Source organism: Pantoea sp. IMH (genome assembly GCF_000599885.1).
In the GTDB taxonomy this organism is placed as follows: Bacteria; Pseudomonadota; Gammaproteobacteria; order Enterobacterales; family Enterobacteriaceae; genus Erwinia.
On sequence record NZ_JFGT01000005.1, the window covers coordinates 1,031,334 to 1,143,894 of the forward strand.

The window sequence follows — 112,561 nt, forward strand, 5'->3', positions numbered from 1 at the left end:
TGAGGTTGGGGTACTTTATGCCTTTATCAATTACCTTGGCAGGCTGAACGAGCCCCTGATTGAACTGACCACGCAGCAGTCGATGCTGCAACAGGCCGTGGTGGCGGGTGAACGTATATTTGAACTGATGGATGCGCCGCGCCAGCGTTACGGCCGTGATACGCATCCGCTCGCCTCCGGACGGGTTGATATTGAGAATCTGACCTTTGCGTATCGCGACGATCGTCATGTTCTGAGCGATATCAATCTTCATATTCCGCCGCGCAGCTTCGTCGCCCTTGTCGGTCATACGGGGAGCGGAAAGAGCACGCTGGCTAACCTGATGATGGGATACTATCCGCTTCAGCAGGGAGATATCCGGCTTGATGGTCGTCCGCTGAGCACGCTCAGTCATGGGGTACTGCGGCAGGGCGTGGCGATGGTTCAGCAGGATCCGGTGGTGCTGGCCGACACCTTCTTTGCCAACGTCACTCTGGGGCGTGATATCAGCGAAGACGCGGTCTGGCAGGCGCTGGAGACGGTACAGCTGGCCGGGCTGGCGCGCAGTCTTTGCGACGGCATTTATACGCAACTTGGTGAACAGGGCAACAACCTGTCAGTGGGACAAAAACAGCTCCTGGCGATGGCGCGCGTGCTGGTTGCTTCGCCACAGATTCTGATCCTCGACGAAGCCACGGCCAATATCGATTCCGGAACCGAACGGGCGATACAGAAAGCGCTCCAGGCCGTGCGGCTTAAAACCACACTTATCGTTATCGCCCACCGTCTTTCAACCATTATCGATGCGGATTCGATCCTGGTATTGCATCGCGGGCGCGCGGTGGAGCAGGGCAACCACCGGCAGTTGCTGGAGAAGCAGGGCCGCTACTGGCAAATGTATCAGCTCCAGCAGGCTGGCGAAGAGCTGGGCGCGGCAGAACTGACCCTGAGCTAACCGTTTCGCTGCACCAGAAGCAGGCGTGAGTGAGAATAAAACCCGCCTTCTGCACTTTTCTAACGCGTAACGCACCTTTCTGGTGCGTTTTTTTTGGCGAAAACAGCCTCATCGATCCTGCCAATCCTCAACGCCTCAGGCGTACTCATTCTCCCTCCGAAATTTTACCACGCCATATTTATGGCACAGCCTTTGCTTTACTCCTTTGGTGTCGGAAAAATAATCATTTTACTTATCCGGAGGGGATCGTATGAAGCTGGTTACCGTGGTAATCAAACCGTTTAAGCTGGAAGACGTGCGGGAAGCACTCTCCTCTATCGGAATCCAGGGGCTGACCGTGACCGAAGTGAAGGGTTTTGGTCGGCAGAAAGGGCATGCAGAACTTTATCGCGGCGCTGAATATAGCGTTAATTTTCTGCCAAAAGTCAAAATTGATGTGGCGATAGCCGATGACCAGCTCGACGAGGTGATTGATGTCATCAGCAAAGCGGCTTACACCGGTAAAATTGGTGACGGTAAGATCTTCGTTGCTGAACTGCAGCGGGTGATCCGTATCCGCACCGGTGAAACTGACGAAGCAGCACTGTAGCCCTCTGGGGTGAAGAATGGGAAGGAAAAAAATGAACAAAAAACTCGCTAAACTGGGCCTCGCCAGCTTCGTATTGTCACCGTCATTTGCAATGGCAGCAGTGCCTGCAGTGGCAGATAAAGCTGACAATGCTTTTATGATGATTTGCACCGCGCTGGTGCTGTTTATGACTATACCAGGTATCGCGCTTTTTTACGGCGGGCTGCTTCGTGGCAAAAACGTCTTATCCCTGCTGACGCAGGTTTCCGTTACATTTGCCATGGTCTGCGTGATGTGGATGCTGTATGGCTATTCACTGGCGTTCAGTGAAGGCAACGCTTTTTTCGGTGGCTTCAGCATGGCGATGCTGAAAAATATTGAGCTTACCGCCCTGACGGGGACCTTCTATCAGTACATCCATGTCTCATTCCAGGCTTCTTTTGCCTGTATTACCGTCGGGCTGATTGTGGGATCGATTGCAGAACGCATCCGCTTCTCTGCCGTACTGATTTTTGTCGCTATCTGGCTGACTTTTTCATATTTGCCGATTGCCCATATGGTCTGGGCAGGTGGCTTGCTGGCGCAGGATGGCGCGCTCGATTTTGCTGGTGGCACCGTCGTGCATATCAATGCTGCCGTAGCGGGTCTGGTTGGCGCCTATCTGGTTGGAAAACGTGCGGGTTTCGGCAAAGAGGCGTTCAAACCGCATAACCTGCCGATGGTATTTATGGGCACAGCCGTACTCTATGTGGGCTGGTTCGGCTTTAATGCTGGCTCTGCTGGGGCAGCTAATGAAATTGCCGCGCTGGCTTTCCTGAATACGGTTATCGCTACGGCGGGCGCGATGCTCAGCTGGGTTTTCGGAGAGTGGGCGCTGCGGGGTAAACCTTCGCTGCTGGGCGTCTGTTCAGGCGCGATTGCCGGTCTGGTGGCGATTACGCCAGCCTGCGGTTATGTCGGCGTTGGCGGTGCGTTAATCATCGGTATCGTTGGTGGACTGGCCGGCCTGTGGGGCGTCACTATCCTGAAGAAATGGCTGAAAGTGGATGACCCTTGTGACGTATTTGGCGTACACGGCGTGTGCGGCATTGTGGGTTGTATCATGACGGGTGTCTTCGCTTCTTCTTCACTGGGCGGTGTGGGTTACGCAGAGGGCGTTACGATGGGTCATCAGGTCTGGATCCAGCTGTTCAGCGTGGGCGTGACCATTCTCTGGACGGGCGTCGTGGCTTTTATTGCCTTCAAAATTGCAGATATGACGGTAGGACTGCGCGTCCCTGAAGATCAGGAACGTGAAGGGCTGGATGTTAACAGCCACGGCGAGAATGCGTATAACAGCTAAATAAGGCGTTTTGCTTCAGCATCAAAAACGGCTCCTGAGGGAGCCGTTTTGTTTATCGGTTTCAAACCCTCTCTCCAGGCGTAGGCGCTTTTCATAACCTCAGCAACATGCAAAATTACGCTGAAGTGGATATTCAGCTCACCCTCTTCAGTTGGTGGTTATCGTTCTTTCAGAAAACTCGCTACCGACTTTGTTGGGCCTCCTGAAAGAACACAGCTCTTACCGATTTTCTCTGGCGTTATTACAGGTTCTCTGAGAACGGCTATGGCCCCCTTACAGAGGGCGCATTAAAGCTCAAAGGGCATTTCGGACTTTAGGGCCTCAGGTACGTAGCCGGATAACCCCTTCCTGCACCGTGGAAGCGACCAGAATACCGTCCTGGGTATAAAACTCTCCCCGGACAAAGCCCCTGGCGCTTGATGCTGACGTGCTCTCAACGCTGTATAACAGCCACTGATTTAAATCGAAAGGGCGATGGAACCACATGGAGTGATCGATGGTGGCGACCTGAAGACCGGGCTCAAGGAAACCCTTACCGTGGGGCTGAAGCGCGACCGGCAGAAAATTAAAGTCAGAGGCGTAGCCGAGCAGATACTGATGAATGCGTTTATCTGCCGGTATTGCACCGTTCGCTCTGATCCAGACATGACGGACCGGTTCATCCACATGCCCCTTGAGCGGGTTGTGAAACTTCACCGGGCGGATTTCAAAGGGCTTTTCGGAAAGAAACTTCTCACGCGCTTTTTCCGGTATAAAATGCGCCATCTTGTGAGCGAGATCGCTTTCGCTGGGTAACGCGTCAGGACCGGCGACTTCAGGCATCGCTTTTTGATGCTCATAACCTGTTTCAGGCGCCTGAAAAGAGGCGGTCATATAGAAAATAGGGTGACCATTCTGAATAGCACTGACCCGTCTCGCGCTGAAGCTTTGTCCATCGCGAAGGGTTTCCACATCATAGATAATCGCTTTCTGGCTATCGCCCGGGCGTAGAAAATAGCTGTGGAAAGAGTGAATAAAGCGCTCGGCCGGCACGGTTTGCTTGGCCGCATAGAGCGCCTGGCCGACGACCTGGCCGCCAAAAACCTGACGCAGACCCAAATCCTCACTCTGGCCGCGAAACAGCCCCTCTTCCAGCTTTTCAAGGTTCAGCAGGTTTAACAGATTTTGTAATGCCTGGCTCATCACGGCTTCCTCAATGGTTGTCCCTATTCTAGTTTGCGAGATCAGACCAGTTAGCGCAACGGGGCTGCGCGTTATTCCGTGAGAGAATGGCGGCTTGCGCAACTTTCAGGCAGAAAACAGCAACCTGTGCCACTATTAATAGCAACGGGACAGGAAATTTTTTTCTCCTCGGTTAACACTTAATACATTCCACAGGCATTGATCATAAGGAGAATAAATCAATGAAAGTCTGGCCAATGGTAACGGGCGCGGCTCTGGCAGTTGCCCTTGCAGGATGTGCTGATAAAAGCGCTGATGTCTCTACGCCAACGCTGGCCTCTAAGGTGATGGGGCAGCAAAGCGAAATCCGGCAGCCTAACGTTAGTGGATCGATCTATATCCGTCAGCGCGTTGCGCTACCGCCTGATTCGGTGCTGACTGTCACCCTGTCAGATGCTTCGGTAGCGGATACACCCTCTAAGGTTCTTTCTCAGCGGGTAGTTCATACCGACGGCAAGCAGGCGCCATTTAAATTTATTCTGCCCTATAACCCGGCAGATATTCAGCCTGATGCGCGCATTCTGCTGAGTGCAGCTATTACGGTAGATGGCAAAATGATGTTTATTACTGAGACTGTTAAACCGGTAATCAACAACGGCGGCACCAAAGAGGAGTTGTTACTGGTACCGGTACCTTCGATGGCTATGCCGACGCAAAACGGCGCGGTAAGTACAGTGCCTTCCACCTCGCCGACCCAAGTATCACCGTCAGGCTCAGTGCCTGCGCCAACCTCACTATAAATCTTCCGCCCCGCAAGGGGCGGTTTATCCCTGCCAGCGATAACTATTCAGCACGATTTTACCCGCCGGGCTGACTTCAATACCTTCATTTAACAGGGCACGACGCTGACGTTCCAGATCGTTCCCGGTCAGCGAGATCTCGCCCATGCGGTTGATCACGCGATACCACGGCAGAGTGGTGTCTGCAGGCAGTCGTTTAAGCACGCCACCCACCTGACGCGCTGCACGCGGTGAACCTGCAAGCCGCGCCACGTCGCCATAGGTTGTCACCTTCCCATAAGGGATTGCTGCGATAATTTGCCAGATACGCTGTTGAAAAGTGTCGTGATTATCCATTTATCCCCCTTTCACAGCCGGCACTCTAAAGGAAAAAAGCGAAATGCTCTAGAGATTGAACAAGAAAACAACGTTCACCCGCGGACAGGTTGCATTTCGCCTGGGGTTCATTGATAATGCCCTCGCTCCATAACATGGCGCTTATCAATGGGGGCCCGGTTGGTTCTCCCGCAATGCTAACTTGTGAACTCGGTCAGATCCGGAAGGAAGCAGCCGCAGCAGGTGACGCGTGTGCCGGGATGTAGCTGGCAGGGCCCCCACCCAATTCTGCCGCTGAAGCATCTCTTTCGCCTCTCATAACATCAAACTTCTTCCTGTATCAATTCACTTTTATCCGCTGATTGCAGCGCTGGTTTCCTTAGCCACGCCCTGAAAACTATCCTGATATGCCTGTTTTATCACATTAGTACCAGACGAAAAACGCGAAAGCCCTGGGTTGATGACAGCGCGTCGGGGGATAATTCCTTACGGATTTCGAAGCTGCGCGGTTAAGTAAAAGTGAAGGCTGTGGCGCGTTTTGCGGGTCTCTTTTCAGGGATATACTGTGTCAGGTTTCTTATTACTGACCCAGTAAATTCCTATTGAGTAGCATCACGTTACCTTACATTCTTTTACTTTCTTCCTAATCTTTATTGCGAAAGCAGTTTTCACGGCCCGAAGCTTTAGTCCTGTTAGTAAAAAATAATAATTTGAACGAGATTTCCAGCTTTCTGTACAGAGTGCTTAAATTGCGGCAAATCAAAAGGTGAAATTCCTGCTCTGTTCCTGCCTTTTTACAAAAACGGGCATCCGGTCTTAAAGCAGAATTACTTATGCACTCATTAAGAAAATTACTGTGAAAAAGGTTCAGAGAAGGGGAAGTCCTGACAAGCCTGCATCAGATATCAAAACGATGAATAGCGGATTACCACATACCATAAGCTTGAGGGGAATAACTTAAGGGGAGCGCTACCTGTATGAGGTTTACCTTAGTCAGTAAATCTGACCAGATCTCTCGGGCCGGTAAGCCCATCTTTTTAATTTGGACTTACTCTCGTGTTCAGAAAAACGATATCACGGTAGCATTGTCGGCATAAAAGGTGCCTTTAACCAGAGCCGTCTAAAGATTAGCCGGAAGCCATCCATTCTCAATGTTAAAGGGTCCATTAACACCTGTTTAGCGAATTCAGGTTAGCGTACGAATTTCCACACGGAGACTGGGACTTTATCATACAGCTTATTCATCGTCAGCTCAGCCAGTCGATGATCGGCTGCAGAATAAAACACAGCCAGTTCATTATCAGACAATTCGTATTTATTCTTTTCAATAACGCGCTCAAGGGTGTCAATGGAACGACATCTTCTCAGGCGCATCAGATAATCAGTTTTAGTCAGGTTTTTATCTGTCATTGTTAAACCGTAAAAATAATAATGGGTTGCTAAAAAGAGTGGCTTGCCGGGGCTATCACCAGCGCACACTCCTCTGCGAACAGCTTGAAGAGCCGTTTCGCTGATTTTTGCCAACGCTGCATATCTTGGACATTAATACCGTAATTACTGAAGAGCATAAACGTATCGTCAAGGTATTCATCTATCAGGCTTATGAGATCGGCGTCTTCAATATGTTTGATTTTGTAATTCATCGTGAAGGCAGCAATATGTTCAATCAGGTCATTAAGCTGTAAATTTACGGCAGAAGTGGGATCGTTAACCCAGCCATGGTGACTGTCACCTAACGTCGCCATGCTCTCATCATAGAGATTTTCACACAGAAATTTCAACTGGGCAATATCATGCCTTTTTGGTGAGTATTCGTCCATCTTTTTCCCCTCCGTAGCGAGTGAAAGATGCCGATAGCAAAGGCTTTCAGCGAGTGGTGTGCCAGGGAGTGATATTTGAGCCGGATAATAAAATAAATATAACCTATGAACGGGCAAACTGTAGGGCTATTACTCAAAATTACAATTCAACTCACCGTTCTGCTCATCGCGTTTCCACAATATCAAAAAATGCATCAGGCTGATGACCAAAAATACCCTAACCTTGAGGTTTCATCTGCCGGAAAATCTATACAGTTAAACTCACCTCTGATCCAAACCGGAGAACAGTTTATAACGTGGTTCCTCACAATATTCTATACAGTGACTTAAGTATTTTCGTAAAAACAGTGCTTACAGGAGGAATGTTGTCACAGGGGTTCCAACGTTTCATACGCTATTTTGGGATTAATCTGTTAACGCAATGAGACATGTGGATACTAATGACTTCAGTTAGAACGTTAACCAGTAAACTGGTTGTCTGTTTCTTATCCATAGTAATGAATGAGTCTTACTAAGATCATTGACTGCAATAAGAAATTAATCAAGGAATTTTCGGAATGCTTTTTCTATCCTGATGATTTAAAAGTTAATTATTATCGATGCCGGTCAGGTTTTTTCTCTGATAAAAGAGCGACAGTTGAACAAGTTTTATATAACAGATTGAAAGTGTGGGACTTTTGTAATTAATAATTAGATACACTTTCTTTTACCCTGAGTTCAGGCCAGGGCGTATCATATTGTTATGTTATAACATATGGTCACTGCGAATTTTCATGTCTTTGCTTTTTTCATTTGTGCATCACGGCACACTCTTAACGTTATCCGCACAGTTGCGCCTGGTCCTGGCCATGCTGCTGGTCAGCTTTTTATTTTTAACGACCCTGTGGGCGCTCTCATGATCGCCTTAAATCACCTTACTGTCGGTTATCAGGGCAGGGCAGTGACGCCCTCAATCAACGGGGTGTTCCAGCGTGGTTCAATGACCGCCTTGATCGGGGCCAACGGTTCGGGGAAATCTACCTTACTTAAGACAGTGGCCGGGCTGATGCAGCCGGTCAGTGGGTCGCTGAGTTTCTCTGAACCAAAAGGCAATATGGCCTGGCTGCCGCAGCAGTCTGAAATTGAAAAATCATTTCCGATCACCGTTTTTGATTTGGTGGCGATGGGCTGCTGGCAAAAATGCGGCTGGTTTGGTGGGATTACCCGCGAAATGCGGCGGATCGTAATGACTGCGCTGGAAAAAGTTAACATGCTGGCATTCGCCGGGGCTCAGCCGGGAATGCTTTCTGGTGGACAGCTTCAGCGTGTGCTTTTTGCCAGATTGCTTGTTCAGAATGCTGAGCTTCTGCTGCTTGATGAACCTTTTGCCGGCGTGGACAGCCAGACAACATCGCTGCTGCTGACACTGCTGGAGGAGCGCCACCGTGCAGGCTGTACCCTGATTGTCGTGCTGCACGATATGGCAACGGTTGAAAGCTATTTCCCGCAAACGCTGCGACTTCAATCTACTCATTCAGAGTGGTCTGGTGCAACAACTGGCGTTACGCAGATCGATTTCTGCCGCAGGCAGGAGGCGTAATGATTGCGTTCATGCATCCCTTTCTTGAGTTTGGTTTTATGCGGCGCGCGCTGGTGGCCTGTATGGCGCTGTCGCTGAGCGCCACGCCGTTAGGCATCTTCCTTCTTTTGCGCAGAATGAGCCTTGTCGGCGATGCGCTTTCCCATGCGGTCCTGCCGGGGGCGGCAATTGGCTACCTTATTTCGGGCCTGTCGCTGGTGGCTATGGGAACAGGGGGCGTGATTGCCGGCCTTTCTGTTGCGTTGTTATCCGGTGCCGTTAGCCGGTATACGCCATTGCGTGAAGATGCCAGTTTTGCCGGATTTTACCTGGGCTCTCTCGCGCTTGGCGTGACGCTGGTTTCACTACGTGGCTCCAGCGTTGACCTTCTCCACGTCTTATTCGGCTCGCTGCTGGCAGTAGATAATCCTTCCATCTTGTTAGTGAGCACTATTTCGGCGTTCACATTGCTGGCACTGGCGCTGATTTATCGCCCTCTGGTAATTGATGCATTTGATCCCACTTTTCTTCGTGCCCAGAACCGCTGGGTTGCGCCGCTGGTGCACGGTATTTTTCTGGTGCTGGTAGTGATCAACCTGGTGGCAGGATTTCAGGTTCTTGGCACGCTGATGTGTGTGGGATTGATGATGCTTCCTGCCGCGGCGGCCCGTTTCTGGAGCAGCGGATTGCCGGGCATGATCGCGGCCGCGATGTTGATTGCGCTGCTTGCCAGCTTCAGTGGTTTGATGGCGTCGTTTTATCTCTCACTTCCCGCCGGGCCGGCGGTTGTACTGTGCGCGGCCATGCTGTTTTTCCTCTCAATTTTAAGTGGACCCTGCGGCGGCATTTTACGTACGCGGCGTCTTTTGTCCGTTGGTAAGGAGTAAGTATGAAAAAGTTACCTGTTGCGCTGGCCCTGGCAACCGTTTTTATGGTGCCAGGAGCGATGGCCAGAACCGTTGACGCGGTGGCCAGTTTTTCAGTACTGGCTGATATTGTGAAAGAAGTTGGCGGCGATCATGTTGTGGTGAAAAGCCTGGTTGGTCCAAATGGCGATCCACACAGTTTTGAACCCACGCCGCAGGATAGTCAGTCACTCGCGAAAGCGGATGTGGTGTTTGTCAGCGGCCTCGGACTGGAAGGCTGGATGGATCGCCTGATCAAAGCTTCCGGTTATAATGGCAAGGTTATTGTAACTTCTCAGGGAATTGAGACCCGCTCAATGGAAGAAGAGGGTGAAACTATTACCGACCCGCATGCCTGGAACAGTATGCAGAATGGGGTGACATACGCTACTAATGTGATGAACGCGCTTATTGCAGCCGATCCTGAAGATGCAGGTTATTTCCGCCAGCACGGTTCAGCCTATATCGCCAGACTCAACAAGCTCGACGCCTGGGCGCAGAAAAGCTTTGCTGCTATCCCTCAGGAAAAGCGCAGAATAGTGACCAGCCATGACGCTTTTGGTTATTTTGGTCAGCGTTACCATGTCAGCTTTATGTCGCCGGTCGGATTTTCAACCGAGTCAGAGGCCAGCGCCGCCGATGTGGCAGGATTGATCACGCAGCTAAAAGAGACGCATGTTCACAGCTATTTTATTGAAAATCAGACCGATCCCCGTCTGGTGAAACAGATCGCTTCTGCGGCAGGCGCCAAACCGGGAGGAGAACTTTATCCGGAAGCATTGACTGAGAAGGACGGCCCGGCGGATAGCTACGTGGCAGCTTTCACGCATAACGTTAATGCGATGATAGCCAGTATGAAATAAGACGTTACTGCATGGTCCCCGACAGGCGACCATGCAGTAAAAAATGGGCCATAAAAATGGCCCATTTTTAACGTTATATGCTGACTTAACGCTTTTTCTTTTTACCCTGAACTGCCTTAAATCGCGGATTACTTTTGCAGATAACGTATACACGCCCTTTACGGCGTACAATTTTGCAATCTTTATGACGTTTTTTGGCAGAGGCCAGCGAGCTTAATACCTGCATAACAGTCCCTTATTTATTCTGCGTGAAAAAGCGGCCAAACCGCTGATTAAAGCGGTGTGCACTGCCTTCTTTAGCAAACTCTTTCTGTTTGCCGGTGTAATAAGGATGCGACGCTGATGAGACATCCAGCGCGACGTAGGGCAGGGTTTTACCTTCCAGCTCTACGGTACGCTCCGTTTTAATGGTGGAACCTGTGATGAAATATGTATCTGCGCTGGTATCGTGGAATGCCACGGTGCGATAGGCCGGATGGATACCTTGTTTCATAAATCCTCGCTGTTTTAGATATGTTATAACATAACAATAACTATACGCTGGCGTTGTCAGGATTGCAAACCGGTAAAATCGCCGTGGCAATAAGAAGGCAAAAAAAAGAGGCCGCACAAGGCGGCCTCTCAGGCTAACTTTCTGTCAGGATCAGTGCTGGTGGTGTTCCACCGGATGACCTTCTTCTACTTCTTCCTTATTCTTGCTGAAGCGGCGGCGCACCACCACAAAGAAGACAGGAACGAAGAAGATCGCCAGCACGGTCGCGGTCACCATGCCGCCCATCACACCGGTACCTACGGCATTCTGCGCGCCGGAACCGGCACCCGTACTGATGGTCAGCGGCAGTACGCCCAGAATAAAGGCCAGCGAGGTCATCAGGATGGGACGCAGACGCATACGCACCGCGTCCAGCGTCGCCTCAATCAGCCCTTTACCTTCCTTCTCCATCAGGTCTTTGGCGAATTCCACAATCAGGATTGCATTCTTCGCCGACAACCCAATGGTTGTGAGCAGGCCCACCACAAAGTAGACGTCATTGCTGAGGCCACGAATCGTGGTAAAGAGCAGCGCTCCGATGACGCCCAGCGGTACAACCAGCATGACCGAAAACGGAATTGACCAGCTCTCATAAAGTGCGGCCAGACAGAGGAAGACCACAATCAGTGAGATGGCATAGAGCGCAGGCGCCTGGTTACCAGAAAGGCGTTCCTGATAAGACATGCCGGTCCAGTCGAAGCCGATGCCCTGCGGAAGCTGGGAAGCCAGCTGCTCCATCAGATCCATCGCTTCACCTGAACTTTTACCTGGCGCTGCCTGTCCGAGGATCTCCATGGCCGGTAAGCCGTTATATCGCTCAAGACGCGGCGAACCATACTCCCATCTGGCGCTGGAGAAGGCGGTGAAAGGCACCATCTCGCCGTTTGAAGCGCGGACGAACCATTTACCAATATCTTCAGGCAGCATACGCGAAGTGGCTTGGCCCATCACATACACTTTCTTCACGCGGCCCCGGTCAATAAAGTCATTGACGTAGGATCCACCCCAGGCAGAAGCGATGGTGGTATTGATGTCGGAGATCGCAACGCCAAGCGCCTGAGCTTTCTCCTGATCAATCATCAGCCGGTACTGTGGCGTATCTTCCAGGCCGTTAGGCCTGACGCCAACCAGCGTATCCGGATGTTGCGCCACCATACCGAGCAACTGGTTACGGGCCTGAGTCAGTGCTTCATGCCCCAGGTTGGCCTGGTCAATCAGCTCAAAGTCAAAGCCAGTAGCGTTACCCAGTTCGATAATTGCCGGCAGGTTGAAGGGGATTACCATTGCATCTTTAATCGTACTGAAGGCCTGCATAGCGCGACCGGCAATCCCGTCAACTTTATTCTCTGAGCCGCTACGTTCATCCCAGGGTTTCAGGCTGACGAAGGCGATACCGGTATTCTGACCACGGCCAGCGAAGCCGAAGCCATTTACGGTAAAGACCGACTGGACGTTATCTTTCTCTTTGGTCAGGAAGTAATCCGTCACTTCATCGAGCACTTTCTGAGTACGGCCCTGCGTTGCGCCCGCCGGTAACTGCGCCTGTGCCAGCAGCAGACCCTGATCCTCTTCCGGCAGGAAGGCGGTAGGCAGCTTCACAAACATCCAGGCCATACCAACCACAATCACCAGATAGATCAACAGATAACGACCCGTACTGCGGATAATGTGGCCAACGCTATCCGTATAATGGTTGGTGCTCTTGTCGAAAACACGGTTAAACCAGCCAAAGAACCCGGTGGTTTTGCCATGATCGCCTTTTTTGATCGGTTTTAGCATGGTGGCGCAGAGTGCCGGGGTCAGCACCAGAGCCACAATGACCGACAGCACCATGGCGGAAACAATGGTAATTGAGAACTGACGGTAGATAACCCCGGTCGATCCGCCGAAGAAGGCCATCGGGATAAATACCGCAGAAAGCACCATCGCGATACCTACCAGCGCGCCCTGAATCTGATCCATCGACTTGCGGGTTGCTTCCTTCGGCGGCAGTCCTTCCTCCGCCATCACGCGCTCAACGTTCTCGACCACAACGATAGCATCATCCACCAACAAGCCTATCGCCAGCACCATGCCGAACATGGTCAGGGTGTTTATCGAGTAACCAAACGCATTGATAATGGCAAAAGTCCCGAGCAGTACCACCGGCACCGCAATCGTCGGGATAAGCGTGGCGCGGAAGTTTTGCAGGAACAGGTACATCACGATAAACACCAGCACAATCGCCTCAAGAAGGGTTTTCACCACTTCATTGATGGAGATTTTAACAAATGGTGTTGTATCGTAAGGGTAAACAGTCTTCATTCCGCTGGGGAAGAAAGGTTCCAGCTTCGCCAGTTCCGCTTTTACTGCCGCTGCCGTATCCAGTGCGTTAGCACCGGTCGCCAGCTTGATGCCGATCCCTGACGCGGGTTTACCGTTGAAGCGGGCGATGATTTCATAGTTTTCGCCGCCCAGTTCAATTTTTGCCACATCTTTAAGCAGGACGCGGGAGCCGTCAGCGTTTACCTTCAGCAATATTTTGCCGAACTCATCGGTTGAGGTCAGACGCGTCTGCGCAATGATTGAAGCGTTAAGCTGCTGGCCGGGCACAGGCGGGGTACCGCCCAACTGACCTGCCGCCACCTGGGCGTTTTGCGTGTTAATAGCAGCGATAACATCAACCGGCGTCAGCTGGAAGTTATTCAGCTTGTGCGGATCCATCCAGATACGCATCGCGTACTGTGCACCGAAGATCTGGGTATCACCCACGCCGGGAGTACGGCTGATGGGATCCTTGATATTCGAGGCTACGTAGTCCGAGATATCATTCTGCGTCATGCTGCCGTCATCGCTGACGAAACCCGCCACCATCAGGAAGCTGCTGGACGATTTCTGAACCTGGATCCCCTGCTGCTGGACTTCCTGTGGCAATAACGGCGTGGCAAGCTGCAGTTTGTTCTGCACCTGAACCTGGGCGATATCCGGATCGGTACCGGATTCAAAGCTCAGGGTCAGCTGCAGCGTACCGGATGAATCGCTGCTCGATGACATATACATCAGGCCATCGATACCGTTCATGTTTTGTTCGATAACCTGCGTTACCGAATCCTGCAACGTTTTCGCATCCGCACCCGGGTAATTCGCCTGAATCTGCACGGCCGTTGGCGCAACATTAGGATATTGCTCAATCGGCAGTTTTAGGATCGACAGCACGCCCGCCAGCATAATAATGATGGCGATAACCCACGCAAAAATCGGGCGATCGATAAAGAACTTAGCCATGTATCAGCGGCTCCTGTTTAAGACTTCGGTTGTTCAGCCTTCGCCGTGTCGGCGTCGTCTGCACTGACTTCTTGTGGGGTTACCTGAGCGCCTTTCTTGGCACGCTGAAGGCCAACGGTGATCACTTTGTCACCTTCCTTCAGTCCGTCAGTAACCAGCCATTTATCGCCGATAGCGCGATCTGCCGTAATGGCGCGTACATCCACTTTATTATCCGCGCCGACAACCATGGCGGAAGCCTGGCCGGTAGGCGTACGGGTCACAGCCTGCTGTGGAACCAGTAGCGCGCTTGGATTCGTCCCTTCTTCAAGACGGGCACGCACAAACATGCCAGGCAGCAGCGTATGGTCAGGGTTAGGGAAGATCGCACGCAGCGTAATGGAGCCAGTGGTTTCATCCACGGAAACGTCAGAGAATTCTAATGTTCCGGTCTGCTGATATTCACTACCATCTTCTAACAGAAGCTTCACCTGAGCCTTGCCGTCGGTCTGCTGCAACTTACCCGACTTCAGCTCGGCACGCAGACGAAGGAACTCGTCGCTCGACTGGGTGACGTCAACATAGATGGGATCGAACTGCTGCACGGTAGCCAGCGCTGTCGTCTGGCCTGTCTGCACCAGCGCGCCTTCCGTCACGGCAGACTTACCGATGCGGCCGCTGATAGGCGAGGTTACTTTGGTGTAGGCCAGGTTAATGCGCGCCGTTTCAACATTGGCTTTAGCAACCTGCACCGCGGCAGCCGTCTGGCTCTGATCCGCCATGGCCTTATCATAATCCTGCTGGCTGATATATTGGGTTCCCAGCAGCGGCTTATAACGCTTCACGGTGAGGGCAGCAATCTGGGCATTGGCCTGCGCCTGAGCGAGGTCGCCTTTCGCACTGTCATAAGTTGCCTGGTAGGTGGCAGGATCGATCTGATAGAGCGACTGTCCAGCTTCAATATCACTGCCTTCCACAAAGTTACGCTTCAAAATTATGCCGGAAACCTGAGGACGAACTTCAGCAATACGGAATGATGAGGTGCGACCCGGAAGATCGGTGGTAATTTTTAGTGGAGCGCTTTTCAGCGTGACAACACCCACTTCTGGCGCTTGCTGCTGACCACCCTGTTGCGCTTCTTTATTATCACATCCTGTTAGCACTAAGCTGCCTGAAAGCAGCAGAACGGCCGCCAGAGGCGTTAACCCTCTGTTTTTGTTCATAAATAAACCTCGAGTGTCCGATATCGATTGTTCAATGGATCACAAACCCATAAACCCATTGCTGCGTTTAAATTATGGTCGTGCTATGTTACATACATTCGCAAATGTATGTAAGTCTGCCCTTTTCTAAAAATCACCCTATGGCACGAAAAACCAAACAACAGGCGTTAGAAACGCGAAATCACATCATTGATGCCGCAATAGACCGCTTCTCAGAACACGGCGTGTCGGGAACGTCCCTGGCCGATATCGCTGCCGCCGCAGGCGTGACGCGGGGTGCGATTTACTGGCATTTCAAAAATAAAACCGATCTGCTCAACGAGATCTGGACCCAGAGCGAATCCGGGTTGGAAGATTTAAAGCAAGAGTATCAGTTAAAATATCCTTCCGATCCACTCTACATTTTACGGGCTTTGCTGGTCTATGTCCTTGAAGCCACCGTAAGAGACCAGCGCAGACGTTCACTGATGGAAATATTTTTTCATAAGTGTGAATTTGTCGGGGAAGTGGCGCCTTTGCAGCTGATGCAGCAGACGCTGTTTCTGGAATGCTACGACAAAATCGAAGAGGTGCTCAGACAGTGTATCGCCTGCGGCCAGCTGCCTGCCGATCTCGACACGCGGCGCACAGCGGTGGTGATGCGCGGCTATATGACCGGCATTATGGAAAACTGGCTGTTTATGCCGGAAATCTACGATCTGGCGGCCGATGCGCCGCAGCTGATTGATGTGTTGCTTGATATGCTGCAGCACGGAAAAACGCTCCGCACCTCGCCGTGCTGACGGGACGCCGGGCCTTTACTCCGGCGAACGCGCTTTCTTCTCAAAATCTCTTTGTACAATAGCCAGCGCGGCGAGGACCGTCTGTGGTGGAATCTGATTTTCCTCCAGCAGCATGATGAGATCGACGGCCAGTTTCACTTCTTCAGAGGCGGTTTCCAGCGACATCCCTTTCTCCTTTGTCGGGTTCAGCATTGATAAGCGTAATCGGACACAATTCAGATCCGCAGTTTTTTGACAATCAGCACCATTATCACTGCGCCAGCAAGCGCGATCAGCATCGCCCGTGGTTCCATTTCAGCCAGCGTGCCGTAGTTAAAGAATGCGCTGACGTAACCGCCGATCAGCGCGCCGACTACGGCCAGCACCAGAGTAAGCAGCACACCACCGGGGCGGCCAGGGAAAAATCGACGGGCGATGATGCCGACCAGTAATCCAATGACGATCCATGAAAGAAGCCCCATAGCTGTTCTCCTGTCATACTTTCAACGAGTATAGCAACAGCGGGCGAGACGGGGGTGTCAAAACGCCGGGGTGTTTACTGTTCCCTTTTCTCAATGGCGCGTTCAATGCGTTTCAATGCCTGCAGACAGCGCTGCAGCCGACCTTCAAGTGCTGCAATCTCCCGCTGGAGCGTCTGCTGCTGCACCAGCGTTTCACGCGTGGCGAGCTGGCTCTCGCGATCGGCTACCATCGCACGCAACCGGCGCTCATAATCCTGATGCTCTGCCAGCTTCTCATAGAGATTAACGGCGACGGGTTCAGCCCGCGCTTCGCCTTTGCGCAGCGTCTGCGTCGCCAGTTCGCGCTGTAAAGCCCCCATCTGTGTAACGACCCGTTCAGCCATCCACGCGACGCGTTCGGTGCGCTGATCTTTCACGCTCTGCTTAAGCTGCGCCATGCTCTGGCGCAGCTCCAGAAGATAGTCGCCAAGCCGGGTGGTATGACAGTGAAACAGCTGATGATCAAATCGCGCGCCGGGGGTGCGTTTGCTGGCATGAGGCTCAACGGCCTGAGCGAGCTGCTCCAGCTTTTCTTCCAGCTGCTGAAGCAGCAGGGCACTTTTCATGTTGTTCTCTCCGGTGAACGCTGTCAGTGTGATACTCTTGCGGCGAACGACAAGGACATCAGGTTATGCAACGCATCATTCTACTGATAATTGGCTGGTTGGCGATGGGGCTGGCAACGATTGGCGTCATTTTGCCTCTGCTGCCCACCACGCCTTTTCTGCTGCTGGCGGCCTGGTGCTTCGCCCGCTCCTCGCCACGTTTTCACGACTGGCTGCTCTACCGGTCGGTTTTTGGCCGTTATCTGCGCCACTGGCAGCAGCATCGGGCGCTGCCACCAGGCACCAAAGGGCGGATGATCGTATTCACCCTGCTGACGTTTGCCGTGTCGCTCTGGCTGGTAAAAATTGCCTGGGTAAGGCTGCTGCTGCTCTGTCTGCTCGCCGGACTGATCGTGTTTATGGTACGGCTCCCCGTCGTGGATGACGAGCAGCAAAAGCGCTGAATTTAGCTCTCCCTGTTGCAATTGTCCGGCTGTTTGCATAAATTTGATCGTTTTCGTGCGCGGCTTCCCCCCGGTATCTCCCGTTTCGCTCTGTAAAATCTTTTGCAGGCGCGTCTGAAGCTGCGTGAGTCAGATTTGTATTTACCAGGCATAACATTATGACCGCAACTGCACAGCAGCTTGAATTTCTGAAAGAAAGTATTAAAAGCGTTCCGGATTATCCCAAGCCGGGCATTCTGTTCCGGGACGTGACCAGCCTGCTGGAAGATCCCAAAGCCTTTGCCCTCAGTATTGAACTGCTGGTTGAGCGTTACCGTGACGCAGGTATCACCAAAGTGGTCGGCACCGAAGCGCGCGGCTTTCTGTTTGGCGCGCCGGTGGCCTTAGCGCTGGGCGTGGGATTTGTTCCCGTGCGTAAGCCAGGCAAGCTGCCGCGTAAAACCTACGCCGAGCGCTACGAACTGGAATACGGTACCGATCAGCTAGAACTGCATTGTGACGCGATCACCGCCGATGATACCGTGCTGGTGGTAGATGATCTGCTGGCCACGGGCGGCACCATTGAGGCAACGGTGAAACTGATCCGCCGCGCCGGTGGTGAAGTTAAACACGCTGCGTTCATCATCAACCTGTTCGATCTTACTGGTGAAGCCCGCCTGAAAGCGATGGGTATCGAGTGCTTCAGCCTGGTGAATTTCCCCGGCCACTGAGCCTGACGTTCAGCCTCGCCGTCAGGGTGGGGCTGTGTTAGCATTACCCTCCGGTTCACTCAACATATTCTGCGAATCAATGAGCTATCAGGTACTGGCCCGCAAGTGGCGTCCACAAGCGTTTACTGATGTCGTCGGTCAGGAGCATGTTCTGACCGCGCTGGCTAATGGCCTGTCGCTCGGCCGCATTCATCACGCCTATCTTTTTTCCGGCACCCGCGGGGTGGGGAAGACCACTATTGCCCGACTGTTGGCCAAAGGGCTCAACTGTGAGACGGGAATTACCGCCACGCCCTGCGGCAAATGCGACAACTGTCGTGAAATTGAGCAGGGGCGTTTTGTCGATCTGATTGAGATTGATGCCGCCTCCCGTACGAAAGTGGAAGATACCCGCGATCTGCTCGACAACGTGCAGTACGCGCCTGCGCGTGGGCGCTTCAAGGTCTATCTGATCGATGAAGTGCATATGCTCTCCCGCCACAGTTTTAACGCCCTGCTGAAAACGCTGGAAGAGCCGCCTGAGCACGTAAAATTTCTGCTGGCGACCACCGATCCGCAAAAGCTGCCGGTGACCATCCTGTCGCGCTGCCTGCAGTTTCATCTGAAGGCGCTGGACGTTGAGCAAATTCGCGGCCAGCTTGAACACGTCTTACAGGAAGAACAGATAGCAGCGGAGGCGCGGTCGCTTCAGCTGCTGGCCCGTGCCGCAGACGGCAGCATGCGGGATGCGCTGAGCCTGGCCGATCAGGCCATTGCGATGGGGCAAGGTGCCGTCACGACCGACACCGTCAACGCGATGCTTGGCACGCTCGATGACGAGCAGCCGCTGGCGCTGATTGAAGCGCTGGTCAACGCGGAGGGCGAGAAGGTGATGGCGCTGCTCAATCAGGCCGCGTCGCGCGGGGTTGAGTGGGAAGCGCTGCTGGTGGAAATGCTGACTATTCTGCACCGGATTGCGATGGTCCAGCTCCTGCCCTCGGCGCTGGGAGATGACTACGCCGCCGTAGAACAGCGTTTGCGTGAACTGGCTCGCGTTCTGCCACCGGCAGACGTCCAGCTTTATTACCAGACGCTGCTGGTAGGGCGGAAAGAACTGCCGCTGGCGCCCGATCGCCGTATGGGCGTTGAGATGACGCTGCTGCGGGCGCTGGCCTTCCACCCGGCCCAGGTCGTTGCCGAGCCGATGGCGCGTCCGGCGATGACGCCGCAGGCGCAGCCTGTGCCCGTTCAGTCCACGCCTGAACCCGCGCCGCCCGCCAGCCCGCCGCCACCTCATACCGGTCAGCAGGCCGAACCCGAGGTAACATTACCGGATACGACCAGCCAGCTCCTGCAGGCGCGTACACAGCTGATGCGCCAGCAGGGAGTAACCAAACCAAAAAAGCGTGAGCCGGCGGCGCAGAATGCGCGGCCGGCGACCTCGGCACTGGAGCGATTGGCGACAGTTACCGAGCGCGGTCAGCGGCGGCAGGCAGCCGCTGAACCTGCTGTACCGGTAAAAAAAGAAGCCTACCGCTGGAAGACGCAGAATCCGGAGGCGGAAAAGCCTGAGCCGGTGGCCACACCAAAACTCTTGCGTACGGCGCTGGAGCATGAGAAAACCCCAGAGCTGATGGCGAAGCTGGCCGCTGAATCGCTGCTTCGCGATCCCTGGGCGGCGGAAGTGGCCGCGATGGCGCTGCCGAAGCTGGTGCAGCAGCTGGCGCTTAACGCCTGGAAAGAGGTGACGGAAAGCGGCGTATGTCTGCACCTCCGATCGGCGCAGCGCCATCTGAACTCGCCTTCGGCGCTGCAAACATTGACCGGTGCGATGAGCGAGGCGGCGGGCGAGGCGGTAGAATTAACGATCGTTGAGGATGACAATCCGGCAGTGTTAACACCGCTGGAATGGCGCCAGGCGATCTATGAAGAAAAACTGGCGCAGGCGCGTCAGTCGATTATCGCGGATAATCATATTCAGACGCTGCGTCGATTTTTCGATGCCGATGTGGATGAAGAGAGCATCCGCCCCCTTTGAAACGCTGCACAGCGCTCCGGCGTCAGTGCGGCCCGATCTGAGAGAGAAAACTATGTTTGGAAAAGGCGGAATGGGTAACCTGATGAAACAGGCCCAGCAAATGCAGGAAAAAATGGCGCAGGTGCAGGAAGAGATCGCCGCCATGGAAGTGACGGGTGAATCAGGCGCAGGCCTGGTGAAGGTCACCATCAACGGCGCGCACAACTGCCGTCGCGTGGAAGTGGATCCGAGCCTGCTGGAAGATGACAAAGATATGCTGGAAGATCTGGTTGCGGCCGCATTTAACGATGCAGCGCGCCGTATTGCCGAATCGCAGAAGGAAAAAATGGCATCGGTTTCCAGCGGCATGCAGCTGCCGCCTGGCTTTAAGATGCCATTCTGATGCAGACCAGCCCGCTCCTCGAAAGTCTGATGGAGTCGCTACGCTGTCTGCCAGGCGTGGGGCCGAAGTCCGCCCAGCGTATGGCGTTCCAGCTGCTGCAGCGCGATCGCAGCGGCGGTATGCGCCTGGCGCAGGCGCTGACGCGGGCCATGTCGGAAATCGGCCACTGCGCTGACTGCCGGACCTTTACCGAGCAGGAAATCTGCACCATCTGCGCCAACACGCGCCGTCAGCAAAACGGCCTGATTTGCGTCGTGGAAAGCCCGGCAGACATTCATGCCATTGAGCAGACCGGGCAATTTGCCGGCCGCTACTTTGTGCTGATGGGCCACCTTTCCCCGCTCGACGGCATTGGCCCGAACGATATCGGTCTGGATCGCCTTGAGCAGCGGCTGGAAAAAGAGTCGATTCAGGAGGTCATCCTCGCCACCAATCCCACGGTGGAAGGGGAGGCGACCGCCAACTACATCGCCGAGCTTTGCGGACAGTATGGTGTCGAAGCCAGCCGGATCGCTCACGGCGTGCCGGTCGGCGGCGAGCTGGAGATGGTGGACGGCACCACGCTGTCCCACTCTCTGGCCGGGCGTCATAAGATCAGATTTTAACCGTTCCCCCGGCACGATTTATCGTGCCGTCTTGAAAACGCTATCTTTGCCCCCACACTACTTCTCAACGTAGACCAACATGAATCAGTTGAGGTAGCAATGACCATGAAAGGACAAGAGACGCGTGGCTTCCAGTCAGAGGTAAAACAGCTTCTGCACCTGATGATCCACTCCCTCTATTCAAACAAAGAAATCTTCCTGCGTGAGCTAATTTCTAACGCTTCTGATGCCGCTGATAAGCTGCGCTTTCGTGCGCTTTCCACACCGGATCTCTATCAGGGCGATGGTGATCTCCGCGTGCGGGTTTCCGTTGATAAGGAAAACCGGACCCTGACGCTGAGCGATAACGGCATCGGGATGAGTCGCGATGAAGTCATTGAAAACCTGGGCACCATTGCCAAATCAGGGACGAAGTCCTTCCTGGAATCCCTGGGCTCCGATCAGGCGAAAGATAGCCAGCTGATTGGGCAGTTCGGCGTCGGTTTCTATTCAGCATTTATTGTGGCAGACAAGGTTTCTGTGCGCACCCGTGCCGCAGGTGCGGCGGAAGATGAAGCGGTATTCTGGGAATCCGCCGGCGAAGGCGAATACACCATTGCCGATATCACTAAAGAGAGCCGCGGTACCGAGATTACGCTACACCTGCGTGAAGGTGAGGATGAATTTCTGGATGCCTGGCGCGTGCGCAGCATTATCAGCAAATATTCCGATCATATCGCGCTGCCCGTCGAGATTGAAAGCCATAACGAAGAAGACGACACCACCACCTGGGAAAAGATCAACAAAGCTCAGGCGCTCTGGACCCGCAACCGGGCCGACATCAGCGAAGAGGAATATAAAGAGTTTTATAAACACGTTTCTCATGACTTCGCTGACCCGCTGACCTGGAGCCATAACCGCGTTGAGGGGAAACAGGAGTACACCAGCCTGCTTTATATCCCAAGCCAGGCGCCATGGGATATGTGGAATCGCGATCATAAGCACGGTCTTAAGCTCTACGTGCAGCGCGTGTTTATCATGGATGACGCCGAGCAGTTTATGCCGAACTATCTGCGCTTCGTCCGCGGCCTGATAGATTCCAGCGATCTGCCGCTGAACGTCTCCCGTGAAATTCTGCAGGACAGCCGCATCACCCAGAATCTGCGTAACGCACTGAGTAAACGCGCGCTGCAGATGCTGGAAAAAGTGGCGAAAGATGACGCTGAAAAATATCAGCAGTTCTGGCAGCAGTTTGGTCTGGTGCTGAAAGAAGGCCCGGCAGAAGACAGCGCGAATGCGGAAACTATTGCTAAGCTGCTGCGCTTTGCCACTACCAGCAGCGAAGGTTCGGCGCAGACCGTTTCGCTGGAAGAGTACGTCAGCCGCATGGTGGAAGGTCAGGATAAAATCTACTACATCACTGCCGACAGCTATGCCGCGGCGAAAAGCAGCCCGCACCTGGAGCTTTTCCGCAAAAAAGGCATTGAAGTGCTGCTGCTCTCAGACCGCATTGACGAGTGGATGATGAGCTATCTCACTGAATTCGATGGCAAAGCCTTCCAGTCCGTCAGCAAGGCTGACGACGAGCTGAGCAAACTTGCTGACGAAGAGAGTGACGAGCAGAAAGAAGCGGAAAAAGCGCTGGAGCCTTTTGTTGAACGCGTGAAAACCCTGCTGGGCGAGCGCGTGAAGGATGTCCGTCTGACCCATCGCCTGACCGAAACCCCGGCGATTGTTACCACCGACGCCAATGACATGAGTACGCAGATGGCGAAACTCTTTGCGGCGGCGGGACAGCCAGTGCCTGAAGTCAAATATCTGTTTGAGATGAATCCCGATCACGCGCTGGTGAAGCGCGCAGCGGATACGCAGGACGACGCCCGCTTCAGCGAGTGGATTGAACTGCTGCTGGATCAGGCGATGTTTGCTGAACGCGGTACGCTGGAAGATCCAAACCAGTTTATCCGCCGTATGAACCAGCTACTGCTGGCATAAGAGCAATACGCCTCACTCTAAGCCCCGCCGGCGCGATCCGGTGGGGCTTTTTTTTAAGTACCCCATCGCCTCAGCCCACCATGCCCGCTTCTTCCAGCAGCCAGCGGCGAAACAGCGCAATTTCCGGCTCGTCTTTACGGGACGCCTTTACCATCATCCAGGTTGCCCTGTCCACCTCGGCGAAGCCCAGCGGCGCGATAAGCGTTCCCTCCCGGATCTCTTTTTTTACCAGAATTTGTGGCGTCATAATAATGCCCAGCCCGTTACGCGCCGCCTGAATGGCAAGCGTCAGGTTGTCAAAATGCTTCCCCGCCCAGAAATCCCCATGCGCGCCAGTCTTTTTCGCCCATTCAGCCCAGGCATGCAGCTTGGTATCGGCATGCAGCAGCGGCAGCGTGGAAAAATCCGTTTCATAGGTAAAACAGTGGGCGAAGACCGGCGCGCATACCGGGCCAATGTAATCGACCGAAATCAGCGTGGCGGCAATATCCTCCTGCACCGGCTGTTCATGGCTGAGAATAAGCACGTCTGACTGCTCGTTACGTACCCGTTCAATATCGATATGCGTCTGGAAGGTGAGGGCGATCGTTTTATGCTTTTCGGTAAAGCGGCTGATGCGTGGGATCAGCCACTGTGCCAGAAAGCTGGGTGCGCAGGAGACGGAAAGGCTGTTGGTATTGCGGGCGCGGATTTTTTCGCAGGTGCTCTCGATTTCACGAAAGGTCTGCATGCAGCAGACCTTCAGCCTCTCTCCGTCAGCGGTCAGCTGTACCCGCCCGTTCGCCCGCAGGAATAAGGGCTTCTCCAGCCACTCTTCAAGCAGTTTGATCTGATGACTCACCGCGCTGTGCGTAACGTTAAGTGACTGTGCCGCCAGGCTAAAGCTCTGATGCAGCGCGGCATGATGAAAATAGCGCAGGGCGCGCAGAGACGGAAGACCTGACATCGCGAAGCCTTGTGAGGAAAACTAACAGGAAGTGTCTGTTTTTATCATTTTAAAGTCCAGCGTCTTTTCCCTAAGGTGATGGGGAAGATGACGGCAGCGACGCGACAGCGAAGCGGCAGCCTTTTCAGCCTTTTCTGCCGGGCGCTTTCCCACCCGGATCTGCCGACGATGACGTTCAACAGCTATGTGAAGGAAAGTACAATGACAACTCAGCATTCCGTAAAACCACAGCTTGTAATGTTTACCGGCGGGCGCGACAGCACGCTGACAGCCTGTTATCTGATGTTACAGGGTATTCCTGTACATCTCTGGTCGGGCAACAGCGGATGCTCACTGCATCGCGGCGTGTTAACGCACCGGGTGGAGGAGCTGAAAGCCCGTTTTGGCGATCTGGTCGTGGCCCATACGGTGGCCGACATCAGCGGAGCTTTTCGCTCTATTGCCATCGAAAATCTCGAAGGCGATATCCTGAAATATCGCAAAAACCTGGTGCTTCTCGGTGAAAAACTGGCTATTCACGCCCATCTGGTGGATTTCTGTCGCCGTAACGATATCAACACCATCAATGACGGCATCACCCACTATCAGATGGAATTTCCGGAACAGCGACAGGTCGCGAAGGCGTGGCTGGTGGAGATGATGGCGCAGTTTGATATCAATTATCAGTCACCCATTTATGAGTTTGCCCAGTCTGCGGATGACGTGAAATATCGGCTGCTGCAGCTCGGGATTTCCACCAAGTCGCTGGAGGGGATCAGTATCTTTGCCGACAGTTTCTCCACGCCTGACGATGATGTCATCCTCGCTTATCTGCAAGAGAAAACCCCGCTGGCACTTAATATCGTGCGTTTCCTCTCCGGGGAAATCCTGGCGACGCCGCTGGTAAAAGCCACCAGTGCGGCAGCCTGACATCCTTATTCCAGTGACGTGGCTGAAAAGCCACGTTGTATTGCGGAGCCTGCTATGAAAATTATTGTGAAATGTGCGGCGATCATTATCGCGCAGCGCTCGCTGCTGCTGACGCGTAAACGCGGAACAGGGACGTTTATCTCTCCCGGCGGGAAGCCGATGGCGGGGGAAGATCACCTGGCCTGCCTGACGCGGGAGCTTCAGGAGGAGCTGGGCGTTCAGGTTAAATCTTACCGGCCCTTTGGTCTGTTTCACGGACAGGCCGAATTTGAGCCCGTAGCGATCGAAAATCACGTTTACCACGTTGAGATTATCGGCCAGCCGCGTGCCGGTGCGGAAATCGAGGAAATTGCCTGGGTGAACTACCGTAAACCGCCCTGTGAAATTCCTGTCGGATCGATTTTTCGCGATAACGTTTTGCCCCTGCTCTATCAACAAGAGTTGATTAACTGATGGACGCCTCTTCTTTATCACCCGAACTACAATCCTCCTATGGCGAACAGTTTTTTAAGCGAGCGCGTATGCAGCGAGATGAACTGAGAGACGAACTGACCCGGATTTATCAGCTACAGGATTATGAACTCTTTTTTGTTCAGTCCGTGCGGGTTGGCCTGGTTATCCTGTCACACCTGTTTCATAAGCAGGAGACCACGCTTTGTCTGGCAAAGCATGCGCACTATCAGCCGATCAGCGAACTTTTTCATCACCCGGCGTCACAGTTCTCCGGCCCCGGCAACGTGCCGCTGATAACCCATGTTAACCCCTATACCGGCGCCATCAACAGCCTGAACGACTGCAAGGGAAAGGGCGTGGTGGATGCATCGCACAGCTTTGCCACCACTCTTCATGCAGATCTGATTGCACAGAGCTCTATCTTCGTTGCGCCGCTGCATAAGCACGCCTCGTTAACCGTCGGGCTGGCCATCATCGCGCTGCGGCCGGAGCATTACAGTACGCTGATGCGCAGCGAGCTGAGGCTGTTTGAAGAATCCACCGCCTCACCGAAGCCGCTTGGGGAAGCGCTGCAAAATATCGCCAGCGAGAGCTGGCAGCCTTTCAATATGGCGCAGATCGGACCGGTCAATATGAAGGATGTTGGCGGAATGGATTTCGCCTCAATCAGCGCAGCGAATCTGCCTTTCAGCTGCTTCAGCGTCCCGCCGCTGAGTGAAAGGCTGCAAAAACAGGTTAAGGCCGCCGGTGCCAGCTACTTTCCCCATGCCAGAACGCTACGGTTTTCATGCTGGGCGCGCGGGGATGGTAAAAAACCTGTCGATATGACTGCGCAGGTTGAACAGAAGCTGATCCATATCTGGGAGCAACAATGAAAGCACATTTACCGCTGAACGGTAACGTCCTCGGCATTGTGGGCGGTGTGATCCTGAGTACCGACTCGCTCTTTATCCGTATGATGGATATTGAAAACTCCTGGACCATCGTCACGCTGCGCGGCTTCTTTATGTGGGGGATCTGCCTGCTGGTCTGGGGCTGCTGGCGGCAGAGCCGCGCGACCCTCGGCAAACCCTGGCTGACCAGCGATAATGTCCTGTCGACCCTTTTCTTCTGTATCTCTTCAGCCTGCTTCGTTAACGCGCTGAACCGTGGGAATGTCGCCACGGTGCTGGTTATCATCTCCTCAACGCCTTTTATTTCAGCACTGATTTCGCGTCTCTTTTTCAGAATAAAAATCGATCGTAGCGTTATGCTTGCCGCGCTCGCCGGGATCGCCGGGGTCATTATTGTGATGTCCGGCAAAGCGGAAGGCCATCACGCTGTCGCTAACCTTTATGCGCTGGCTACGGCGGTATCAATGGCGCTCGCCTTTATCTTCACCTCGCGGGTAGCGGGCGGCACGGTGGGGCTGCCTTCGCTGGGCGGCGCGCTGGCCTCGCTGATTATCCTGCTCTGGTCGGGAGAAGACGTTATCCAGAATCTGAAAATGCTCTCGCCGGCGCAGTATGGCTGGTCGCTGGCGGAGGGGGCGCTGATCATGCCGCTGGCGCTGGGTTTGATCGCGCTGTCGACCCGCTACGTTTCGCCCGCCAACGCCGGACTGTTTCTGCTGCTGGAGACGGCGCTGGCGCCGCTCTGGATGGCTATATTTATGCACGAAATGCCGACAATACAGGCGGTTATCGGCGGCGCTATTATCGTTCTCGCTGTGATCGCGCAAACGTTGTGGGCACGACGACAGGCAGCGCCGTCGCGCTATGCCGATGCAGGTTAACCGCCGCATTCCTTGTGGATAAAGGGGCAAGATGGTATGGTTCCAGGCCTGATAATTTGATCATTTAAGCGATTCGCAAGGGGATTTACGCAATGCGTATTATTCTGCTCGGTGCGCCGGGTGCAGGTAAGGGGACTCAGGCTCAGTTCATAATGGAGAAATACGGTATTCCGCAGATCTCCACGGGCGATATGCTGCGTGCCGCCGTCAAGGCGGGCAGCGAACTGGGCAAACAAGCCAAAGAGATCATGGATGCCGGCAAGCTGGTTACCGACGACCTGGTCATTGCGCTGGTAAAAGAGCGTATCGCTCAGGAAGATTGCCGTAACGGTTTTCTGCTGGACGGTTTTCCACGCACCATTCCTCAGGCTGATGCCATGAAGGAAGCGGGCATTAACGTCGATTACGTGCTTGAATTCGCGGTGCCTGACGAACTGATCGTTGAGCGCATCGTAGGCCGTCGGGTGCATGCGCCTTCTGGCCGCGTCTATCACGTCACCTTCAATCCGCCGAAAGAGGAAGGTAAAGATGACGTGACCGGCGAGCCGCTGACCACGCGTAAAGACGATCAGGAAGAGACCGTGCGTAAGCGTCTGGTGGAATACCATCAGATGACCGCGCCGCTGATCGCTTATTACAGCAAAGAAGCGGAAGCGGGTAACACCGACTATCACAAAATTGACGGTACGCGCAAAGTCGCGGAAATCAGCGCCGAGCTGGCTGACATCCTCGGGTAATGCATGCCGGGCCAGGCTTCTCCTGGCCCCTGTTACAGCAATTGGTTTTCCCTCCGCATTTTTCCGCTAGAATAAGTCTCGTTTTCATCTCTAACGTTGCCCTGATAAGGAATAACAATGAGGCAAGATAAACCCGGCGTGCTGCTGGTGAATCTCGGTACGCCTGACGCGCCAACCACACCTGCCGTTAAACGCTATCTCAAGCAGTTCCTCAGCGACAAGCGTGTTGTGGATACGCCACGCTGGCTGTGGTGGCCTCTCCTGAATGGGGTAATCTTACCGATCCGCTCTCCGCGTGTATCCAAACTTTATGCCTCGGTCTGGATGGATGAGGGATCGCCGCTGATGGTGTACAGCAAGCGTCAGCGCGATGCGCTGGCGGCAAGGCTTGATATCCCCGTTGAGCTGGGAATGAGCTATGGCAATCCGAGCCTGAAAAGCGCGCTCGACAGCCTGATGGCGCAGGGAGTGAACCGTCTGATCGTCCTGCCGCTCTATCCGCAGTTTTCCTGCTCTACCGTGGCCGCCGTCTGGGATGGAATTACCCAGGTCTTTGCCGGTTACCGTAGCCTGCCATCGGTCAATTTTATCCGTGATTATGCCGATCATCCGGCCTACATCGCCGCGCTTAAGGCGTCAGTTGAGCACTCTTTTGCCACCCATGGTAAGCCAGATCTGCTGGTGATGTCCTTCCACGGCATCCCGCAGCGCTTTGCCGATGAGGGCGATGATTATCCGCTACGCTGTGCTGACACCAGTGAAGCGCTGATGGCTTCGCTTGGGCTGACCAGCCAGAACGCGATGCTGACTTTCCAGTCCCGCTTTGGCCGTGAGCCCTGGCTGACGCCCTATACCGACGAAACCATGAAAGCGCTGCCGGCAAAAGGTATTAAGCATGTGCAGATTATGAGCCCCGGCTTCTCTTCTGACTGTCTGGAGACGCTGGAGGAGATTAACGAGCAGAACCGTGAATTCTTTCTGCATGCTGGCGGCACCCGGTTTGAATATATTCCGGCCCTCAACGATGACAAACTGCATATTGATATGATGGTCGAGCTGGTTAACGAACAGCGCTAATCGCCCTCCTCACAGGGAGACGCGCATCCGGCGCCCTCCCTGTGCTATCATCTCCCGTCCGTTTTCTCCAGAAGCCTGCAAGATGAAATTTCCCGGTAAGCGTAAGTCCAAACACTATTTTCCCGTCAGCGCACGCGATCCTCTCCTTCACCAGGCGCTCCCCGATAGCGAAGTGGCCAGTAGCTGGATCGTGGGTATCGACCAGACGCTGGTGGATATTGAGGCGAAGGTGGATGACGCCTTTATCGCCCGCTACGGCCTGAGCAGCGGCCATTCTCTGGTTATTGAAGATGATGTGGCTGAAGCGCTGTATGAGGAGCTGGAACGCGAAGGGCTGATAACACATCAGTTTGCGGGCGGCACTATCGGGAATACGATGCATAACTATTCGGTACTGGCGGACGATCGCTCGGTGCTGCTTGGCGTGATGTGCAGCAATGTACAGATTGGCGGCTACGCTTATCGCTACCTTTGTAACACCTCCAGTCGTACCGATCTCAACTACCTGCAGGGCGTGGATGGGGCTATTGGTCGCTGCTTTACGCTGATTGGCGAGCATGGCGAGCGGACCTTTGCGATCAGCCCTGGCATGATGAACCAGCTTAAACCGGAAAGCATCCCGGAAGCGGTGATCGCCGGCGCCTCGGCGCTGGTGCTGACGTCTTATCTGGTGCGCTGTAAAGCGGGTGAGCCGATGCCCGAGGCGACCATGCAGGCTATCGCCTGGGCGAAAAAGTATAATGTGCCGGTGGTGCTGACGCTGGGCACGAAGTATGTGATTGGTGATAATCCGCAATTCTGGCGCGAGTTCCTGCAGGAACACGTCTCTATCGTTGCCATGAACGAGGATGAAGCGGAAGCGCTGACCGGCCTTAACGATCCGCTTCAGGCGGCGAATATGGCGCTGGACTGGGTGGATTTGGTGCTCTGTACTGCCGGCCCTAACGGCCTCTACATGGCAGGCTTTACGGAAGAGGAAGGCAAGCGTAAAACCCAGCATCCGCTGCTGCCGGGCGCTATTCCTGAGTTCAACCAGTATGAATTCAGCCGCGCGATGCGCCATCAGGATTGCCAGCAACCGCTACGGATCTTCTCCCATATCGCGCCTTACATGGGCGGCCCGGAAAAGATCATGAACACCAACGGCGCAGGTGACGGGGCGCTGGCTGCGCTGCTGCATGACATTACGGCCAATAATTATCACCGTCTGAACGTGCCAAACTCCAGTAAACATGGACGAGAGTATCTGACCTACTCCTCGCTGGCGCAGGTATGTAAATACGCCAACCGCGTCAGTTATCAGGTACTGAACCAGCATTCGCCGCGGCTGACGCGCGGATTGCCGGAAAGAGAAGACAGTCTGGAAGAGTCCTACTGGGAAAGATAGGCAGGCTGGCGGGGTAGCTGCGACCTATATTGTCGTCAGCATCCGGCTGTAACGATGTCCTGTGGTGCAATTCGCCCTCAGGACATTTTTTTTTCAGCGGCACAGGGCTCGCCGTGCTTATCGGCAAACGCGTGCCGGGCATTCTAAGCCAGGTCAGGACGCGACGTCTTCTCAGCGTCAAGCTTCATCAGCGTCAGCATACTGCTGGCAATCTCACGCTCTCCCATCACCACTTCATTGGCGCCGCGCTCGATAATGTAATCCACTTCATCGTCATAATGCGCCCGGGCGATGATTTCGATGGTGGGATGCTTTTCGCGTGCGGCAGTCACGATCTCGCCCGCTTCATAGCCATTAGGGATGGTCAGCAGCAGCCAGCGCGCGTTCTCCAGACAGGCCAGTTCCATGGTCTTCTTACGCGTTGCGTTGCCCAGAATCGCCTGGGTACCCTGCTCCCTGAGCGCCTCCACCCGGCTTCGGCTGTTCTCTATCACCACCATCGGGATGCCGTCCGCCAGCAGTTTTTTGCCCAGCAGGCTGCCAACGCGGCCAAAGCCGACCATAACCGCATGATTACAGAGATCCACCGGCATCTGTTTCTCTTCTTCCATCGCCTCTTCAATTGTCTGATCTTCAAGGGTGCCGGATTTATCAAGGTAACGCTGAAGAAGGGCAAACAGTACAGGATTCAGCATGATGGAAAGTATCGCCCCGGCCAGCACCAGATTACGCCCACTGGCGGGCAGGATATTGAGGGAAATGCCAAGACCGGCAAGGATAAAAGCAAATTCGCCGATTTGCGCCAGGCTGACGGAAATCGTCAGGGCTGTTCGCATTGAGTAGCCTGCCAGACGTACCAGCAACAGAGCAGCCAGCGACTTTCCCACCACGATAATAGCCAGTACGCCAAGCACCGCCAGCGGTTCTTCCAGCAGGATCATCGGATCAAACAGCATCCCTACCGAGACGAAAAATAGGACGGCAAAGGCATCACGCAGCGGCAGCGTATCGTGCGCGGCGCGGTGGCTCAGCTCAGATTCATTCAGTACCATCCCGGCGAAGAAAGCGCCAAGGGCAAAGGAAACATCAAAAAACTTCACCGCGCCGAAAGCGATCCCCAGCGCCAGGGCCAGTACGGCGAGCGTAAACAACTCCCGGGAACCCGTAGCAGCGCTGCGCGCCAGGATCCAGGGGATCGCCCGGCGTCCAACCACCATCATCAGCACCATAAAAGCACTCACTTTGGCGATAGCAATAAGCAAATCGGCCAGCCCGGCCGCCAGGCTGGCATTGCCTTCCTCAAACATGGCGGCAAGGGCAGGCAGCAGCACCAGCGCCAGCACCATCACCAAATCTTCCACGATCAGCCAGCCGATGGCGATCTGTCCGCGTTGGCTGTCGATTAGCTGTCGCTCTTCCAGCGCGCGTAGCAGCACTACCGTACTGGCTGTGGAAAGGCAGAGGCCAAACACCAGGCCGGTCATCCAGGGCCAGCCCATCAGCCACGAGAGGCCGGCTCCCAGCAGCGTTGCCACCACGATCTGGGCAATGGCACCGGGAATCGCGATATTCTTTACCGCCAGCAGATCCTTTAGCGAAAAATGTAACCCCACCCCGAACATCAGCAATATCACGCCCAGTTCGGCCAGTTCCGGCGCCAGATTGGTGTCGGCAACAAAGCCCGGCGTAAAAGGCCCTACCAGCACCCCGGCCAGCAGATAACCGACCAGCGGAGAAAATCTCAGTCGGTTAGCCAGCATCCCCAGGAGAAAGGCAAGAACCAGGCCTCCTACAATAGTCGTGATAAGCGGGGTGGTATGATGCATGCCTTTCTCCTCTGATGAGTGCCTGGTCGCAATAAGTGTATGGCATTTCAGCGACTTTCGCCTGAATTTAACATAGTAATAGTGCCGAAAAATTGGCATTCAAGCATTTGTGCGCTGTAAGTTATATTTCCCTCGGTTATTGCTTTAACATATTGATTATCAGCATGGATTAAAGTCTTCTTTTTAAATAAGCCGAAAGAGAAATCCATACTAAATGAGATAGTCATCCAAACTATGACGTCACTTTGCTGTAATGACGGAGAGGGCGTCGAAAAGCTCGTCATTGCGGCGTAAGGCACTCTGTAAATGCGGTCAGGCGCTGCTGGTAAAGGATGTTGCTGCAGAAATGTTTTTTTCTGATGACATTCCCATCAAAAAAGAGTCATACCAGGCGATGCTAACTGCGGTAAATTAGTCTCACCCGTTACGCTGTTGCGTTTACGTCGCTAAACAAGGAGATTCGTTGTGTATTTTTGTAAGAAGAGAGCGCTGCCCCTGTTAACCCTGGCGCTGTTCAGCCTGCCACTGGCGGCTCAGGCCTGGGTAAAAGATCGCGTCTATAAATTTACTATCCTGCATACCAACGATCACCATGGTCATTTCTGGCAGAACGAACGCGATGAATATGGCCTGGCCGCGCAGAAGACGATGATGGATAAAATCCGTTATGAAGTGCAGGCGCACGGGGGCCAAGTACTGATCCTCTCCGGCGGTGACATCAATACTGGCGTACCGGAATCCGATCTACAGGATGCGGAACCCGACTTTCGCGGCATGAACTTGATTGGCTATGATGCGATGGCGATCGGCAATCATGAATTCGATAATCCGCTGCCGGTGCTTCGTCAGCAGCAGAAATGGGCGAAGTTCCCGCTGCTTTCCGCCAATATTTACCAGAAAAGCACCGGCAAACGTCTGTTCGATCCCTATGCGATATTTAACCGGATGGGGCTGAAAATTGCGGTGATCGGATTGACCACCGATGACACGGCAAAAATCGGTAACCCTGAATACTTTACCGATATCGTTTTCCATAAGCCGGTAACGGAAGCGAAAGCGGTTGTGGAAGAGTTACGTAAAAATGAAAAACCGGACGTTATTATTGCCGCCACCCATATGGGGCATTACGACAATGGCCAGCACGGCTCCAACGCGCCTGGTGATGTCACGTTGGCGCGGGAGCTGCCTGAAGGTTATCTGAGCGTGATTGTTGGCGGACATTCACAGGATCCGGTCTGCATGGTCAAAGAGAATGTGAAGCAGGTGGACTATGTTCCCGGTACGCCTTGCCAGCCCGATCGGCAGAACGGCACCTGGATCGTTCAGGCGCACGAATGGGGTAAATATATTGGTCGTGCTGACTTCAGCTTTGTTAACGGCAAGCTTACGCTGGAGCACTACGAGCTGGTGCCCATTAACCTGAAGCGTAAAGTCAAAAATGATGATGGCACCAGCAGTTGGGTCAACTACGCCGAAGAAATTCCTAAAAATCCCGGCATGGTGAAGCTGCTTATGCCTTATCAGAAAAAAGGTGAAGCGGCGCTGGCGGTCAAAATTGGCAGCGTCAAAGGCCGGCTGGAGGGGGATCGCAGTAAGGTGCGTTTTGTTCAGACTAACCTGGCGCGCCTGATCCTGGCTTCCCAGATCGAGCGTACCCAGGCGGATTTCGCCGTCATGAGCGGCGGCGGCATCCGTGACTCAATCGAAGAGGGCGCGATTACCTACAAGGATGTGCTGAAAGTGCAGCCCTTTGGCAATACCCTGACCTGGGTCGAAATGAGCGGAAGTGAAGTGGAAAAATATCTGGCTAAAGTTGCGAATATCCAGCCCGATTCGGGCGGCTATGCGCAGTTTGCGAATGTCAGCCTGACGGCAGACGGCACAGGCGTCAGTAATATCAAAATCAAAGGTGAACCGCTTCAGGCGGAGAAGACCTACCGCATGGCGACGCTTAGCTTTAACGCGACGGGCGGCGACGGCTATCCCGCCGTGGATAAACTGCCGGGCTACGTGAATACCGGATTCGTCGATGCCGAGGTGCTGAAACAGTATATTCAGAACCATTCACCGCTGGATGCGGCGGCTTTTGAACCTCATGGTGAAATCGTTCACCAGGAAAAGGCCGCCGCTAAACCGGAGGAGGAAAAGGCGGCTCCGCCGAAGAAGTGGCGACTGCCTAAAATCCTGATGGCGATGCATCAGCCGTAACAGACGACAAAGGCGCCGGGTTGGGCGCCTTTGGTTCGCGGTAGTCAGACGCGGCACGTTTTGCGCTGTGTCCACCAGCCGCGCAGTTTGTCATAAAGCCAGTTATAGACCACGGTATAGGGCAGATAGAACAGGAAGAAAGCGACTTCCAGTAAGAACGCCTGCCATAATGTTGTGCCCAGCATATAAGCCGCCACCGGCAAACCGATCAGAATAAAACCGCCTTCAAACCCCAGGGCATGCCCGATACGCAGTTTCAGGCTGCGTCCTGCTTCACCACGCGGAAAAAGGCGATCGAAGCCAGCGTTATAAATCATGTTCCAGAGCATCGCCACCGTGGAGAGCATGATCGCCAGCGCGCCCATCTGAAACAGGGGCTTATCCAGCGCCCAGGCGGCGGCCGGCGCGACGATCAGCAGCGCCATTCCTTCGTAACCTACAGCGTGAAAAACGCGCTCTTTAAGCGTCCAGGTACGCATAAATCCTCCTCAATCATCAATGCGGCTATTCTGGCGCGATATTTTGCTAAGATAAAATGATTATCCATCTAAAAAAGCGATAGAAGTATGCGTTATTCACCGGAATCCCTGGAGGCTTTTGTACATACCGTAGAGTGTGGATCCTTCTCCGCTGCTGCCCGGATGTTGCGAAAAAGCCAGTCAACGATCAGTACCGCCGTGGCAAACCTGGAAGCCGACCTGGGCTTCGCGCTGTTCAGTCGCGATGCCCGGCTGCCGGTATTAACGGACAATGGCCGGCGGGTGCTGGCCCAGGTCAGGGAGATACTGGCGGCCAGTGCGCAACTGGACGATCTGGCTGTACGGCTGGCAGGAGAGACAGAACCCTGTCTGAGCCTGGCGATCTCCGATTTCTGGCCTGCTGATTACCATGCTTCGCTGCTGCAGCGTTTTGCCGGACGTTATCCTGATATCGAATTTGAATGCATGGTGGCGGAAGATGCCGATATTATCGATCTTCTTGAAGTTGGCCGAGCGCATCTGGGCGTGATCCGCGTTCAGCCAGATTATCCGCCGGGCATTGTCACCAGCCGGCTGCAGGTTAAAACGGAAATGGCGCTGTTTCTCCATCAGGATCACGCACTTTCTCAGCGGGAGAAGGTGACGGAAAGCGATCTCAAAACGGTCAGGCAGCTTTGCCTGAACACCTGGATTGAAAAGGAGCGCTACCAGCCCGGTAACGTCTGGTCCGCACCTTCCTACTGGCTATTGCTGGAGATGGCGGAACAGGGGTTCGGCTGGAGCATACTGCCGCGCTGGATGCCGCAGCAGTTTGGTCATAACGTGCTGAAAGAACTGCCTGTCACCGGCTGGCCGCAGCGGATCTCAGTCGATGTTGCCTGGTCGAAGCGGACCCCTCCCGGCCCGGCAGGACGCTGGATGATCGAACAGCTGATGGCGCAGCGCGCCCTTTAGCGCCTGACGATACAGGATCGTCAGGCAAGTTGGAGCTGGCGTGGATTAAGCGTGGCGGGCGATAGCGGCAAAGTCGGCGTTGAGAAGATCCGCCAGATCCTGCGGCGAGAGTTCGATCTCAAGCCCACGTTTGCCGCCGGAAACAAATACCGTATCAAAGGCGCCTGCCGGAAGATCGATGACGGTAGGCAGGCGCTTTTTCTGGCCCAGCGGGCTGATGCCGCCCAGCAGATAGCCGGTCGTACGCTGAGCAATTTGTGGATCGGCCATTTCCACTTTTTTGGCACCTAGCGCTTTTGCCACATTTTTGAGATCGAGCTGGCCAGCCACGGGCGTGATGGCCACCGCCAGCGTTTTATTATCGCCATTCAGCGCCACCAGCAGTGTTTTATAGACTCTGTCGGCATCCAGGTTCAGCTTGCGGACGGCCTCATCGCCAAAGTGCGTATCGCTGGGATCGTGCTCATAGCTATGAAGCTGGAAGGGAATTTTATGTTTTTCGAGTAACTTTACCGCTGGCGTCATCTGGACGGTCCTATTGTCAGGTTATGGCCGGCGTCCGGCACATTAAAAGAGAAAACAGTGGCGAAAATTCAGCCTTTGAGCGACAATCAGCCTCCCATCAGCAACCCGGTTGCGATGGACAACTAAAATCATAAAAAATTTTACTTTGACGGGCCAATAGTGATATTGGCCTTTTTTTTAAGCTTTTTTCAGGCGTTTTTCAGCAAGCCGGGTAGATTACCCTCGCCGTAAAGATGCAGCGCGCCGACCGCGACCACATAATTACCTGGCTTCAGCGCCCTGAGCGCCAGGCTCCACTCCCGGTTACGCTGAAGCATCAGCACATCATTCAGGGTAGTGTTAAACGTGCCGGGTAACATCGTCTGGCTGGCGGCGGGCGGTCTCTCCAGCCACCAGCTAATCATGGTTTGCAGAAGGCGGGCGTTTGTATTCCAGTGTCTGAAGGTATCCTGAAGCAGGGAGAGCCCGTTATCCGGTAGCGCCTTTAGTAGCGCGAGCTGGGTTTCCGGCCCTTCCAGCTCGATGACCGGCTTCTGCTGTGCGCGCGCCGCTTTCAGCAACTGGTAATCAATGCCGTAATCCGCCCTCAGCCCCAGGCGCTGCGCCTGCTGGGACTGCAGCATCAGCGCCACCTGCCAGGCGGGTAGCCGGTCTGCGGCTTCAGCAGCGATACCAACCTCATCACATAAGCGATGAAAGGTCGTCAGCTCATCCACATTCAGGCGCTCTGCCAGCGGCGGACAGCGTTCACTTTCGCAAAAAGGTGAGGCACCATGGGTGATATCTGCTTCCACGATCAGCGCATCGGCAGCGGTGAGCTGCTGTTGCAGCTTCGCTGGCAGCGGCATCATGCCCTCGGTACCCATATGAATACTGCCCACCAGATGCAGCCTGCTTTCTCCCACCCTGAGATCCTGCGCCGGATAGGTGTAGCGCACCGGCGATAGTTTCCGCCACAGTTCCGTCGCCTTACGCCGTAGTGTTGCCATGATCCCGTCTCCTGTCCGTTATCAATCCATGCTAACGGTTTAGGGCGCTCAGGAACAGCGTTACCGGGACGGTGGCGGTTCGTCTGCTCACTCAGCCGGAGGCCGGTAGCGGATGAGACGATTGGCGTTACTGACCACCGTGATCGATGAGAGCGCCATTGCGGCACCGGCCACGATCGGGCTGAGCAGCGTACCGGTGAGGGGATAGAGCACCCCGGCCGCCACAGGAATGCCGATCGCGTTATAGATAAATGCACCCAGTAAGTTCTGTTTCATATTACGCAGGGTCGCTTTGGCGATGGCCAGCCCATCCACCACTGCGTTCAGGTCATGCCGCATCAGCGTGATCGCCGCCGTTTCAATCGCCACATCGCTGCCGCCGCCCATAGCGATACCCACGTCAGCCAGCGCCAGCGCGGGCGCGTCATTAATACCATCGCCGATCATCGCAACCTGTTCACCTTTTTGCTGAAGTCCGACAATGGCTCTGGCTTTACCGTCGGGCAGCACGCCAGCGATAACGTCGTCCAGACCTGCCTCGCGTGCAATAGCGTTGGCGGTTATTTCGTTATCGCCGGTCAGCATGACCAGCCGGTATCCCAGGTTGCGCAGTCGTTGCAGCGCCGTCACGCTTTCCTGACGCAGCGGATCGCGGATGGCAAACAGCGCGACGACTTTGCCGTCAGCCGCCAGCAGCACGGGCGTCGCGCCCTGGTCCGCCTTCTCCTCCAACTGAGCGGAAATGGCTGAAGTTTCGATCTGCTGCTGCGTCATCAGCGCACTGTTGCCAAGCCAGAGAGAAGTGCCAGCAACCTTGCCGCTGACGCCCAACCCACCAAGGGTACGGAATTGCGTCACTTCCGGCGGCGTCAGCTGCCCGGCACGTTCAAGGATGGCGTGAGCCAGCGGATGCTGAGAACCTTGCTCCAGCGCTGCGGCCCAGGAGAGGGCCTGCGCTTCGGTCACGCCGTTAAAAAGCGCGATCTCCACGACCTGCGGTTTGCCTTCGGTTAGCGTTCCGGTTTTATCAAATACCAGCGTGGTGAGCGTGCTGGCACGCTGTAGCGCATCGGCATCACGTACCAGTACGCCAAACTCGGCAGCACGTCCTACGCCTGCGATAACCGACATCGGCGTGGCGAGTCCCAGCGCGCAGGGACAGGCGATAATCAGCACCGTTGTCGCTATCACCAGCGTATAGGCTAGCTGCGGAGCAGGGCCGAAAAAGTACCAGATCGCCGCGCTCAGCAGGGCAATAGCCACCACTACCGGCACAAAGACGGCTGAAATCCGGTCGGCAAGCTGCCCGATCTCAGGTTTACTGCTTTGCGCCTGACGCACCAGATTAATGATGCGCGACAGCGTGGTATTACGGCCTACGGCGCTGGCAGTGAACAGCACGCTGCCGTCCTGCATCACCGTACCGGCATGCACTTCATCGCCAGTGGTTTTCTGCTGAGGTATGGCTTCTCCGGTCAGCATAGCCTCATCCAGCCAGGCTTCCCCCTGAATGATAACGCCGTCAACGGGAACCCGATCGCCCGTGGTCAAGCGCAGCGTCATCCCGGGCTCAACCTCGCTCAGGGGAGCGGTTTTCTCACCCGCGTCCGTAACCACCCGGGCGACGGGCGGCGTCAGATCCAGCAGGCGTTCCAGCGCCTGAGAGGAGCGCTGGCGCGCGCGCTGCTCCAGCATATGACCAAGGTTAATCAGACCTATAATCATGACGCTGGCTTCATAATAGAGATGCCGCGCTTCGTGAGGCACGCTGTCCGGCCAGAGGTTGACGCCCATCGAGTAAATCCAGGCCGCGCCGGTGCCAAGTGCCACCAACGTATCCATCGTGGCCGTGCCCTGCATCAGGCTTTTCGCGGCGCTGCGATAAAAGTGTCCACCGGCGACAATCATTACCAGCAGCGTTACCACACCAGCGATCAGCCAGCCGCTGCGGTTACTTGCCGTCAGCATCATATTGTCGCCGATCATGCCCCAGCCCATCATCGGGATGCCCAGCGCCAGCGCCAGGATGGCCTGCCAGCGAAAACGGCGCATGGCATCACGTGCCGTTTTCTGCTGTTTTTCACGACGCTTGCTGTCATCTTCAATGATTTCTGCGCCATAACCTGCGCGTTTGACGGCGTCGATCAGCGCATCCGCTTCAGCCTGACCGGTGACCAGCGCGCTGCGTTCTGCAAGGTTAACGCGCGCGTGGCCGACGCCGGAGACGCCTTGCAGCGCCTTTTCCACCCGGCTGACGCAGCTGGCGCAGCTCATCCCCTCGATTAAAAGATGGAAGCTGTCGGTTGTCTCTGCCGGAAGCGTTTCGGCGGCCGCTGTCAGCGCTTCCGGCTGAGATTCTGAGTCTGTCAGCGGATCAGGCTTTGGGGAGGTGTCGTCCTGTTTCAGGCTGGCATGATAGCCCGCCTGCTCAACGGCGGCGATAAGGTCGTCCGCGCTGGCGCTACCGCTGATACGTGCCTCTTCGAGCGTAACCTCCGCCTGTAAAACATCCTCACGCTGTTCCAGCGTCTCTTTTACCCGTTTCACACAATGACCGCAGGACAGGCCGTCCAGCGTCAGTAACGTAGTCTGTGACATAGTAAATACTCCTGAAAGTGCAGTTTGACCCCTTGCGGGATTTGCAGTAGTTATAAAGCTTAAACCTTCCATCAAGGGGAAGGTCAAGGAGAGCGCAAATGAATATCAGCGATGTGGCGAAAAAAACCGGCCTGACCAGTAAAGCGATCCGGTTCTATGAAGAGAAGGGGCTGGTCACGGCGCCGCTGCGGAGTGAAAACGGCTACCGCAGCTACACGGCTAAACATCTCGAAGAACTGACGCTTCTGCGTCAGGCCAGGCAGGTGGGATTTACGCTGGAAGAGTGTCGCGAGATGATTAGCCTGTTCAACGATCCGCACCGCCACAGCGCCGATGTAAAGGCCCGGACGCTGACGAAAGTGGCTGAAATCGAGTCGCATATTCTTGAGCTTACGCAGATGCGCGAAAGGCTGCTGGCGCTGGCGGAGAGCTGCCCGGGAGATGAGGGAGCCGACTGTCCGATCATCAATAACCTCGCCGGCTGCTGTCATACGGCATCTGCAGAAAAAGCCCGTCGTGCCTGAGGCGGTACACGGGCTTCTCTGACTGAGGCGGTCCCGCTCCTGAATGTTGTCAGCGGTTAGAATGGGCGTTATTGCCGATCCTCACGGACGATCTTCAGCGTGATCCCCTCAATCGCCACCACCACCACCGGCGTACCTGCCGGATAATCTTCCGCGGCCTGCACCCGCCAGCTGCTGTCACCCACTTTTACATGGCCGATGCCGCCCTCCAGCGCCTCACTCAGCGTCAGCCGTTGTCCGATAAACTGATTACCGCGCTGATTAAGGGCGTTCTGAGGTTGATTGCGCACCCGCCCCTTCAGCCAGCGATACCACCATAACGCGGAAAGTATCGTCAGCAGCGCAAAACTGAGCCCCTGCCACTCCCAGGGAAGGGGTACCAGCCAGACCAGCAGGGCGACCAGCACCGCCGCGATGCCGCTCCACAGCAGGTAGCCGCTGGCACCCAACATTTCAGCAGCCAGTAACACGCCGCCAAGCGTCAGCCACAGTCGCCAGGGATTGGCTAACAGATCGGAAAGCATCACCGGCTACGCTCTTTTTTCGTTTCATTAAGCAGCTCGGCGATCCCTGCAATCGAGCCCATCAGGCTGCTGGCTTCCAGCGGCATCATAACCATTTTGCTGCTGCTGGAGGTGCCGATTTTTTGCAGCGCCTCAGTATAATTCTGCGCCACAAAGTAGTTGATCGCCTGGATATCACCGGCGGCGATCGCCTCGGATACCATTTTCGTGGCGGCAGCCTCCGCTTCTGCGCTGCGCTCCCGCGCTTCAGCCTGTAAAAAAGCTGACTGTCTTTCACCTTCCGCCTTCAGGATCTGCGACTGCTTTTCACCCTCTGCGCGCAGAATTGCGGCCTGCCGGACACCTTCTGCTTCCAGAATATCGGCCCGCTTGTTTCGCTCAGCTTTCATCTGGGCGTTCATTGAGGCAATCAGTTCGGCGGGCGGACGCACGTCGCGTATCTCAATGCGGGTGATCTTCACGCCCCAGGGATTGGTGGCCTCATCGACAATCCGCAGCAGCCGCGTATTGATGTTGTCGCGCTGCGAAAGCATTTCGTCCAGCTCCATGGAGCCCAGCACCGTGCGCATATTGGTCATGGTGAGATTGACGATAGCCAGCTCAAGGTTGCTGACCTCATAGGCGGCGCGAGGAGCATCGACTACCTGAATAAAGCAGACCGCGTCAATGGTCACGCTGGCGTTATCTTTAGAGATAATTTCCTGCGAAGGGATATCGAGTACCTGCTCCATCACATTGATTTTGCGGCCCACGCGATCCATAAAGGGAATGACAAGGTTAAGGCCGGGTTGCAGCGTAGTGGTGTAGCGGCCAAAGCGTTCCACCGTCCACTGATATCCCTGAGGGACGATTTTAATGCCTGCCCAGACGAGGATCAGGGCAAGGACCACAATGACGGGTATTACTGTCAGCATATAACCTCCGGACTGTTAATAGCAGGGCCGACTCATTCGGCCCTGTCCCGCGGTGTTCAGATCACGTCGGGGCGTGAACGGCCATTCACAGCCGTGAATCAGTAGAGCAGCGAATAGAGCTGACGACGATACTTCGCGGCCAGCGCATCACCGGTACCCAGCGCGGCCAGAATTTCCTGAAGTATCTTACGCGCCTCGCCCTCAGCCGCGCCAAGATCTTTTTGCAGATGCGAGAACAGCAGCGCCAGCGCCTCTTCGTTGCGTCCCACCTGATGAAGCTGGATCGCCAGTTTAGTGGCGAGCTGCGCATTGTCAGGATCGGCTTCTATCTGCTGCTGAAGCTCCTGAATTTCCGGCGTGTCGGCTGCCTGTTTCAGCAGATCAATCTGCGCAATCAGTCCCTGATAGCGGGTATCTTTATCCTGCAACGGCACAACGCTCAGTACGGCTTCCGCTTCGTCGCTGCGGTTGAGCGCAATCAGCGCCTCCGCCAGCAGGAAGCCCATTTCGCTGTTTTTGTTGCTCAACTGCCAGGCCTCTTTCAGCAGCGGCAGGGCATCCAGCACGTTTCCTTCCTGCATCAGACGCATGCCTTCCTGCGCCTTCAGCTCTTCTTCTTTCGGCAGCACCTTATGCAGCAGCGCCCGGATAGCCTCTTCCGGCTGCGGACCCTGGAAGCCGTCAACCGGCTGGCCGTTCTGGAACAGATAGACCGTCGGGATGGAGCGCAGGCCAAACTGCTGGGCAACGGCGGGCTCGGCGTCGCAGTCCAGCGTGGCCAGCACAAACTGGCCGGCATACTCCTGCGCCAGACGTTCCAGGACCGGCGTCAGCTCCTGGCAGTGCTGGCTGCGGGCTGACCAGAAGTAAAACAGGACCGGCACCTGCATGGACTGCTCAAGCGTCTGTTGCAGGTTAGTTTCGTTAATCGGGATAATGGCAGCTTGTAGTGACATAAATTCGTCTCGTTTTCTGGGTTTCTTACTCTATGGGGGCGCGCAGATGCGCTTCAAGTCCTGTTGTTGGCATCAGGCTATTTCCCGCGCAATATACGATCCAGCATCCAGCCCGGAAGCAACCGGCGCAACAGCGTCATCACATGGGCGACCAGGGTCACAGGATAGCGCAGACGGGGATGGCGGCTCTCTAAAGCATGGCGCAGCTTGGGTAAAATCGCTTCCGGCGGTAGGGTAAAACGTGCGGCGATGCCGGGATTTTTTACCGGCTTGTCCCGCTCGGCCTGGCTGACGTTATCGGTAAAGCGGGTTTTAATCGGGCCTGGCTCAATCAGGCTGACCCGGATGCCGCTGCCATGCAGTTCCATGCGCAACGCATCGGACCAGGCTTCAAGCGCGTATTTACTGGCGGCATAGGCGCCACGTCCCGGCGTGGAAATGAGACCTAACACCGAGCTGGTATTAATTATCCGGGCCTCGCCGCCCGCCCGTAAGGCGGGAAGCAGCAGCGTGGTTAACTGATGGGTGCCAAACAGATTCGTGGCGAACTGCTGTTCCAGCTGTTCGCGGGAAACCGAGGCCAGCGGGCCGTAAACGCCATAGCCGCCGTTGTTAAACAGCGCGAAAAGGCGATTATCGCAGAGCGAAATAATGGTCGCAGCCGCCCGCGTCACGCTTTGCCTGTCATTAAGATCCAGCTCAACGCCGGTAAATCCCAGCGCATTCATGCGCTGGACGTCCTCTGGCTTGCGACAGGCTGCCAGTACACGGTAGCCACGACGGAGCAGATCGTTGGCGGCGGCCAGGCCAATTCCGCTGGAACTCCCGGTAATCACGATATTTTTTTGCATAACTTTACCTCTGGATCCCGATGTAAGCGGTTTACTCATGCTTAACTAGGGGAGCCAGTTCTTTCGCCATCACCCCGGCGATAAACGGCTGGGCGTCAGGGTTTGGATGGATGCCATCCTGCTGCATCCATTCCGGTTTCAGATAGACCTGCTCCATAAAGAACGGCAGCAGCGGTATGGCGAACTCTTTCGCCAGTTTGGGGTAAATCGCGCTGAAGGACTCGGTATAACGGCGGCCATAGTTAGCAGGCAGGCGAATTTGCATCAGCAGCGGCTGCGCGTTAGCGGCCTTCACCTGAGTAATGATTTTGCTCAAATCCTGTTCGATGCGTTGCGGCGGGAACCCGCGCAGCCCATCGTTGCCGCCCAGTTCAATCAGTACCCAGCGCGGCTGATGCTGCTTCAGTAAGGAGGGCAGGCGCGCCAGCCCCTGAGTGGCGGTATCACCGCTTATGCTACCGTTAACAATCGTGGGCGATTTTTGCCATTTTTCATTGAGTAACGCAGGCCATGCTGCGGTCGCGGACATCCGGTAACCGGCGCTCAGGCTGTCGCCAAGTACCAACAGCGTATCCGCCGCCGCCGTGCGCAGCATCATCAGGGCCAATAATAACAGGAAAGGGTAATGCCAGCGGAAAACATTCTTGAAGTTCATCGTCTTAGTAAGTCCGTCGGTGAGGGTGAGCATCAGCTATCCATCCTTACCGGAGTTGAGCTGGTTGTCAAACCAGCCGAGACCATCGCCCTGATAGGCGAATCGGGATCGGGGAAATCAACGTTGTTAGGCATTCTGGCCGGTCTTGATGACGGGAGCGAAGGGGAAGTGTTTTTACTCGATCATCCCCTGCATCAGATGGATGAAGAGCAACGGGCCGATTTGCGGGCAAAAAGCGTCGGTTTTGTATTCCAGTCCTTTATGCTGGTGCCCACCCTGAACGCGCTGGAAAATGTGCAGCTGCCCGCGCTGCTGCGCGGCGAAAGCGATCGGCAGAGCCGTCAGCAGGCTCGTGAGCTGCTGGATCAACTGGGGCTGGGAGAACGGCTGACGCATATGCCTTCACAGCTTTCCGGCGGCGAACAGCAGCGGGTGGCACTGGCGAGGGCGTTCAGCGGTCGTCCGGCGCTGCTTTTTGCGGATGAACCGACGGGAAACCTTGACCGGAAAACCGGCGATCGCATCGCCGATCTGCTTTTTTCACTCAACCGCGATCTGGCTACCACGCTGATCCTGGTGACGCATGATGAGCAACTGGCGGCACGCTGCGATCGCCGGCTGCGGATGCGCGACGGCAAGCTGTGGGAGGAGGTATGATCTGGCGCTGGTTCTGGCGTGAATGGAAATCACCCTCGCTGCTGATTGTCTGGCTGGCGCTGACGCTGTCCGTGGCCTGCGTGCTGGCGCTCGGTTCGCTCAGTGACCGCATGGAAAAAGGTCTCAGCCAGCAAAGCCGGGACTTTATGGCGGGCGATCGCACATTACAAAGCGCCCGTGAGGTGCCGCAGGCGTGGCTTGATGAGGCCCGACGGGAAGGGTTAACGGTGAGCAGGCAGCTCACGTTTATGACCATGACGTTCTCTGGCGATACGCCACAGCTGGCGTCGGTAAAAGCCGTCGACGATCTTTATCCCATGTTTGGCCAGCTTTCCACCCAGCCTGCCGGGCTGAAGCCTGCGGCCGGAACGGTGCTGGCCGCGCCAAGGCTGATGGCGTTGCTTGATCTGAAAGTGGGCGGGAGCCTGGACGTTGGTGACACCACTTTGCAGGTGGCCGGGGAAGTTGTCCGGGAACCAGATACCGGGTTCAATCCCTTCCAGACGGCGCCACGCCTGCTGATGAATCTGGCTGACGTGGCCAAAACCGGGGCCATTCAGCCCGGCAGTCGCATCACCTGGCGCTATAAATTTGCCGGCGATCCCGCCGGGCTGAGCCGCTATGACAGCTATATCGAATCCCATATAGAGCCGCACCAGCGCTGGATCAGCGTGGAAAACTCGGAGGATGCGCTGGGCAGATCGATGCAGCGTGCCCAGAAGTTCCTGCTGCTCTCCGCGCTGCTGACGCTGATGCTGGCTATTGCCGCCGTGGCGGTAGCGATGAGTCATTACTGCCGCAGCCGCTACGATTTAGTGGCGGTACTGAAAACGCTGGGCGCTAATCGTGCCGCACTGAGAAAGCTGATTGTCGGTCAGTGGCTCGCCGTACTGCTGCTGGCGGCGGTGGCGGGAGGCGCGATCGGACTGGGCTTCGAAGCCGTGCTGCTGCAAATGCTTAAGCCTGTTCTGCCGGGCGAACTTCCGCCCGCCAGTGCCTGGCCGTGGCTGTGGGCTGTCGGCGCGCTATTTATCATTTCACTGCTGGTCGGGCTGCGACCTTATCGTTTGCTGCTGGCGACGCAACCGCTCCGGGTGCTGCGTTGGGACGCGGTTGCCAATGTCTGGCCGCTGAAATTCTATCTGCCAACGATGGCGGTGGTGGTGACAGGCCTGCTGGCGCTGCTGGTAGGCGGCAGTAAGCTGCTCTGGGCGCTGGTGGCGGGGATTGTGCTGCTCTCACTGCTGCTGGGCGGACTCGGCTGGGTGGCTCTGCTGCTGTTACGCCGCCTGCGCGTGCAGAATCTTGCTTTCCGGCTGGCGATCAACCGGCTGCTGCGCCAGCCCTGGACCACGCTCAGTCAGCTGGCTGCTTTCTCGCTGTCGTTTATGCTGCTGGCGCTGCTGCTGGTGATGCGGGGCGATTTGCTGGATCGGTGGCAGCAGCAGTTGCCTCCCGGCAGCCCGAACTATTTTCTGCTTAATCTGACGCAGGAGCAGGTGCCGCAGGTAAAAGCTTTCCTCGAAAGGCATCAGGTCGAACCGCAAACCTTCTATCCGATAGCGCGGGTCAGACTCACCGGAATAAATGACAAGCCTGCCGATCCTGCTCTGGACAGCGCGCTTCAGCGCGAGCTGAACCTTACCTGGCAGGCGCAGCTACCCGATCATAATCCGCTGACCGCAGGAAGCTGGCCACCGAAGAAGGGAGAAACGTCTATAGAGGAAGAGCTGGCAGAGCGCCTCGGTGTGAAGCTGGGCGATACGCTAACTTTTACCGGCGATACCCAGCAATTTAAGGCCAGAATCACCAGTTTCCGCCAGGTTGACTGGGAAAGCCTTAAGCCTAACTTCTTCTTCATTTTCCCGCCAGGCGCGCTGGACGGCCAGCCGCAAACCTGGCTGACCAGCTTCCGACTGGAGGGCAATAATACGCTGCTGGCCCAGCTGAACCGGGAGTTCCCTACGCTGAGCCTGCTTGATATCGGCGGCATTCTCCGGCAGATCGGGCAGGTGCTGGCGCAGGTCAGTCAGGCGCTGGAAATTATGGTGATTCTGGTAACGGCCTGTGGCGTACTGCTGCTGCTGGCGCAGATCCAGGTTGGTATGCGACAGCGCAGACAGGAACTTGTGGTTTACCGCACGCTCGGCGCAGGCAAAAAGCTGCTGAGAACCACCCTCTGGTGCGAGTTTGCTCTGCTTGGCGTGGTGGCCGGCGTAGCGGCAGCCATCGGCGCTGAGGCGGCGCTTTGGGGACTGCAGCGTAAGGTATTCGACTTTCCCTGGGAGCCGAACCTACTGCTCTGGCTGACGCTTCCTCTGACCGGTGCGGTTCTGCTTTCGCTGTGTGGCGGCTGGCTCGGCATTCGTCTGCTGAAAGGTAAGGCACTGTTCAGAAGCTATAATGCTGCGTAATATAGAGGCCAGTGAATACTGGCCTCTATCCTTTCCGGCCTGCTGTGTATTCGCTTCCGGCGGATGACTGTCCGGAAAATCTGCGTGTACCGTATCCTTTCTCAAGCAGGAGGGAAGATAATAAGGTGTGTATAGTGACCTCAGGGAATCATATCAATGTTAAATTTGCTTGATATCAATTACCAGTTTCTTACTGAAGTAAGAGGCAGGGAGCTGTTTACGCTCAGAAAGTCGGTGTTTAAGGACAGGCTTAACTGGATGGTAAACAGTGAAGATAATATGGAGTCTGATGAATACGATAACGATCTGACGACCTATATTTTTGGCATGTTCAACGATGTTTGTGTTTGCAGCCTGCGTTTTATTGAAACCCGTTACCCGACAATGATTACCGGAACCTTCAAATCTTATTTTAATGATTTTGATCTTCCGGATGGGAATTATATTGAAGCAAGCCGGTTATTTATTGATAAAGAACGGGTGCAGGCACTTAAACTTCGCCGCCAGCCAATCAGCACGCTACTTTTTCTGTCGATGATTAATTATGCAAGGCATTATAATTACGAGGGGATTTACGCGATTGTCAGCCATCCGATGTATCTTATTTTTAAAAGATCCGGCTGGAAGATAGAGCTTGTGGAACAGGGGCTGTCTGAGAAAGAGCAAAAAATCTATCTGATTTTTATGCCGGTGGATAAAGCGAATCAGCAGACGTTAATTGACGCGCTTCGTCTGAAGGACCCCCGGCTGAGCGACTGCAGGCTGGATAGCTGGCCGTTATCATTCCCCGTCATGAAGAATGGGGCGGATGAGCTTTAATTCAATTCCGAGCCTGATGGCATGTTTCGCATTGGTAACGCCCAGCTTTTTCACTGCGTTACCCATGTGATATTTTACCGTGGTCAGCTTAATCCCTAAGATTAACGCAATTTCCTGATAGGATTTACCAACGCTTGCCCAGTAAACGATCTCATTTTCCCGCTTTGAGAAAATCTCGCGGTTATTCATCTCCTCGAAATATTTCTTACCGGAGAGTTCCTGGTAGAGCAGGGTCAGTTTTTCATGCGTTTCGATAAGCAGCATCTGGATTTTATCGCGGTTCTCTTTAATCAGCTCTTCGATATTATCATCGCAGTGTTTATCCAGCATGATCGAAAGCACAATCAAATTATTATTGTGATCGTGCAGCACAAAGGTATAGCCATTGATAATGTCGTGATTTTTCGCCATATCAAATAACTTAGGAACCTTCACGCCTTTATTCAGCATGATGTTTTCATCCCAGGAAAAAGGCGTCATGCGGTAAAGCGCCGTGATCAAAACCGGATCGATAAACTGAAAGTTATTTTCTGTATAAACTTCGAACCACTCTTTACGGTTAGAGATGATCGAAAAATCCGCCGGATTACGTTTGCTCATAATGGCGTAGGCGTATTTGATGTTGTTGTACAGAGTCAGCTTTCTCTCCAGAAATTCCTGGATCGAGGCATTGATGGTTGAATTACTGAAAAACGTTTTGGCCATATAGCGATGTCCCTGGGTTTCTGAAACCTCCGTAACAACGTAATGTTAACATAATTTTATCGTTTAACCCAGGGTAACGGCAGTACCATTTTCTTGAAAGGACAAGGCGGGAAAGAGGAGGGGGTGGAACCAGTGCATAACACGAAAACAAAGTTAGTGATAAATAAAACTAATATTTTGTTGCCGTGTCAGGGTAGCAAAGGTTCCCCTGGTGTTGACGAAAAATAATTAAATAATTGTAATATATATAATTTTTATTAACTGCTGAGGTATACAATACTGAAGTTTTTCGAAAAAAAATAGCCATACTTAAGTACAGTTAAGCACTGTCCTTTTTGTTAACAGCCTGGGCTAATCACGTTATTTATGCGTGGCTGGTCGGGCTATCATCGTCAGGGTGATGAAAAATGAGGCAACCAGGTTGCCTCATTCTGCTGCGATACAAAAGGGTGATTGACCTCAGCACAGGTTCCCGACGGGCTTTCTATGACTTGAGGCGACCCACGGCCCATGCAATGCCGCTGGTATAGTCTTCAGGAAGCTGGGGGACAAGCGCTTCAAGCGCCGCCTGTAGTGCGCTGCTGCTGACATCTGAGAGATTCAGGTGGCCCACCTTACGGCCTGGCCTGACTTCTTTCTCATACCAGTGCAGGTGAATCAGCGGCTCATGCAGCCAGTTAAGGTTCACCGCTGTGCCAATCAGGTTCACCATTACCGCAGGGGAACTCACCACAGGCTCCGGCAGAGGCAGATTAAGAATCGCCCTCAGGTGCAGCTCGAACTGGCTGATGGAAGCGCCGTTCTGCGTCCAGTGGCCGCTGTTGTGAACGCGCGGCGCCAGCTCATTGATTAGCAACCCCTCCGGCACCACAAAACATTCCATCGCCATGACGCCAACATAGTTGAGCGTATTCATGATTGCGGAGAGCATGGTTTCTGCCTGCTGCTGGTGCGCCGGGTCCGGCTGGGGCAGGGCGACGCTGGCGCGCAGGATGCCATCCTGGTGGAGATTGTGCGTCAGCGGGTAGAAGACGGTGCTGCCATCATGCGCCCGTGCGCCGACCAGCGAGACTTCACCGCTGAAATTAATGCCCTGTTCCACTATGCAGTCGCCATAGCAGTCAGCGGACAGCGCGTCAGTTTCACCGGCGCGCAGACGCCACTGACCACGGCCGTCGTAGCCACCGGTACGGCGCTTCACGATCGCCAGCTCGCCCAGCGAAGCAAATACCTGCGGCCAGTCGGACGCTGCCGCCAGCAGCTGCCAGGGCGCCGTCGCCAGGCCAAGGCTGTCCAGCAGCTGTTTTTGCGTCAGTCTGTCGGCGAGACGGGGAAAAATATCGCGGTTAACAAAGGCGGTGTGGCTGGCCAGCTCGCGGGTCAGCGCCGTCTCCGGCCAGCGCTCAATTTCAGCCGTGATCACGCTTTGCTGGATCGGCAGCGCTTCCGGCTCGGCGTCCAGCCCGACAGGATAAACAGCAATACCCAGCGGCTCACCGGCCTGGCGCAACATGCGGCCAAGCTGACCGTTACCTAATACGCAAACCGGCTTCATGCTTCCTCCCGCGGATCGGGATTATTCAGCACTTCATCGGTCTGCGTCTGACGCCAGTGCGCCAGACGGGACGCGAGTTCCGCATCATGTATCGCCAGAATTTGCGCCGCCAGCAGCGCCGCATTGGCCGCGCCCGCCTTGCCTATTGCCAGGGTTCCGACCGGAATACCCCGCGGCATCTGTACGATGGAATAAAGACTGTCCACGCCACTCAGCGCCGCGCTCTGTACCGGTACGCCAAGCACCGGCACCAGCGTTTTCGCCGCCAGCATTCCCGGCAGATGTGCTGCACCACCCGCGCCGGCGATGATCACCTGAAAACCGTTATCCGCCGCCTGTTCGGCAAAACTGAACAGTTTATCCGGTGTCCGGTGGGCAGAAACCACTTCGCAGTGAAAAGGAACGGCCAGGCTGGTGAGGATCTCCGCAGCAAACTGCATGGTTGCCCAGTCACTTTTGGAACCCATAATAATGGCGATGCGGGCCGGTGCGGCGTTGGATGACATGCGGGTATGACTCCTGTGATAGACCAAACGTCATCGGAAAGTCCGCGCGGTTACAGGGCGGCTCTCTGACGGGAAGGGCAGAGAGAATACCATGCCTGTGCGGCCAGGAAAACGGTTGCGTCGCAGCAAAATCCATGGAAAACAGCTTTATCTGATGCCACCGGGTGAAGAGAGAGTCAGCCGTTTTTAGTTAATCCAGTCGTTAACCGTACGGCGTCTGACTTTTTTGTCTGGCCAGATTCACAATTAAACGCAGCAGGGCAGTGACAGGAGAAAATATTTCGCCAAAGGACATTGCCACTTCCAGAGGGTAAGTTCAGTTAACCTGATCCTTCACGATAATGAAAACAAGACAAAAGCCGACGCTGACAGAGTAAACCGCGCTAAGGGCAGGTGACAGCGCGGCTGTTCAGAATGGAAAAATAATTAATTCTGTTGCGGATGGCGTAACGCGGATCATCGATCCTTCCGTATGCCAGGCGCCCAGCACAAGGCGTTCGGCTGGCTGGCCGTTAATGTCCAGCTTGTGGACGGCAGGGCGATGGGTGTGCCCGTGGATCAGACAGTGAACCTGCTGGCGGGTCATGGTTTGGATTACCGCCGCGGGATTCACATCCATAATCGCGACATCTTTGCTGCTGTTGGCCTGTTTGCTGCCGGCCCGCATCCGCATGGCGATACGCTGGCGGACGAAGAGAGGAAGCGCGAGGAACAGCCGTTGCAGCCAGGGCTGATGCACTTTGCGGCGAAAACGCTGATAGCCTTCGTCGTCGGTACAGAGCGTGTCGCCGTGCATGATCAGCATGCGGCGGCCATACAACTCCAGTACCTGTTCTTCCGGCAGCAGGGAAAAACCGCTACTGCGGGCGAAGCGCTTACCGAGAAGAAAGTCCCGGTTGCCGTGAATAAAATAGCAGGGGGTGCCGTGCTGCTGAAGCTCGCGAAGCGCGGCGGCTATCTCAGCATGAAGCGGATCGGGATCGTCATCACCGATCCAGGCTTCAAACAGGTCGCCCAGTATATAGAGCGCATCGGCGTGCAGCGCTTCACGCCGTAAAAATGCATGAAAACCGGCAGTAATTGCCGGTTCTTCAGCGCACAGATGTAAATCTGCGATAAACAGCGTGTGGGACATTATTCGCTGACGGTGACTTTCTGGATCACAACGTCTTCTTTCGGCACGTCCTGATGCATACCGCTGCGGCCAGTGGCAACGCCTTTAATTTTTTCCACAACGTCCATGCCTTCCACCACTTCAGCGAAGACGCAGTAGCCCCAACCCTGGAGACTTTCGTCACGGAAGTTCAGGAAGTCGTTATCCGCCACATTGATAAAGAACTGCGCGGTGGCAGAGTGTGGCGCCTGGGTACGGGCCATCGCCAGCGTGCCTTTGGTATTTTTCAGTCCGTTATTAGCTTCGTTACGGATCTCTTCTTTAGTCGGTTTCTGCGCCATGCCCGGCTCGAAGCCGCCGCCCTGAATCATGAAGCCGTTGATAACACGGTGGAAAATGGTGTTATCGTAGAAACCTTCACGGCAGTAATCCAGGAAGTTTTTGACGGTTGCTGGTGCTTTATCGTCAAAGGTTTTGATAACGATATCGCCATGATTAGTCTGGAAAGTGACCATATTCTCATCCTGTAAAGGTTGAAGTGTTTAACGGTAAGCCGGTGTCAGCGCTGAGATCGCAGCCGCACGCTTTTAACAGACGGCTTTTATATCACAAAATCTGATGACGAGTCAGCCTCGCCGCAGAAAGGCATACCGGCATAGCCTTGCTTTGCGTGGCGCTTGCGTTAACAATACGTCAGAATACCAGTCTTCCTGGTTTATCCCGCACACGTTAAAACGGAATGTCTCAATGCTAAAGATTTACAACACCCTGAGTCGTCAAAAAGAGGAATTTACCCCTATTCATGCCGGAAAAGTCGGTATGTACGTGTGCGGCATTACCGTTTACGACCTCTGTCATATTGGCCATGGACGAACCTTCGTGGCGTTTGACGTGGTGTCGCGCTATCTGCGCTTCAGCGGTTACGACCTGAAGTATGTACGCAACATCACCGATATTGATGACAAAATCATCAAACGTGCCAATGAAAATGGCGAAACGGTCGAAGAGCTTACTAACCGGATGATCGCGGAGATGCACAAGGATTTTGCCGCGCTGAATATCCTGCCGCCAGATGAAGAGCCACGTGCAACCCGCTACATTGCGGAAATCATTGAGCTGGTCAGCAAGCTGATTGCCCGCGATCACGCCTACGTTGCCAGCAACGGTGACGTGATGTTTGCGGTTGAGAGCGATGCGGATTACGGTCTGCTGTCGCGACAGGATCTGGAGCAGCTTCAGGCTGGCGCCCGGGTAGAAGTGGCTGCTGACGTGAAGCGCAACCCGATGGATTTCGTGCTGTGGAAAATGTCAAAAGCCGGTGAGCCAAGCTGGTCATCGCCATGGGGTGAGGGGCGTCCGGGCTGGCACATTGAGTGCTCGGCGATGAACTGCAAACAGTTAGGTGAGCATTTCGACATTCACGGCGGCGGCTCGGATCTGATGTTCCCGCACCATGAAAATGAAATTGCCCAGTCTTCCTGCGCGCACGACGGTCCCTACGTTAACTACTGGATGCATTCAGGCATGGTGATGGTTGACCGTGAGAAAATGTCGAAATCACTGGATAACTTCTTCACCGTGCGCGACGTGCTGGCGCATTATGACGCGGAAACAGTGCGCTACTTCCTGATGTCCGGGCACTATCGCAGCCAGCTCAACTATGGTGAAGATAACCTGAAGCAGGCGCGCGCGGCGCTCGAACGCCTCTATATTGCCATCCGTAATACCGATGCTGACGCTGACGCGGCAGGCGGCGAAGCCTTCGAGGCCCGCTTCCGCGCTGCGATGGATGATGACTTCAATACGCCGGAAGCCTATTCCGTGCTCTTTGATATGGCGCGTGACGTAAACCGTCTGAAGGCAGAGGACATGCAGGCGGCCAACGGTCTGGCGGCCTCTCTGCGTAAGCTGGCTGGCGTACTGGGCCTGCTTGAGCAGGATCCGGAACTGTTCCTGCAAAGCGGCACAAAAGGCAGCGACGACGATGTGGCGGAAATTGAAGCGCTGGTTCAGATGCGCATCACGGCACGCCAGGAGAAAAACTGGGCGCAGGCAGATATCGCGCGCGACAAGCTTAACGAGCTGGGCATCGTGCTGGAAGATGGTCCGCAGGGCACCAGCTGGCGTCGTAAATAAAGGCATCAGGGGGCGAAAGTCCCCTTTTTTACGCCGATTCGCGGGTGATAAGCTGCCCCGAAAGCGTAATGCGCTGCGTTTGCAGTCCGGGTTCTTTCAGCTTGCGGATCATCAGCGCGGCGGCCTGGCGCCCGGACTCTTCACTGGCGGAGGAGACATACGTCAGTGAGGGAGAGGTCAGATTAACGTGCAGCATATCCTCAAAGCCAATCAGCGCGACCTGCTGGGTTAAAAACACATCTTTGCCGACGGTCCGGCCCACCTGATGGATGCCGGCGATCGACCCAATCATGGCGTCAGGTGAGTGGCAGAGCAGGGCGGTAAAGGTATTGTGATTCTCCAGCAGTTGCCGGGTGGCGATGCTGGCGGCCCGGGTATCCTCGTTGCAGGCGGGCGTCGCGTCCTCCCGTAAAACCAGACCATGCTGTTTCATCACGCTGCGAAAGCCGGCAAGCCGCTGCTGGCGTATCAGATCGCTTTCGGTACCGCCTATATAGGCGATATTGCGATGGCCACGTTCAATCAGGTAGCGCGTCGCCAGACTGGCTGCCTGACGATTGTCGCGCATCACCAGATTGCACTCATCTTCCAGCTGTAGCTGAGAAACCACCACCAGCGGCAGCGGGCAGTGGCGGATCTGCTCAGGCAGACGCGATGTCCGCGCATCGCAGGCCAGATAAATCACTCCGGCAACGCCCTGCTGTTTGAATGACAGCAGGCAGCGTTCAAGGTGCTCGCCGTCGTTAAGCGGCTGGCCAAGAAACACCATATAGCCCTGTTTTTCCAGCGCCTGAACAATGCTCGCCATCACTTTGATTGAAAAGCTGTCGCTGAAATCCCGCAGGATCAGCCCGATAAGGTTGGAGGTACTGGAGCGCAGGTTGGCGGCGGCGACGTTATGGATATAGCCAATATCGGTAATGGCAGCCTGTACTTTTTCGATGGTCGCGTCCGAAATTTTGCCCTTGCGGCGCAACACCAGCGAGACGGTGGAAACGGACACACCGGCGCGCTTTGCGACATCGATAATACTGACTTTCTTCAAGCTCCCTCCCTGAAAAGACACCTGTAACCGCCTGATATGACGACGTCTCCCAGCGTACAGGAGACGTGTCAGGCAGGCATCTTATTATTTACCTGTTATGTCAGACATGCTTTGAGCAATAAACTGTGCCCTCGCGCCAAAAATCACCTGAATGCCATTGTCGCCGACAAACACCACGCCGCGCGCGCCAAGACTGTTCAGGCCATCTCTGTCTACCATATCGCTCTTCGCCACTTCCAGACGCAGGCGAGTGATACAGGCGCCGACCGAGTCAATATTCTGTTTGCCGCCCAGCAGAGCGATGATTTCACCCGCCAGCTCTTTATCGGTTTTATCATCTGTCGTGGCGGTCACTTCGGTGCGGCCTGGTGTTTTAACATCGAACCGACGGATGACGAACCGGAAAGTGAAGTAATAAATCACCGCCATTGGCACACCGACAATCACGGCATTCAGGAAATTGGTCTGATAGCCATTGAAGGAAGGCAGGATGCCGAAGGAGATATAGTCAATCAGCCCGGCGGAGAATGACTTGGCAATGTGCGCATGCAGCAGATACATCGCCATATAAGCGACGCCAGCCATAATAGCGTTAAAGACGTACAGGATTGGTGCCACAAAGATAAAGGTAAACTCGACCGGCTCCGTAATGCCGGTCAGAAAGCAGGTCAGCGCCGCAGAAAAGAGAATACCTGAGGCGATTTTCTTATTTTTGGTATGGGCTTCGTGATACATCGCCAGGCAGGCGGCGGGCAGCGCGAACAGCATCAGCGGAAACTCGCCCTGCATAAACTTACCGGCATTCTGGTAGGTGTCGCTGCTGAAGGTTTTTTGTCCCTCTTCCAGCATCTTAAACCAGATAGTCTGATCGCCATGGATCACCTGGCCGCTCAGGGTCGTATAGTCGCCAAAGGAGTACCAGAAAGAGGGGTACCAGATATGGTGCAGGCCGAGCGGGATAAGCGCGCGCTCCACCAGGCCAAAGATAAAGGTGGAGGCGGCCTGATTATCACCATTGACTACCACGGATAGCGCATCGATGCCGGTCTGGACATGCTGCCAGACATAGGGCAGAAGCAGTCCCAGGATAAAGGAGAGGAACGCCGTGGCGATGGCCACAAAACGCTTGCCGGAGAAAAACCCAAGGAACTCAGGAAGTTGCAGTGTATGGAAACGGTTATAGCACCAGGCGGCGAGGATCCCGCAGATAAGCCCGCCAAACACGCCCATTTGCAGCGTCGGGATACCGACCACCATCGCATATTTCCCGCCCTGCGACGCCATCTCCGGCGTGATGCTTAACAGAGTACTGATGGTGATATTGGTAATAAATACCGATACGGCAGCGGAAAGGGCAGCGATGCCCGATTCTGACGCCAGCCCTACGGCAGAGCCGATGGCGAACAGCAGCGGCAGATTATCGAAAATCACGCCGCCCGCGTTCATCATCAGCGGCAGGTGAAACTTATCGCCGAAGGCCAGCAGTAGTCCCGCAGCGGGCAGTAAGGAAATTGGCAGCATCAGCGCGCGGCCAATCATAGATAACTTTGATAACGATTTAATAAACCCTGATATCAGACGCATGCTGACTTCCCCCCGAATGGCGCTTTTCACGCCCTGTTATTGTAAGTAGAACGTTTTAGTAGAACGTTCTACTCATCGTGAGAGAAGTCCGGTTTTGCTGCAACAGGATTTTGACATCCAGCAAGAGGAAATAGTGATACTTTGAAGTCGATCGGCAAATAACTTAAGGGATGCAGGGTGTAACGGGGGAAAAGGAGACGACAGCGGCTGCGCGCAACGGAAGGAAGAAGAATAATCTTTGCCCGGCGACGCCTGCCGCCGGGCACGGCTTTTACGCCGTAACGGTGATGTTCTGGCCTTCAAAACTCACGGACTGACCCGCGACGATTTTGCAGCGCTTGCGGGTTTCCACCTCGCCATCCACCTTGACCAGCCCCTCGGCGATGACGATTTTCGCCTGCGCGCCGCTCTCCACCCAGCCTTCCAGCTTGAGCAGATCGCACAGATCAACGTGTGGGTGCTTACCCAGAGAAAAAGTTGCCATTATTTTACTGCTCCATCATGAAAATCTTCGCATGCCTGTAGGGTGTTCTGAATCAGCGTGGCCACGGTCATCGGGCCGACGCCACCAGGCACGGGGGTAATAAAGGCGGCGCGGGCGGAGGCTGCTTCAAAATCCACGTCGCCCACCACTTTGCCGCTTTCCAGCCGGTTAATACCGACATCAATCACAATAGCGCCGGGCTTGATCCAGTCACCGGGAATAAAACCTGGCTTACCGACGGCGACAACCAGCAAATCGGCATTCTCCACGTGATGGCGCAGGTTTTTGGTAAAACGGTGCGTCACGGTGGTGGTGCAGCCCGCCAGCAGCAGTTCCATACTCATCGGACGGCCCACAATATTGGAGGCGCCAACCACCACCGCGTTGAGGCCGAAGGTATCGATATTATAGCGTTCCAGTAACGTCACGATGCCGCGGGGCGTGCAGGGACGCAGCTTGGGCGAGCGCTGGCAGAGACGACCCACGTTGTAGGGATGAAAACCATCAACGTCTTTAGACGGGGAGATGCTTTCCAGCACTTTGACGTTATCAATGCCCGCAGGCAGCGGCAGCTGCACCAGAATACCGTCGATCTCATGGTCGTTATTCAGCTTGTCGATCAGCGCAAGCAGCTCCGCTTCGCTGGTGGCGGCGGGAAGGTCGTAGGAACGTGAAACAAAACCGACCTCTTCACAGGCGCGACGTTTACTGCCGACATAAATTTGTGACGCCGGGTTTTCACCGACCAGAACGACGGCCAGGCCTGGAGCGCGTTTTCCGGCGGCGAGACGCTGCCCGACTTTTAGTGCAACTTCCTGCCGCACCTGCTGCGCAATCGTTTTACCGTCAATAATTTTTGCTGCCATCAGAGAAAGGATCCATCTGTGTTGAGTTAAAACGGGGAATGGGCGCTATTTTGTCAGAAGCGGGCGCTGCTGTCAGGCGGAGATTACGCGGGCATTGCTCAAGAGTGCAGCAACAGGACGCGCTTCGGAGTAAAATCGTTGACTCAGGAGGTTCGCACCGTATAATTCGACGCAGTTCCCCATGCGCCCTTAGCTCAGTTGGATAGAGCACCGGCCTTCTAAGCCGTAGGTCACAGGTTCGAATCCTGTAGGGCGTGCCAAATTCATATCAAGAGACGTCAACTGACGTCTTTTTTTATGCCTGAAATTCAGTAAATTAGCCTAGTATCAGGCATTCTAATTCAACCTGAGTCTATCGACGTAAACCCACATCAAGTAATCTGTGTTGGTATATGTGTTGGTACAACCCCGTTCAATGGCTTTTTGTACCAACATTCAGTGATGGAGAGTAGCCAATGGCGCTAACAGATGTAAAAGTCAGAAGTGCGAAGCCTGCCGATCAGGCTCGAAAACTTACCGATGGAGAAGGGATGCATTTGATGGTGCATCCGAACGGTTCTAAGTACTGGCGGTTGCAGTATCGCTTCGATGGCAAACAGAAAACGTTGGCGCTAGGTGTTTATCCTGAGATCTCGCTTTCCGAAGCCAGACAACGTCGTGATGAAGCTAAGCGGAAGATTGCCAACGGCATTGATCCGAGCGAGCAGAAGAAGGTTGATAAGCAAACTCGTAAGGTTGCCATTGAGAACAATTTTAAAGCGCTTGCTCAGGAATGGCATGAGTACAAGCGTCCGGGATGGTCGAAGGGTTATGCTGATGATCTGATGGAAGCGTTTGAGAATGATATTTTTCCGGATCTTGGTAAGAGTCCTATAGCTGAAATCAAGCCTCTGGAAATGCTTACGACGCTGCGCAAGTTAGAGAAGCGAGGCGTGCTGGATAAACTGCGTAAAATTCGACAAGCCTGCAAGCAGGTATTCACCTATGCAATCGTAACGGGCAGGGCGGAGATTAATCCGGTTGCGGATCTTGCGAGTGCATTGGCGACGCCAAAACCTCAGCATTTCCCTCATCTACTCGCTGATGAGTTGCCAGCGTTTTTACAAGCACTGGAGAATTACAGCGGCAGTCCGATAACTCGACTTGCTACTCGTATTCTGATGCTAACTGGAGTTCGAACCATTGAGCTGAGGTTGGCTGAATGGCGTGAGTTTGATCTGGACAAAGGGATTTGGGAAGTGCCGAAGGAACGCATGAAGATGCGACGGCCACACATAGTTCCTTTGTCTACTCAGGTCGTTGAGGCGTTGCGAGAGATTCAGGCTGTGACAGGTCGTTATTCATTGGTATTTCCGGGAAGGAATGATGCTGCAAAGCCAATGAGCGAGGCGAGTATAAATCAGGTGTTGAAGCGGATTGGGTATCATGGAAAGGCTACAGGGCATGGGTTTCGGCACACGATGAGTACCATCCTGCATGAGCAGGGGTATAACACCGCGTGGATTGAGTTGCAGTTGGCGCATGTGGACAAGAATACGATTCGCGGGACGTATAACCATGCGCAGTATCTTGAGCAGAGAAGGGAGATGCTGCAGTGGTATGGGGATTATGTGGATGACTTAGGAAAAATGAATAGTACCGGGCTTCTGAAAGTCGTTTGAATGGTAAGTGCCGGTTTGAGTCCGGCCTTCGGCACCATCGGAACATCAATAGACGTCAACGGACGTCTTTTTTTGTGCCTGAAATCCAGTACCTGCAAGGCTTTCCTCGCTTTTTCACTCAACCTAAGTCAACCTGATTCAATCTACATCAACTTACTGATGTGAGTACATCTGCGGGTATATCCCGGTGAATCGTCACGGGTAATCCAGACACTTCCGAGCCGTTGATAATACTGGTTTTCATATTCTGTCGGTGACATCTGATCGCTAGAACCATGCCGACGCTTACTGTTATAAAACATTTCGATGTAATCAAAAATATCGCTGCGGGCTTCTTCCCGCGTTCCGTAGATCTTTTTCTTTATCCGTTCACGCTTCAGCAACTGGAAAAAGCTTTCTGCAACTGCATTATCGTGGCAGTTACCGCGACGGCTCATGCTGCCCTCCAGGCCGTGTGATTTCAGGAACGACTGCCACTCATGGCTTGTGTACTGGCTGCCCTGATCAGAGTGAACCAGCACCTGTTTTTGGGGATTACGCCGCCATACAGCCATCAGCAATGCGTTCAGGACAATGTCCTTTGTCATCCGGAATTGCATTGACCAGCCGATAATTTTGCGTGAGAACAGATCAACAACCACGGCAAGATACAGCCAGCCTTCGTGGGTCCGGATGTAGGTGATGCCCGTTACCCAACGCTCATCCGGAGCATCCGGATTAAACTGTCGCTGGAGCCTGTTGGGCGACACGATACTGGCCTCGCCTTTACGTGCCCGCGGGCTCCGGTACCCAACCTGAGCCTTTATCCCGGCACGTTTCATCAGTCGCCAGACTCTGTTCACTCCGCACTGTTGCCCGCTATCCCGCAGATCCAGATGGATCTTGCGATAACCATAGACGCATCCCGATTCCAGCCAGAACTGTTTAATCTGTCCTGTCAGTCTCAGGTCTGCCTGATAGCGTTGTGAATGCGGCTGCTGAAGCCAGGCGTAAAAGCCACTGGGATGAACATGCAGCACCCGACAGAGCAGACGAACAGGCCAGCAACTGGTATTGTCACGGATAAAGGCGTACCTCAGTCGGACAGCTTTGCGAAGTACGCCGCGGCTTTTTTTAATATGTCCCGTTCGTCAGTAACCCGCTTCAGCTCCTTCTGGAGTCGGCGGATCTCGGCCTGAGCATCTGACTGTTCTTTATTAGTTGATGAGTCCGGACCGTACTTCTTTATCCAGGCGTAAAGGCTGTGGGTAGTGATATCGAGACGTGTTGCAACGCTGGAAACAGAATGACCGCGATCAACAACCTGTTTGACTGCTTCAATTTTAAACTCTTCGGGATAACGCTTACCGCTCATGGGCACCTCTCTTCAGGTCATTTTAAATGACTCTGAGGTGTCTGTTAAACCCGTGGCGATTCAGAGGTTTAGATGGATATTAGCCCTCAAAATCATTAAAAAGCCATCCATTGGTAGTGTTTCAGTGACCTTTGAGGTAAAAAGATCGACAATGCAATCAGAGCAGCACAAAAAGGAGGCGTAAGGAATGGATATATCCACTCTGGAGAGTAGAGAAGGGAATTGTTTTTAACGATGACTTGACCAACAATACGTTGGTACAAAAATGAAAATCATTAGAAACCTATTTTTTTGATAAATATCGTTGCGGAAAAATTGATGAATAAAAAAGTTCAGCTACAAAAACTAATTGATAAATATCAAAACGATATTGATTATTATCGTTCTGCCAAATACAACGAAACTCAACTAAGAACAGATTTTTTGGATCAACTATTCTTTGTTCTCGGTTGGGACATAACGAACGCAGCAGGAAAACCCACAAACGAGCGTGAAGTGCTTGTTGAGGAAGGCTTAAAAGCCAGAGCTGGCGAAAATACTAAAAAGCCTGACTACACATTTAGACTGTTCTCTGAGCGTAAATTTTTCCTTGAGGCTAAAAAGCCTAGTGTCGATGTATCTACCGCTATAGATCCTGCCTTACAAGTTAGACGATACGGTTTCACAGCCAAGTTGAAAATTTCTGTATTGTCGAACTTTGAATATACAGCAATTTATGACTGTTCTAATCAGGTTAAAGAAACTGACTCAGTAGCAAACTCTAGAATTAAGCTGTATCACTTTACTGAACTGGCCGATAAGTTTGATGAAATTAATAACCTTATTGGTCGTGAAAGTGTTTACACCGGTCAGTTTGATAATGAATGGTCAGAAATTGAAAGTAAAATACTGAGATTCAGTGTTGATGACCTATTCCTCAAACAAATTAATGATTGGCGTTTACTTCTTGCAAATGAATTTTTGCAGATTAAAAATGAACTTTCAGAAGAAAAATTAAACGACCTAGCCCAAAATTATATTAATAGTATTGTTTTTCTCCGTGTCTGTGAAGATAGAGACCTGGAAGAATACGAAACTCTTTATCATTTTGCACAAGAGAAAGACTTTCAATCTTTGGTCAAAAAATTAAAATCCTCAGATAAAAAATATAATTCAGGATTATTCGCCTTAGAATACATTGATGAATTAATTAACAATGCTGACTCTTGTATTTGGGGTGTCATAGAACAACTATACTTCCCACGAAGCACATACTCTTTCTCTGTTTTTTCTTCTGATATTTTAGGGAATATATATGAAATATTCCTGAGTGAGAAAGTTCGTGTTGATGAATTTGGAAATATTAAGATTCAACCGAAAGAAGAACATATTGATAGAGACGTTGTTACCACTCCAACTCACATTGTAAAAGAAATTATTAGAAATACTGTCGAAGAATATTGTAAAGAGAAATCAGACGTTGAGATATTAAATTCAAAATTTGCTGATATTGCTTGTGGCTCTGGCGCTTTCATTATTGAAGTTTTTCAATCTCTTCAAGATATTCTTATTGACTATTATCTACAGAATGATAAATCTAAACTGCAACAACTATCGGAACATACTTACAAACTTAAACTAGAAGTAAAAAAAGAAGTTCTTTGTAAATGTATCTACGGCATAGATAAAGACTACAACGCAACAAAAGCTTGTGCCTTTGGCTTATTGCTAAAACTTCTTGAAGGTGAAACTAAAGAAACAATTGGCAAAAGCACACCTATTTTGCCTGCACTGGATACAAACATTTTATTCGGTAATAGCTTGATAGATAGTGGCGACAGAGTTAAACAAGACGATATTTTTTCAATTAATCCGTTTGATTTACCTGACTATCAGTTTGATGTAATCGTTGGAAATCCTCCTTATATGGCAACTGAACATATGAATCAGTTAACGCCAAAGGAATTGGACATTTATAAGAAAAAGTATAAGTCTGCATTCAAGCAATTCGATAAATACTTTTTATTCGTTGAACGTTCAATGCAGGTTCTCAAAGAAGGCGGCTATTTAGGTTATATTCTTCCGTCCAAATTCATAAAAGTTGGTGCAGGTAAAAACCTTCGTAAACTTTTATCAGACAATAAATATTTGTCTAAATTTGTTTCTTTTGGATCTCATCAAGTATTCAAAAACAAAACAACTTATACTTGTTTGTTATTTTTAAATAAAGCTGATCACGATGATTTTTCTTCCTATGAAGTAAAAAACTTTAAGAAATGGTTAACTCGTGAAGATAAATCACTATTATCAAGCACGTATCAAACATGTTCGCTTGATTCTGACACTTGGGTTCTGGAAAGGAAAACAAATGACATTCTAAATTTGATGTTCTTAAAATCTAAAAAACTAGGCGACATTGTAGGAAGGAGCAATGTTGCAAATGGCATTCAGACAAGTGCAAATAAGTATTACATTCATAAAGAAATAAAATATGAAAATGGATTTGTTTATTTTGAATATGATGGTGTTGAATACCACGTTGAAAAAGAATTGACTCGTCCTTACTTCGAAACAAACCGTTCGGGTGATGATAGTTTCTATACTTATAAAGACGTTGAACCTAATTCCTTTGTCGTTTATCCTTATAAAAAAGTGGGTGGAAGAATCCAGTTTATTGAATACGATGAACTGAAACGTCACTATTCTAAGTTGTTTGAGTTTCTACACGTTGTAAAAGACCATTTGAATGATAAGAAACGCTCTATTAAGCCCGATCCAACGGGACCTAATGAGTGGTATAGATACGGACGTAGCCAAGCATTAGAGAACTGCGATGTTGACCAAAAGCTGATTGTCGGCGTTCTATCTAATGGGTATAAATACAGTATTGATAACCATAGAACATTTGTCTCTTCCGGCGGCACTGCAGGTTATAGCATTATAAACGTCCCCAATGACGTTAAATACTCCATCTACTATATTCAAGCGGTTCTTACATCAAAATATCTTGAATGGTTTGCTTCAATATATGGTGAGATTTTTAGAGGTGGGTTTGTTGCTCGTGGAACAAAGGTTCAAACGAGAATGCCTATTCCGACTATTGATTTTGATGATCCAAAACAGAAAGCAATACACGATAATATTAGCCTACAACAACAGTCTTTGAATAGATTGTATGGCCAAATTCAAAAAGCAGGCGACAGAGATAAAATCATACTCGAAAGGCAATTTGAACAAGAAAAAATAAAAATGGACGATTTGATTAAGAATCTGTTTGACTTGGGAGATTTAGATTCCGAGGTTCCAGCAGTAGAAGACCTTTACAAAAGTCTGTAAGCGTCCAAAATAAAATCAATGCAGCTAACACGCTGCATTGATTACCTTACGTTAAACTCTATTTGCGTAGCCTTCTGTCTCTAAGCTTTTTCCATATCTCTACAAGCTTTTCATTCTCCATCTGAGTAAAACCAAGCTTTCCTAAGATTAGTGAACCTTGTTGTTGAATCACTCTCTCTATTTGACCATTTTTGATCAACTGGTTGAGTCCATCAATGTTGTGTTCTAATCCCTCAACGATAGGGATATATAGTTTTTCTATCTCAGATGGAACAAGTTCAAGTACACCACCACCGTAAAAGCGTCCTTCAAGTTCAGCTGTAATGACCGTTAGAGGGTTCAAAAAACTACATACTAAGTTCTCAGCACTTGTAACTGTTGAAGAAACTCTATATGCCGTGTCAGTGGTGTATGCTCTAACTTTGTTATGGATTAAGCGTGGCGCATCGTGGCAACGCTTTAACATTCCAATCTCTGTGCTATAGACAGACGGGACTTTGAACCAAGGCTTACGTATACTGCACTTATAACGCTTGTGATATTCTTCAGATTCACCTAATTTAATGTAACTTTTGACACTTTTAGAAAGGTTTTCATACTCTTCATCTATGTATAAGAAATTGGTTGGTAAACCTTGCTCCTGGTTTTCAATGTGCTGCTGCTCATCATAAATAATGCCAGGGCAATGTTGACTTCTGCCAAACATAGGGTGAGCAAAACGCTCTAACTCATATGACTTAACAGTTTCGTTATCAACAAGAAAATAATTGTTAGCACCAGTCACAATACCTACATCGACCTTAGCTATGTCTTTAAACTTACGGACATCAGGATGGGCAATTACCCTTTTAATTAACTTAAGTTCGTCAATATCAAGTGTCGCTTTAGTCCATTTACCTTCAACTGTTTCACCATTTATTCCGACCGTATCATTAAACAGAACGTTTGGATCATCTTGAAGGAATTCAAATCCACTCACACTAACGATACCTACACCTTGTGATATTTCATCAAAATCCTGTTTTTTCTCTGCTAAAATAATCACCGCACCTTGTAGAGTGTCTTCAAACCAAATCTCTTTAGGATCAATGATGACAATCTTAGAGCAAACGTGACCTAAGTAATTTCTCAATGACTGAGCATGCATTACGTGACTAATCTCAGATGGTATGACCATCCCCATTCTTCCACCTTGTTTAAGAAGGGCTAATGAAGATAGTAGGAATGGAACCCAAGCATTAGTGTGTTTTGTAAATTTTAGGTCGAGTTGTTCAAAGACTAATTGAGCTTGTTCTTGAAAGTTTTTTTCAAGGAACTGATAACGGATGAATGGAGGATTACCTAAAACTCCATCAAATATCGGCTTGTTTTTCATTAGACGTTCATTCGCCCAAACTAAAAAATCACCCTCTGTAATAGTTGCATTAGCAAAGTTGTTCAGTTTACAGCGCTCAAGCGCCTTAGATGCCTCTGTATCGAACAATTCAAAGCAAGATAGCTCAATGTTAGAGTCATAACCATTATTAGCTACAGCCTGAATAAACACACCATCACCACAACTCGGTTCAAGTATAGTTTTAGGATTCTTACTTAGTACCCACTTTGTTACATAATCAGCTAGATTTTGTGGGGTGTAATATCCACCTCTAAGTTTTTGTGAGGTTTGATCTGCTTTAAACTTCATCGTCTACCTTCGAAAAGCTCTTTATCAGCTCTGATTTTTTCTCGCATATATGTTTTTGAGCCTTATCAACAAACCAGTCTTTAAGAGTTTTTTGTTCCATTGCAAGAACTGAGTAGAGCGCTTTTTTTAGTTCTGGTTCGACTTCAAGGACTATACGTCCTGATTCACCTTTTGCCACATCAACACCTATGTACCATATGTTATGTTACGTATGGTACATAAGTGTTGTAAGTAACTAAAGAAAAATCGTAATTATCCTCTGATTAAACAAGAACGCGAGACACCAGTCATTAATAAAAGTCATTACCTTGGTCGTTACCCATCTTTCAGAATTCTCTTGAACCATTCGAGCATCCCCCTGGTCAGTATGGTAAGGGCTCAGCCTGCGCAGGCCCGAAGGGCCGGAGAGTTCAGCGCTTAGCCGAACGCCTAAAGGTGGGCGGCGATGCCACCCTGGAAATACTGAATATCCAGAAGGTACTGTCGAAACGGAAAATATGAAGAAAAACCATGACCCTGACCCAAGATCCTGCTCCATTCAGATACAGAATTCCGGCATGATGAATACTTCTCTGAGCGGAGGTTGTGCCGATGAAAAAGTCACGATTCACCGAAGAGCAGATTGTCTTTGCCCTGAAACAGGCCGAACTGGGTACAAGCGTGCCCGAATTCTGCCGTAAGCTGGGCATCTCCGATGCCACGTTTTACACCTGGCGAAAAAAATACGGCGGGATTTCCCCTTCTGAGCTGAAGCACATGCGGCAGCTTGAGGAAGAGAATCTCAGGCTGAAGAAGCTGGTTGCCGATCTCAGCCTCGACAAGGCCATGCTGCAGGATGTGCTGGCAAAAAAGAACTGACGCTGGCGCGTCTGCGCGAATGGGTCCGGGATCTGCAGGCACGCTATAGAGCCAGCGAGCGGCAGGTCTGTTTTGCGCTACGGATCAGCCGCAGCTCTTTCCGCTACCGTTCTGTGGCGGCAGACGACAGCGCGCTACGCCTTCGTATCAGGGAGATCACTGAAACCCGGGTCCACTATGGCTACCGCAGGGTTCACGTCATGCTCAGGCGGGAAGACTGGCGGGATAATCATAAACGTATTTACCGACTCTATCGCGAGCAGGGTCTGTCCCTGCGTCTCAAACGCCCTCGCCGAAATAAATCGGCTCAGCGGCGACAGCCCCAGGCTCAGGGGTTGTATCCAAATTATGTCTGGGGCATGGATTTTGTCTCTGACGCCTTATTTAACGGGCGTCGGTTACGTCTGCTGACGGTCATTGATCTCTACACGCGCGAATGTCTGGGGATTTGCGTGGGTCAGAATCTGCGCTCAACGGAGGTCGCAGAGATGCTGAACGCCATTGCGCTCAGACGTCCCTTACCACAATTGCTGAAAACCGATAACGGCTCTGAATTTGCAGGGAAAATGCTGGGCAAATGGGTGTACGAAACAGGGATCCGTATAAACTTCTCACGACCGGGAACGCCAACGGATAATGCCACAGTGGAGTCGTTCAACGGCAGGCTACGACAGGAGTGTCTGAACGAGAACTGGTTCATGTCGCTGGAGGATGCACGGTGCAAAATCGAAGCCTGGCGCATACACTATAACCAGAGACGCCCTCATTCTGCGCTGGGCTGGATGACCCCGTCCGAATTTGCTGAAAAGTCTGCCGGTTGCCAGAACATGCAACCAACATGAAGCCGGTTATTCCTGATTATGACTGGAGCATATTCGTGGTCAGGGTCAACCAACCGACATTACTAACGGAAGGTTGTATTTAATCCTGGGGGCAGGTCAAGTGGTGTATGAATAAAACTTCTCACGCCAGTCAGTAGGTCAAGTGAAACAATTATTTTCACCCTGCAGTACTCACAGAACAGCGTATCGTAATCTTCCGGTATGACTATTACCGGCGTGACCCATTCACCATGACGGGTAATGGCGTGTGGTGCATAGACGAAATCAAGCATGATTAGCTCCGGCATTAAATGAAAAATGCCAGCAGTTCTTGCTGGCATAAATATATGATATTGATATTTATGAGCGCTGATGATTAATAACCATTACAGCGCCTTCCTGGGTCTTCCTCTGCCATCAGGCTCCGGGACATCACTCAGGCCATAGCAATACAACCCCTCCTTCTGATCCTCTTTCGCTAAATAACTTAATGTATAATACAACTCATCAAAGCGATGCTCATGATGGTAATTAAATATCCCTTGGCCATTGGCCGGGTAGTTATTATTGCTAGGGTCACAGATATGTGCATATCCCATCCCTTGGGTTATATATGACCAGAGCTGTAATACATCCTGTGCCGTCGGATAATACTTTTGATGCAGATGGCCATTCAGATAGAACATGGCATGATAATGAACACCATGTTGCTCTGTTCGCTCCATCACCCAGCTATAACCAACAATATCGCTGGTGTCGATAAGCCGCTCTGCCAGCATATACATATCACGACAAGACCAGTCATTTATTCTTTGCTCAAATAAAGGACTTCCTTTGAGATAAAAGAAGTCCATTCTGAATGTAAGCAGTCTGGAGTACTTCGCTCTCAAAGCCTCTGCATGTGAAAAGAGATAAGATAATAATACTGGGTTCAATGGGTATCTTACATTGTACTTTGACATGATGAATCCTATTTTAGTTTTTCACTCATGTCATTGTGCAATTGTGTTAAGTAATACTTACCTCTGACTTCTGTCAGGTAGTAGCCTCCATGACTGGAGGCTGGTTAGATATATAAAAGCATATTGCAGATATAATCAGTAACTATCCATTAAATAAACTGGTGTGTTAATAAAGACCAGTTGGAATTAGTAGGATTGATAGAGCTGGAATAGCTAACATAAGTAATATGGTTAACAGAGTTGATAACGATAATAACACTAATTAACCCAAATTAAACTTATTGATTAATTTAATTAGATTCTTGTTGTTAATATATTTTCAATGGTTTTTGTGTTACTCGCCACGGGATTCTTTAACTCTTTCGTTAAGCCACTTTATTACTTCACTTTCAAACCAGCGGGAACTACGCCCCAGCTTGATGGGCTTTGGAAACTTTCCTTCCTGAATCAATTTATAAATCCATTTATCGGTTACTTTAGTAAAACTAATAATAAATGCCATGTCAACCATCTGGTCATTGTGTATATTAATCATGTTCATGAGAGGGCTCCGGGAATGTATCAGGAGGACACCGGGCGGTATCCTTTCATGTCATGGGTCGTATATGTATGGTTTTACTTTTATTGACCGGAAACGTGGCTGACGTAATGGGATACACATTTTAACGCCTTTGTTATGCCGCCAGTTTCTAACCTTATTGTCTCTCTTTATGAAGTTGCCCGTTGTACTCACTGGCATCACTTTATACCTGCACGTCTGAGAGCTACTAATTTTTCACTTTTCATATGTAAAACTCAGGTTTAATGGCTCTTGCAGAAGATTTTCGACCTACGTTTTCCCCTATGAATTTGCTATGATCAACACCATGACCTCCCCTATGAATGACACTCGGGGGATGGGAAACGCATACGGTGAATGAGGGAAATCAAATGAGCAGGAATGAGTCAGATGTGGAATTAAAAAGTGAAAGGGAGTTAAGATTTTATAGATGGTTTTACCAATATGAACCGGCGATATTGAGTTATCATTTAAAACCTGCTGTTAATACACTAAATATAAGTCACCTATATTCTCTGGATTATCGACAGGCATCCAAAATAATTAACACTGCAGTACGTTCATTCTATCACTCAGAAATAGCAAATGGATTCATTAAAGCTATCCGTATGAATGTCACTGAACGCTTCATACCTTCACGCGACTTTGCATGGATAAAAAATTGCCCGGATGCCTGTCATTATGTATGGTTGGTATTAAGAACAATAAATATCAAAAATCCTTCATTGAGCTTTGCTTTTTCTGATGCAAAATTTTATGGTTCCCCAGTCATACCTCAAATATTAACTTACGATCAGCTTGACCTCATCCAATATCCGGCAAATAATGCAGAGCGAGTACTTACCATCATTAATTTCTTTGATCGTTGTGATTCCAATTTAAAGGACAAAGTTGAGTTGATGAATGCCATAAGGACAGAATGGTATCGTCTGTATATCCACAAAGACAAACTCCCCTTAAGTAAAAAAGAAAAAGAAAAGTGTGAATGGGCCTGGAAGTACTTTCAAAAAGACAGGGCCAACATAAAACAAGGTGCAAAAAAAAGAAGACAAAATAAAGAGTCAGAGAGACAAAGACAAGAGAGCAACAACCAAAGTGCATCGCAAAACAGTAGTTTTATAATGGATTGCCAGTATATTCAGCAACCCTCTCATTTGACTATATTGGCTCAGGCTGCTCAATATATACCGCAGCAATACCCGGTATCAACATTAGCCCAGCTTGCTCAATATAAACCTTCCGTTGTGAACCATGATGAATATAATGCTAATGGCTCTCTTGCAAATATAAGTGAAAGTTCAGAGTATATAAATACAGTCACTTTAATGCAATATCTTAAACCTTCCAGCAATGCTGAGAAACGCTTGATAATCCGCTGTCTTTATACATGTTGGTATCATAAAGACACTATTTTTTTAAATCGATTTAATAAAGCATGGGAAGGTAGAAACTCAAGGAAGAAGTCTCGAAGTCTGAAGAAATCGAAGACATCGTCTGAAAATATAGTGCCAGACGATAACAATGTCACTGTTAGTCAAATAACGTCTATTGCAACACCACCCAGTCTGGAATTAGCTCGTGAAAAAACGCTTTTGGAAGCACTCAGGGAGGCAAGTGAAAAAAAACAGCCTCCGTCACCTGACGAAGATAAAGATGCTAAAAAAAATGATAATAAGCCATTCACGGATTTTCCTTATTAAAGATTACATTTTCAGATATTAGCATTGAGTCGTTAATAAAATTTATCGTACTTCTGCATTCAAGATTATTTCACTCCTATATTACCCACATGAAACCACGCCAGTATGTATTACTAGTGTGGTGTGCATAGATCTGTTGTACCGATCAATATCAAATCAATTGATAGCCACTAACTATTAATGTTTGTTTATTGATCGTTTATTTGATTGATAATAACGATCAATTCCAGTTAACCGATCTGTATTAACGATTATCCGCTAGCTCATTTAATGAATACGATCAGCCTGCTTCCTTTAAAACGGAAGCGGGCTTTTTTGTAATTAAATCATCAGGAAAGGAAACCATATGCTCAGAAACCATTATGCAGCTCTGGCTGGATTAGTGCTGCTTAGTCACAGTGCCTGCGCCCTACAGGCAGACCAGCAATGGCGTGACTGGTACGGAAATATCAATGCCATGGAGTTTGAACTCAATACGCAAAATGCTGCAGGTGAAGTGCTCACACTGACCTGCACAAGCGGAAAGCTGGCTGCTGCTTACAGCGTACCTGCGGAGGATTACCGCATCTCGTCACAAACAGGACTTTCTGAACCTGGAATCAGTATCAATGGTACGAACTATCCTCTGGATGAAACGGCCTTTACTGCGCTAAAAGCGACAAGTGAAAAAGACGTAATAAAAATGACCTCTATGAATGCCGCTATCTCTAAACAATTCAGCACCAAAGGGCTGAATGAGGCGCTGGCTGATGCCACCTGGCAGGACTGCATTAATCATTAATAAACTGAAAGGAAACCTTATGCGTAAACTCGTTATTTTATCTCTCAGCTCCGCAACACTGTTTATTCCTTTGGTCTCGCCTGCAATGACAATTCACGGCGACATACATCCCGAACGCTATACCTTCTTTCTGACTCAGGAAGGCAGTAATCAACTGAAACAGGCAAATGACCGGATAGCGAAGAACCCGCAGGCTTATACGCTTGATGTGAATCATACCGGCATTCAACCCTTTGATGCTGTTCGCTGGGACGGGAAGCCTGTAAAAGCCGTCACCTGCGTCTTGGTAGACGGCGTGATGATGGGACAAAAAGCCACGTGGTCACAATGTAAAGACGAGAGCGGTGTTGAGTATTTCGGCAATAAAGGCTGGCTGGTACGTGATTACGTCGCAAAAGCCTGTGAAGTCGGAAAATCAGATTGTCCTGTTTATCTTGTGCTTCAAACGGATTCTCCAACAATGCGAAGTGATATGGCTAACTTCGTTCCTGCCCCTAAAAACTTTAATGCTTCGACAAGCCTGACGGATGAAATTAAATCTGAAGGCTGCCAGATGGCGGATAACTCCTTTGAACATGCCAAAGGTAGTCAGCGTTGTCGTGCCATTAATACCGTGCGTTTCATCCGCAAACAAAATACCGAAGCGGCATATGAAGCGGATGTAACTACCACGACAGGTGAAACATTCACGATGTTGGTGGGGTATTCCTACAGTAATCCGTCCGCCAACGAGCCGGGCTGGCGCACAATTTCCATCAACCAGGGAGACATCATTACTGATATCCGTAAGCAGGGCCATTGGGTTCCCAATGGTTATAAATAACCTTATCAGTGAGATAACTTTTTATTCGGCATTCAGCTAATGGAGGTTCAGTGGGAAAAACATTACAGCAGGAAAAGTCATCAACAGTGGACTGTACCTGGCAGCTTGTTTTGAGCGTTGCCGGTGTGACATTAATGCGCAGCAATTCTGTTGGAGTTAAAGCACTGGGAGCCAGCCTCACCACACTGAGTCTGATACGCATCATTAAAAAACTCGCCACACTCGCCTGATCACCCTTTCTGAGCGTTCAGAGGATAAAAGCAATATGTCTGAAAATACCCAAGGGAAACTCAAAAGACTGAAAGAGAAATTCAATATGCGGCGAAATGTCTCCTCCACTGATAACCCGGTTGAGCAGATAGAAGAAAATGTCAGTGAGCAAACGACAGAAGGGGCAGAATCCCGTACTACCCGATATAAACGATTGCTCGATAATATTGTTATCAATGGTTTGCTAAATATTGCCGAAGATAAACTTAGTGATGATGCATTTATCGAGTCGGTGTTCAGTAAGGCTTATGAGCTTTTGCCTGTGCCGGTAAGAATGGTTGTCAGAAGGGAATGGTGCTTGGGTTATCTCCAGTCACGGAAAGCCCCGTTACTGGCGCAACTCAAGCTATACCGGACCGAAAGGCACGGCTCAGCAGAAACGGTGTCACCTGATGTGGAGCCCGCTCTGCAGCCAACGTTGCCACCACACTTAATCAGATTCATTTATAACAGTCAGGCCATCCTTCGGGGGGCCTTTTTTATGCCCATTTTCTACAGGAGTTTTTATGACCCGTTTAGCTAGCCGCTTCGGCTCAGTCAATCTTATTCGCCGCGATCGCCCGTTAATCTGTGACGAACTGGCGCACTATGTGCCGAGTGTATTCAGCTAAGACAAGCATGAATCACGCAGTGACGATACACATATATTACAACCATTACCCAGCTAGAAAACCTAATGTGACAAGACTTCCAATCTTTCTTCGCCTGCCTGACTGAAGACTTATCCCCTGACATTACAACTGCAGACGCCCCGTTCGAAAGAGCGGGGCGTTTTGCTTTGTGCCAAAAAGGAGTCACCATGAATCAAACAACATCATCACTTATTGCCGTTTCAGTACCCGATGCACAGCGTCTTAATTTCTGGCCGAAACACTTTGGCAAAATCCCACAGTGGATGCTGCTTGAGCCTCGCGCTTTCGCCTGGATGGATCGCCTGTGCGATGCCTACAGCGGCGGATGCTGGAATTACTACACGCTCAGCAACGGTGGTGCCTTCATTGCACCTGACAGCGAAGATAACTGGACCATGTTTAACAAGCTGAATGGCAACAGCTCGGAAATGAGCAGCGAAGGCGCTGGCATCGCAGTCTGCCTGCTGAACTGGAGCCACCATGCCTGCAGAACCGGCAGCCCCGCCATGAGCGAACACTACTATCACCTGCGTGAATTTGCGCTGAGCCATCCTGAATGCAGCGCCATCTTGCACATCACCGACTGATGCCGGAGGAAATTATGGAAACGACTGCATTACCTCTTCCGCTTTCATCACACCGCACCATAAAACGCGCCCTGACGCTTATCGAGAATCACCTACGCGAACCCGGCGTGGCGTTCACCTCAGCAACACTCACCCGCGACTGGCTGGGGCTGAACCTTGCAGGGCTGGAGCGGGAAGTGTTTATGGTGGTGTTTCTGGATAATCAGAATCGGCTGCTGGCACACGAAACCCTGTTTCACGGCTCCATCACCAGCACGGAAATTCATCCCCGCGAGGAGGTTAAAGCCGCATTACGGCACAACGCCGCGGCGGCAATCTTTGCCCACAACCATCCCTCCGGATATGCCGAGCCCAGCGATGCCGACCGGCGCATCACCGAGCGGCTGAAAAAAGCGCTGGCGCTGGTTGAAGTGCGAGTGCTGGACCATCTGATTGTCGGCAGCAAAGAGATTGTCTCGTTCGCCGAACGCGGCTGGTCCTGAAGGAGGACATATGCATTCTCAACCATGGGGGCTTACGTGCAGTAAAACGCCGTGCTTCAGTGCCAGGCTGGTGCAGGAAGGTAACCGGCTGCACTTCCTGGGTGACCGGGCAGAGTTCACCGGCGACTTCAGCGACAATGAAGCACTTCGCCTTGACCAGGCTTTTCCGCTGATAATGAAACAGCTGGAACAGATGCTGTCAGCCGGTGAGCTGAATCCTCGCCATCAGCAACGCGTTACCCTGCATCACATCGGACTGATCTGCGAAGCCGACACGCTCGGTTCGCACGGTCATGTTTACATCGCGATTTATCCCTTTTCGACTGTAACCGGCTGACCGGCCACCTCCAAAAACAGGACACACCCAATGCAAACTTTATTGTTACCCGAGCCACGGGCGGTTGAGCCATGCCCGTCGCCAGTGCAGGTCTGGCAGCTGCTGCTCACACATCTGCTGGATAAACACTATGGCCTCACGCTCAACGACACGCCGTTTGGCGACGACAGCGTGATTCAGGCGCACATCAACGCCGGTATTTCCCTGTGTGATGCTATCAATTTCATTGTGGAAAGGTATGAACTGGTGCGCACTGACCACAGCCATTTTAGCCTCACCGAACGCTCTTCACTGATTGGTGCCATCGACATTCTGCGTGCCCGTCGTGCAACCGGACTGATAGTAAGCAGCGGCTACAGCACCATAACCCGCATCACAGCAGGCCGGTATCGAGAGGACAAAATACAGTGAAAATCGGTCTGAGCCTCAGCGCTGACAGCATCGGAGTGCTGGGGCTGAACATGGGGAAAATCGCGGTAGACGTTGAAGGCATCGACATTGCTGATCTGATAGCTGCCGTTAGTGCGCAGGGGCTGACGCTGCGTATCGCGTAAGAACCCGGAAAGGTGGTGGTTGAAAACCCGCTGCCTGATGGCTCCCGCCTGAAAGGCGTCTGCTGCTGCACTGCCCATATCACCAGCGAGGATAATTCGCGGCTGTATACGCTTTCTCACCAGGCACAGGAATACAGCGATGCGGATTGGATACACTTCACTGGCTCGGGGTACCTCATCCGGCTGGATGCCTGGTCATATCCGCTGCTGCGCCTGAAGCGGCTGGGCCTGTCAAAGGTCTGCCGACGCCTGGTTTTCACACTGATAAGCCGTTACAGCATCGGCCTGATTCATCTCGATGCATTTGGCGAACTGCTGCCGGGATCTGACACTTTTGATTGGTAACGGTGCCTGCCCAATCCTTTCATATTACTTTCTCACATCAACACATGCACCCGCCCTTAAACCGGCGGGTGTTTTCATTTATGGAGACAACATGCAACCAGAACCAGACGTACTTACCGACCATACCGATATTATCTGTTCCACCAGCATCGAACGCATCGTGACCGGACGTAATGCCGCGCTGGTACAGATTGGGCAATTGATGCAGCAGCTCAACACCATTTCTCAACTCACTGCCGGAATCGGTGGCGGAAATGCCTCTGACTGGGCGATGAAGCAGGGACATCGCTATGACTGCTGGCTGATGGAAAAACCGGAGAAAGCGTTGCCAGTGGTCACCCGCAATATTGACCGTAGCCTGTGGCGCGATCTGATGCTGAAATCCGGCATGCTATCGCTGATGGACGCGCAGGCCCGTACGCAGTGGTATCAGAATTTGGAAGATGGCGACCTTCCGGCCATCAGTGAAGCCAATATTCTCAGCACCTTTGAACAGTTACATCAGAGCAAAGCAGAAGTGTTTGAGCGCGGCATCATCAACGTGTTTAAAGGACTGTCATGGGATTACAAAACCAACAGCCCATGTTTCTTCGGCAAGAAGATCATCATCAATAATCTGGTGACGCACAACCGCTGGGGCTTCAGCCTGACGTGGGGATTTCGTCGCGATCAACTGGCAGATCTGGAGCGGATGCTGTTTTTACTGGATGGCAAAGCGATACCTGACAATCGCGGTGACATCTCCATCAACCTGATGGATCACATCCGTGATAATCCCGGCAAAGACGTTTATGAAGACACGTATTTCTCCATCCGATACTTTCAGAAGGGCACCGCACATCTTACCTTCAAGTACCCTGAGTTAGTGGAGAAGATGAACGACATCATTGCTAAGCACTATCCGGGGATGTTGGCGTCCAGATAGTGAGGCGATACAATAACTGCTGCCTGAGGTAGTGAGCCGTACGGCAGATTTAACCAGCGAAACCACGCGAACAATGTGTTGGTATAATCGTTGGTATACTTTTTTTCGAACGCGATTTTGTGGTTTATAGTCAATAGTTTAGGTTGTTAATTTGAATCCTGTAGGGCGTACCATTAAATTTCAATAGATTACGTAATCCTCAATCCTGCCTGATTCTCCCCTTGTGTCGTATTAGTGTCGTTATCTCCTGAAAGTAAGTTAATTGCGCGCATGCTCGGTTAAATGATTGGTGCCAGATGCACATAGCGCTGCACCCTCTCTGCTCTTCCAGCCTTCCATTTTTAGCAGCCCCATCGGCATCCCAGACTGACACAGCCAGCTTGCACAGAAATGTTGCAGATCCGGGGATCTTTAATCTTCTGTTCCTGAACGCCTGAACATATTCCAGAGCGCCGCAATCGCGAGCGCATTGCTCCAGGTAAGCAGGGAATAGCTGTTTTTTATAGTTGTCATCTTGTTACTGATTCAGAATGGGCGGATCATGCCATCACTTAACCTGAACACTGCGGAACACAGCTGGCTCCATGCTAATCAGCACTGAGGATTTACGTAATAACCTGGCAGACAGAAAACTTGCCTGCACGCTTGCTGCCGTAGCTGGCGCCCTCAATACAGCAGCCTTTGAGGTTGTCGGTTTTTTTTCGGCCAACATGACTGGTAACGTCTCTTCGCTTTCAGATCATCTGGCTAAAGCCAGCCTTGCGCCTGGCATTTTTTTTCTGTCGGTTATCTGCATTTTTATCGCCGGTTCCGCATTCTCCGCCCTGCTTATCAATGCGGGGCGCAGGAGGAAGATGCGGACGGTTTACGCTGTTAATATCATCCTTGAGGGGGCAGGGCTTGTTCTGCTGGGCATTGTTGAATGCTGGATGAACCCGGCCTCACCCGGCGTTCTGCTTATTCTGTGCCTGAGTTTTTTAATGGGGTTACAGAATGCCGTGGTGACGCGTATCTCCAATGCACGGGTAAGAACGACGCATGTGTCCGGGACATCCACGGATATCGGTATCGAGCTGGCTATGCTGTTTGATGTGCTGAGACGAAAAGAATCGCCAAAGGATGCCCCGCTCTATCTTGAGCGACTCGGGCTGCACGCCTTTACATTGCTCTCATTTCTGGCTGGCGGTGTGGCCGGAATATGGCTGTTTCATCTGCTCGACTATGCATTTCTTATTTTGATAGGCACAGGCGTCATTTTGCTGGCATTGCATAATATGCGCCATAAACAGCAGCTTGAATAAGACAGTGAAGCCGCCTACGGGCGGTTTTTTATTACCTGCAATAAACCTCCGGCGCGTCGCTTATTGCGCTCCCGGCAAGCGAATCCTGATACCTGGTTTCGCTGCATGGCACTCTGGCGTGTTCAACACCCGAAGCGAATGCTTTTCAGGCTGCGTGCACTATTCCGCATGCTGCACTGTTCACTATCACAGCGAGCGCTTGTGCTGAAGGCTGCCGCCAGGCGTCTTATTTCGGCTTTAAGCATCAGGATTAAGCACGTTTCTGAGCGCATATGTCACTTAATCCATTACCTGTTCTGGTGAACCGTTAAAGGGGTCACATCCCTGTCATCGTTTGCGTGACAAAAACCTGTAACAACAGCCCAATACCCCGTTTTTGCTCTTTCTGGAAACGCCACTACCGACGGTTCACGCGGTGCTGGCTAAAGCGACGTTAAGCAGCATCAGGGTTTACCGGATATGTTTGCACGGGTTTTTCGGTGCGATCCGGTGCTGATATTTCCTATTAAAACGGCATAAAAAGCAAAAATGTGAAACGCAGTTTCAAAACCTTTCTTACAGCGCCACATTTCTCCCCAACGTGGCATTATCCGCAAGGTGAGGGCCAGGTAAGCCCCGTATGTTCGTGGATGAAAAATTATACTAATGATGAGGCAGTTATGAACATATCACGAATGGTTAACGCCCTTCTTATGTGCTGTTTACCTGCACTGGCGTTTACGGTCCAGGCCCAGACCGTCCTGCGCCTGGCCTACGCCGAGAACAGCCAGCCGGTTAAGGACGCCCTTCACTTTCTGGGAAAACAGATTGAAGAAAAAACGGCCAACGAAATAAAGGTTATCTATTTTCCGGATGCGCAACTGGGCGGAGAGCGGGAGCTGGTCGAGCTGACGCAAGTTGGCGTGGTGGATATCACTAAGGTGTCGTCCGGTCTGATGGAAAGCTTCTCTCCAGCCTATGGCGTCTTTTCCCTGCCTTATCTTTTTGCCGACGTCGAAGAATATTACAAAGTGATGGATAACCCGGCGGTCATGGAGCCTGTTTATCAGTCTACCGCGCCGCAGGGGTTTATCGGCATTGGCTGGTATGACTCCGGCGCCCGCAGCTTTTATATGAGCAAAGGCCCTATCCGTAAGATTGAAGACCTGCGGGGGAAAAAGATCCGCGTCATGCAGAGTGAAACCGCTATCCAGACGCTTAAGCTGCTGGGCGCTTCACCTATCGCCATGGGGCAGGCGGAAGTTTACACCTCGCTGCAGCAGGGCATCCTGGATGGGGCTGAAAACAATGAGTTCGCGCTGACTATCGCCCGGCATGGTGAAGTGGCCCGCTACTACACCTATGACATGCATACCCGTATCCCCGATATTTTGCTGATGAGCGCGCTGACGCTGGAGAAGCTGACGCCTGAGCAGCAGGAAATTGTGAAGGAGGCGGTCAAAGCCTCCATCGAATTCGAAAAAGCCGCCTGGGATAAAGAGATGGAAGCCACCCGGCGACTGGCGATCGAAAATTTCAACGTGGAGTTTTTCGATATCGATAAGAAACCCTTTCAGGATGCCGTACAGCCCATCTATGAAGGCTTAAAAAACAGACCTGAACTCTATGAGCTGTATCAAAAAATCCAGTCAGCGAAAGGCTAATCTCTCAGGAGGGGTAATGGACACATTTAGAAAAGTACTTAATCAGTTACTGGGCGGTATATGTTCCCTTCTGCTGGCAGTGATGGTGTGTGTGGCCTGCTGGCAGGTCATCAGCCGTTATATTGTCGGGGTGCCAAGCACCGCAACGGAGGAGCTGTTGCGCTTCTCGCTGGTCTGGCTTTCGATGCTGGGCATGGCTTACGTCGCCGGTAAGAATCAGCATATCAGCCTGACGATTCTGGTGGATAAAGTGTCGCCAGCCGTACGCCGCTGGTGGATGATTGTGCTGCAACTCACTTTCGCTGCTTTTTCCATCTGGGTGCTCATCATCGGCGGGCTGAAAATATCCTCTATTTCTATGTTACAGATCTCGCCTGCACTGGGGATTCCCATGGGGAAAATCTATTATGCCCTGCCGGTGGCGGGCCTGCTGATCATCCTTTACAGCGTGATGAACATTGTCGATCTGCTTAAAGCTACCTCGTCCGCGGCTGATACCGATACGGTAATGGAGAACCAACATGATTGATCCAATCCTTGCCTCCGTGACGCTGGTGAGCATATTTGTGGTGCTGCTGGCCATGGGTGCATCCATCGGTCTTTGTATCGTTATCGCCTCCGGCTGTACGATGCTGCTGGCCTTGCCCTTTGATATCTCGATGTTTGCCACGGCGCAGAAAATGTTCTCAAGCCTGGACAGCTTTGCCTTACTGGCGGTGCCGTTCTTTGTCCTCTCTGGGGTAATCATGAACAGCGGCGGGGTCGCCACGCGGCTGGTGAACTTTGCCAAACTTTTCACCGGCAGATTACCTGGCTCACTCTCCTATACGAATATTATGGGGAATATGATGTTCGGCGCGATTTCAGGATCTGCCATCGCGGCCTCAACGTCGATCGGCGGCGTGATGGTGCCGATGAGCGCGAAAGAAGGGTATAGCCGTAGCTTTGCCGCCGCGGTAAATATCGCCTCTGCGCCTACCGGAATGCTAATTCCACCCACGACGGCCTTCATATTATATGCGCTGGCAAGCGGAGGCACTTCCATCGCGGCACTGTTTGCCGGTGGCCTGGTGGCCGGTATTCTGTGGGGCGTAAGCTGTATGCTGGTGACTTTCGTGGTAGCCAGACGGAACAATTACCGGGTCTTTTTTGCCCTGCAAAAAGGTGTGGCGTTAAAAGTGACCCTTGAAGCCGTTCCGAGCCTGCTGCTGATCGTGATCATCGTCGGCGGGATAGTGCAGGGCATCTTCACGGCTATCGAAGCCTCAGCCATCGCCGTCGCCTACACCCTGCTGTTAACCATGGGGCTTTATAAAACGATACGTATTAAGAACTTACCTGATATCCTGTTGCAGACGGTAGTGATGACCGGGATTATCATGTTCCTGCTGGCCACATCGGCGGCGATGTCGTTTTCGATGTCGATTACGAACATCCCGGCGGCGCTGAGCGATCTCATCCTCGGTATATCCGATAACAAGCTGGTTATCCTGCTGGTGGTGACGATCTTTCTGCTGCTTATTGGGGCATTTATGGATATCGGTCCTGCCATCCTGATTTTTACGCCGATCCTGCTGCCAATCATGGTGAAGCTGGGGGTCGATCCGGTGCATTTTGGTATCCTGATGATCTACAACCTGGCGGTGGGAACGATCACCCCGCCAGTAGGCAGCGGATTGTATGTCGGGGCAAGCGTCGGCAAGGTAAAAGTGGAAGAGGTGATGAAGCCGCTGGTGCCTTTTTATATCGCCATCATCGGTATGCTGCTGGTCATTACCTATCTGCCCGAATTTACCCTGTTCCTGCCACGTATGATGGGCGTGATGTAACGCGTAACCTGCACCCGAATATCGGGTGCAGGATTCTCAGTTGCAAAATAGCGCTCCCCACTCAGAGCCTGCTAATCCCTAACCCCCCCAAAAAGCGTGGTGCTCTTCATCTCCGGTCCGCCTTCTTACGAACGCTGTGCGCTGTCTGCCTGAAAAGGGCGAGCGGCCATTAAATTAACAGGCCTGGTGACTGCTACCGCAAAATCCCGGGTAATGGCGTTTTCATTTTATCCGGCGGGAGAACAGACCTGAAATAACTCTCCGGAAGGGGAGGAGGCTGAAAAGCGCCTTTTCTTAATACGGGGTGTTATTAACATTAGGTGTGATTATATAGCAGCAGTAAATATAATCCTTCCATGAACAGGCTTTAAGCTATTTTCGTCTGGTGGTGCCGACTACTATAAATAATATCGTCCTTACGTAGCGGCGTTGTACTACATGTTAATATCGCTACCCGGACAAGTTCAGCGATTTACTTTTAATCATTTAAACAGGGGGGTAAAAAGTGAGTGGGCGGCGTGGGAAGTAATGACGTTTTTCACCAGGCCAGCCTTTCGCAGGCGGACCTGGTAACGTATAGCGGTTATCCGGTGGTAAATTATTCCGGGTTCGATTTTTAAGTGGATGTTAGTAGTAAAATGTCGTGCTATTAAAAGGTATAACCTACACCGATGCGGAAACGCGTCTGACGTTCATCGCTGGTGCTTCTTACCGACACGTTACCCACTTCGATAAAAGGGGACCAGTTCCCGGTTAAATACGCTGTTCTAAAGTTATACTCGTAGTTGTTTTTACTGTTATCGTAGAGATCGTATTTATCGGCCCTTTTATAAATGCCTTCAAGTGTCCAGTCGAATTTATTCCATTTGTATCCAGCCCAGACATCCATACGGTTAATGGTGTCATCATCCCTGATATCGGAGGAGCGGCGGATGTATTCATAACGGTAACGGGCGCCCAGCCACCAGCTGTCATCGAGCTTCCATGTGGCTCTGAAATAAGGCTTATATACGGAATAGCCGTTGCCCGTCTCCAGTACCATGCCCGGTTGCCAGGCGACCGCGCCAGTCGAGAACTGGTAGCTTGCGGTATATTCATTGCCCTGAACTTCCATATCGTTAAAGGCTTTATTGCTGTCGTCGCCGCCTGATTTTGAAATGGCTTCAATAGCAAAGCCAAACCCATTATCAAAGCGGTGGGAAATATAGGCACGATCGTAGTTAGCTTTACTGTCGTCAAGATATTCATGACGAACGTCGACATAGACTGCCTGGGCACTGGTAGCAACAAGAGGGAGTAAAAGTAAAAGTGACTTTTTCATAGCATGTCCATTTTTATTAAAAGTGTTAGTGGGAGAGCCTTAATGAGAAGTTCTGACAAGAATTTAAAGGTTATGAAATATTGTTTCAATTTATTTATATGCTTCGTTTTGAAAATTGCGATGCATTTCAAAGTTGGAATAATAAATCACTCTGGAAAAAGCATGATGGAAATGGAAACAATATTTAAATCAGCGCTTTTGTACTCATCCTTGCAGCGGGGTTAGTGATAAGTGCTTGTTTTGTTTGTTTTAATTTTGAGCGGTGTATGCGGCTATTTTACGAGGCTGTTTTTCGCAAGATAAATAATCTCTTCCGGAAAAGGCTACAGATGCTGGCAGTTTTATAATTTGTGAATTGGCATGCGTTCATCTTTGTTTTAATGACAACCTGAAGCGCTGACTGTCATTTTTATTAAGGCAAAGTCTCTCTGTTATTTATTCTTTTCAGGTCTGATAAAAATCATCAGCCGGATAGAACGTTCGCACCTGAAAAAGGCGAGCATTGCGTTGACGGGCCGTTCCGGCTGAGTTGTGGTGTACCGCGAAGGATGAAGGGCGAGAGGCGAGAGGCAGAGGGCGAGAGGCGAGAGGCAGAGGGCGAAAGGCAGAGGGCAGAGGGCGAAAGGCAGAGGGCAGAGGGCGAAAGGCAGAGGGCAGAGGGCAGGCAAAAACCGGGAACGCGCCCTACACTTATCCCTACCCAACACATCTGAAGAGGTAATGATGACTGAGCGTCCAGATTATGACGATCCGCTTCCACAGCATGAGGTGATCACCGAGTTTCCCGAACACGGAGATGATGAGCCGATCGAAGATGATGATGAGTTAGTGCCCGATCCCACCAAAAAGGGATAGAAACTTAAGCCGCCTCCGGGCGGTTTTTTAATGGGCAGATAAAGCCTGCCTGAAAGGCTACAGGGCTCAGATAAGGCCGTAGTCGTGCTTTCCCGGTCTTACCCGCATACCCGGAAAGGGTCTGCCTGATGAAGGGTAATCTGGATACTCAGACCGGTCGGGGCAGACTACTGATACGCGGGCAGAAGGCATCATGAATTATCATCACCTCCCGCATCCTATCTTACTGAAAAGACTCTCTGTACAGTGAAGCCTTAAAACGGCAGGAACGAGCCTAAGGCTGCATCAGAGCGCTATAAACAGAGACTGGTAAGTAAGTGAGACAATTCCGAAAATTACCGCCAGCTTAAAAAAATAATACTGACCTACCCACGCTGCTCATCTTATTATTAATAATAAGAACTTTCTTAATGCGATTGTGTCAACATTGCGGATAGCGTTTCGTTTAATTTTTAATTACTATTATAAAGTGTAAATTAATATAAATACACTTTCGGATTTTTAAATAGATAACCACAGTAACTTATTGATAAAATTGATGTTTACCTTATTTAATTTGGCGGGGTTTTACTGTTAATTCATACTTTTTTGCTGGCTTGGATATTTTTCTCATCAACGATTTTGCAAAAATCTCAAACGCCTCTACTATTAAATACGCAACACGACATGTCCGGATGGAATAACGCCGGATGCCAGTTAACGAAATGAATATTATATTCAGGAGTCAATTATGGCCGAACATCGTGGTGGTTCAGGTAACTTTGCAGAAGATCGTGATAAAGCCTCTGAAGCAGGTAAAAAAGGCGGGCAGAACAGCGGCGGTAACTTCGCCAATGACCGTGAGAAAGCGTCAGAAGCAGGGAAAAAAGGTGGTCAAAACAGCCACAGCGGTGGACGCAAGTCAGAATAGCGTAACCGCACTGTGACAGGGATGCGTTGCCAGCCCCGGTATTTTTACCGGGGCTAAATGGTTATGGGCATTTGAAGCCAAGCCAGATAGCTACTGGCTTTCATGGGTTAAAATCTTAACCAGAAAGGCCTGACTTTATGTTGCGGGGATTAACTTCGTCTTTTTATAAAAGCCAGGTATGCCTGAAAGAGGATAGCAGAGAAGAAATGCTCTCCGGCTCCGGTTTCAGGCAAGTCTGTCTGTGCGGGTTAATGACAGGATGCAAACAGAGACGAGCCGCAGTAAGACTCACAGATCGATTGCACAAAACTAGACGCCCAGACTTGCGCCGATAACCACGTTCACAAGTCCCGACGCCAGGAACACGCAACCTGGAATCAGGAAACCAGGGTTTTTTTTCCTGAAGTTAAGTGCTAACAGAATGATCCCAACTGCGATCATAGGTATGGCGATAAACAAAAATGTCGACATGAGATCCCTTACTGGGAGATTTTCAATTATGCCCAGTTCCACGGCATCCAGTGATGGGTCAGCAAGAACATGATTAGCTCAAGCACGATAACAAGCGTCAGCAGGGCACCCAGCTTGTGATTCCCTATCCACTTCACTTACAGCGCCTCCTGGAATACCTCACAGTTGAACTGAGCCGCAGTCAGGCAGCGGGCTTTCTGCGAACGCTGTTTATCAGGCTAACGGACTCATAACACTGTCTGAATCATACCGTCACTGTTTTTTTATGCCAGAGACATTTCGGTTATGCCGTCTCTTTCACGACCTCGCCTGGGCATGAGAAAAGCTTTAGGGATCATCGGACAAAAAAAAGGCCGCCGAAGCGACCTGATGTCAGTAAGGTTTTTTTAAGCTGCTGTCAGCGCCGTTACGGCAATATCAGAACGGAAGATGCCGTGCTTAATGGACTGCTCTTCGAAGAAATCATTCAGGGCTCGTACAGCATTTTCACCCTGAATCAGAAGAGTGTTTTCTTTGGCCTGGCCGGCTTTCTTCACCACATACTGCACTGACCAGCTCTTGAGTGATTTGTTCATGTTTCCGCCTCCGGTTATTCAGTTAATCAGCTCTCATGGATGAGTCATCGACAGAAAGCGGTAAAACTTTAACCAGTTTTTTAGGATTTTTCTTACACAGCACCTCAACAAATCCTCTGCTTAAAAAGTCCTGCTGATTTTCAGTTGCTTATGCGTCAGCAATAACGGAGAAGTGATCACAGAGGATAGCGCGCCGGAGAGTAAGTCGCCTGGTAAACAGAATGAGGGAAAGGAATCGATCATAAATTGTCCGTCACCGCGCCAGCTTCGTCTGCCGTCACGGCTGCTACGCTTAGGGTGATTAAGAACTGACACAGGAAACAGCGATGTACCCGAATAAAACTGAGATTGATCTTGGCTCAGACCGTATCGTGATTGAAAAACGATACCGGGCGCTGAGCGCGCTTAACGATCTGTTGATTGGTATCTGGTTTCTGGCAGGCAGTATCATGTTCTTTGATGATTCGCTGATGACCCTCGGCACAGGTTTTTTTGTCGTGGGAAGCATCGAGCTTATCCTCCGACCGATAATCAAACTGACAGAGCTTATCCACGTAAAAAGGGTTACTGCATGCGGATAGCCTTGAGGCTGCTTTACGCCCTTTTCCGCTGATTGCCTGGCTGATAACCTGTACAGGAAATGATCAGCATTGCATCGCCTGTAACCTGCAAACGTCATAACGCTATGTGAAAATGCAGAGGGGGGATTGGAGAATGCCTGGCTGATAAAATCGCAGCGCTGCCCTTACATGCCGCCACAGTGATAAGAGCCATGAATTTCACGTCCCCAGCGACGAAAAGATGATCAGTTTACAAAGGAGTCAGCAATGAAAATCGCCTGCCTCGGTTGGGGATCGCTGATCTGGAAACCGGGAACACTGCCGCTGGCAAGTGACTGGTATTCAGATGGGCCTGCGTTGCCGGTGGAGTTTTCGCGGGTTAGTGATAAGGGTGAACTTGCCACCGTCATCTGTCTGAATGCTCCGTCGGTACAGGTTTACTGGGCCATGCTGGAAACGGATGATCTTCAGCTTGCGGTGACAGCCTTACGTGAACGGGAAAAAATTCCAGCAAATCGGGAAGATGGCATCGGTATGTTGAGAGTGCAGCCATCGGCGCAGGGCAACATTGCCGGATGGGCTGCCGGACACGGCATTGATGCCCTGATCTGGACAGCGCTACCGCCGCGATTTGCCGGCGTTGAAGGGATGATCCCTTCAGCCGAAGAAGCGCTGGATTATCTCCGCTCGCTGGGAGGCGACGAACGGGCACATGCATTTGATTATCTTCGCCAGGTGCCCGAGCAGTTAACGACACCCTATCGCCGCGCTTTTCAGCAGCATCTGGATTTATAGGCTTCCTCCCCGGAGAAGGGAAAGCGGCGAGGCGATCTCTTTTTCGGGTTTAAAACCCTAAGCGCTGAAGTGGCTGAATAACAGAAGTGTTTCAAGCCCTTATGCCGCTTATCACGCGATCACATCATCCGGCGTACGGTGAACAATCTCTTCCAACACGGAGCGGTAAATATCGAGCTTAACCACATCCGTTTCCATTTCCATCTTATTCAGCAACTTAAGAATGAGGGCCTTGTTGGTCACGAAGCCCTGCGCGGCCATCAGTTCGGCGGTAATTTTCATCAGCACCTCAGATTCGCCAGAGGAGAGCTCACCTGAATTTTGAAAATAGGTATTGATTTGCGACTCGATGGAATCATGTTGCTGCATGGTGAAGCCTCCGGAAATTTTTTTATTATGGCGTATCTGGACAATAAAACGGCTAATCGCTGTAGAGATTTCATCAAAGTTGTACAAAAAAATGGCCTCTGAAAGTGGAAATCCACTGGCACCTTCAGAGGCGATGCAAAGCATCATTCGTTACTGTGGATGGATGTCCACGGCGGATAAAGTTATACGAAGAAGTTAAACTTGTACAACGAATCCTTGTGCAAAACGTGCTGTCGTAGGTGTATCTGAAATGCAATTTATGCTAAGGGTGCGGCGAGTTTTTTGCCGCATCGCCCTAACAACTTTCGACTACGCTTAATAGACGCAGAGCAACAGGAGAAATGCGATGAAAAATCAAAATACCAACAGCAAACGAAACAAAGAAGGTGACGTCAGCAAAGGATTGCCTGAAGCCGCCCCTCAGTCGGGCAATGCTTATGAAGAAGATGAACATACGGCAACCGATCGTCCGGATGAGCATGGTGAAATTCCGCGCACCCGTGATGACAGTGAGGATGATAAAGTCGACCCTTATAAGCAGGGATAACTGTCGTTGCGAAGGCCCGCCAGTGTCGGGCCTTACTTTTGGCTGTCAGGGAAGGGAGGGCGGTTGATATTTGATATAGTCGCGAATGGCATCATGCACACTTTTATTCTCGGCATCATCAAGCCCTCTGTCGGCAAACTCTTTCGCCAGTTTTTCCAGCACGTCGTCAAATTTTCCCTTATAGGTAATGTTGTTTAACGCAATCTGCTGGCCAAGGATCTCTTTTAGCGCCCGCGTTTCCGTACTGAGCCGTTGCACAGTTTCTTCGAGCTTCCTGATTCTTGCTTCTTCCGACATGGTGTCTCCCGGGTCATTTTGAATAGTCATAACGGATGTAAAACAGCATCGCTTAACTCAAAGCGTATTGCAATGAGCGGGTTAGCGAGTCCATTACCAACAGAAAAGAGCAAAAGGCCGCTGGAATGATAAAATACCCGTTGTCTTTTTTTGTCCCGGAGGAAACATGGCCTCACCAGAAGCTATCCTTCAGCGGTTATCCGCCTCACCTTTTCGTCAGCGCTTCCACCTCGGCCGCGTTGAGTACGATTACTGCCTGAAAAAGGGAGAGGAAATGATCTCCTCACATGCGACGGATTTCATCCGGCAACGCCTTTCTCCGGCGGAGCCAGTAAATGATGGCAAACAGACGCCAATGCGGGGACATCCCGTTTTCATTGCCCAGCATGCCACCGCCACCTGCTGCCGCGGCTGCATAAGCAAATGGCATGGCATTCCCCACCATCAGGAAATGACTCAGGAAGAGCAGGCCCGGGTCGTTGAGCTGATTCTCTGCTGGCTGCGGCTGGAGATGCAAAAACCGGCGCCGAAAATGAAGAAGCAGAAAACGCGCGGTCAGAACAAAGGCGCGCCGCCAGAACAGCTTAATTTGCTGTAGTGCCTGAGAAAACAGGAAAGCCTTCTTCAGCGCTTGAAAGTGGAGATGGCAAGGGATAAACAGGGCGATAAAGGAGAACCTGACGTACCGGCGGGAACAAAAGCGCCGGAAGCGGGCCGGCGCCATCGTGGATCTGAGAAAATTAGCGGGAGAGCGCGGCTTCGGCTTCTTTCAGTTCATCGCGCGCTTCATCCAGTTTTTTCATTCTCTTTTCGATTTTATCCGGTCTGCCGTCAGCTTTTGCCTCTCTCAACTCCTGCTCACGTTCCATGACCTCCTGTTTCTTTTCGGCCACTTTTTCCTGACGCTCTTTCAGCAGGCCGCTGTCGGTGCAGTTTTCGTTAACTTCGCGCAGGGCTTTTTCCAGACCGGCGACGCGGTGGGTATTGCCATGCTGCTGAGCGTATTTTAACTGCTGCTCAATTTCCTGTTTCTTGCCGGCACAGCCAGTTAACGCCGCGCTTGCCTGAGTGGAAAAAAGGGAGAGTGCAAAAATGCAGAAGCTTGCTTTCATTAGCGATTGTTTCATGTGTCCTCACTGACAGGTAATTAAGGCGAAACTATAACAATAGTTTATGTGAGACGGTTTGAGGGAAGACAAAAAAGGCGCCTTTTGCCTTCTTTTCTACAGGTTGCTTTGCGCCCTGGCGTACTGCTACTCTGTCGGCCTTCTCTGCTTCCCTGCTGCTACTGGTTTAGACAGGAACGTAAATGATCTGGCTGATGCTTGTGACCCTGATTGTGGTATTTATTATTGGCTTCCGGGTGCTCAACTCCCGCGCCCGACGCGCCACGCGGGCATTAACAAAGCGGCTGAATCTCGATCCCGTGTATGTTGAGTCACTGATAAGCCAGATGGGCAAAGCGCCCGGTGAAGCCTTTATCGACTATATTTCCCGCGAAAATGAAGCGCATCTGGCGAATGCTGCCAGCGTGCTGTTTATCTATCAGGTTTTCATTCTGGATGAATCGGACGAAAGCATCGCTTTCTGGCGCGGCGTGCTACGTAAGGCCTATCTTCCCGTTGAATTAAGCAGCGAGCATGTCAGGCTGGCGCTGGCCTTTTTAAGTGAAATGGAACCCGATGCCCAGGAGATGCACGAGTTTCGCCTGCGGTATAATGCGCGTTTTGCAACGCCCGATAATTCGCCCATGGGAGGAACAGACAATGTTTACTCCATCCACTCCCGTCCGGGTCGCCACTGACGTTTATTTCCCCCCACTTAAACGTGAACAGTTATGTCCCTGCATTCCTGAACCTTCCTGTTAACAGGAGAGGCTACTTTCTGCCCGATCATTAGCTTCTTTATTCATTAATGCGCCTGTTTCTCCGCCTGTAACATTCATCAATGGCGAATTAAATCATCCAGGATAATGGGTGATGTTTTATTATTGGCTCTTATTTGTTTTTATATTGTTAATTTTTGATTAGGCTGCCAGATGAATTATTTCCATCAGTTCAGGCGCGGTATGATAACGAAGGTTCACTATTATTGGTTGATTTTACTGATATTGTGTATTTAAAGCGCAGATTGGCAGGCAAGGCAGCTAACCAGAGTGGCGGTAGCGCGTTTATCGCTTAAGCGCCTGCGCTGCCAGTTGATATAAACTTAACAATTAATATTTTAGATACAAAAATTACAATTTGTAATGGTTGTTTCCATGATATTGCCTCCAGGTTAGATGAAAGAAAAATTAATTAACCCAAATTACATTTCTTTAGCATGTGAGAGTCGTAATGTTATGCTTCTTCAAAAAGAAACAACCCGCCGTAAGTTTTTACTAGGGTCGCTTTTGGCGTTGCCCTTTAGCGATATGATAGTAAGGGGATTAACGGCGGCCGAGGCTGCGGAAATGGCCGCCCCCGAGCTGCTTGAATATCAACCCGTCTTTTTCTCCAGTGATGAATGGCAATTTATCATGGCCGCCTGCGATCGGCTTATTCCTGCCGGTGGGAAAGGAAAGGCACCAGGCGCATTAGAAACAAATGTGCCCATCTTTATTGACCAGCAGATGCAGGGCGATATGGGGGATGAGATTTATCTTCAGGGACCTTTTGAGCCTCACGCTCCGGCAACGATGGGCTATCAGATCCCTTACCGGCCTCAGCAGATCTATAAAATTGGCATTCGTGTAATTAACGACTGGTGCCAGCAGCAGCATCAGAAACTTTTCCATGCCCTCACTGTGGAAGAAAAAGATGCGGTACTGACGCAGATTCAGAAAAACGGCATTCACTTTAGCGATCTGGGTGAAGACGCGCTGCAGGGCTCGCAATTCTTCAGTGAACTGCTTGCGGATACCAAACATGGTTATCTTTCCGATCCGATGTACGGCGGTAATAAAGGGATGAAGGCGTGGATCGCCATCGGTTTTCCCGGCGCCCGCGCCAGCTACACCGAATGGGTTAAGCAACATAACGTTCCCTATCCGCTCGGCCCGGTCAGCCTTCTGGGCCAGCGCGCCTGAGTTGACTGAGTACTTTTCCGTTTTCTGAAGATTGCAGGATTTAAGATGGCACTGGTAAATAAAGAAGAAGTCGACGTCGTTGTCGTCGGCCTGGGCTGGGCGGGTTCACTCATGAGTATTGAACTGGCGATGGCCGGACTGAAAGTGCGTGCGCTTGAACGCGGCGGCGATCGCGACTACAGCGATTTCGCCTACCCAAAGCCCGCCGATGAGTATGCTTACGCCGTCCGTAATAAAGTATTCGCCACGCCCGCCGAAGCGGCGGTCACCGTTCGCTACAATATGAGCCAGACGGCGTTGCCCACCCGTAAGTGGGGCGCATTCTGTCCCGGTAACGGCGTTGGCGGATCGGGGCTGCACTGGACAGGCGTTCTGCTGCGTCCAACCCCGACCGATATCAAGCTGAAAACCTACGCTGATGAGGCCTACAAGCCGGGTATTTTGCAGGAAGATATGACCATCGGTGATTTTCCCTTCACATGGGATGAGATCGAGCCTTATTACGATAAGTTTGAGCGTATCTGCGGCCAGTCAGGTAAGACGGGTAACCTGCGCGGCGAGATACTGGAAGGCGGTGACCCGTTTGAAGGCCCGCGTTCCAATCCCTATCCGCTGCCTCCGCTGGACGATACGCTGAATAACACGATGTTCGTCGATGTGGCGAAAAAGCTTGGCTATCATCCGTTCCCGAATCCCTCAGCCTGCGTATCCCGCGCGTGGACTAACCCCTACGGCAACCAGATTGCGCCGTGCAACTACTGCGGCTATTGCAGCAAATATCCCTGTCTGAACTATTCCAAAGCCTCCCCGCAAACGGCGGTGATGGATTCGCTGAAGCGGATGGACAACTTCTCCTATGAAGTGAATGCAAACGTGATGAAGGTGGTGCTGCATGAGGACAAAAAAACCGCTAAGGGCGTGATCTACATTGATGCGCAGGGGAACGAATGCTTCCAGCCAGCGAAGATTGTCGTGCTGAGCAGTTTCCAGTTCTGTAACGTTCGCCTGATGCTGCTTTCCGGCATCGGCAAGCCTTATAACCCGATCACCAATGAAGGGGTGGTGGGACGGAACTACGCCTTCCTCAGCAATGGCGGCGCAACGCTGTTCTTCAAGGATAAGAATTTTAATCCGTTTGCCACTGCGGGCGCGACGGGACAGATGTTTAACGACATTTCACCAGGCAACTTTGATGGCCCTGCGCTCGGCTTCATCGGCGGGGCGAAGATTCACAGTTCCCAGGCAACGGGTACGCCAATCAGTACCGCACTGCCTAAAGGGACGCCTGCCTGGGGAACGGGTTGGAAAGAGGGGCTGGAAGAGTGGTACGGCCACTCCATGAAAATCAGCATAACCACGACCTGTATGTCATACCGCGATATCTACCTTGATCTCGATCCTAACTACAAGGATGAGTATGGCTACCCTCTGCTGCGCATGACCTTCAACTGGAAAGAGAATGAGCTTAAGCTCCAGCAATATCTGAAGGGTATCGTCGGTAATCTCACCAAAGAGCTTAATCCGGACAGCTATAGCGAAAGTTTCCTGTCGATGGATTCTAACTTTGATCTGACCAAATATGTCTCCACCCACAACGTGGGCGGCGCGATCATGGGCGAGAACCCGGAAACCTCCGCGCTTAACCGTTACTTGCAAAGCTGGGACGTTCACAATGTCTTCGTGCCGGGCGGTAATGCTTTCCCGCAGAACTTCCAGGCGAATCCGACAGATACGATTGGTGCCTTAACGCTGATGGCCGCTCAGGCAATCAAGGATCTTTATCTGAAAAACCCCGGTCCGCTGGTTCAGGCATAAAGGAGATTAACCTGATGAAAATGAAAACCTTTTTTATTGCCAGCTCCGTACTGATAAGCCTGGGGTTTGCCGCCAGCGCCCAGGCTGAGGATGCGGATGCAGAACTGATCGGGCAGGGCGAATATATCTCCCGCCTGGGTGACTGCGGTGCGTGTCACTCCCTGCCGGGCAAACCTGCGTTTTCCGGCGGTCTGGCCATTGAGTCTGCCCTCGGGACAATCTACTCGACCAATATCACGCCGGATAAAGCGCAGGGGATTGGCCGCTACAGCGAAGAACAGTTCTCCGATGCGGTGCGTAAAGGCGTGCTGCCGGACGGGACGCGACTCTATCCGGCAATGCCTTATCCTGACTATGCAAAAATCAGCGATAAAGATATGCATGCGTTGTATGCCTATTTTATGCATGGCGTGGCGCCGAGCGCGGAATCGCCACCCGAGACCGATCTGAGCTTCCCATTCAGCCAGCGCTGGGGGATGCGCTTCTGGAACTGGGCGTTCAGTACGGATAAACCCTTCAGGCCCGTTGGCGGCGCGTCGGCAGAGATTAATCGCGGCGCTTACCTGGTGGAAAGCCTGGGTCACTGCGGTAGCTGCCATACGCCGCGTGGATTGGGAATGAACGAAAAAGCGTTCGACAGCAGCAGTGACGCGTTCCTGGCTGGCGGCAATCTGAACGGGTGGGAAGTGCCGTCGCTGCGCGGTCTGCCGCGCTGGAGCCAGCAGGAAATCGTGGATTATCTGGCGACAGGCCGCAATGATAAGGCCGCAGTCGGTGGCGAGATGAAATCGGTGGTTGAACACAGCACCTCGTGGATGACCGATGCGGACCTGAACGCTATCGCCGCCTATCTGAAATTCCTCGGTAACAATCCCTCTCTGCCAGCGGTAGATTCCGGGGCGGCTGGGGCGACGGAAGCGAAACTGACGGCGGCGAAGGATCTGACCGAAGGCGAGCGGCTTTATATCGACAACTGCGGCGCCTGCCACTTTGTCACCGGCAAAGGCGCGCCGGGGATATTTCCGCAGCTGGATCAGGCTACCATTGTTAATGCAGAAGATCCGGGCGGTTTGATCCATACCATTCTGGCCGGCGCGCAGCAACCTTCTACCGCGAAGGCACCTTCAACGCTCGCCATGCCCGGTTTTGCCCATCGTCTGAATGACGAAGAGGTCGCCGCGCTCGCGACCTTTGTCCGTCAGGGCTGGAGTAATAAAGCCGCTGCTGTCACCGCCGGGGATGTAGCGAAGGTCAGAAAAAATCTTAAGGAACACTAAGAGAGGAAAACGCGGTCGCATTCTTTAGCCTTGTTTGCGTTACCGCGCGTTCACGAAAAATGATAAGTATCCGTGGCCCATATGGCACGGATACGTTCCCGCTGTTATTTTCAATAAAGCCTGTCACTGCCTCACAGGCTGAGGCGGAGTGCTGTTTAATAATCCTGCCGCGACTCCATCTTGCATTACTTTATCTAACCTGCTGAATAAGCGCCGTATTTGATGGGAATTTCACTGTCTTATCCCGATTCTGCCTGGCTTTTCCCCCCGACTGTGCCAGGTTATTTAAAGGAGGGTAAGCAATGAAAAGAGACGTGTTAAGCGAAGAGGATTATGACGAAGTCTGTCGGGTTATCGGTGATGCTGTTATCGTTCTGGCCGAAGGCGGTTATGAAACCCAGCGGGCCGTGATTGCGGATTTACTCATGAAAACCCGTCAGGATCGTACAAACAGTGAACGTGATGAACAGAAAATACTGGAACATGCCATCCGGCTGATGAAACCCTGAACCCAATACCCCCGTCAGCGATGCTGGTGGGGGTATTTACGTTATAACGCCCACGGCTCCTCACCTTCCTGCCGCCATATTCTCCCAGATTTGCACACAGTGTTAAGGAAGCGATAAGCCGCTGTAAATTACCGTAATAAGCGGGTAATTCAGCGCGCCGGATCTGTTTTTTCCACCGCTTTTCACCGATAGTCCTCTTCAGCGGCGCTTTCGAAGCCGTGAGCAAATGGAGAATATGGGATGAAAAAAACGACACTGGCCTTACTGATGATGGTGCTGACCACCGGCAGTTTATTTTCCCCCCTGACCCAGGCCGACGAGCATCGGCAGCAGTGGCACCATGAGGGAAGCGAACGCAATGACCGCCATTCCACTGGCCTAAACCAGCGTGATAATCATCACAGGGCACAGAATAACCCCCACCATTTTCAACAGCGCGAGCGTTTTGCCTGGCAGGGTCATCAGTTCCACCGTGGTCAGGCATTACCGGCCCATTTTCATGCGAAAGATTATCGTGTCACAGACTGGCGAGAGCGTGGTCTGGAGAAGCCATCCCGCGGTGAACACTGGGCCTATATTGACGGTAACTATGTATTGATCGCCGCAGCGACAGGCATCATCACCTCTATTCTGCTCAACAACGCCTTACAGTGACTGAGTCTGCTGGCCTTTTCCGGGCCAGCATTCCTGCATCCAGTGCAAGCTGACGCGTGATGCGTTACGCGACCTGATACGCCTCTTCAATCATAAATCGCTGCTGTGCCTCGCTGTAGGTCACCAGAGCATTCTTGCTGTTTGAGCGGGCCAGCACCCAGCGAACCTCTTCTTCACTCAGTGATGGCGGCGCTTCCCAGAAGCGGACTATGGCATTATCTTTCAGCCAGGCGGCCAGCAGGCGTGCCGGTGGCACCGTAAAACCCGGAAATAGCTCGTCCGCAAGCGCGCTCATCAGTGCCTGCTGTTGGGCATTTTCTTCATCGGCCAGCAGCGTCAGAAACGGCAGCAATAAGCGGCTACATACTTCGCCATGGTGAAAATCTCTGATCGCGCCCAGCTCGCCTGCAATACCATGAATCACGCCCAGCCCGGCCATACTCAGGCTCACGCCGCCCAGCCATGACGCCAGCAGCATCTGCTGACGCGCATCATCGCCCGCTTCATCGCTGCGGTTGAGGTTTGGCCAGGCATGGACAAAGGCCCGCAGGCCGTTGAGCGCCGTTTGTCGCGTAAACAGATTGCCTTTACTGGAGAGATAGGCTTCAAAAAGATGGGTAAAAGCGTCGATGGCACAGCAGGCGAGGAGGTTTTCCGGTGCGCCTTTCAGCAGGTCAGGATCGAGAATAGCGACGTCGGGAACATAGTTGGCATGTCGCAGTGAAGCTTTCACCTGGATCGTTTTTTTATCGGTAACCACGGCATTCTGCGTCACTTCGCTGCCCGTTCCGGCGGTGGTCGGGACGGCTATCAGCGGCAGCGTTTTCCCGGTTACGGCGGTATCACCCACTTTTTCCAGATAGCGCAGCGTAGGCAGAGAGTGCTGGCTCATGGTGGCAAACGCTTTGGCGGCATCAAGCACGCTGCCGCCGCCGATCGCCACCACGCGCGCAACTTTATTCCGCCAGCGATCGACCCAGACGTCGATTTCATCCGGTGAGGCTTCATGCCTGACAATCTCCGTCCCGGCCAGCAGCGGCGACAGTTCAGCCTCCAGTGACCGCCACGCTGCGCTTTGCAAAAACGACTGGCCGCAAAACAGCAGCGTCGGCACAGCTTCGCTGTGCAGTAAAGGCAGCAGTTCCCGCAAACTGCCGGGGCCGAAAAAGGTGTGACGGTTGGCAATCATCAGGCTGGTGTTCATTTATTATCCTTTTCAGGCAGAGGAATGAACAAAGGTTATAACACAGCTGTGTACGGGTTTTCCCACCTGCCTGTCTCTTTCAGAACCGTCCAGAAAGCATCCCTGAAAGGGGGATTGACAGGTGGCAAAATTAAAAAGGAAAGGAAAATCAGATGGCGCGGGCAGGGCAGGAGAAAACAATCATTTTATCCTGCGGAGCATTAATCACGCTGAAGCGCGTATCGGAAAGGCGCTGTGCCAGCCATCCCTCACGGGTAACGGCAGAGGGCAGATAGCGCTGCCGATCGTTGCTGTGGAGCGGCCCGCTCTCAAGCGTCACATCGGGCATGCTCACGCGAAAAGAGGTGAAGCGGTCAATGATGGTTCCTTCTACCAGCCCTTTAGGTTCGCCGCTGAGCGTCTCCATCCGGCCATGGCAGGGCATGCCTTTATTGCCCGAAGAACAGGCGGTGATCAGCACTATAGCAGCACATATGACTCCCCTGACGACAAGAGGCGTTTTCAGCGGGCATTTGTGGGGTGGCAGGGGCTGATTGCGCATACATCATCCTTAAGTATGTTGAAGAGACAAGTATAGACGGCCCTGGCCGCAGCCGTCAGGCAGAACAGGCTAAAAGCGGAACAGAAGACGCTTTTTGTTAAAGGCTGGTGGGTTTTTATTGTCTCTCACCGCGGCAAGACTGAATCAATTCAGCAAAAATTTTAACAAAGGTTCGCAAACCAGCGAGGTAATGCTACAATCTCCGCCGTCGGTAACCTATTCCTCTGACATTCTGCATGAAAACAGCCTTTTCCCTCCAATTTAAGAGGGATTTCACCCGTAAGTGGTGGGGCGAACAACGCAAGTTTTGAAACTACTTATATACTTTTGATGCAGTGATGCACACGTGCTTCGCAGCGACGCTGACGGGAAAGCCGCGCTTTTCCCGACAACCCGGCTGAGACGCTTTATGACGGATTAACACAGCAGACTGAATCCCGTGAATAACAAAACCTTTGCTTTTCTCCTGACGCCGCTCATTCTGCTGCCTGCTACGGTCAGCGCTGCCCGGGCTGCCGGCGTCTCAGAGCGCGCTGACGCGCCCGGCCAGGAAAACTCAATTATTGTCCTTAAACAACGCACCGGCCTTTCCGAGCTGGATACTCCCGCTGCGGTCAGCATCGTGAGTGGTGAGGCGCTTCGCAATAATTCCGCCCAGGTTAACCTCTCTGAAGGGCTGGGTAGCGTTCCCGGCTTGCAGATACAGAACCGGCAAAATTACGCTCAGGATCTGCAGCTTTCGGTGCGTGGATTTGGCAGCCGTTCGATGTACGGCGTGAGAGGCGTACGGGTGTACGTTGACGGCATCCCCTCAACGATGCCGGATGGCCAGGGACAAACCTCAAATATTGATATCAATTCGGTAGCGCGGGTTGAAGTGCTGCGCGGTCCATACTCTGCGCTTTACGGTAACGCCTCCGGCGGCGTGGTGAATATTGATACGGAAACGGGTACTGAACCGGCCACACTCAGTGCGGGTACCTGGTATGGCAGCTATGGAAGCTGGCGCAACAGCGTTAAGGCGAGCGGCGCGACGGGAGACGGCAGCCATGTGGGCGACGTTAATTACACGCTTTCCGGATCGCGCTTCACCACGCACGGCTACCGCGATCACAGCGGGACGCAAAAAAGCCTCGGTAATGGCAAGCTGGGCGTCCGTCTTGATGAAGCCAGCACGCTGACGTTAATGTTCAACAGCGTTTCGGTGGATGCGAACGATCCCGGCGGCCTGAGTAAAGAAGAGTGGCAGCAGAATCCGCGTCAGTCACCGCGCGGCGACAGCTTCAACACCCGCAAGAGCCTGGATCAGACTCAGGTCGGCCTGCGCTATCAGCGCGACATGAGCGAGAAAGACCAGTTAACCCTCACCACCTGGCACGGTGAGCGGCATACGACGCAATACCAGTCAATCCCCCGTGCGCCGCAGCTCAATCCGACTCAGGCCGGCGGCGTTATCGTCCTTGAGCGTAAATATTCCGGCGTGGATACCCGCTGGAAGCATGACGATCTTATCGGCACGATGCCCTTTACGCTGATCGGCGGGCTGGATTATGAAACCATGACCGAACGGCGCCAGGGCTTCGAGAATTTTACGCTGGTGAATGGCGCACCTGAGTATGGCGTCAAGGGAAGCCAGCGCCGCAATGAAAAAAACACCATGTGGAATCTGGACCCTTATCTGCAAACCAGCTGGCAGCTTACGCCGAAGTGGACGCTGGACGCGGGCCTGCGCTACAGCACAATCAGCTTTGATTCAGAAGACTATTATATTGAGCCGGGCAACGGCGATGACAGCGGCAGCACCCGCTATCATAAACTGCTGCCGATGGGATCGCTCAATTACGCGGTCAGCGATGCGTGGAATCTCTACGTTTCCGCCGGTCGCGGCTTTGAAACGCCCACCATCAATGAGCTCTCCTACCGCTCCGTCAGCGGCGATCAGACCGGACTCAATCTGGGCCTCAAGCCCGCCACCAGCGACACCATCGAGCTGGGCAGCAAAACCCGCCTGGGGTATGGCCTGTTGACGGCAGCTATTTTCCAGACCAACACCGACAACGAACTGGTTGTTGCGCAAAGCAGTAATGGCCGCTCGGTCTATAAAAACGCCGGGAAAACACGCCGCCGGGGCGTTGAACTCGCTTTTGACCAGCAGTTTGCCGAGAACTGGCAGATGAAAATGGCCTGGACGCTGCTCGACGCCACCTACCGCAATGAAACCTGTGACGCCAGCGGTAGCTGTACGCCATCGGGTAATCGTCTGCCGGGCGTGGCCCGGAATATGGGTTATGCGGCCCTGGCGTGGGCACCAGAACAGGGCTGGCATGCCGGGGCGGAGCTGCGCTACATGAGCAGCCTGCAGGCCAATGACGAGAACAACGCGAAAGCGCCGTCCTACACGGTTGCCAGCCTCAATACGGGCTACCGGCTTAACTGGGAACGGTGGTCACTGGATCTTTTCGGCCGCATCGACAATCTTTTTGATAAAGCCTACGTCGGTTCAGTCATTGTGAATGAAGGTAACGGGCGCTACTACGAACCTGCGCCCGGGCGGAACTACGGTGGTGGAGCTACGCTTACCTATAGCTTCCAGTAACAGCATCCAGAACAACCTGTCAGCCGGCCCATGCCGGACGGCAGGTTCAAAACACCGGGATGGATATAAGAGATAAACCGGGTGTTTTTAACGATTTGGCTCAGGCGCTGAATCGAAGACGTTTACATTTTGGTAAGGTTCATACTATGCAAAGTAAAACACCGTTATCACGGATACTCGTGATTATTACGGCTGTATTTGCCGCTATCAGTGGATTATATCTGCTGATCGGGGGTATCTGGCTGGCAAAACTGGGCGGCTCGTTCTATTACATCATCGCCGGTGTGATTGAGCTGGCTGTCGCCTGGCTGCTGTTCCGTCGTCGCTCATCAGCACTGATGCTGTATGCGATATTCCTGCTTGGCACGCTGATCTGGTCCCTCTGGGAAGTGGGTTCCGATTTCTGGGCGCTGACGCCGCGTCTGGATGTCACTTTCTTCCTCGGCCTCTGGCTGATTCTGCCGTTTATCTATCGTGGCCTGAATCCGGGTAAAGCGTCACGGGGTTCACTGGCCGCCGTGCTGCTGGTAACGGTCATCGCACTGGCCTATTCGGTGTTCAACGATCCGCAAGTTATTAACGGTGAATTCAAACACGATCAGACGGCTAACGCTCAGGGCGCCACAGAGAGCGCAGAAGGCATCGCTGCCGGTGACTGGCCAGCCTATGGCCGTACCCAGGCGGGTACCCGCTATTCACCGCTGACGCAGATCAACGATAAAAATGTCGGACAGCTGAAAGAGGCCTGGACCTTCCAGACGGGTGACGTCAAGCGTCCAACCGATCCGGGCGAGATCACTAACGAAGTGACGCCTATCAAAATTGGGGACTCGCTCTATCTCTGCACCGCGCACCAGATCCTGTTCGCACTGGATGCGGCAACCGGTAAACAGAAGTGGAAATTCGATCCGCAGCTGAAAACCACGCCTGCGTTCCAGCATGTGACCTGCCGTGGTGTTTCGTATCATGAAACGCCGGATGTGGCTGCGCTGCCTGCGGGTAGCAAACCTGCACTCTGCTCACGTCGTATCATCCTGCCAGTTAACGATGGCAGCCTGTACGCACTGGATGCAGAAACGGGCGAACTCTGTCCGGAATTTGGTGAAAACGGCAAGCTGAACCTTCAGCAGAATATGCCAAACGCCCGCTCCGGCGCGTATGAGCCGACCTCTCCGCCGGTTATCACCGACAAAGTGATTGTGATGGCGGGCTCGGTGACCGATAACTACTCCACCCGTGAACCGTCCGGCGTGATCCGTGGTTTTGACGTCAACAGCGGTAAGCTGCTTTGGGCGTTCGATCCAGGTGCGAAAGATCCTAACGTCCTGCCTGGAGACGAGCAGCACTATGTCGCTAACTCACCTAACTCATGGGCGCCATCAGCCTATGACGCCAAACTGGATCTGGTCTACGTGCCGATGGGCGTCGGTACGCCAGATATCTGGGGCGGACACCGCACGCCGGAAATGGAGCGTTTTGCTAACGGCATGCTCGCGCTGAACGCCACCACCGGTAAGCTGGCCTGGTTCTATCAGACCGTTCATCACGATCTGTGGGATATGGACGTACCGGCCCAGCCAACGCTGGCGGATATCACTGACAAAGACGGTAATACCGTACCGGTTATTTATGTTCCGGCGAAAACCGGCGACATCTTTGTCCTGGATCGTCGTACCGGTAAAACGGTTGTTCCTGCGCCAGAAACCCCGGTTCCACAGGGTCCGGCGAAGGGCGATCGTCTGTCACCTACCCAGCCATACTCTAAGCTGACCTACCGTCCTGAGCAGCATCTGAGCGGTGCGGACATGTGGGGTGCAACGGTCTACGATCAGCTGGTCTGTCGGGTGATGTTCCACAGCCTGCGCTATGAAGGTCCGTTCACGCCGCCGTCAGAGCAGGGTACGCTAGTCTTCCCTGGCAACCTGGGCATGTTCGAGTGGGGCGGTATTTCTGTTAACACCGATCGCCAGATCGCGCTGACGAACCCAATGGCGCTGCCGTTTGTTTCCCGTCTGATCCCGCGCAGTCCAGAGAACCCACTCTGGCCGGACGAGTCAGACAAAGGCGGTACCGGTTCCGAAACGGGCGTTCAGCCGCAGTATGGTGTGCCTTTCGGCGTCACGCTGAATCCGTTCCTTTCTCCGTTTGGTCTTCCTTGTAAACAGCCGGCCTGGGGATACATCTCCGCGGTCGATTTGAAAACCAACGACATCGTCTGGAAGAAACGTATCGGTACCGTACGCGACAGCTCTCCGCTGCCACTGCCGTTCAAGATGGGTATGCCAATGCTGGGCGGCCCAATCTCCACGGCTGGTAACCTGATGTTTATCGCGGCGACTGCAGATAATTATCTGCGTGCGTTCAACGTGAACAACGGTGAAAAACTGTGGGAAGGCCGTCTGCCAGCAGGCGGGCAGGCGACGCCAATGACTTATGAAGTCAACGGCAAGCAGTATGTGCTGATTATGGCTGGCGGCCATGGCTCCTTTGGTACCGACATGGGTGACTATGTGGTTGCCTATGCGCTGCCGGATGACGCTAAGTAAGAGTCTACCGGGCGGCGTTTAACTCGTCCCCGGCAAACCGTTACTGGCATCTCGCCGAAAATAATAAAGACGATCCCTTCGGGGATCGTTTTTTTATTGCTGACAAATCTCAAGCCAAGGGAACCGGAACAGGCGTAAAGCGTTACGCACCACGAGGGGCGCAGGTCGGGCTATCAGTGAGAAGGTTTTTCTCCATTCAGTTATTAATGTTCCGGCGTGGTATCAGCTTTAATCAGAGCTTCCTCCATCCTGTCGCCATAGCGGAATTTGCCGGAATTTAGGGTTATGATCGGAGCCTGTCTTTTTTCAGGATGAAACTATAATGTCGAACTCTTCGCCTCTGCTTGAGGTGCAGGATGTGGGCTATCAGCTGGGCGGCACCACGCTGCTGAAGCCCGTTTCACTCACGTTGAATGTGGGTGAGTATTTACTGATAACCGGCCCTTCCGGCAGTGGTAAAAGCACGTTGCTAAAAATCATCGCCTCGCTTATCGATGCCACCCAGGGGAGGATCTTTTTCAAAGGCCAGCCTGCGGCAGCCATGCGGCCAGAATTCTGGCGCCAGCACATTTCCTACTGCTTTCAGTCGCCGGTGTTGTTTGGCGAAACCGTCTATGACAACCTTGCGCTACCCTGGCAGATACGCCAGCAGAGCGTTAAGGACGATGCGCTGAGGCGCGACCTGGAGAAGGTGGAGTTGCCCGCGGATATGCTGCATAAAAGGATCGGGCAGCTTTCAGGTGGTGAGAAGCAGCGGGTGGCGCTGCTGCGGCATCTGCAATTTTTACCGGATGTGCTGTTGCTCGATGAGATAACCAGCGCGCTGGATGAAGAGAACAGGGCGCGCATCGATCGCCTGATCGCCGGTCTGGTAAAGGAGAAGGGCGTAGCGGTGATCGCAGTCAGTCACCAGAGCAAGGAGATTGCAGAGGCTGCAAACGTAGTGACTTTACCCCCGCCAGAAAGAGGAGAAGCTGATGGATCAGCATGATATTACCAATGAGTCACTGGTGCTGGCGCTGATGCTGGTGGCGATCGCCCTGATTGTCAGCAGGAAGGAGCGACTGGGGCTGGAAAAGAGCATTCTCTGGAGCGTGACGCGCGCCATCGTTCAGCTGATTATCATCGGCTATGTGCTGAAATCCATTTTTCAGCTGGATAATGGCTGGTTTACCCTGCTGATGGTGCTCTTTATCTGCGTAAATGCCGCCCTGAATGCCCGTAAACGCAGCCAGAATATGGAGGCTGCGCTGACGATCTCTTTTATTGCAATAACGCTGAGTACAACGCTTACGCTCCTGATCCTTATCCTCAGCGGGGCGATCAAGTTTGTGCCGATGCAGGTCATTCCGCTCTCTGGCATGATTGCCGGTAACGCGATGGTGGCAGTAGGCCTGTGCTACAGCAATCTTAATCAGCGCTTTCGGGATAACCGGCAGCAGATTCTGGAAAGGCTCAGCCTTGGCGCATCCATAAAGATGGCCACCGGCGGGCTGCTTCGTGACAGCATCCGCGCCGCGATGATCCCGACAGTGGATGCGGCGAAAACCGTCGGCATTGTCAGCCTGCCGGGAATGATGTCCGGGCTGATCTTTGCCGGTATCGATCCGGTAAAGGCGATCAAATATCAGATTATGGTGACCTTTATGCTCCTCGGTACGGCCAGCCTTTCAACGATTATCGCAGGCTACCTCTCCTACAGACGTTTTTACACGCCGCGGGCGCAGCTGAAAGCGGAAAAATATCGGGAGGAAGTCTGAATCTCAGGCATAAAAAAGGCCGACATCGTCGGCCTTTTCAGCGGTGAGCGTGAAAGTAAATCACGCCCTGGCAACCTAGCGGCGACCAAAAATTTTCGCGGCCAGGAAGCCTACGCCAGCGGCGATCGCCAGCGATACAAAAGGAGAATCCTGCGTTTTCGTCTTCACGCAGTCCAGAGCATCATCAACGGCGTAGCTGGCTTTTGCCGCATTCTGACGCACTTTCCCTTTAAACTCATGCTCCGGTGAGTCAGTGGCTTTGCCAAACTGCTCCTGGCCCAGACCTACTGCTTCATCAGCTTTATCGTTGGCTTTGTCTAACAGACTCATGGTGCCTCCTTCTAAATGAAATGATTTCCTCTGGGTGAACATTAAGCGTAGACCATCCTGCAAAGCTTACCGCTGCGGTTATGTGTAAAAATATGACAGTGCGGTGACGGGCGCGGTGAGGAGTTCGCTAAGGGGATCGCCAGCGTGCAGCCTGACCGACGCTGGCTGACGCCGGCGATCCCGATGATCGGCGCAATAAAAAAGCCGACATTGCTGTCGGCTTATTCTTTCCGGCGATCAGTGTGATTTCATGCCCGCCGCTGTCATCATCATGCGAAATAGCGTCGCTACTACAGTGAGGGCCAGTATGCTTCCGGCATAGATAACCACCATCCACAAAATACGTTTCCACACCGGGGACTTTGGCGTCTGCTCAGTTTCAGTCATGTTGTTCTCCTGTTATACCTGACGACTCTTCCGGGCCATCAAGGACCGGAAGAGGCCGGACTCAGCAATCAGTGATAACCTTCGTCTGGTTTAATTTTTCCGCGGAACACGTAGTAGCTCCAGAAGGTATAAACCAGGATAACCGGAATGATCAGCAAGCCGCCCACCAGCATAAAGCCCTGACTCTGTGGCGGAGACGCTGCCATCCAGATGGTGATATCAGGCGGAATGATGTTTGGCCAGATGCTGATGCCAAGCCCGGTAAAGCCCAGGAAAACCAGAGCGAGCGTCAGCAGAAACGGCGAATAGTGCGCGTGGCGCTTCAGCGCACGCAGCAGCGACCAGGCCACCAGCAGCACCAGCACCGGCACCGGCAGGAACCAGAACAGGTTAGGCAGCGTAAACCAGCGCTGCATAATGTTCGCATGCTGCAACGGCGTCCAGACGCTTACCACGGCAATGATCGCCAGCAGGACCAGCAGCAGCGGTTTGGTCAGGGCGGTCATTTTACGGTGCAGCTCGTTCTCGGTTTTCATAATAAGCCAGGTGCTGCCCAGCAGGGCATAGGCGACCACCAGACCCAGACCGCAGAAGAGCGCAAACGGCGTCAGCCAAAGCAGCTCCGGCCCGCTGTAGGTACGATTAGTGACCTCGAAGCCGTTGATGAAGGAGCCGAGCACCACACCCTGACTGAAGGTGGCAATAAATGAACCGGCGATAAAGGACTTATCCCAGAACGCGCGATGCTCTTCTGTCGCCTTAAAGCGGAACTCAAAGGCGACGCCGCGAAAGATCAGGCCAATCAGCATGATGGTCAGTGGCACCGACAGCGCATCGATAATCACGGCATAAGCCAGCGGAAAGGCGCCGAAAAGTCCGGCACCACCCAGCACCAGCCAGGTTTCATTACCATCCCACACGGGCGCAACGGTGTTTACCATCATGTCGCGCTCACCGGCATCTTTATTAAACGGAAACAGAATGCCGATGCCCAGGTCGAAACCATCCATAACGATATACATCAGAGTCGAGAAGACGATGATGGCGAACCAGATAATTGAGAGATCGATACCCACGTTATTTCCCCTCTTGTTCCGGCGTGGTGATTTTTTCCTTCACGGCTGACAACGGACGTGCTGGCGTATGCCGCGTACCCGGACCGCCTTCAGTGTCGTCAGTACCTTCGCCCTGCTTCGGCCCTTTCTTAATCAGGTTTATCAGATAGATATAGCCCACGCCGAACACCGATGAATAGACGAGAATAAAGGCGAGCAGGCTGAGGCTCATATGCATTTCGCCGTGCGCTGATACCGCATCACGCGTACGCATCAGACCATAAACCACCCAGGGCTGGCGGCCTATTTCGGTCGTAAACCAGCCGGCAAGAATGGCGATCACGCCCGAGGGACCCATCAGCAGCGCAAACCACAGGAAGGGGCGTGAGGTATAGAGCCGGTCCCGGTAGCGCAGCCAGAGGCTGATCGTGCCCAGCAGTATCATCAGCAAGCCCAGCGCGACCATGATGCGGAATGACCAGAAGATAATGGTCGAGTTCGGGCGGTCTTCTTTTGGAAAGCTTTTCAGCGCCGGGATCTGCTTGTCGAGGCTGTGGGTCAGAATCAGACTGCCGAGATAGGGGATTTCCACGGCATATTTTGTTCTTTCCTCCTCCATATCCGGCAGCCCGAAGAGGATCAACGGCGTCGGTTCATTGGCGACATTCTCCCAGTGCCCTTCAATAGCGGCAATTTTGGCAGGCTGATGCTTCAGCGTATTCAGGCCGTGAGCATCGCCAATCATCGCCTGAATGGGGGCGACGATCAGCGCCATCCACATCGCCATGGAGAGCATTTTGCGAATGGCCGGCGTGTCGTTTTTCCGCAGAAGGTGCCAGGCGGCTGAAGCGCCGACGAAAAAGGCACTGGCAAGGAAAGCGGCGGTCGACATATGCAGCAACCGGTACGGGAATGACGGGTTAAAGATAATCTTGAACCAGTCCACCGGAATGACGATGCCATCCTGAATAGCATAGCCCTGCGGCGTGTGCATCCAGCTGTTAGAAGCGAGTATCCAGAAGGTGGAGATAAGCGTGCCCAGCGCCACCATGCAGGTAGCGAAGAAATGCAGGCCTGGCCCCACGCGATTCCAGCCAAACAGCATGACGCCCAGGAAGCCCGCTTCGAGGAAGAAGGCGGTCAGCACTTCATAGGTCAGCAGGGGGCCGGTCACGCTACCGGCAAACTGTGAGAAGCCGCTCCAGTTGGTGCCGAACTGATAGGCCATCACCAGGCCGGAGACGACCCCCATGCCGAAGTTGACCGCAAAGATTTTTGACCAGAAGTGATAAAGGTCGCGATAATCCTGATTTCTGGTTTTCAGCCACAGACCTTCCAGCACCGCCAGAAAACTGGCGAGGCCGATAGTGATAGCCGGGAAGATGATATGGAAGGAAACGGTGAACGCGAATTGTATCCTTGCCAGCAGAAACGCATCTAATTCAAACATTGCTTACCTCTATCTAACATAAACTGTCCTTTCTTTTATTATTTACCCGTTATCGATCCGCGGCTGCATAGCCAGCATTAGCCGTACGATTGCGGGATAATTTCATCGAAGTTTGATCCTGGGACCAAAGCAGGTGAAGGAGAAGAAACAGTAAGTGTTTTCTTACCTATAACAGCATAGATCTTTGCGAAGAATTGTTTCTCTTTTTCGTTAAATAATTTTTATTTGTTGTTAACGCAATTATTCCTGCTGGCATTTGTTTGTAAAGGGAATGTTTTCGATAGGATTTTTTTTGGCAGAGGAATGGTGCAAAGAGATAAGCGAAGCGGAAAACCGGGAGCGTACTTGTTACTTTATTGATAACGCCTGAGAAGAGTTTACCCTGACTTTTTTAGCAGAGAAGTTGGCCACCTGAAGACTTTACGACTGGATCGGCGGGATGAGAAGGGTTTGTAAATGTGAGCGGCTTGTTACACCGCGTGGCAGCGCATTGCTACCAGGCGGCAGTAGTGATTCTGTAAGCCTTCAGCGCGAGAATTAAGGCTTGTTCAAACGAAGGTAATGTTAAAATTTCATGACGTAATCAGTTTCGTCTTGAATTGTTTTGTTACATTTTTGGCCGGGATAAACGCAGCTATTATTGTTTCAGATCAGGGTTTTTATCCTATATGTCATACCTCTTTATCAGGCCGGCATCGGAGCGCTTTCCGGGAGGCATCAGCGAGTCAGACCGGCTACTCAGCAAATCAATTTGCGTAAGCAACGCCAAAAGAGGGACTGTAGAAAGTAAATAGCCTGATAAGTAATGGATAATATAAGATTTAATCGTGACGTAACTCACGCCGGGTCCACCATTAACTACGCCAACTTTTCACGTTATCACCGTTTTAGGGCTTTTCAGGTGGCAAGCGTTTTTCCCGGTCAGCGCCAGTCATGCGTTGAGTTCTCTGTTAGCGCCATCGCCGTGAGAGCGGCAGGATATTACGCCACGGCGGAACTGAGTTATTATCTGGCTTAATTTTTTGATTCGCAATCTCATCATGTTATTGCTGATGGTTGTAAGAAATAACAACATATTAGCTAAGAAAGGTTCGTTATTACGCCGCTTTACCTCTACAGGCGCAGCATTATGGTGCGTTTGCTGTCAGCGGATTGCGCTTTCAGCCATGCCGCATCCGGCTGTAAGGCCGCCATAGGCTATCGGACACTGTGCGATAAGCTGAAAAGTGCCATTCAAAGATGAACCAGCAGAAAGGATAAGATAAACTGTTAGCTCCTCTCTCTCAGTGAATCGCTGAATGCGATGCCGCTGCGTGCTGGCAAGCTGCGCACATCGCTGTTCAGCATACTGCAAAGTTTGATCTCCATCCCAAAATGTAAATTTCCTGTTGGCACGCCGTTTCCGTAGTGGGATGTTACCGTTAACATGTTCCCGGTAACAACACCAGAGTAAGGCTCTGCTACCCTCAAACAACGATCCGCTGCCGCTGAGCAGTACGGGAAAAATAACGTAAGTCTGCCTGCCGGGCAGGCTATACGCACCGGAGAAGAAAATTATGCCTTTAGTCATTGTTGCGATCGGCGTCCTGCTGTTGCTGCTGCTGATGATACGATTCAGACTGAACGGATTTATTGCGCTTATCCTGGTTGCGCTGGCGGTGGGTGTCATGCAGGGCATGCCGGTCAATAAAGTGATTGACTCGATCAAAGCAGGCGTAGGCGGCACCCTCGGCGGTCTGGCGCTGATCATGGGATTTGGCGCGATGCTGGGCAAATTGCTGGCCGACTGTGGCGGGGCGCAGCGTATCGCCACCACGCTGATTGCAAAGTTTGGTGAGAAACATATTCAGTGGGCGGTGGTGCTGACGGGCTTTACCGTTGGCTTTGCGCTCTTTTATGAAGTCGGCTTTGTACTGATGCTGCCGCTGGTGCTGACCATCGCCGCTGCGGCTCGTGTGCCGCTGCTGTTTGTAGGTGTGCCGATGGCCGCCGCGCTCTCCGTCACTCACGGTTTTTTGCCTCCTCACCCCGGCCCGACGGCTATTGCCACGCTGTTCCATGCTGATATGGGGAAAACCCTGCTTTTTGGTACCTTACTGGCAATTCCTACCGTTATTCTGGCAGGACCTGTATTTGCCCGTTTCCTTACAAAGATCGATAAGCCCATTCCTGAAGGGCTGTACAATCCAAAAACCTTTACCGAAGCAGAGATGCCAAGCTTTGGTGTCAGCGTCTGGACAGCGCTGGTGCCGGTGGTACTGATGGCGTTTCGTGCAGTGGCCGAGATGGTGCTGCCTAAGGGGCATGGCCTGCTCGCCTATGCGGAGTTTTTTGGCGATCCGATCATGGCGACGCTGATCGCCGTTCTTATCGCACTGTTTACCTTCGGGCTTAACCGTGGCCGCACCATGGATGAGGTCATGGAGACCCTGACCGAATCTATTAAAATTATCGCGATGATGTTGCTGATTATCGGCGGCGGCGGTGCGTTCAAGCAGGTGCTGGTAGACAGTGGCGTTGATAAATATATCGCTGCGCTGATGGAGGGAAGCAACGTCTCTCCGATTCTGATGGCCTGGTCTATCGCCGCTGCGCTGCGTATTGCGCTGGGCTCCGCCACGGTAGCTGCAATTACCGCTGGCGGTATCGTTGCACCTATCATCGCCACCACCGGCGTCAGTCCGGAATTGATGGTGATTGCGGTCGGTTCGGGGAGCGTGATTTTCTCACACGTTAACGATCCCGGTTTCTGGCTGTTCAAAGAGTATTTTAACCTGAGTATTGGTGAAACGATGCGGTCCTGGTCCGTGCTGGAAACCATTATCGCCGTGTGCGGTCTGGCAGGATGCCTGGCACTTCAGGCTGTGATCTGATCATTGTCAGTATGCCGTTCTATTAGCGGCATACTGTTCCTCTATTATCCTGTTGCGTTGTTCTTCTTTGTTCGCTGGCCGTTTTTTTCCCTGCCTGCTACAGATATCGCGCCATAAAATATATTTTTTTATGCCTGCCGGATTACTGCGCCTCCCTGGTTTTACCTTGTAAATTCAATCAGCTAATTACTGCGTATATAAAAACAGGGGCGTTTACCCGCCTTCTGTACAGCGGAAAAGGCTGAAAAGCGGGCGGGGCGTTGCCATAAATATCCTTTACTACGTATACTATCGCCTTGAAATTATTCTAGTTTTTAACTAAAGCCAAATTTCGACCGGGCCCGGATCGCATCCGATCTGATTATACTATTCCGCCGCTTCCGTAAGGCAGCAGGCCGTCCGGCGTATTTTTTATTTCCTTAACTGATGAGTTAACGGTTTGACACTCTTTTACCGCGAACAGGTTTGCGGGCAGCAGCTTTTGGGGACAAAGCAGTATGGAAAGTGAACAGAGTAATGCGAATAGCGTGCCTGAATTGAAATTCCAGGGGATCCCCCCGGAAGTCGTGCGGCTCGGAAAACGTCTTGCGGATACGAAATACCAGATAGATATGCTGGGGAAAAACGGCTGGGGTGAGCTGACCGGCAATCTGCATGGCCTGGAGGCCAGCGGCGAGTGGGATGGTCCAGATGATGCGCTCACTTTTTTCAGTAAAGTTTTTCCTTTCGCCCGACTGCCTGCGGAAACCGATCCGCTGGGCGTTTTTCAGGTGCCGACCGATCACGTCATTGGCCGCAGCTGGCGCTGGTGGCCTGAACATCTCAACGCTAACAGCGAGGCCCGTCTGGCTGAGCATCTCGATGGCCCTTTCGCGGCGGAAAGCACCTCTTTTTACTTTATCCCCTCGCTTGCAGTGCTGCTGGCGGCGCAGGGACAGAGCCGGGTTAACTATTGCCGTCAGCGACAGATTCCTTCTATGTCTGCCCGCATCAGCAATCTGGCTTACCCTCCAGCCGATCGTTTCCGTCTTTATCATGTCACGCGGGGAAATTCGCGGCAGAGCTGGGTGGTGCTTAACGACAGGTATCTCCAGCCTGTCCAGTGGCCGCGTATCACGCTGCCTGCGCTGAAAACCTACGGTGTACACAGCGGCAGCTGGCCGCTGACGTTTCCGCCCGTTAGCCGGGTTTTTGATGAACTTTATCAGCCTCAGCCGGCCGAAGATTTTATCGCGCCTTGTGTGGATCTGGAGACGCTTAAATCGACAATCCGTGCAGAAAATGAAGCGGAACGGCAGGCGGTAAAACCGGTCAAGATGGCGCTCAGCGATATGGATATTACCAATATCTGGCCGATCAGCATCACGCTCTCTTTCTTCTTTATTCTCTCTCTGGTGGTGGCGGGCGTGACGGCAGGAGAGGGATGGTCAGGAAACCTCAGTTTACTGATTTGTGGCATGGCAGGAAGCCTGTTGCTGTTCCTTGCCGCACCGGTCTTTCTGGTCAGCAGGCGACTGCACAGGAACTACGCGGTGAACGAACTGCCAGACGATGCGTCTGCGCTTGAGATAAAGCAAGCGGACGCACCCACGGACCAGTAAGCGTTTTTCCGCCGAAACGTGATGCAGAAAGGGCCTCTTGCAGAGGCCCTGCCATCGGTTAATGCGGTTGTTCAAACCCCGCTTTCACCATCTCTTCCCTGAAGGCATTCGCGATGGCGCGGTTGCCACCGGTAACGGGGAAGATAACATTATTCACCACATCATCCAGGTAATGTTCATTAAACTCCTGGCAAGCAAGCTGAGTTCCGCCTTCATCATTGATGGCGATCACCCCTTTGATATGATTACCGGCATTTTTTGCCTTCAGGCAGTATCTGCCCATGCTGCTGTTAATGGTGCTCATATGTTCTCCTTGTTAACCACTGGGAAAGTCATAGCAAGTGAGTCCATGGCAAATG

The 112,561-nt window shown here is 52.3% G+C and carries 112 protein-coding genes, 1 tRNA gene, 1 other RNA gene, 3 pseudogenes and 1 other annotated feature (1 of these 118 running past the window's edge); of the genes and pseudogenes, 67 read left to right on the top strand and 50 right to left on the bottom strand.

Annotated elements, in window-relative coordinates; all coding sequences use genetic code 11:
- The 3 genes from EA20_RS0113175 to amtB all read left to right on the top strand — a co-directional run.
- On the top strand, window positions 1-934 hold the 3' portion of the coding sequence (locus tag EA20_RS0113175; protein ID WP_024967281.1) for a SmdB family multidrug efflux ABC transporter permease/ATP-binding protein. Its footprint begins 836 nt before the window's first position; 934 of the gene's 1,770 nt are visible here — the last part of the coding sequence; its start codon lies beyond the left edge, outside the window; it ends in the stop codon at window positions 932-934.
- A 250-nt stretch (window positions 935-1,184) separates the two neighbouring features.
- Window positions 1,185-1,523 carry a P-II family nitrogen regulator gene (glnK, locus tag EA20_RS0113180; protein WP_006685697.1) on the top strand — a complete coding sequence of 113 codons (339 nt, stop codon included), beginning with the start codon at window positions 1,185-1,187 and terminating at the stop codon, window positions 1,521-1,523.
- Window positions 1,524-1,554: 31 nt separating this feature from the next.
- Complete coding sequence (gene amtB, locus EA20_RS0113185) at window positions 1,555-2,844, top strand: ammonium transporter AmtB (protein WP_024967282.1); 1,290 nt, start codon at window positions 1,555-1,557, stop codon at window positions 2,842-2,844.
- 321 nt (window positions 2,845-3,165) lie between these two features.
- Here the strand turns inward: amtB and tesB are convergent, their stop codons facing one another.
- A complete protein-coding gene (tesB, locus tag EA20_RS0113190; RefSeq protein WP_024967283.1) occupies window positions 3,166-4,026 on the bottom strand; it encodes an acyl-CoA thioesterase II in 861 nt (286 codons plus the stop codon).
- A 221-nt stretch (window positions 4,027-4,247) separates the two neighbouring features.
- Between tesB and EA20_RS0113195 the strand changes: the two genes are divergently transcribed.
- Entirely contained in the window at window positions 4,248-4,805 is a 558-nt protein-coding gene (locus tag EA20_RS0113195) for a YbaY family lipoprotein (RefSeq protein ID WP_024967284.1), read from the top strand.
- 24 nt (window positions 4,806-4,829) lie between these two features.
- Here EA20_RS0113195 and EA20_RS0113200 read toward each other — a convergent pair whose 3' ends face one another.
- The gene (locus EA20_RS0113200; RefSeq protein ID WP_024967285.1) at window positions 4,830-5,141 is read right to left on the bottom strand and encodes an MGMT family protein; all 312 of its coding nucleotides are present in this window, start codon (window positions 5,139-5,141) and stop codon (window positions 4,830-4,832) included.
- Window positions 5,142-5,298: 157 nt separating this feature from the next.
- Between EA20_RS0113200 and ffs the strand changes: the two genes are divergently transcribed.
- Window positions 5,299-5,395, top strand: an RNA gene (ffs, locus tag EA20_RS20275) — signal recognition particle sRNA small type.
- Window positions 5,396-6,311: 916 nt separating this feature from the next.
- Here ffs and EA20_RS0113205 read toward each other — a convergent pair.
- Together EA20_RS0113205 and tomB are read right to left on the bottom strand one after the other, a co-directional pair.
- On the bottom strand, window positions 6,312-6,530 hold the full coding sequence (locus tag EA20_RS0113205) for an HHA domain-containing protein (RefSeq protein ID WP_024967286.1): 219 nt from the start codon (window positions 6,528-6,530) through the stop codon (window positions 6,312-6,314).
- Between the two features lie 29 nt (window positions 6,531-6,559).
- Entirely contained in the window at window positions 6,560-6,940 is a 381-nt protein-coding gene (gene tomB, locus EA20_RS0113210; protein WP_024967287.1) for an Hha toxicity modulator TomB, read from the bottom strand.
- Window positions 6,941-7,835: 895 nt separating this feature from the next.
- Here tomB and EA20_RS0113220 point away from each other — a divergent pair.
- The 3 genes from EA20_RS0113220 to EA20_RS0113230 are packed head-to-tail and all read left to right on the top strand — an operon-like array spanning window position 7,836 to window position 10,266.
- Entirely contained in the window at window positions 7,836-8,519 is a 684-nt protein-coding gene (locus EA20_RS0113220) for a metal ABC transporter ATP-binding protein (RefSeq protein WP_024967289.1), read from the top strand.
- Window positions 8,519-9,385 (top strand): metal ABC transporter permease, encoded by an 867-nt coding sequence (locus tag EA20_RS19750; RefSeq protein WP_081772578.1) that lies wholly within the window; start codon window positions 8,519-8,521, stop codon window positions 9,383-9,385. Before EA20_RS0113220 ends, EA20_RS19750 begins: the two co-directional genes overlap by 1 nt.
- Before the next feature lie 2 nt (window positions 9,386-9,387).
- Complete coding sequence (locus tag EA20_RS0113230) at window positions 9,388-10,266, top strand: metal ABC transporter substrate-binding protein (RefSeq protein WP_024967290.1); 879 nt, start codon at window positions 9,388-9,390, stop codon at window positions 10,264-10,266.
- Window positions 10,267-10,351: 85 nt separating this feature from the next.
- On the opposite strand, the gene ykgO is transcribed toward EA20_RS0113230, so the two are convergent.
- The 4 genes from ykgO to EA20_RS0113250 form a co-directional block, all read right to left on the bottom strand.
- On the bottom strand, window positions 10,352-10,492 hold the full coding sequence (gene ykgO, locus EA20_RS0113235; RefSeq protein ID WP_024967291.1) for a type B 50S ribosomal protein L36: 141 nt from the start codon (window positions 10,490-10,492) through the stop codon (window positions 10,352-10,354).
- Window positions 10,493-10,501: 9 nt separating this feature from the next.
- Window positions 10,502-10,759, bottom strand: coding sequence for a type B 50S ribosomal protein L31 (locus EA20_RS0113240; protein ID WP_024967292.1), 258 nt, complete (start codon window positions 10,757-10,759; stop codon window positions 10,502-10,504).
- A 150-nt stretch (window positions 10,760-10,909) separates the two neighbouring features.
- A complete protein-coding gene (gene acrB / locus EA20_RS0113245; protein ID WP_024967293.1) occupies window positions 10,910-14,062 on the bottom strand; it encodes a multidrug efflux RND transporter permease subunit AcrB in 3,153 nt (1,050 codons plus the stop codon).
- 17 nt (window positions 14,063-14,079) lie between these two features.
- Window positions 14,080-15,264, bottom strand: coding sequence for an efflux RND transporter periplasmic adaptor subunit (locus EA20_RS0113250; protein WP_024967294.1), 1,185 nt, complete (start codon window positions 15,262-15,264; stop codon window positions 14,080-14,082).
- Between the two features lie 140 nt (window positions 15,265-15,404).
- Here EA20_RS0113250 and acrR point away from each other — a divergent pair, with 140 nt between their 5' ends.
- The gene (gene acrR / locus EA20_RS0113255; protein ID WP_024967295.1) at window positions 15,405-16,046 is read left to right on the top strand and encodes a multidrug efflux transporter transcriptional repressor AcrR; all 642 of its coding nucleotides are present in this window, start codon (window positions 15,405-15,407) and stop codon (window positions 16,044-16,046) included.
- A gap of 15 nt (window positions 16,047-16,061) precedes the next feature.
- On the opposite strand, the gene rsmS is transcribed toward acrR, so the two are convergent.
- From rsmS to priC, 3 genes are all read right to left on the bottom strand, one after another.
- On the bottom strand, window positions 16,062-16,211 hold the full coding sequence (gene rsmS, locus EA20_RS20280) for a pleiotropic regulatory protein RsmS (RefSeq protein WP_071995410.1): 150 nt from the start codon (window positions 16,209-16,211) through the stop codon (window positions 16,062-16,064).
- Between the two features lie 50 nt (window positions 16,212-16,261).
- Entirely contained in the window at window positions 16,262-16,507 is a 246-nt protein-coding gene (locus EA20_RS0113265) for a GlsB/YeaQ/YmgE family stress response membrane protein (RefSeq protein ID WP_024967296.1), read from the bottom strand.
- A gap of 74 nt (window positions 16,508-16,581) precedes the next feature.
- A complete protein-coding gene (gene priC / locus EA20_RS0113270; RefSeq protein WP_024967297.1) occupies window positions 16,582-17,112 on the bottom strand; it encodes a primosomal replication protein PriC in 531 nt (176 codons plus the stop codon).
- Between the two features lie 65 nt (window positions 17,113-17,177).
- Here priC and EA20_RS0113275 point away from each other — a divergent pair, with 65 nt between their 5' ends.
- From EA20_RS0113275 to htpG, 6 genes are all read left to right on the top strand, one after another.
- Complete coding sequence (locus EA20_RS0113275; protein WP_024967298.1) at window positions 17,178-17,555, top strand: DUF454 family protein; 378 nt, start codon at window positions 17,178-17,180, stop codon at window positions 17,553-17,555.
- Between the two features lie 158 nt (window positions 17,556-17,713).
- Window positions 17,714-18,265 carry an adenine phosphoribosyltransferase gene (gene apt, locus EA20_RS0113280; protein ID WP_024967299.1) on the top strand — a complete coding sequence of 184 codons (552 nt, stop codon included), beginning with the start codon at window positions 17,714-17,716 and terminating at the stop codon, window positions 18,263-18,265.
- Window positions 18,266-18,344: 79 nt separating this feature from the next.
- Window positions 18,345-20,282, top strand: a complete 1,938-nt coding sequence (gene dnaX / locus EA20_RS0113285) for a DNA polymerase III subunit gamma/tau (RefSeq protein WP_024967300.1) — start codon at window positions 18,345-18,347, stop codon at window positions 20,280-20,282.
- Window positions 19,624-19,685 (top strand) — a sequence feature (DnaX frameshifting element). (Overlaps the previous gene by 62 nt.)
- A 52-nt stretch (window positions 20,283-20,334) precedes the next feature.
- Window positions 20,335-20,664: a YbaB/EbfC family nucleoid-associated protein gene (locus EA20_RS0113290; protein WP_024967301.1), complete on the top strand. Its 330-nt coding sequence runs from the start codon at window positions 20,335-20,337 to the stop codon at window positions 20,662-20,664.
- Entirely contained in the window at window positions 20,664-21,269 is a 606-nt protein-coding gene (gene recR, locus EA20_RS0113295; RefSeq protein ID WP_024967302.1) for a recombination mediator RecR, read from the top strand. Before EA20_RS0113290 ends, recR begins: the two co-directional genes overlap by 1 nt.
- Window positions 21,270-21,374: 105 nt before the next feature.
- A complete protein-coding gene (gene htpG, locus EA20_RS0113300) occupies window positions 21,375-23,243 on the top strand; it encodes a molecular chaperone HtpG (protein ID WP_200868318.1) in 1,869 nt (622 codons plus the stop codon).
- Between the two features lie 70 nt (window positions 23,244-23,313).
- Here htpG and EA20_RS0113305 read toward each other — a convergent pair whose 3' ends face one another.
- On the bottom strand, window positions 23,314-24,189 hold the full coding sequence (locus EA20_RS0113305) for a LysR substrate-binding domain-containing protein (protein WP_024967304.1): 876 nt from the start codon (window positions 24,187-24,189) through the stop codon (window positions 23,314-23,316).
- Window positions 24,190-24,390: 201 nt separating this feature from the next.
- On the opposite strand from EA20_RS0113305, the gene EA20_RS0113310 reads away from it, so the two are divergent.
- The 7 genes from EA20_RS0113310 (at window position 24,391) to EA20_RS0113340 (ending at window position 30,526) form a co-directional block, all read left to right on the top strand.
- Entirely contained in the window at window positions 24,391-25,098 is a 708-nt protein-coding gene (locus EA20_RS0113310) for a hypothetical protein (protein WP_024967305.1), read from the top strand.
- A 54-nt stretch (window positions 25,099-25,152) separates the two neighbouring features.
- Window positions 25,153-25,551 (top strand): NUDIX domain-containing protein, encoded by a 399-nt coding sequence (locus tag EA20_RS0113315; protein ID WP_024967306.1) that lies wholly within the window; start codon window positions 25,153-25,155, stop codon window positions 25,549-25,551.
- Entirely contained in the window at window positions 25,551-26,426 is an 876-nt protein-coding gene (locus tag EA20_RS0113320) for a DUF6024 family protein (RefSeq protein ID WP_024967307.1), read from the top strand. The genes EA20_RS0113315 and EA20_RS0113320 overlap by 1 nt, the downstream gene beginning before the upstream one ends.
- On the top strand, window positions 26,423-27,325 hold the full coding sequence (locus EA20_RS0113325) for a DMT family transporter (protein WP_024967308.1): 903 nt from the start codon (window positions 26,423-26,425) through the stop codon (window positions 27,323-27,325). Before EA20_RS0113320 ends, EA20_RS0113325 begins: the two co-directional genes overlap by 4 nt.
- 92 nt (window positions 27,326-27,417) lie before the next feature.
- Window positions 27,418-28,062: an adenylate kinase gene (gene adk, locus EA20_RS0113330; RefSeq protein ID WP_024967309.1), complete on the top strand. Its 645-nt coding sequence runs from the start codon at window positions 27,418-27,420 to the stop codon at window positions 28,060-28,062.
- 117 nt (window positions 28,063-28,179) lie between these two features.
- Window positions 28,180-29,139, top strand: a complete 960-nt coding sequence (gene hemH / locus EA20_RS0113335) for a ferrochelatase (protein ID WP_024967310.1) — start codon at window positions 28,180-28,182, stop codon at window positions 29,137-29,139.
- Window positions 29,140-29,221: 82 nt separating this feature from the next.
- Window positions 29,222-30,526 carry an inosine/guanosine kinase gene (locus EA20_RS0113340; RefSeq protein ID WP_024967311.1) on the top strand — a complete coding sequence of 435 codons (1,305 nt, stop codon included), beginning with the start codon at window positions 29,222-29,224 and terminating at the stop codon, window positions 30,524-30,526.
- Window positions 30,527-30,669: 143 nt separating this feature from the next.
- On the opposite strand, the gene ybaL is transcribed toward EA20_RS0113340, so the two are convergent.
- Complete coding sequence (ybaL, locus tag EA20_RS0113345; protein ID WP_024967312.1) at window positions 30,670-32,352, bottom strand: YbaL family putative K(+) efflux transporter; 1,683 nt, start codon at window positions 32,350-32,352, stop codon at window positions 30,670-30,672.
- Between the two features lie 465 nt (window positions 32,353-32,817).
- On the opposite strand from ybaL, the gene ushA reads away from it, so the two are divergent.
- Entirely contained in the window at window positions 32,818-34,560 is a 1,743-nt protein-coding gene (ushA, locus tag EA20_RS0113355) for a bifunctional UDP-sugar hydrolase/5'-nucleotidase UshA (RefSeq protein WP_024967313.1), read from the top strand.
- Window positions 34,561-34,604: 44 nt separating this feature from the next.
- On the opposite strand, the gene EA20_RS0113360 is transcribed toward ushA, so the two are convergent.
- Window positions 34,605-35,039 (bottom strand): multidrug/biocide efflux PACE transporter, encoded by a 435-nt coding sequence (locus EA20_RS0113360; RefSeq protein ID WP_024967314.1) that lies wholly within the window; start codon window positions 35,037-35,039, stop codon window positions 34,605-34,607.
- 87 nt (window positions 35,040-35,126) lie between these two features.
- On the opposite strand from EA20_RS0113360, the gene EA20_RS0113365 reads away from it, so the two are divergent.
- Window positions 35,127-35,993 carry a LysR family transcriptional regulator gene (locus tag EA20_RS0113365; RefSeq protein ID WP_024967315.1) on the top strand — a complete coding sequence of 289 codons (867 nt, stop codon included), beginning with the start codon at window positions 35,127-35,129 and terminating at the stop codon, window positions 35,991-35,993.
- 45 nt (window positions 35,994-36,038) lie between these two features.
- Here EA20_RS0113365 and ybaK read toward each other — a convergent pair whose 3' ends face one another.
- The 3 genes from ybaK to copA all read right to left on the bottom strand — a co-directional run bounded on the left by ybaK (window position 36,039) and on the right by copA (window position 40,105).
- Complete coding sequence (ybaK, locus tag EA20_RS0113370) at window positions 36,039-36,518, bottom strand: Cys-tRNA(Pro)/Cys-tRNA(Cys) deacylase YbaK (RefSeq protein WP_024967316.1); 480 nt, start codon at window positions 36,516-36,518, stop codon at window positions 36,039-36,041.
- Between the two features lie 188 nt (window positions 36,519-36,706).
- On the bottom strand, window positions 36,707-37,507 hold the full coding sequence (locus EA20_RS0113375) for a TraB/GumN family protein (RefSeq protein ID WP_024967317.1): 801 nt from the start codon (window positions 37,505-37,507) through the stop codon (window positions 36,707-36,709).
- A gap of 87 nt (window positions 37,508-37,594) precedes the next feature.
- Window positions 37,595-40,105 (bottom strand): copper-exporting P-type ATPase CopA, encoded by a 2,511-nt coding sequence (gene copA, locus EA20_RS0113380; protein WP_024967318.1) that lies wholly within the window; start codon window positions 40,103-40,105, stop codon window positions 37,595-37,597.
- A 98-nt stretch (window positions 40,106-40,203) separates the two neighbouring features.
- On the opposite strand from copA, the gene cueR reads away from it, so the two are divergent.
- Window positions 40,204-40,629: a Cu(I)-responsive transcriptional regulator gene (gene cueR, locus EA20_RS0113385; RefSeq protein ID WP_024967319.1), complete on the top strand. Its 426-nt coding sequence runs from the start codon at window positions 40,204-40,206 to the stop codon at window positions 40,627-40,629.
- A 68-nt stretch (window positions 40,630-40,697) separates the two neighbouring features.
- Here cueR and EA20_RS0113390 read toward each other — a convergent pair whose 3' ends face one another.
- The 5 genes from EA20_RS0113390 to tesA form a co-directional block, all read right to left on the bottom strand.
- Window positions 40,698-41,153, bottom strand: a complete 456-nt coding sequence (locus tag EA20_RS0113390; protein ID WP_024967320.1) for an NfeD family protein — start codon at window positions 41,151-41,153, stop codon at window positions 40,698-40,700.
- Window positions 41,153-42,067, bottom strand: a complete 915-nt coding sequence (locus EA20_RS0113395; protein WP_024967321.1) for an SPFH domain-containing protein — start codon at window positions 42,065-42,067, stop codon at window positions 41,153-41,155. The genes EA20_RS0113390 and EA20_RS0113395 overlap by 1 nt, the downstream gene beginning before the upstream one ends.
- Before the next feature lie 98 nt (window positions 42,068-42,165).
- Window positions 42,166-43,023, bottom strand: coding sequence for a co-chaperone YbbN (locus EA20_RS0113400; RefSeq protein WP_024967322.1), 858 nt, complete (start codon window positions 43,021-43,023; stop codon window positions 42,166-42,168).
- 77 nt (window positions 43,024-43,100) lie between these two features.
- Window positions 43,101-43,874 (bottom strand): SDR family oxidoreductase, encoded by a 774-nt coding sequence (locus EA20_RS0113405; protein WP_024967323.1) that lies wholly within the window; start codon window positions 43,872-43,874, stop codon window positions 43,101-43,103.
- A gap of 31 nt (window positions 43,875-43,905) precedes the next feature.
- Window positions 43,906-44,529, bottom strand: coding sequence for a multifunctional acyl-CoA thioesterase I/protease I/lysophospholipase L1 (tesA, locus tag EA20_RS0113410; RefSeq protein ID WP_024967486.1), 624 nt, complete (start codon window positions 44,527-44,529; stop codon window positions 43,906-43,908).
- Here tesA and ybbA point away from each other — a divergent pair.
- From ybbA to EA20_RS0113425, 3 genes are all read left to right on the top strand, one after another.
- Window positions 44,500-45,186: a putative ABC transporter ATP-binding protein YbbA gene (ybbA, locus tag EA20_RS0113415; RefSeq protein WP_024967324.1), complete on the top strand. Its 687-nt coding sequence runs from the start codon at window positions 44,500-44,502 to the stop codon at window positions 45,184-45,186. The genes tesA and ybbA overlap by 30 nt on opposite strands.
- The gene (gene ybbP / locus EA20_RS0113420; protein WP_024967325.1) at window positions 45,183-47,600 is read left to right on the top strand and encodes a putative ABC transporter permease subunit YbbP; all 2,418 of its coding nucleotides are present in this window, start codon (window positions 45,183-45,185) and stop codon (window positions 47,598-47,600) included. Before ybbA ends, ybbP begins: the two co-directional genes overlap by 4 nt.
- 156 nt (window positions 47,601-47,756) lie before the next feature.
- Window positions 47,757-48,419: an acyl-homoserine-lactone synthase gene (locus tag EA20_RS0113425; RefSeq protein WP_024967326.1), complete on the top strand. Its 663-nt coding sequence runs from the start codon at window positions 47,757-47,759 to the stop codon at window positions 48,417-48,419.
- Here the strand turns inward: EA20_RS0113425 and EA20_RS0113430 are convergent.
- The 5 genes from EA20_RS0113430 to ppiB form a co-directional block, all read right to left on the bottom strand.
- Window positions 48,381-49,124, bottom strand: coding sequence for a LuxR family transcriptional regulator (locus tag EA20_RS0113430; protein ID WP_024967327.1), 744 nt, complete (start codon window positions 49,122-49,124; stop codon window positions 48,381-48,383). The two genes, EA20_RS0113425 and EA20_RS0113430, sit on opposite strands and share 39 nt — an antisense overlap.
- 484 nt (window positions 49,125-49,608) lie before the next feature.
- On the bottom strand, window positions 49,609-50,679 hold the full coding sequence (gene purK / locus EA20_RS0113435; protein ID WP_024967328.1) for a 5-(carboxyamino)imidazole ribonucleotide synthase: 1,071 nt from the start codon (window positions 50,677-50,679) through the stop codon (window positions 49,609-49,611).
- On the bottom strand, window positions 50,676-51,185 hold the full coding sequence (gene purE / locus EA20_RS0113440; RefSeq protein ID WP_024967329.1) for a 5-(carboxyamino)imidazole ribonucleotide mutase: 510 nt from the start codon (window positions 51,183-51,185) through the stop codon (window positions 50,676-50,678). Before purE ends, purK begins: the two co-directional genes overlap by 4 nt.
- Window positions 51,186-51,594: 409 nt before the next feature.
- Window positions 51,595-52,320 carry a UDP-2,3-diacylglucosamine diphosphatase gene (gene lpxH / locus EA20_RS0113450; RefSeq protein WP_024967330.1) on the bottom strand — a complete coding sequence of 242 codons (726 nt, stop codon included), beginning with the start codon at window positions 52,318-52,320 and terminating at the stop codon, window positions 51,595-51,597.
- The gene (ppiB, locus tag EA20_RS0113455; RefSeq protein ID WP_024967331.1) at window positions 52,320-52,814 is read right to left on the bottom strand and encodes a peptidylprolyl isomerase B; all 495 of its coding nucleotides are present in this window, start codon (window positions 52,812-52,814) and stop codon (window positions 52,320-52,322) included. Before ppiB ends, lpxH begins: the two co-directional genes overlap by 1 nt.
- 232 nt (window positions 52,815-53,046) lie before the next feature.
- Here ppiB and cysS point away from each other — a divergent pair, with 232 nt between their 5' ends.
- Window positions 53,047-54,435: a cysteine--tRNA ligase gene (gene cysS / locus EA20_RS0113460; RefSeq protein WP_024967332.1), complete on the top strand. Its 1,389-nt coding sequence runs from the start codon at window positions 53,047-53,049 to the stop codon at window positions 54,433-54,435.
- 28 nt (window positions 54,436-54,463) lie between these two features.
- Here cysS and malI read toward each other — a convergent pair whose 3' ends face one another.
- From malI to folD, 4 genes are all read right to left on the bottom strand, one after another.
- A complete protein-coding gene (malI, locus tag EA20_RS0113465; protein WP_024967333.1) occupies window positions 54,464-55,480 on the bottom strand; it encodes a Mal regulon transcriptional regulator MalI in 1,017 nt (338 codons plus the stop codon).
- Window positions 55,481-55,564: 84 nt separating this feature from the next.
- A complete protein-coding gene (locus tag EA20_RS0113470; protein WP_024967334.1) occupies window positions 55,565-57,064 on the bottom strand; it encodes a PTS transporter subunit EIIC in 1,500 nt (499 codons plus the stop codon).
- 271 nt (window positions 57,065-57,335) lie between these two features.
- Entirely contained in the window at window positions 57,336-57,548 is a 213-nt protein-coding gene (gene ybcJ / locus EA20_RS0113475; protein ID WP_024967335.1) for a ribosome-associated protein YbcJ, read from the bottom strand.
- Window positions 57,548-58,414, bottom strand: coding sequence for a bifunctional methylenetetrahydrofolate dehydrogenase/methenyltetrahydrofolate cyclohydrolase FolD (folD, locus tag EA20_RS0113480; protein WP_024967336.1), 867 nt, complete (start codon window positions 58,412-58,414; stop codon window positions 57,548-57,550). The genes ybcJ and folD overlap by 1 nt, the downstream gene beginning before the upstream one ends.
- A gap of 183 nt (window positions 58,415-58,597) precedes the next feature.
- Here folD and EA20_RS0113485 point away from each other — a divergent pair.
- Both EA20_RS0113485 and EA20_RS0113490 read left to right on the top strand, forming a co-directional pair.
- A tRNA-Arg gene (locus EA20_RS0113485) sits at window positions 58,598-58,674 on the top strand.
- 195 nt (window positions 58,675-58,869) lie between these two features.
- Complete coding sequence (locus EA20_RS0113490) at window positions 58,870-60,075, top strand: integrase arm-type DNA-binding domain-containing protein (RefSeq protein WP_024967337.1); 1,206 nt, start codon at window positions 58,870-58,872, stop codon at window positions 60,073-60,075.
- 143 nt (window positions 60,076-60,218) lie between these two features.
- Here the strand turns inward: EA20_RS0113490 and EA20_RS0113495 are convergent.
- Window positions 60,219-61,429 (bottom strand): IS3 family transposase gene (locus tag EA20_RS0113495; RefSeq protein ID WP_235192647.1). Its coding sequence is split into 2 segments (ribosomal slippage): window positions 60,219-61,192 and window positions 61,192-61,429, totalling 1,212 coding nucleotides; the frame shifts between segments, so codons are not numbered across the junction.
- A 318-nt stretch (window positions 61,430-61,747) separates the two neighbouring features.
- Between EA20_RS0113495 and EA20_RS0113510 the strand changes: the two genes are divergently transcribed.
- Window positions 61,748-64,744, top strand: coding sequence for an N-6 DNA methylase (locus EA20_RS0113510; protein ID WP_024967340.1), 2,997 nt, complete (start codon window positions 61,748-61,750; stop codon window positions 64,742-64,744).
- A gap of 58 nt (window positions 64,745-64,802) precedes the next feature.
- Here the strand turns inward: EA20_RS0113510 and EA20_RS0113515 are convergent, their stop codons facing one another.
- Together EA20_RS0113515 and EA20_RS20290 are read right to left on the bottom strand one after the other, a co-directional pair.
- Window positions 64,803-66,428: an N-6 DNA methylase gene (locus EA20_RS0113515; protein ID WP_024967341.1), complete on the bottom strand. Its 1,626-nt coding sequence runs from the start codon at window positions 66,426-66,428 to the stop codon at window positions 64,803-64,805.
- Entirely contained in the window at window positions 66,418-66,606 is a 189-nt protein-coding gene (locus tag EA20_RS20290) for a hypothetical protein (RefSeq protein WP_071995412.1), read from the bottom strand. Before EA20_RS20290 ends, EA20_RS0113515 begins: the two co-directional genes overlap by 11 nt.
- Before the next feature lie 413 nt (window positions 66,607-67,019).
- Between EA20_RS20290 and EA20_RS0113525 the strand changes: the two genes are divergently transcribed.
- A protein-coding gene (locus EA20_RS0113525) for an IS3 family transposase (protein ID WP_369699789.1) occupies window positions 67,020-68,128 on the top strand; the annotation gives its coding sequence in 2 pieces (ribosomal slippage) (window positions 67,020-67,281 and window positions 67,281-68,128; 1,110 coding nt in all).
- Between the two features lie 62 nt (window positions 68,129-68,190).
- On the opposite strand, the gene EA20_RS20995 is transcribed toward EA20_RS0113525, so the two are convergent.
- The 3 genes from EA20_RS20995 to EA20_RS0113535 all read right to left on the bottom strand — a co-directional run bounded on the left by EA20_RS20995 (window position 68,191) and on the right by EA20_RS0113535 (window position 69,610).
- Entirely contained in the window at window positions 68,191-68,400 is a 210-nt protein-coding gene (locus EA20_RS20995; protein ID WP_071995415.1) for a hypothetical protein, read from the bottom strand.
- Between the two features lie 93 nt (window positions 68,401-68,493).
- Window positions 68,494-69,069 carry an inovirus-type Gp2 protein gene (locus tag EA20_RS0113530; RefSeq protein ID WP_081772579.1) on the bottom strand — a complete coding sequence of 192 codons (576 nt, stop codon included), beginning with the start codon at window positions 69,067-69,069 and terminating at the stop codon, window positions 68,494-68,496.
- A 334-nt stretch (window positions 69,070-69,403) separates the two neighbouring features.
- Entirely contained in the window at window positions 69,404-69,610 is a 207-nt protein-coding gene (locus EA20_RS0113535) for an AlpA family transcriptional regulator (protein ID WP_024967345.1), read from the bottom strand.
- A 389-nt stretch (window positions 69,611-69,999) separates the two neighbouring features.
- Here EA20_RS0113535 and EA20_RS0113540 point away from each other — a divergent pair, with 389 nt between their 5' ends.
- The 12 genes and pseudogenes from EA20_RS0113540 (at window position 70,000) to EA20_RS0113585 (ending at window position 77,064) form a co-directional block, all read left to right on the top strand.
- Window positions 70,000-71,328 (top strand): hypothetical protein, encoded by a 1,329-nt coding sequence (locus EA20_RS0113540; RefSeq protein ID WP_152540235.1) that lies wholly within the window; start codon window positions 70,000-70,002, stop codon window positions 71,326-71,328.
- A gap of 346 nt (window positions 71,329-71,674) precedes the next feature.
- Window positions 71,675-72,109 (top strand): hypothetical protein, encoded by a 435-nt coding sequence (locus tag EA20_RS0113545; RefSeq protein WP_024967347.1) that lies wholly within the window; start codon window positions 71,675-71,677, stop codon window positions 72,107-72,109.
- A gap of 19 nt (window positions 72,110-72,128) precedes the next feature.
- Complete coding sequence (locus EA20_RS0113550) at window positions 72,129-72,932, top strand: hypothetical protein (protein ID WP_024967348.1); 804 nt, start codon at window positions 72,129-72,131, stop codon at window positions 72,930-72,932.
- A gap of 50 nt (window positions 72,933-72,982) precedes the next feature.
- Window positions 72,983-73,162, top strand: coding sequence for a hypothetical protein (locus EA20_RS20305; protein ID WP_071995416.1), 180 nt, complete (start codon window positions 72,983-72,985; stop codon window positions 73,160-73,162).
- 35 nt (window positions 73,163-73,197) lie between these two features.
- On the top strand, window positions 73,198-73,725 hold the full coding sequence (locus EA20_RS0113555) for a hypothetical protein (RefSeq protein ID WP_024967349.1): 528 nt from the start codon (window positions 73,198-73,200) through the stop codon (window positions 73,723-73,725).
- Window positions 73,709-73,881 (top strand): annotated as a pseudogene (locus EA20_RS21000) (DUF945 domain-containing protein); the annotation flags it as partial. The gene EA20_RS0113555 and the pseudogene EA20_RS21000, both read left to right, overlap by 17 nt.
- A gap of 120 nt (window positions 73,882-74,001) precedes the next feature.
- Window positions 74,002-74,421: an antirestriction protein gene (locus EA20_RS0113560; RefSeq protein WP_024967350.1), complete on the top strand. Its 420-nt coding sequence runs from the start codon at window positions 74,002-74,004 to the stop codon at window positions 74,419-74,421.
- A 14-nt stretch (window positions 74,422-74,435) separates the two neighbouring features.
- Complete coding sequence (radC, locus tag EA20_RS0113565; protein ID WP_038381593.1) at window positions 74,436-74,903, top strand: DNA repair protein RadC; 468 nt, start codon at window positions 74,436-74,438, stop codon at window positions 74,901-74,903.
- A gap of 10 nt (window positions 74,904-74,913) precedes the next feature.
- Window positions 74,914-75,240, top strand: coding sequence for a type IV toxin-antitoxin system YeeU family antitoxin (locus tag EA20_RS0113570; RefSeq protein ID WP_024967352.1), 327 nt, complete (start codon window positions 74,914-74,916; stop codon window positions 75,238-75,240).
- A gap of 30 nt (window positions 75,241-75,270) precedes the next feature.
- Window positions 75,271-75,651: a TA system toxin CbtA family protein gene (locus EA20_RS0113575; protein WP_024967353.1), complete on the top strand. Its 381-nt coding sequence runs from the start codon at window positions 75,271-75,273 to the stop codon at window positions 75,649-75,651.
- A pseudogene (locus EA20_RS19755) lies at window positions 75,648-76,139 on the top strand (DUF5983 family protein). The gene EA20_RS0113575 and the pseudogene EA20_RS19755 overlap by 4 nt, the downstream one beginning before the upstream one ends.
- 91 nt (window positions 76,140-76,230) lie before the next feature.
- The gene (locus EA20_RS0113585; RefSeq protein WP_024967354.1) at window positions 76,231-77,064 is read left to right on the top strand and encodes a DUF4942 domain-containing protein; all 834 of its coding nucleotides are present in this window, start codon (window positions 76,231-76,233) and stop codon (window positions 77,062-77,064) included.
- 188 nt (window positions 77,065-77,252) lie between these two features.
- On the opposite strand, the pseudogene EA20_RS21305 reads toward EA20_RS0113585, so the two are convergent.
- A pseudogene (locus EA20_RS21305) lies at window positions 77,253-77,475 on the bottom strand (integrase); the annotation flags it as partial.
- A gap of 173 nt (window positions 77,476-77,648) precedes the next feature.
- On the opposite strand from EA20_RS21305, the gene EA20_RS0113590 reads away from it, so the two are divergent.
- From EA20_RS0113590 to EA20_RS0113605, 4 genes are all read left to right on the top strand, one after another.
- Window positions 77,649-78,365: a YoaK family protein gene (locus EA20_RS0113590; RefSeq protein ID WP_024967355.1), complete on the top strand. Its 717-nt coding sequence runs from the start codon at window positions 77,649-77,651 to the stop codon at window positions 78,363-78,365.
- 674 nt (window positions 78,366-79,039) lie between these two features.
- On the top strand, window positions 79,040-80,008 hold the full coding sequence (locus tag EA20_RS0113595; protein WP_235192654.1) for a TRAP transporter substrate-binding protein: 969 nt from the start codon (window positions 79,040-79,042) through the stop codon (window positions 80,006-80,008).
- A gap of 16 nt (window positions 80,009-80,024) precedes the next feature.
- Window positions 80,025-80,537 (top strand): TRAP transporter small permease, encoded by a 513-nt coding sequence (locus tag EA20_RS0113600; protein WP_024967357.1) that lies wholly within the window; start codon window positions 80,025-80,027, stop codon window positions 80,535-80,537.
- Window positions 80,530-81,837, top strand: a complete 1,308-nt coding sequence (locus tag EA20_RS0113605) for a TRAP transporter large permease (RefSeq protein ID WP_024967358.1) — start codon at window positions 80,530-80,532, stop codon at window positions 81,835-81,837. The genes EA20_RS0113600 and EA20_RS0113605 overlap by 8 nt, the downstream gene beginning before the upstream one ends.
- A gap of 649 nt (window positions 81,838-82,486) precedes the next feature.
- On the opposite strand, the gene EA20_RS0113615 is transcribed toward EA20_RS0113605, so the two are convergent.
- Window positions 82,487-83,158 carry an oligogalacturonate-specific porin KdgM family protein gene (locus EA20_RS0113615; protein ID WP_024967359.1) on the bottom strand — a complete coding sequence of 224 codons (672 nt, stop codon included), beginning with the start codon at window positions 83,156-83,158 and terminating at the stop codon, window positions 82,487-82,489.
- A 723-nt stretch (window positions 83,159-83,881) separates the two neighbouring features.
- Here EA20_RS0113615 and EA20_RS21240 point away from each other — a divergent pair.
- Together EA20_RS21240 and EA20_RS0113630 are read left to right on the top strand one after the other, a co-directional pair.
- Window positions 83,882-84,013 carry a hypothetical protein gene (locus EA20_RS21240; RefSeq protein ID WP_255343098.1) on the top strand — a complete coding sequence of 44 codons (132 nt, stop codon included), beginning with the start codon at window positions 83,882-83,884 and terminating at the stop codon, window positions 84,011-84,013.
- A 730-nt stretch (window positions 84,014-84,743) separates the two neighbouring features.
- Window positions 84,744-84,923, top strand: a complete 180-nt coding sequence (locus EA20_RS0113630) for a general stress protein (RefSeq protein ID WP_024967360.1) — start codon at window positions 84,744-84,746, stop codon at window positions 84,921-84,923.
- 857 nt (window positions 84,924-85,780) lie between these two features.
- On the opposite strand, the gene EA20_RS0113645 is transcribed toward EA20_RS0113630, so the two are convergent.
- Complete coding sequence (locus tag EA20_RS0113645) at window positions 85,781-85,969, bottom strand: hypothetical protein (protein WP_024967361.1); 189 nt, start codon at window positions 85,967-85,969, stop codon at window positions 85,781-85,783.
- A 326-nt stretch (window positions 85,970-86,295) separates the two neighbouring features.
- Between EA20_RS0113645 and EA20_RS0113650 the strand changes: the two genes are divergently transcribed.
- Both EA20_RS0113650 and EA20_RS0113655 read left to right on the top strand, forming a co-directional pair.
- A complete protein-coding gene (locus EA20_RS0113650) occupies window positions 86,296-86,550 on the top strand; it encodes a YrhK family protein (protein WP_024967362.1) in 255 nt (84 codons plus the stop codon).
- A gap of 246 nt (window positions 86,551-86,796) precedes the next feature.
- The gene (locus EA20_RS0113655; protein ID WP_024967363.1) at window positions 86,797-87,324 is read left to right on the top strand and encodes a hypothetical protein; all 528 of its coding nucleotides are present in this window, start codon (window positions 86,797-86,799) and stop codon (window positions 87,322-87,324) included.
- Between the two features lie 111 nt (window positions 87,325-87,435).
- Here EA20_RS0113655 and EA20_RS0113660 read toward each other — a convergent pair whose 3' ends face one another.
- Window positions 87,436-87,693, bottom strand: a complete 258-nt coding sequence (locus tag EA20_RS0113660; protein ID WP_024967364.1) for a biofilm development regulator YmgB/AriR family protein — start codon at window positions 87,691-87,693, stop codon at window positions 87,436-87,438.
- Between the two features lie 346 nt (window positions 87,694-88,039).
- Here EA20_RS0113660 and EA20_RS0113665 point away from each other — a divergent pair, with 346 nt between their 5' ends.
- The gene (locus tag EA20_RS0113665; protein ID WP_024967365.1) at window positions 88,040-88,240 is read left to right on the top strand and encodes a hypothetical protein; all 201 of its coding nucleotides are present in this window, start codon (window positions 88,040-88,042) and stop codon (window positions 88,238-88,240) included.
- Between the two features lie 45 nt (window positions 88,241-88,285).
- Here the strand turns inward: EA20_RS0113665 and EA20_RS0113670 are convergent, their stop codons facing one another.
- A complete protein-coding gene (locus EA20_RS0113670) occupies window positions 88,286-88,537 on the bottom strand; it encodes a hypothetical protein (RefSeq protein ID WP_024967366.1) in 252 nt (83 codons plus the stop codon).
- Between the two features lie 166 nt (window positions 88,538-88,703).
- Between EA20_RS0113670 and EA20_RS0113675 the strand changes: the two genes are divergently transcribed.
- Window positions 88,704-89,135, top strand: coding sequence for a DUF4186 domain-containing protein (locus EA20_RS0113675; protein ID WP_024967367.1), 432 nt, complete (start codon window positions 88,704-88,706; stop codon window positions 89,133-89,135).
- Window positions 89,136-89,277: 142 nt separating this feature from the next.
- Here EA20_RS0113675 and EA20_RS0113680 read toward each other — a convergent pair whose 3' ends face one another.
- Window positions 89,278-89,664 carry a DUF1090 domain-containing protein gene (locus EA20_RS0113680; RefSeq protein ID WP_024967368.1) on the bottom strand — a complete coding sequence of 129 codons (387 nt, stop codon included), beginning with the start codon at window positions 89,662-89,664 and terminating at the stop codon, window positions 89,278-89,280.
- Between the two features lie 182 nt (window positions 89,665-89,846).
- Between EA20_RS0113680 and EA20_RS0113685 the strand changes: the two genes are divergently transcribed.
- The 6 genes from EA20_RS0113685 to EA20_RS0113710 all read left to right on the top strand — a co-directional run bounded on the left by EA20_RS0113685 (window position 89,847) and on the right by EA20_RS0113710 (window position 95,859).
- Window positions 89,847-90,341: a DUF1198 family protein gene (locus EA20_RS0113685; protein ID WP_024967369.1), complete on the top strand. Its 495-nt coding sequence runs from the start codon at window positions 89,847-89,849 to the stop codon at window positions 90,339-90,341.
- Window positions 90,342-90,878: 537 nt separating this feature from the next.
- The gene (locus tag EA20_RS0113690) at window positions 90,879-91,604 is read left to right on the top strand and encodes a gluconate 2-dehydrogenase subunit 3 family protein (protein WP_024967370.1); all 726 of its coding nucleotides are present in this window, start codon (window positions 90,879-90,881) and stop codon (window positions 91,602-91,604) included.
- A 45-nt stretch (window positions 91,605-91,649) separates the two neighbouring features.
- Complete coding sequence (locus EA20_RS0113695) at window positions 91,650-93,419, top strand: GMC family oxidoreductase (protein WP_024967371.1); 1,770 nt, start codon at window positions 91,650-91,652, stop codon at window positions 93,417-93,419.
- 20 nt (window positions 93,420-93,439) lie between these two features.
- On the top strand, window positions 93,440-94,696 hold the full coding sequence (locus EA20_RS0113700) for a cytochrome c (protein ID WP_369699793.1): 1,257 nt from the start codon (window positions 93,440-93,442) through the stop codon (window positions 94,694-94,696).
- A 302-nt stretch (window positions 94,697-94,998) separates the two neighbouring features.
- Window positions 94,999-95,205, top strand: a complete 207-nt coding sequence (locus tag EA20_RS0113705) for a DUF2767 family protein (RefSeq protein ID WP_024967373.1) — start codon at window positions 94,999-95,001, stop codon at window positions 95,203-95,205.
- Between the two features lie 240 nt (window positions 95,206-95,445).
- Window positions 95,446-95,859, top strand: coding sequence for an RcnB family protein (locus EA20_RS0113710; protein WP_024967374.1), 414 nt, complete (start codon window positions 95,446-95,448; stop codon window positions 95,857-95,859).
- 64 nt (window positions 95,860-95,923) lie between these two features.
- Here EA20_RS0113710 and EA20_RS0113715 read toward each other — a convergent pair whose 3' ends face one another.
- The gene (locus EA20_RS0113715; RefSeq protein WP_024967375.1) at window positions 95,924-97,063 is read right to left on the bottom strand and encodes an iron-containing alcohol dehydrogenase; all 1,140 of its coding nucleotides are present in this window, start codon (window positions 97,061-97,063) and stop codon (window positions 95,924-95,926) included.
- A 148-nt stretch (window positions 97,064-97,211) separates the two neighbouring features.
- A complete protein-coding gene (locus EA20_RS0113720) occupies window positions 97,212-97,604 on the bottom strand; it encodes a hypothetical protein (protein ID WP_051516360.1) in 393 nt (130 codons plus the stop codon).
- 430 nt (window positions 97,605-98,034) lie between these two features.
- Between EA20_RS0113720 and pqqU the strand changes: the two genes are divergently transcribed.
- The 4 genes from pqqU (at window position 98,035) to fetB (ending at window position 104,506) form a co-directional block, all read left to right on the top strand.
- Window positions 98,035-100,200 (top strand): TonB-dependent receptor PqqU, encoded by a 2,166-nt coding sequence (pqqU, locus tag EA20_RS0113725; RefSeq protein WP_369699794.1) that lies wholly within the window; start codon window positions 98,035-98,037, stop codon window positions 100,198-100,200.
- Window positions 100,201-100,346: 146 nt separating this feature from the next.
- The gene (locus EA20_RS0113730) at window positions 100,347-102,746 is read left to right on the top strand and encodes a glucose/quinate/shikimate family membrane-bound PQQ-dependent dehydrogenase (protein ID WP_024967378.1); all 2,400 of its coding nucleotides are present in this window, start codon (window positions 100,347-100,349) and stop codon (window positions 102,744-102,746) included.
- A gap of 322 nt (window positions 102,747-103,068) precedes the next feature.
- Complete coding sequence (fetA, locus tag EA20_RS0113735) at window positions 103,069-103,737, top strand: iron ABC transporter ATP-binding protein FetA (protein ID WP_024967379.1); 669 nt, start codon at window positions 103,069-103,071, stop codon at window positions 103,735-103,737.
- Window positions 103,724-104,506, top strand: coding sequence for an iron export ABC transporter permease subunit FetB (gene fetB / locus EA20_RS0113740; protein WP_024967380.1), 783 nt, complete (start codon window positions 103,724-103,726; stop codon window positions 104,504-104,506). Before fetA ends, fetB begins: the two co-directional genes overlap by 14 nt.
- Before the next feature lie 75 nt (window positions 104,507-104,581).
- Here the strand turns inward: fetB and EA20_RS0113745 are convergent, their stop codons facing one another.
- The 4 genes from EA20_RS0113745 to EA20_RS0113760 form a co-directional block, all read right to left on the bottom strand.
- Window positions 104,582-104,836: a CsbD family protein gene (locus EA20_RS0113745; RefSeq protein ID WP_024967381.1), complete on the bottom strand. Its 255-nt coding sequence runs from the start codon at window positions 104,834-104,836 to the stop codon at window positions 104,582-104,584.
- A 237-nt stretch (window positions 104,837-105,073) separates the two neighbouring features.
- Window positions 105,074-105,223, bottom strand: coding sequence for a DUF2474 domain-containing protein (locus EA20_RS20315; RefSeq protein ID WP_071995418.1), 150 nt, complete (start codon window positions 105,221-105,223; stop codon window positions 105,074-105,076).
- Window positions 105,224-105,291: 68 nt separating this feature from the next.
- Window positions 105,292-106,299 carry a cytochrome d ubiquinol oxidase subunit II gene (gene cydB / locus EA20_RS0113755; protein WP_024967382.1) on the bottom strand — a complete coding sequence of 336 codons (1,008 nt, stop codon included), beginning with the start codon at window positions 106,297-106,299 and terminating at the stop codon, window positions 105,292-105,294.
- 1 nt (window position 106,300) lies between these two features.
- Complete coding sequence (locus tag EA20_RS0113760) at window positions 106,301-107,728, bottom strand: cytochrome ubiquinol oxidase subunit I (RefSeq protein ID WP_024967383.1); 1,428 nt, start codon at window positions 107,726-107,728, stop codon at window positions 106,301-106,303.
- A gap of 1,556 nt (window positions 107,729-109,284) precedes the next feature.
- Here EA20_RS0113760 and gntT point away from each other — a divergent pair.
- Window positions 109,285-110,601: a gluconate transporter gene (gene gntT / locus EA20_RS0113770; protein WP_024967384.1), complete on the top strand. Its 1,317-nt coding sequence runs from the start codon at window positions 109,285-109,287 to the stop codon at window positions 110,599-110,601.
- A 497-nt stretch (window positions 110,602-111,098) separates the two neighbouring features.
- Window positions 111,099-112,202 (top strand): hypothetical protein, encoded by a 1,104-nt coding sequence (locus EA20_RS0113775; protein WP_024967385.1) that lies wholly within the window; start codon window positions 111,099-111,101, stop codon window positions 112,200-112,202.
- Between the two features lie 58 nt (window positions 112,203-112,260).
- On the opposite strand, the gene EA20_RS0113780 is transcribed toward EA20_RS0113775, so the two are convergent.
- Window positions 112,261-112,506: a hypothetical protein gene (locus tag EA20_RS0113780; RefSeq protein WP_024967386.1), complete on the bottom strand. Its 246-nt coding sequence runs from the start codon at window positions 112,504-112,506 to the stop codon at window positions 112,261-112,263.
- Window positions 112,507-112,561: the final 55 nt, after the last annotated feature.

Excerpts from the sequence above, each read along its gene's own strand:
- glnK (WP_006685697.1), top strand. The coding sequence starts at position 1,185 with ATGAAGCTGGTTACCGTGGTAATCAAACCGTTTAAGCTGGAAGACGTG.
- amtB (WP_024967282.1), top strand. The coding sequence starts at position 1,555 with ATGAACAAAAAACTCGCTAAACTGGGCCTCGCCAGCTTCGTATTGTCA.
- tesB (WP_024967283.1), bottom strand. The coding sequence starts at position 4,026 with ATGAGCCAGGCATTACAAAATCTGTTAAACCTGCTGAACCTTGAAAAG.
- EA20_RS0113195 (WP_024967284.1), top strand. The coding sequence starts at position 4,248 with ATGAAAGTCTGGCCAATGGTAACGGGCGCGGCTCTGGCAGTTGCCCTT.
- EA20_RS0113200 (WP_024967285.1), bottom strand. The coding sequence starts at position 5,141 with ATGGATAATCACGACACTTTTCAACAGCGTATCTGGCAAATTATCGCA.
- EA20_RS0113205 (WP_024967286.1), bottom strand. The coding sequence starts at position 6,530 with ATGACAGATAAAAACCTGACTAAAACTGATTATCTGATGCGCCTGAGA.
- tomB (WP_024967287.1), bottom strand. The coding sequence starts at position 6,940 with ATGGACGAATACTCACCAAAAAGGCATGATATTGCCCAGTTGAAATTT.
- EA20_RS0113220 (WP_024967289.1), top strand. The coding sequence starts at position 7,836 with ATGATCGCCTTAAATCACCTTACTGTCGGTTATCAGGGCAGGGCAGTG.
- EA20_RS19750 (WP_081772578.1), top strand. The coding sequence starts at position 8,519 with ATGATTGCGTTCATGCATCCCTTTCTTGAGTTTGGTTTTATGCGGCGC.
- EA20_RS0113230 (WP_024967290.1), top strand. The coding sequence starts at position 9,388 with ATGAAAAAGTTACCTGTTGCGCTGGCCCTGGCAACCGTTTTTATGGTG.
- ykgO (WP_024967291.1), bottom strand. The coding sequence starts at position 10,492 with ATGCAGGTATTAAGCTCGCTGGCCTCTGCCAAAAAACGTCATAAAGAT.
- EA20_RS0113240 (WP_024967292.1), bottom strand. The coding sequence starts at position 10,759 with ATGAAACAAGGTATCCATCCGGCCTATCGCACCGTGGCATTCCACGAT.
- acrB (WP_024967293.1), bottom strand. The coding sequence starts at position 14,062 with ATGGCTAAGTTCTTTATCGATCGCCCGATTTTTGCGTGGGTTATCGCC.
- EA20_RS0113250 (WP_024967294.1), bottom strand. The coding sequence starts at position 15,264 with ATGAACAAAAACAGAGGGTTAACGCCTCTGGCGGCCGTTCTGCTGCTT.
- acrR (WP_024967295.1), top strand. The coding sequence starts at position 15,405 with ATGGCACGAAAAACCAAACAACAGGCGTTAGAAACGCGAAATCACATC.
- rsmS (WP_071995410.1), bottom strand. The coding sequence starts at position 16,211 with ATGTCGCTGGAAACCGCCTCTGAAGAAGTGAAACTGGCCGTCGATCTC.
- EA20_RS0113265 (WP_024967296.1), bottom strand. The coding sequence starts at position 16,507 with ATGGGGCTTCTTTCATGGATCGTCATTGGATTACTGGTCGGCATCATC.
- priC (WP_024967297.1), bottom strand. The coding sequence starts at position 17,112 with ATGAAAAGTGCCCTGCTGCTTCAGCAGCTGGAAGAAAAGCTGGAGCAG.
- EA20_RS0113275 (WP_024967298.1), top strand. The coding sequence starts at position 17,178 with ATGCAACGCATCATTCTACTGATAATTGGCTGGTTGGCGATGGGGCTG.
- apt (WP_024967299.1), top strand. The coding sequence starts at position 17,714 with ATGACCGCAACTGCACAGCAGCTTGAATTTCTGAAAGAAAGTATTAAA.
- dnaX (WP_024967300.1), top strand. The coding sequence starts at position 18,345 with ATGAGCTATCAGGTACTGGCCCGCAAGTGGCGTCCACAAGCGTTTACT.
- EA20_RS0113290 (WP_024967301.1), top strand. The coding sequence starts at position 20,335 with ATGTTTGGAAAAGGCGGAATGGGTAACCTGATGAAACAGGCCCAGCAA.
- recR (WP_024967302.1), top strand. The coding sequence starts at position 20,664 with ATGCAGACCAGCCCGCTCCTCGAAAGTCTGATGGAGTCGCTACGCTGT.
- htpG (WP_200868318.1), top strand. The coding sequence starts at position 21,375 with ATGAAAGGACAAGAGACGCGTGGCTTCCAGTCAGAGGTAAAACAGCTT.
- EA20_RS0113305 (WP_024967304.1), bottom strand. The coding sequence starts at position 24,189 with ATGTCAGGTCTTCCGTCTCTGCGCGCCCTGCGCTATTTTCATCATGCC.
- EA20_RS0113310 (WP_024967305.1), top strand. The coding sequence starts at position 24,391 with ATGACAACTCAGCATTCCGTAAAACCACAGCTTGTAATGTTTACCGGC.
- EA20_RS0113315 (WP_024967306.1), top strand. The coding sequence starts at position 25,153 with ATGAAAATTATTGTGAAATGTGCGGCGATCATTATCGCGCAGCGCTCG.
- EA20_RS0113320 (WP_024967307.1), top strand. The coding sequence starts at position 25,551 with ATGGACGCCTCTTCTTTATCACCCGAACTACAATCCTCCTATGGCGAA.
- EA20_RS0113325 (WP_024967308.1), top strand. The coding sequence starts at position 26,423 with ATGAAAGCACATTTACCGCTGAACGGTAACGTCCTCGGCATTGTGGGC.
- adk (WP_024967309.1), top strand. The coding sequence starts at position 27,418 with ATGCGTATTATTCTGCTCGGTGCGCCGGGTGCAGGTAAGGGGACTCAG.
- hemH (WP_024967310.1), top strand. The coding sequence starts at position 28,180 with ATGAGGCAAGATAAACCCGGCGTGCTGCTGGTGAATCTCGGTACGCCT.
- EA20_RS0113340 (WP_024967311.1), top strand. The coding sequence starts at position 29,222 with ATGAAATTTCCCGGTAAGCGTAAGTCCAAACACTATTTTCCCGTCAGC.
- ybaL (WP_024967312.1), bottom strand. The coding sequence starts at position 32,352 with ATGCATCATACCACCCCGCTTATCACGACTATTGTAGGAGGCCTGGTT.
- EA20_RS0113360 (WP_024967314.1), bottom strand. The coding sequence starts at position 35,039 with ATGCGTACCTGGACGCTTAAAGAGCGCGTTTTTCACGCTGTAGGTTAC.
- EA20_RS0113365 (WP_024967315.1), top strand. The coding sequence starts at position 35,127 with ATGCGTTATTCACCGGAATCCCTGGAGGCTTTTGTACATACCGTAGAG.
- ybaK (WP_024967316.1), bottom strand. The coding sequence starts at position 36,518 with ATGACGCCAGCGGTAAAGTTACTCGAAAAACATAAAATTCCCTTCCAG.
- EA20_RS0113375 (WP_024967317.1), bottom strand. The coding sequence starts at position 37,507 with ATGGCAACACTACGGCGTAAGGCGACGGAACTGTGGCGGAAACTATCG.
- copA (WP_024967318.1), bottom strand. The coding sequence starts at position 40,105 with ATGTCACAGACTACGTTACTGACGCTGGACGGCCTGTCCTGCGGTCAT.
- cueR (WP_024967319.1), top strand. The coding sequence starts at position 40,204 with ATGAATATCAGCGATGTGGCGAAAAAAACCGGCCTGACCAGTAAAGCG.
- EA20_RS0113390 (WP_024967320.1), bottom strand. The coding sequence starts at position 41,153 with ATGCTTTCCGATCTGTTAGCCAATCCCTGGCGACTGTGGCTGACGCTT.
- EA20_RS0113395 (WP_024967321.1), bottom strand. The coding sequence starts at position 42,067 with ATGCTGACAGTAATACCCGTCATTGTGGTCCTTGCCCTGATCCTCGTC.
- EA20_RS0113400 (WP_024967322.1), bottom strand. The coding sequence starts at position 43,023 with ATGTCACTACAAGCTGCCATTATCCCGATTAACGAAACTAACCTGCAA.
- EA20_RS0113405 (WP_024967323.1), bottom strand. The coding sequence starts at position 43,874 with ATGCAAAAAAATATCGTGATTACCGGGAGTTCCAGCGGAATTGGCCTG.
- ybbA (WP_024967324.1), top strand. The coding sequence starts at position 44,500 with ATGCCAGCGGAAAACATTCTTGAAGTTCATCGTCTTAGTAAGTCCGTC.
- tesA (WP_024967486.1), bottom strand. The coding sequence starts at position 44,529 with ATGAACTTCAAGAATGTTTTCCGCTGGCATTACCCTTTCCTGTTATTA.
- ybbP (WP_024967325.1), top strand. The coding sequence starts at position 45,183 with ATGATCTGGCGCTGGTTCTGGCGTGAATGGAAATCACCCTCGCTGCTG.
- EA20_RS0113425 (WP_024967326.1), top strand. The coding sequence starts at position 47,757 with ATGTTAAATTTGCTTGATATCAATTACCAGTTTCTTACTGAAGTAAGA.
- EA20_RS0113430 (WP_024967327.1), bottom strand. The coding sequence starts at position 49,124 with ATGGCCAAAACGTTTTTCAGTAATTCAACCATCAATGCCTCGATCCAG.
- purK (WP_024967328.1), bottom strand. The coding sequence starts at position 50,679 with ATGAAGCCGGTTTGCGTATTAGGTAACGGTCAGCTTGGCCGCATGTTG.
- purE (WP_024967329.1), bottom strand. The coding sequence starts at position 51,185 with ATGTCATCCAACGCCGCACCGGCCCGCATCGCCATTATTATGGGTTCC.
- lpxH (WP_024967330.1), bottom strand. The coding sequence starts at position 52,320 with ATGTCCCACACGCTGTTTATCGCAGATTTACATCTGTGCGCTGAAGAA.
- ppiB (WP_024967331.1), bottom strand. The coding sequence starts at position 52,814 with ATGGTCACTTTCCAGACTAATCATGGCGATATCGTTATCAAAACCTTT.
- cysS (WP_024967332.1), top strand. The coding sequence starts at position 53,047 with ATGCTAAAGATTTACAACACCCTGAGTCGTCAAAAAGAGGAATTTACC.
- EA20_RS0113470 (WP_024967334.1), bottom strand. The coding sequence starts at position 57,064 with ATGCGTCTGATATCAGGGTTTATTAAATCGTTATCAAAGTTATCTATG.
- ybcJ (WP_024967335.1), bottom strand. The coding sequence starts at position 57,548 with ATGGCAACTTTTTCTCTGGGTAAGCACCCACACGTTGATCTGTGCGAT.
- folD (WP_024967336.1), bottom strand. The coding sequence starts at position 58,414 with ATGGCAGCAAAAATTATTGACGGTAAAACGATTGCGCAGCAGGTGCGG.
- EA20_RS0113490 (WP_024967337.1), top strand. The coding sequence starts at position 58,870 with ATGGCGCTAACAGATGTAAAAGTCAGAAGTGCGAAGCCTGCCGATCAG.
- EA20_RS0113510 (WP_024967340.1), top strand. The coding sequence starts at position 61,748 with ATGAATAAAAAAGTTCAGCTACAAAAACTAATTGATAAATATCAAAAC.
- EA20_RS0113515 (WP_024967341.1), bottom strand. The coding sequence starts at position 66,428 with ATGAAGTTTAAAGCAGATCAAACCTCACAAAAACTTAGAGGTGGATAT.
- EA20_RS20995 (WP_071995415.1), bottom strand. The coding sequence starts at position 68,400 with ATGCTTGATTTCGTCTATGCACCACACGCCATTACCCGTCATGGTGAA.
- EA20_RS0113530 (WP_081772579.1), bottom strand. The coding sequence starts at position 69,069 with ATGTCAAAGTACAATGTAAGATACCCATTGAACCCAGTATTATTATCT.
- EA20_RS0113535 (WP_024967345.1), bottom strand. The coding sequence starts at position 69,610 with ATGAACATGATTAATATACACAATGACCAGATGGTTGACATGGCATTT.
- EA20_RS0113540 (WP_152540235.1), top strand. The coding sequence starts at position 70,000 with ATGAGCAGGAATGAGTCAGATGTGGAATTAAAAAGTGAAAGGGAGTTA.
- EA20_RS0113545 (WP_024967347.1), top strand. The coding sequence starts at position 71,675 with ATGCTCAGAAACCATTATGCAGCTCTGGCTGGATTAGTGCTGCTTAGT.
- EA20_RS0113550 (WP_024967348.1), top strand. The coding sequence starts at position 72,129 with ATGCGTAAACTCGTTATTTTATCTCTCAGCTCCGCAACACTGTTTATT.
- EA20_RS0113555 (WP_024967349.1), top strand. The coding sequence starts at position 73,198 with ATGTCTGAAAATACCCAAGGGAAACTCAAAAGACTGAAAGAGAAATTC.
- EA20_RS0113560 (WP_024967350.1), top strand. The coding sequence starts at position 74,002 with ATGAATCAAACAACATCATCACTTATTGCCGTTTCAGTACCCGATGCA.
- radC (WP_038381593.1), top strand. The coding sequence starts at position 74,436 with ATGGAAACGACTGCATTACCTCTTCCGCTTTCATCACACCGCACCATA.
- EA20_RS0113570 (WP_024967352.1), top strand. The coding sequence starts at position 74,914 with ATGCATTCTCAACCATGGGGGCTTACGTGCAGTAAAACGCCGTGCTTC.
- EA20_RS0113575 (WP_024967353.1), top strand. The coding sequence starts at position 75,271 with ATGCAAACTTTATTGTTACCCGAGCCACGGGCGGTTGAGCCATGCCCG.
- EA20_RS0113585 (WP_024967354.1), top strand. The coding sequence starts at position 76,231 with ATGCAACCAGAACCAGACGTACTTACCGACCATACCGATATTATCTGT.
- EA20_RS0113590 (WP_024967355.1), top strand. The coding sequence starts at position 77,649 with ATGCTAATCAGCACTGAGGATTTACGTAATAACCTGGCAGACAGAAAA.
- EA20_RS0113595 (WP_235192654.1), top strand. The coding sequence starts at position 79,040 with ATGGTTAACGCCCTTCTTATGTGCTGTTTACCTGCACTGGCGTTTACG.
- EA20_RS0113600 (WP_024967357.1), top strand. The coding sequence starts at position 80,025 with ATGGACACATTTAGAAAAGTACTTAATCAGTTACTGGGCGGTATATGT.
- EA20_RS0113605 (WP_024967358.1), top strand. The coding sequence starts at position 80,530 with ATGATTGATCCAATCCTTGCCTCCGTGACGCTGGTGAGCATATTTGTG.
- EA20_RS0113615 (WP_024967359.1), bottom strand. The coding sequence starts at position 83,158 with ATGAAAAAGTCACTTTTACTTTTACTCCCTCTTGTTGCTACCAGTGCC.
- EA20_RS21240 (WP_255343098.1), top strand. The coding sequence starts at position 83,882 with ATGACTGAGCGTCCAGATTATGACGATCCGCTTCCACAGCATGAGGTG.
- EA20_RS0113630 (WP_024967360.1), top strand. The coding sequence starts at position 84,744 with ATGGCCGAACATCGTGGTGGTTCAGGTAACTTTGCAGAAGATCGTGAT.
- EA20_RS0113645 (WP_024967361.1), bottom strand. The coding sequence starts at position 85,969 with ATGAACAAATCACTCAAGAGCTGGTCAGTGCAGTATGTGGTGAAGAAA.
- EA20_RS0113650 (WP_024967362.1), top strand. The coding sequence starts at position 86,296 with ATGTACCCGAATAAAACTGAGATTGATCTTGGCTCAGACCGTATCGTG.
- EA20_RS0113655 (WP_024967363.1), top strand. The coding sequence starts at position 86,797 with ATGAAAATCGCCTGCCTCGGTTGGGGATCGCTGATCTGGAAACCGGGA.
- EA20_RS0113660 (WP_024967364.1), bottom strand. The coding sequence starts at position 87,693 with ATGCAGCAACATGATTCCATCGAGTCGCAAATCAATACCTATTTTCAA.
- EA20_RS0113665 (WP_024967365.1), top strand. The coding sequence starts at position 88,040 with ATGAAAAATCAAAATACCAACAGCAAACGAAACAAAGAAGGTGACGTC.
- EA20_RS0113670 (WP_024967366.1), bottom strand. The coding sequence starts at position 88,537 with ATGTCGGAAGAAGCAAGAATCAGGAAGCTCGAAGAAACTGTGCAACGG.
- EA20_RS0113675 (WP_024967367.1), top strand. The coding sequence starts at position 88,704 with ATGGCCTCACCAGAAGCTATCCTTCAGCGGTTATCCGCCTCACCTTTT.
- EA20_RS0113680 (WP_024967368.1), bottom strand. The coding sequence starts at position 89,664 with ATGAAACAATCGCTAATGAAAGCAAGCTTCTGCATTTTTGCACTCTCC.
- EA20_RS0113685 (WP_024967369.1), top strand. The coding sequence starts at position 89,847 with ATGATCTGGCTGATGCTTGTGACCCTGATTGTGGTATTTATTATTGGC.
- EA20_RS0113690 (WP_024967370.1), top strand. The coding sequence starts at position 90,879 with ATGCTTCTTCAAAAAGAAACAACCCGCCGTAAGTTTTTACTAGGGTCG.
- EA20_RS0113695 (WP_024967371.1), top strand. The coding sequence starts at position 91,650 with ATGGCACTGGTAAATAAAGAAGAAGTCGACGTCGTTGTCGTCGGCCTG.
- EA20_RS0113700 (WP_369699793.1), top strand. The coding sequence starts at position 93,440 with ATGAAAACCTTTTTTATTGCCAGCTCCGTACTGATAAGCCTGGGGTTT.
- EA20_RS0113705 (WP_024967373.1), top strand. The coding sequence starts at position 94,999 with ATGAAAAGAGACGTGTTAAGCGAAGAGGATTATGACGAAGTCTGTCGG.
- EA20_RS0113710 (WP_024967374.1), top strand. The coding sequence starts at position 95,446 with ATGAAAAAAACGACACTGGCCTTACTGATGATGGTGCTGACCACCGGC.
- EA20_RS0113715 (WP_024967375.1), bottom strand. The coding sequence starts at position 97,063 with ATGAACACCAGCCTGATGATTGCCAACCGTCACACCTTTTTCGGCCCC.
- EA20_RS0113720 (WP_051516360.1), bottom strand. The coding sequence starts at position 97,604 with ATGCGCAATCAGCCCCTGCCACCCCACAAATGCCCGCTGAAAACGCCT.
- EA20_RS0113730 (WP_024967378.1), top strand. The coding sequence starts at position 100,347 with ATGCAAAGTAAAACACCGTTATCACGGATACTCGTGATTATTACGGCT.
- fetA (WP_024967379.1), top strand. The coding sequence starts at position 103,069 with ATGTCGAACTCTTCGCCTCTGCTTGAGGTGCAGGATGTGGGCTATCAG.
- fetB (WP_024967380.1), top strand. The coding sequence starts at position 103,724 with ATGGATCAGCATGATATTACCAATGAGTCACTGGTGCTGGCGCTGATG.
- EA20_RS0113745 (WP_024967381.1), bottom strand. The coding sequence starts at position 104,836 with ATGAGTCTGTTAGACAAAGCCAACGATAAAGCTGATGAAGCAGTAGGT.
- EA20_RS20315 (WP_071995418.1), bottom strand. The coding sequence starts at position 105,223 with ATGACTGAAACTGAGCAGACGCCAAAGTCCCCGGTGTGGAAACGTATT.
- EA20_RS0113760 (WP_024967383.1), bottom strand. The coding sequence starts at position 107,728 with ATGTTTGAATTAGATGCGTTTCTGCTGGCAAGGATACAATTCGCGTTC.
- gntT (WP_024967384.1), top strand. The coding sequence starts at position 109,285 with ATGCCTTTAGTCATTGTTGCGATCGGCGTCCTGCTGTTGCTGCTGCTG.
- EA20_RS0113775 (WP_024967385.1), top strand. The coding sequence starts at position 111,099 with ATGGAAAGTGAACAGAGTAATGCGAATAGCGTGCCTGAATTGAAATTC.
- EA20_RS0113780 (WP_024967386.1), bottom strand. The coding sequence starts at position 112,506 with ATGAGCACCATTAACAGCAGCATGGGCAGATACTGCCTGAAGGCAAAA.